The 115,343-nt window shown below is 72.0% G+C and carries 102 protein-coding genes and 2 tRNA genes (2 of these 104 cut by a window edge); 65 read left to right on the top strand and 39 right to left on the bottom strand.

All coding sequences use genetic code 11. The annotated features are described in order from the left end of the window. The 4 genes from DEI91_RS06260 to DEI91_RS06245 form a co-directional block, all read left to right on the top strand. Positions 1–63, top strand: partial view of a hypothetical protein gene (locus DEI91_RS06260; protein ID WP_111051466.1) — the end only. It extends 1,110 nt beyond the left edge of the window; the window shows 63 of its 1,173 coding nt (coding positions 1,111–1,173); its start codon lies beyond the left edge, outside the window; the stop codon is at positions 61–63. Further along, positions 50–751 (top strand): response regulator, encoded by a 702-nt coding sequence (locus DEI91_RS06255; RefSeq protein WP_258365935.1) that lies wholly within the window; start codon positions 50–52, stop codon positions 749–751. The genes DEI91_RS06260 and DEI91_RS06255 overlap by 14 nt, the downstream gene beginning before the upstream one ends. Next, a complete protein-coding gene (locus DEI91_RS06250) occupies positions 751–1,386 on the top strand; it encodes a thymidine kinase (protein ID WP_111051465.1) in 636 nt (211 codons plus the stop codon). The genes DEI91_RS06255 and DEI91_RS06250 overlap by 1 nt, the downstream gene beginning before the upstream one ends. Positions 1,387–1,484: 98 nt before the next feature. Next, a complete protein-coding gene (locus DEI91_RS06245) occupies positions 1,485–2,525 on the top strand; it encodes an LLM class flavin-dependent oxidoreductase (RefSeq protein ID WP_111051464.1) in 1,041 nt (346 codons plus the stop codon). 180 nt (positions 2,526–2,705) lie between these two features. Here DEI91_RS06245 and DEI91_RS06240 read toward each other — a convergent pair. The 3 genes from DEI91_RS06240 to DEI91_RS06230 form a co-directional block, all read right to left on the bottom strand. Further along, a tRNA-Pro gene (locus DEI91_RS06240) sits at positions 2,706–2,779 on the bottom strand. 109 nt (positions 2,780–2,888) lie between these two features. Beyond that, a complete protein-coding gene (locus DEI91_RS06235) occupies positions 2,889–3,842 on the bottom strand; it encodes a metallophosphoesterase (RefSeq protein ID WP_111051463.1) in 954 nt (317 codons plus the stop codon). Further along, positions 3,839–6,481, bottom strand: coding sequence for a transglycosylase domain-containing protein (locus DEI91_RS06230; RefSeq protein WP_111051462.1), 2,643 nt, complete (start codon positions 6,479–6,481; stop codon positions 3,839–3,841). The genes DEI91_RS06235 and DEI91_RS06230 overlap by 4 nt, the downstream gene beginning before the upstream one ends. A gap of 50 nt (positions 6,482–6,531) precedes the next feature. Here DEI91_RS06230 and DEI91_RS16220 point away from each other — a divergent pair, with 50 nt between their 5' ends. Together DEI91_RS16220 and DEI91_RS06225 are read left to right on the top strand one after the other, a co-directional pair. Beyond that, positions 6,532–6,690, top strand: coding sequence for a hypothetical protein (locus DEI91_RS16220; protein ID WP_181439508.1), 159 nt, complete (start codon positions 6,532–6,534; stop codon positions 6,688–6,690). Beyond that, a complete protein-coding gene (locus tag DEI91_RS06225) occupies positions 6,687–7,148 on the top strand; it encodes a RidA family protein (protein WP_111051461.1) in 462 nt (153 codons plus the stop codon). The genes DEI91_RS16220 and DEI91_RS06225 overlap by 4 nt, the downstream gene beginning before the upstream one ends. Before the next feature lie 84 nt (positions 7,149–7,232). Here the strand turns inward: DEI91_RS06225 and acs are convergent, their stop codons facing one another. Beyond that, a complete protein-coding gene (gene acs / locus DEI91_RS06220) occupies positions 7,233–9,197 on the bottom strand; it encodes an acetate--CoA ligase (RefSeq protein WP_111051460.1) in 1,965 nt (654 codons plus the stop codon). Positions 9,198–9,901: 704 nt separating this feature from the next. Between acs and DEI91_RS06215 the strand changes: the two genes are divergently transcribed. The 10 genes from DEI91_RS06215 to DEI91_RS06170 all read left to right on the top strand — a co-directional run bounded on the left by DEI91_RS06215 (position 9,902) and on the right by DEI91_RS06170 (position 19,068). Next, positions 9,902–11,152 (top strand): CpaF family protein, encoded by a 1,251-nt coding sequence (locus DEI91_RS06215; RefSeq protein ID WP_111051459.1) that lies wholly within the window; start codon positions 9,902–9,904, stop codon positions 11,150–11,152. Between the two features lie 62 nt (positions 11,153–11,214). Beyond that, positions 11,215–12,207 carry a type II secretion system F family protein gene (locus DEI91_RS06210; protein ID WP_111051458.1) on the top strand — a complete coding sequence of 331 codons (993 nt, stop codon included), beginning with the start codon at positions 11,215–11,217 and terminating at the stop codon, positions 12,205–12,207. 128 nt (positions 12,208–12,335) lie between these two features. After that, a complete protein-coding gene (locus tag DEI91_RS06205; protein WP_111051457.1) occupies positions 12,336–12,554 on the top strand; it encodes a DUF4244 domain-containing protein in 219 nt (72 codons plus the stop codon). Next, entirely contained in the window at positions 12,551–12,961 is a 411-nt protein-coding gene (locus DEI91_RS06200; RefSeq protein ID WP_111051456.1) for a pilus assembly protein, read from the top strand. Before DEI91_RS06205 ends, DEI91_RS06200 begins: the two co-directional genes overlap by 4 nt. Continuing rightward, positions 12,880–13,677, top strand: coding sequence for an Rv3654c family TadE-like protein (locus DEI91_RS16630; protein ID WP_309148046.1), 798 nt, complete (start codon positions 12,880–12,882; stop codon positions 13,675–13,677). The genes DEI91_RS06200 and DEI91_RS16630 overlap by 82 nt, the downstream gene beginning before the upstream one ends. Next, positions 13,565–16,381, top strand: coding sequence for a type I DNA topoisomerase (gene topA / locus DEI91_RS06190; protein ID WP_111051455.1), 2,817 nt, complete (start codon positions 13,565–13,567; stop codon positions 16,379–16,381). Before DEI91_RS16630 ends, topA begins: the two co-directional genes overlap by 113 nt. After that, the gene (gene tmk, locus DEI91_RS06185; RefSeq protein ID WP_258374310.1) at positions 16,378–17,049 is read left to right on the top strand and encodes a dTMP kinase; all 672 of its coding nucleotides are present in this window, start codon (positions 16,378–16,380) and stop codon (positions 17,047–17,049) included. Before topA ends, tmk begins: the two co-directional genes overlap by 4 nt. 49 nt (positions 17,050–17,098) lie before the next feature. Next, positions 17,099–18,241: a DNA polymerase III subunit delta' gene (locus tag DEI91_RS06180; protein ID WP_111051453.1), complete on the top strand. Its 1,143-nt coding sequence runs from the start codon at positions 17,099–17,101 to the stop codon at positions 18,239–18,241. Between the two features lie 68 nt (positions 18,242–18,309). Beyond that, positions 18,310–18,948 (top strand): TetR/AcrR family transcriptional regulator, encoded by a 639-nt coding sequence (locus DEI91_RS06175; RefSeq protein ID WP_258374309.1) that lies wholly within the window; start codon positions 18,310–18,312, stop codon positions 18,946–18,948. A 47-nt stretch (positions 18,949–18,995) separates the two neighbouring features. Beyond that, positions 18,996–19,068: transfer RNA gene (locus DEI91_RS06170), tRNA-Thr, on the top strand. Between the two features lie 65 nt (positions 19,069–19,133). Here DEI91_RS06170 and DEI91_RS06165 read toward each other — a convergent pair. Next, entirely contained in the window at positions 19,134–20,831 is a 1,698-nt protein-coding gene (locus tag DEI91_RS06165) for an alpha-glucosidase (RefSeq protein WP_258374308.1), read from the bottom strand. A gap of 208 nt (positions 20,832–21,039) precedes the next feature. On the opposite strand from DEI91_RS06165, the gene DEI91_RS06160 reads away from it, so the two are divergent. From DEI91_RS06160 to DEI91_RS06145, 4 genes are all read left to right on the top strand, one after another. After that, positions 21,040–22,077 (top strand): Gfo/Idh/MocA family protein, encoded by a 1,038-nt coding sequence (locus tag DEI91_RS06160; RefSeq protein WP_111051450.1) that lies wholly within the window; start codon positions 21,040–21,042, stop codon positions 22,075–22,077. A 135-nt stretch (positions 22,078–22,212) separates the two neighbouring features. Beyond that, complete coding sequence (dacB, locus tag DEI91_RS06155; protein WP_309148045.1) at positions 22,213–23,721, top strand: D-alanyl-D-alanine carboxypeptidase/D-alanyl-D-alanine-endopeptidase; 1,509 nt, start codon at positions 22,213–22,215, stop codon at positions 23,719–23,721. A gap of 53 nt (positions 23,722–23,774) precedes the next feature. After that, positions 23,775–24,395 carry an isochorismatase family protein gene (locus tag DEI91_RS06150; protein WP_111051449.1) on the top strand — a complete coding sequence of 207 codons (621 nt, stop codon included), beginning with the start codon at positions 23,775–23,777 and terminating at the stop codon, positions 24,393–24,395. Positions 24,396–24,454: 59 nt separating this feature from the next. After that, positions 24,455–25,924, top strand: a complete 1,470-nt coding sequence (locus DEI91_RS06145; RefSeq protein ID WP_111051698.1) for an NAD-dependent succinate-semialdehyde dehydrogenase — start codon at positions 24,455–24,457, stop codon at positions 25,922–25,924. A 13-nt stretch (positions 25,925–25,937) separates the two neighbouring features. On the opposite strand, the gene DEI91_RS06140 is transcribed toward DEI91_RS06145, so the two are convergent. The 9 genes from DEI91_RS06140 to DEI91_RS06100 all read right to left on the bottom strand — a co-directional run bounded on the left by DEI91_RS06140 (position 25,938) and on the right by DEI91_RS06100 (position 35,053). Then, on the bottom strand, positions 25,938–27,770 hold the full coding sequence (locus DEI91_RS06140; protein WP_111051448.1) for an ABC transporter ATP-binding protein: 1,833 nt from the start codon (positions 27,768–27,770) through the stop codon (positions 25,938–25,940). 139 nt (positions 27,771–27,909) lie between these two features. Next, positions 27,910–29,307 (bottom strand): MFS transporter, encoded by a 1,398-nt coding sequence (locus DEI91_RS06135; RefSeq protein WP_111051447.1) that lies wholly within the window; start codon positions 29,305–29,307, stop codon positions 27,910–27,912. Positions 29,308–29,502: 195 nt separating this feature from the next. Next, entirely contained in the window at positions 29,503–30,159 is a 657-nt protein-coding gene (gene ribA / locus DEI91_RS06130; protein ID WP_111051446.1) for a GTP cyclohydrolase II, read from the bottom strand. Continuing rightward, the gene (gene ribD, locus DEI91_RS06125) at positions 30,156–31,196 is read right to left on the bottom strand and encodes a bifunctional diaminohydroxyphosphoribosylaminopyrimidine deaminase/5-amino-6-(5-phosphoribosylamino)uracil reductase RibD (RefSeq protein ID WP_111051697.1); all 1,041 of its coding nucleotides are present in this window, start codon (positions 31,194–31,196) and stop codon (positions 30,156–30,158) included. Before ribD ends, ribA begins: the two co-directional genes overlap by 4 nt. 95 nt (positions 31,197–31,291) lie before the next feature. Beyond that, positions 31,292–31,879, bottom strand: coding sequence for a GNAT family N-acetyltransferase (locus tag DEI91_RS06120; protein WP_111051445.1), 588 nt, complete (start codon positions 31,877–31,879; stop codon positions 31,292–31,294). A 6-nt stretch (positions 31,880–31,885) separates the two neighbouring features. Beyond that, complete coding sequence (gene trpS / locus DEI91_RS06115) at positions 31,886–32,893, bottom strand: tryptophan--tRNA ligase (protein ID WP_111051444.1); 1,008 nt, start codon at positions 32,891–32,893, stop codon at positions 31,886–31,888. 34 nt (positions 32,894–32,927) lie between these two features. Further along, positions 32,928–33,770, bottom strand: a complete 843-nt coding sequence (locus tag DEI91_RS06110) for an exodeoxyribonuclease III (RefSeq protein WP_111051443.1) — start codon at positions 33,768–33,770, stop codon at positions 32,928–32,930. Positions 33,771–33,912: 142 nt separating this feature from the next. Continuing rightward, positions 33,913–34,185 (bottom strand): HPr family phosphocarrier protein, encoded by a 273-nt coding sequence (locus DEI91_RS06105; protein ID WP_111051442.1) that lies wholly within the window; start codon positions 34,183–34,185, stop codon positions 33,913–33,915. A 97-nt stretch (positions 34,186–34,282) separates the two neighbouring features. Then, a complete protein-coding gene (locus DEI91_RS06100; protein WP_110824569.1) occupies positions 34,283–35,053 on the bottom strand; it encodes a DeoR/GlpR family DNA-binding transcription regulator in 771 nt (256 codons plus the stop codon). 242 nt (positions 35,054–35,295) lie between these two features. Here DEI91_RS06100 and ptsP point away from each other — a divergent pair, with 242 nt between their 5' ends. The 8 genes from ptsP (at position 35,296) to DEI91_RS06060 (ending at position 43,640) form a co-directional block, all read left to right on the top strand. Beyond that, positions 35,296–36,954: a phosphoenolpyruvate--protein phosphotransferase gene (gene ptsP / locus DEI91_RS06095; protein ID WP_111051441.1), complete on the top strand. Its 1,659-nt coding sequence runs from the start codon at positions 35,296–35,298 to the stop codon at positions 36,952–36,954. A gap of 66 nt (positions 36,955–37,020) precedes the next feature. Then, the gene (locus tag DEI91_RS06090) at positions 37,021–38,580 is read left to right on the top strand and encodes a PTS mannitol transporter subunit IICB (RefSeq protein ID WP_181439507.1); all 1,560 of its coding nucleotides are present in this window, start codon (positions 37,021–37,023) and stop codon (positions 38,578–38,580) included. Between the two features lie 75 nt (positions 38,581–38,655). Further along, positions 38,656–39,093 carry a PTS sugar transporter subunit IIA gene (locus DEI91_RS06085; RefSeq protein WP_111051439.1) on the top strand — a complete coding sequence of 146 codons (438 nt, stop codon included), beginning with the start codon at positions 38,656–38,658 and terminating at the stop codon, positions 39,091–39,093. After that, on the top strand, positions 39,090–40,241 hold the full coding sequence (locus tag DEI91_RS06080; protein ID WP_111051438.1) for a mannitol-1-phosphate 5-dehydrogenase: 1,152 nt from the start codon (positions 39,090–39,092) through the stop codon (positions 40,239–40,241). Before DEI91_RS06085 ends, DEI91_RS06080 begins: the two co-directional genes overlap by 4 nt. Positions 40,242–40,332: 91 nt before the next feature. Next, positions 40,333–41,265, top strand: a complete 933-nt coding sequence (locus DEI91_RS06075; protein ID WP_111051437.1) for an NADP-dependent oxidoreductase — start codon at positions 40,333–40,335, stop codon at positions 41,263–41,265. Between the two features lie 202 nt (positions 41,266–41,467). Continuing rightward, on the top strand, positions 41,468–42,196 hold the full coding sequence (locus tag DEI91_RS16455) for a DUF805 domain-containing protein (protein ID WP_258374307.1): 729 nt from the start codon (positions 41,468–41,470) through the stop codon (positions 42,194–42,196). A gap of 33 nt (positions 42,197–42,229) precedes the next feature. Then, on the top strand, positions 42,230–42,820 hold the full coding sequence (locus DEI91_RS06065; RefSeq protein WP_111051436.1) for a DUF805 domain-containing protein: 591 nt from the start codon (positions 42,230–42,232) through the stop codon (positions 42,818–42,820). Between the two features lie 136 nt (positions 42,821–42,956). Then, positions 42,957–43,640: a DUF805 domain-containing protein gene (locus DEI91_RS06060; protein ID WP_309148044.1), complete on the top strand. Its 684-nt coding sequence runs from the start codon at positions 42,957–42,959 to the stop codon at positions 43,638–43,640. A gap of 79 nt (positions 43,641–43,719) precedes the next feature. Here DEI91_RS06060 and DEI91_RS06055 read toward each other — a convergent pair whose 3' ends face one another. From DEI91_RS06055 to DEI91_RS06030, 6 genes are all read right to left on the bottom strand, one after another. Beyond that, a complete protein-coding gene (locus DEI91_RS06055) occupies positions 43,720–44,361 on the bottom strand; it encodes a TNT domain-containing protein (protein WP_181439506.1) in 642 nt (213 codons plus the stop codon). Positions 44,362–44,412: 51 nt separating this feature from the next. Then, a complete protein-coding gene (locus tag DEI91_RS06050) occupies positions 44,413–45,186 on the bottom strand; it encodes a succinate dehydrogenase iron-sulfur subunit (RefSeq protein WP_110824560.1) in 774 nt (257 codons plus the stop codon). 1 nt (position 45,187) lies between these two features. Beyond that, complete coding sequence (sdhA, locus tag DEI91_RS06045; RefSeq protein ID WP_110824559.1) at positions 45,188–46,981, bottom strand: succinate dehydrogenase flavoprotein subunit; 1,794 nt, start codon at positions 46,979–46,981, stop codon at positions 45,188–45,190. A 55-nt stretch (positions 46,982–47,036) separates the two neighbouring features. Further along, on the bottom strand, positions 47,037–47,483 hold the full coding sequence (sdhD, locus tag DEI91_RS06040; protein ID WP_110889974.1) for a succinate dehydrogenase, hydrophobic membrane anchor protein: 447 nt from the start codon (positions 47,481–47,483) through the stop codon (positions 47,037–47,039). A 10-nt stretch (positions 47,484–47,493) separates the two neighbouring features. Beyond that, on the bottom strand, positions 47,494–47,955 hold the full coding sequence (gene sdhC / locus DEI91_RS06035; protein WP_111051434.1) for a succinate dehydrogenase, cytochrome b556 subunit: 462 nt from the start codon (positions 47,953–47,955) through the stop codon (positions 47,494–47,496). 75 nt (positions 47,956–48,030) lie between these two features. Continuing rightward, positions 48,031–49,218: a glycosyltransferase family 1 protein gene (locus DEI91_RS06030; RefSeq protein WP_309148043.1), complete on the bottom strand. Its 1,188-nt coding sequence runs from the start codon at positions 49,216–49,218 to the stop codon at positions 48,031–48,033. Between the two features lie 215 nt (positions 49,219–49,433). Here DEI91_RS06030 and DEI91_RS06025 point away from each other — a divergent pair, with 215 nt between their 5' ends. The 16 genes from DEI91_RS06025 (at position 49,434) to DEI91_RS05955 (ending at position 65,524) form a co-directional block, all read left to right on the top strand. Beyond that, positions 49,434–50,549 carry a mannose-1-phosphate guanylyltransferase gene (locus DEI91_RS06025; protein ID WP_111051432.1) on the top strand — a complete coding sequence of 372 codons (1,116 nt, stop codon included), beginning with the start codon at positions 49,434–49,436 and terminating at the stop codon, positions 50,547–50,549. Between the two features lie 441 nt (positions 50,550–50,990). Further along, positions 50,991–51,203: a hypothetical protein gene (locus DEI91_RS06020; protein WP_111051431.1), complete on the top strand. Its 213-nt coding sequence runs from the start codon at positions 50,991–50,993 to the stop codon at positions 51,201–51,203. Positions 51,204–51,328: 125 nt separating this feature from the next. Next, positions 51,329–51,742, top strand: a complete 414-nt coding sequence (locus tag DEI91_RS15920; RefSeq protein WP_146244223.1) for a hypothetical protein — start codon at positions 51,329–51,331, stop codon at positions 51,740–51,742. A gap of 207 nt (positions 51,743–51,949) precedes the next feature. After that, positions 51,950–52,330 (top strand): hypothetical protein, encoded by a 381-nt coding sequence (locus DEI91_RS06015; RefSeq protein WP_111051430.1) that lies wholly within the window; start codon positions 51,950–51,952, stop codon positions 52,328–52,330. A gap of 272 nt (positions 52,331–52,602) precedes the next feature. Next, the gene (locus DEI91_RS06010; RefSeq protein WP_111051429.1) at positions 52,603–53,676 is read left to right on the top strand and encodes a BMP family protein; all 1,074 of its coding nucleotides are present in this window, start codon (positions 52,603–52,605) and stop codon (positions 53,674–53,676) included. Between the two features lie 92 nt (positions 53,677–53,768). Further along, a complete protein-coding gene (locus tag DEI91_RS06005) occupies positions 53,769–55,289 on the top strand; it encodes an ABC transporter ATP-binding protein (RefSeq protein WP_111051428.1) in 1,521 nt (506 codons plus the stop codon). Continuing rightward, positions 55,286–56,686 (top strand): ABC transporter permease, encoded by a 1,401-nt coding sequence (locus DEI91_RS06000; RefSeq protein ID WP_375537669.1) that lies wholly within the window; start codon positions 55,286–55,288, stop codon positions 56,684–56,686. The genes DEI91_RS06005 and DEI91_RS06000 overlap by 4 nt, the downstream gene beginning before the upstream one ends. Then, positions 56,683–57,972, top strand: a complete 1,290-nt coding sequence (locus DEI91_RS05995) for an ABC transporter permease (RefSeq protein ID WP_111051427.1) — start codon at positions 56,683–56,685, stop codon at positions 57,970–57,972. Before DEI91_RS06000 ends, DEI91_RS05995 begins: the two co-directional genes overlap by 4 nt. 127 nt (positions 57,973–58,099) lie before the next feature. Beyond that, positions 58,100–58,528, top strand: coding sequence for a cytidine deaminase (locus DEI91_RS05990; RefSeq protein ID WP_258374339.1), 429 nt, complete (start codon positions 58,100–58,102; stop codon positions 58,526–58,528). Positions 58,529–58,530: 2 nt separating this feature from the next. Continuing rightward, on the top strand, positions 58,531–59,817 hold the full coding sequence (locus DEI91_RS05985; protein WP_111051425.1) for a thymidine phosphorylase: 1,287 nt from the start codon (positions 58,531–58,533) through the stop codon (positions 59,815–59,817). A gap of 154 nt (positions 59,818–59,971) precedes the next feature. Then, entirely contained in the window at positions 59,972–61,084 is a 1,113-nt protein-coding gene (locus tag DEI91_RS05980; protein ID WP_111051424.1) for an adenosine deaminase, read from the top strand. A gap of 4 nt (positions 61,085–61,088) precedes the next feature. Further along, positions 61,089–61,538 carry a PTS sugar transporter subunit IIA gene (locus DEI91_RS05975; RefSeq protein WP_111051423.1) on the top strand — a complete coding sequence of 150 codons (450 nt, stop codon included), beginning with the start codon at positions 61,089–61,091 and terminating at the stop codon, positions 61,536–61,538. Then, the gene (locus tag DEI91_RS05970) at positions 61,535–61,807 is read left to right on the top strand and encodes a PTS sugar transporter subunit IIB (protein WP_111051422.1); all 273 of its coding nucleotides are present in this window, start codon (positions 61,535–61,537) and stop codon (positions 61,805–61,807) included. Before DEI91_RS05975 ends, DEI91_RS05970 begins: the two co-directional genes overlap by 4 nt. Before the next feature lie 24 nt (positions 61,808–61,831). Continuing rightward, the gene (locus DEI91_RS05965) at positions 61,832–62,662 is read left to right on the top strand and encodes a purine-nucleoside phosphorylase (protein WP_111051421.1); all 831 of its coding nucleotides are present in this window, start codon (positions 61,832–61,834) and stop codon (positions 62,660–62,662) included. A gap of 68 nt (positions 62,663–62,730) precedes the next feature. Beyond that, the gene (locus DEI91_RS05960; protein WP_258374338.1) at positions 62,731–64,356 is read left to right on the top strand and encodes a phospho-sugar mutase; all 1,626 of its coding nucleotides are present in this window, start codon (positions 62,731–62,733) and stop codon (positions 64,354–64,356) included. Between the two features lie 610 nt (positions 64,357–64,966). Then, positions 64,967–65,524 (top strand): hypothetical protein, encoded by a 558-nt coding sequence (locus DEI91_RS05955; RefSeq protein WP_111051420.1) that lies wholly within the window; start codon positions 64,967–64,969, stop codon positions 65,522–65,524. Between the two features lie 184 nt (positions 65,525–65,708). Here DEI91_RS05955 and DEI91_RS05950 read toward each other — a convergent pair whose 3' ends face one another. Next, positions 65,709–67,484 (bottom strand): biotin carboxylase N-terminal domain-containing protein, encoded by a 1,776-nt coding sequence (locus DEI91_RS05950; protein WP_111051419.1) that lies wholly within the window; start codon positions 67,482–67,484, stop codon positions 65,709–65,711. A 79-nt stretch (positions 67,485–67,563) separates the two neighbouring features. Next, positions 67,564–68,379, bottom strand: coding sequence for a nucleoside triphosphate pyrophosphatase (locus DEI91_RS05945; RefSeq protein ID WP_111051418.1), 816 nt, complete (start codon positions 68,377–68,379; stop codon positions 67,564–67,566). A 14-nt stretch (positions 68,380–68,393) separates the two neighbouring features. On the opposite strand from DEI91_RS05945, the gene DEI91_RS05940 reads away from it, so the two are divergent. From DEI91_RS05940 to DEI91_RS05925, 4 genes are all read left to right on the top strand, one after another. Beyond that, entirely contained in the window at positions 68,394–69,653 is a 1,260-nt protein-coding gene (locus DEI91_RS05940) for a class I SAM-dependent RNA methyltransferase (protein WP_111051417.1), read from the top strand. 127 nt (positions 69,654–69,780) lie between these two features. After that, positions 69,781–70,506 carry a response regulator transcription factor gene (locus DEI91_RS05935; RefSeq protein ID WP_181439505.1) on the top strand — a complete coding sequence of 242 codons (726 nt, stop codon included), beginning with the start codon at positions 69,781–69,783 and terminating at the stop codon, positions 70,504–70,506. Positions 70,507–70,530: 24 nt separating this feature from the next. Continuing rightward, positions 70,531–71,781, top strand: a complete 1,251-nt coding sequence (locus DEI91_RS05930; protein WP_111051416.1) for a sensor histidine kinase — start codon at positions 70,531–70,533, stop codon at positions 71,779–71,781. Continuing rightward, the gene (locus DEI91_RS05925) at positions 71,778–72,851 is read left to right on the top strand and encodes a hypothetical protein (protein WP_111051415.1); all 1,074 of its coding nucleotides are present in this window, start codon (positions 71,778–71,780) and stop codon (positions 72,849–72,851) included. The genes DEI91_RS05930 and DEI91_RS05925 overlap by 4 nt, the downstream gene beginning before the upstream one ends. Positions 72,852–73,235: 384 nt before the next feature. On the opposite strand, the gene DEI91_RS05920 is transcribed toward DEI91_RS05925, so the two are convergent. Both DEI91_RS05920 and DEI91_RS05915 read right to left on the bottom strand, forming a co-directional pair. Next, positions 73,236–73,487, bottom strand: a complete 252-nt coding sequence (locus DEI91_RS05920) for an acyl-CoA carboxylase subunit epsilon (protein WP_181439504.1) — start codon at positions 73,485–73,487, stop codon at positions 73,236–73,238. After that, positions 73,484–75,079, bottom strand: a complete 1,596-nt coding sequence (locus tag DEI91_RS05915; protein WP_111051414.1) for an acyl-CoA carboxylase subunit beta — start codon at positions 75,077–75,079, stop codon at positions 73,484–73,486. Before DEI91_RS05915 ends, DEI91_RS05920 begins: the two co-directional genes overlap by 4 nt. A gap of 74 nt (positions 75,080–75,153) precedes the next feature. Here DEI91_RS05915 and DEI91_RS05910 point away from each other — a divergent pair, with 74 nt between their 5' ends. The 3 genes from DEI91_RS05910 (at position 75,154) to DEI91_RS05900 (ending at position 77,982) form a co-directional block, all read left to right on the top strand. Further along, positions 75,154–76,062: a biotin--[acetyl-CoA-carboxylase] ligase gene (locus DEI91_RS05910; protein ID WP_111051413.1), complete on the top strand. Its 909-nt coding sequence runs from the start codon at positions 75,154–75,156 to the stop codon at positions 76,060–76,062. A gap of 4 nt (positions 76,063–76,066) precedes the next feature. After that, the gene (locus tag DEI91_RS05905; protein WP_181439503.1) at positions 76,067–76,600 is read left to right on the top strand and encodes a PH domain-containing protein; all 534 of its coding nucleotides are present in this window, start codon (positions 76,067–76,069) and stop codon (positions 76,598–76,600) included. A gap of 74 nt (positions 76,601–76,674) precedes the next feature. Then, on the top strand, positions 76,675–77,982 hold the full coding sequence (locus DEI91_RS05900; RefSeq protein ID WP_111051411.1) for a UDP-glucose/GDP-mannose dehydrogenase family protein: 1,308 nt from the start codon (positions 76,675–76,677) through the stop codon (positions 77,980–77,982). On the opposite strand, the gene DEI91_RS05895 is transcribed toward DEI91_RS05900, so the two are convergent. Then, on the bottom strand, positions 77,979–79,604 hold the full coding sequence (locus DEI91_RS05895) for a DUF2142 domain-containing protein (protein WP_111051410.1): 1,626 nt from the start codon (positions 79,602–79,604) through the stop codon (positions 77,979–77,981). The two genes, DEI91_RS05900 and DEI91_RS05895, sit on opposite strands and share 4 nt — an antisense overlap. A 252-nt stretch (positions 79,605–79,856) precedes the next feature. Between DEI91_RS05895 and DEI91_RS05890 the strand changes: the two genes are divergently transcribed. The 4 genes from DEI91_RS05890 to purE all read left to right on the top strand — a co-directional run bounded on the left by DEI91_RS05890 (position 79,857) and on the right by purE (position 84,978). After that, complete coding sequence (locus tag DEI91_RS05890; RefSeq protein WP_111051409.1) at positions 79,857–80,993, top strand: 5-(carboxyamino)imidazole ribonucleotide synthase; 1,137 nt, start codon at positions 79,857–79,859, stop codon at positions 80,991–80,993. Positions 80,994–81,201: 208 nt separating this feature from the next. Then, a complete protein-coding gene (locus DEI91_RS05885; protein WP_111051408.1) occupies positions 81,202–83,199 on the top strand; it encodes a glycoside hydrolase family 6 protein in 1,998 nt (665 codons plus the stop codon). 132 nt (positions 83,200–83,331) lie between these two features. Continuing rightward, entirely contained in the window at positions 83,332–84,456 is a 1,125-nt protein-coding gene (locus DEI91_RS05880) for a glycosyltransferase (RefSeq protein ID WP_111051407.1), read from the top strand. Positions 84,457–84,465: 9 nt separating this feature from the next. Beyond that, positions 84,466–84,978, top strand: a complete 513-nt coding sequence (purE, locus tag DEI91_RS05875; protein ID WP_220038054.1) for a 5-(carboxyamino)imidazole ribonucleotide mutase — start codon at positions 84,466–84,468, stop codon at positions 84,976–84,978. 157 nt (positions 84,979–85,135) lie between these two features. Here purE and DEI91_RS05870 read toward each other — a convergent pair whose 3' ends face one another. Beyond that, positions 85,136–86,278, bottom strand: a complete 1,143-nt coding sequence (locus DEI91_RS05870; protein WP_111051406.1) for a glycosyltransferase family 1 protein — start codon at positions 86,276–86,278, stop codon at positions 85,136–85,138. A 126-nt stretch (positions 86,279–86,404) separates the two neighbouring features. On the opposite strand from DEI91_RS05870, the gene DEI91_RS05865 reads away from it, so the two are divergent. Continuing rightward, positions 86,405–87,556 carry a glycosyltransferase family 4 protein gene (locus DEI91_RS05865; protein WP_111051405.1) on the top strand — a complete coding sequence of 384 codons (1,152 nt, stop codon included), beginning with the start codon at positions 86,405–86,407 and terminating at the stop codon, positions 87,554–87,556. Between the two features lie 19 nt (positions 87,557–87,575). On the opposite strand, the gene DEI91_RS05860 is transcribed toward DEI91_RS05865, so the two are convergent. The 5 genes from DEI91_RS05860 to DEI91_RS05840 all read right to left on the bottom strand — a co-directional run bounded on the left by DEI91_RS05860 (position 87,576) and on the right by DEI91_RS05840 (position 93,042). Further along, positions 87,576–88,583: a YbhN family protein gene (locus DEI91_RS05860; protein ID WP_181439502.1), complete on the bottom strand. Its 1,008-nt coding sequence runs from the start codon at positions 88,581–88,583 to the stop codon at positions 87,576–87,578. Further along, the gene (gene rfbD / locus DEI91_RS05855) at positions 88,580–89,431 is read right to left on the bottom strand and encodes a dTDP-4-dehydrorhamnose reductase (RefSeq protein WP_111051403.1); all 852 of its coding nucleotides are present in this window, start codon (positions 89,429–89,431) and stop codon (positions 88,580–88,582) included. Before rfbD ends, DEI91_RS05860 begins: the two co-directional genes overlap by 4 nt. Positions 89,432–89,445: 14 nt before the next feature. Beyond that, on the bottom strand, positions 89,446–90,432 hold the full coding sequence (gene rfbB / locus DEI91_RS05850) for a dTDP-glucose 4,6-dehydratase (protein ID WP_111051402.1): 987 nt from the start codon (positions 90,430–90,432) through the stop codon (positions 89,446–89,448). A 103-nt stretch (positions 90,433–90,535) separates the two neighbouring features. Next, positions 90,536–92,074, bottom strand: coding sequence for a DUF2142 domain-containing protein (locus DEI91_RS05845; RefSeq protein ID WP_181439501.1), 1,539 nt, complete (start codon positions 92,072–92,074; stop codon positions 90,536–90,538). Positions 92,075–92,100: 26 nt separating this feature from the next. After that, on the bottom strand, positions 92,101–93,042 hold the full coding sequence (locus DEI91_RS05840) for a glycosyltransferase family 2 protein (RefSeq protein ID WP_111051690.1): 942 nt from the start codon (positions 93,040–93,042) through the stop codon (positions 92,101–92,103). Positions 93,043–93,201: 159 nt separating this feature from the next. Between DEI91_RS05840 and DEI91_RS05835 the strand changes: the two genes are divergently transcribed. Genes DEI91_RS05835 through DEI91_RS05820 form a run of 4 tightly spaced genes read left to right on the top strand, consistent with a single transcriptional unit; the run spans position 93,202 to position 98,303 of the window. After that, positions 93,202–94,980, top strand: a complete 1,779-nt coding sequence (locus DEI91_RS05835) for a hypothetical protein (RefSeq protein WP_146244222.1) — start codon at positions 93,202–93,204, stop codon at positions 94,978–94,980. 12 nt (positions 94,981–94,992) lie between these two features. Then, positions 94,993–95,601: a dTDP-4-dehydrorhamnose 3,5-epimerase family protein gene (locus DEI91_RS05830; RefSeq protein WP_111051399.1), complete on the top strand. Its 609-nt coding sequence runs from the start codon at positions 94,993–94,995 to the stop codon at positions 95,599–95,601. A gap of 13 nt (positions 95,602–95,614) precedes the next feature. Next, on the top strand, positions 95,615–96,478 hold the full coding sequence (gene rfbA, locus DEI91_RS05825; RefSeq protein ID WP_111051398.1) for a glucose-1-phosphate thymidylyltransferase RfbA: 864 nt from the start codon (positions 95,615–95,617) through the stop codon (positions 96,476–96,478). A 7-nt stretch (positions 96,479–96,485) separates the two neighbouring features. Next, the gene (locus DEI91_RS05820) at positions 96,486–98,303 is read left to right on the top strand and encodes a glycosyltransferase (RefSeq protein ID WP_111051397.1); all 1,818 of its coding nucleotides are present in this window, start codon (positions 96,486–96,488) and stop codon (positions 98,301–98,303) included. Between the two features lie 19 nt (positions 98,304–98,322). On the opposite strand, the gene DEI91_RS05815 is transcribed toward DEI91_RS05820, so the two are convergent. The 5 genes from DEI91_RS05815 to DEI91_RS05795 are packed head-to-tail and all read right to left on the bottom strand — an operon-like array spanning position 98,323 to position 103,548. Then, complete coding sequence (locus DEI91_RS05815) at positions 98,323–99,177, bottom strand: glycosyltransferase family 2 protein (RefSeq protein WP_111051396.1); 855 nt, start codon at positions 99,175–99,177, stop codon at positions 98,323–98,325. Next, positions 99,174–100,325, bottom strand: coding sequence for a glycosyltransferase family 1 protein (locus tag DEI91_RS05810; RefSeq protein ID WP_111051395.1), 1,152 nt, complete (start codon positions 100,323–100,325; stop codon positions 99,174–99,176). Before DEI91_RS05810 ends, DEI91_RS05815 begins: the two co-directional genes overlap by 4 nt. Positions 100,326–100,384: 59 nt before the next feature. Next, positions 100,385–101,497, bottom strand: a complete 1,113-nt coding sequence (locus tag DEI91_RS05805; protein ID WP_111051394.1) for a glycosyltransferase family 2 protein — start codon at positions 101,495–101,497, stop codon at positions 100,385–100,387. After that, positions 101,416–102,645: an ABC transporter ATP-binding protein gene (locus DEI91_RS05800; protein WP_111051393.1), complete on the bottom strand. Its 1,230-nt coding sequence runs from the start codon at positions 102,643–102,645 to the stop codon at positions 101,416–101,418. The genes DEI91_RS05805 and DEI91_RS05800 overlap by 82 nt, the downstream gene beginning before the upstream one ends. A 3-nt stretch (positions 102,646–102,648) precedes the next feature. Next, entirely contained in the window at positions 102,649–103,548 is a 900-nt protein-coding gene (locus DEI91_RS05795) for an ABC transporter permease (protein ID WP_111051392.1), read from the bottom strand. A 460-nt stretch (positions 103,549–104,008) separates the two neighbouring features. On the opposite strand from DEI91_RS05795, the gene DEI91_RS05790 reads away from it, so the two are divergent. Continuing rightward, positions 104,009–104,368: a hypothetical protein gene (locus tag DEI91_RS05790; RefSeq protein WP_111051391.1), complete on the top strand. Its 360-nt coding sequence runs from the start codon at positions 104,009–104,011 to the stop codon at positions 104,366–104,368. Next, complete coding sequence (locus tag DEI91_RS05785; protein ID WP_111051390.1) at positions 104,368–106,587, top strand: hypothetical protein; 2,220 nt, start codon at positions 104,368–104,370, stop codon at positions 106,585–106,587. Before DEI91_RS05790 ends, DEI91_RS05785 begins: the two co-directional genes overlap by 1 nt. Before the next feature lie 127 nt (positions 106,588–106,714). Here DEI91_RS05785 and DEI91_RS05780 read toward each other — a convergent pair whose 3' ends face one another. Next, positions 106,715–108,028, bottom strand: a complete 1,314-nt coding sequence (locus DEI91_RS05780; protein ID WP_111051389.1) for a glycosyltransferase — start codon at positions 108,026–108,028, stop codon at positions 106,715–106,717. Positions 108,029–108,242: 214 nt separating this feature from the next. Between DEI91_RS05780 and DEI91_RS05775 the strand changes: the two genes are divergently transcribed. Both DEI91_RS05775 and DEI91_RS05770 read left to right on the top strand, forming a co-directional pair. Continuing rightward, the gene (locus DEI91_RS05775; protein ID WP_111051388.1) at positions 108,243–110,732 is read left to right on the top strand and encodes a glycosyltransferase; all 2,490 of its coding nucleotides are present in this window, start codon (positions 108,243–108,245) and stop codon (positions 110,730–110,732) included. After that, positions 110,729–111,478, top strand: coding sequence for a polyprenol monophosphomannose synthase (locus tag DEI91_RS05770; RefSeq protein WP_111051387.1), 750 nt, complete (start codon positions 110,729–110,731; stop codon positions 111,476–111,478). The genes DEI91_RS05775 and DEI91_RS05770 overlap by 4 nt, the downstream gene beginning before the upstream one ends. 90 nt (positions 111,479–111,568) lie before the next feature. Here the strand turns inward: DEI91_RS05770 and DEI91_RS05765 are convergent, their stop codons facing one another. Further along, entirely contained in the window at positions 111,569–112,870 is a 1,302-nt protein-coding gene (locus DEI91_RS05765; RefSeq protein WP_111051386.1) for an O-antigen ligase family protein, read from the bottom strand. Positions 112,871–112,958: 88 nt separating this feature from the next. Here DEI91_RS05765 and DEI91_RS05760 point away from each other — a divergent pair, with 88 nt between their 5' ends. Then, a complete protein-coding gene (locus tag DEI91_RS05760; RefSeq protein WP_111051385.1) occupies positions 112,959–114,380 on the top strand; it encodes a hypothetical protein in 1,422 nt (473 codons plus the stop codon). 18 nt (positions 114,381–114,398) lie between these two features. On the opposite strand, the gene DEI91_RS05755 is transcribed toward DEI91_RS05760, so the two are convergent. Next, a protein-coding gene (locus DEI91_RS05755) for an O-antigen ligase (RefSeq protein WP_111051384.1) crosses the window boundary here: on the bottom strand, positions 114,399–115,343 show its 3' portion. 435 nt of this gene lie beyond the right edge of the window; the window shows 945 of its 1,380 coding nt (coding positions 436–1,380); the start codon falls outside the window, past its right edge; the stop codon is at positions 114,399–114,401.

Below are 115,343 nucleotides of genomic sequence, written 5' to 3'. Positions count from 1 at the left end.
GACCTCGACGTCGCCGTCCGACCATCGTCCCTGACATTAAGGTTCTCGTATGACCAGCACTGACCCGACCCGGTTCCCGGAGGGCGGTCCCGCCATGCCGGCCCCGGGTTCCCGCCGGGTGCGCTTGGCCATCCTCGACGACCACGAGGTCCTGCTCGACAGCCTGTCGAGCTGGATCGCGGTGAACGCCTTCGACTTCGACCTGGCCCTCACCGCGCACACCTGGCTCGAGATGGTGCACAGCGACAGCTTCCCGACCGACCTGGTGTTCCTCGATTTCCAGCTCAAGGAGCCGGTGTCGATCGAGGCGCGCGTCCGCACGTGCCGCGCTGCCGGGGCGAAGGTGATCGTCCTGTCGAGCGTCGACGCCCGGGAGTCCCGCGACCGGTCCCTCGCTGCCGGCGCAGCGGCCTTCCTCTCGAAGTCCCTGCCGATGCGCGAAGTGATGGACATCGCCCGCGAGGTCATGGGCGTGGCACGTGAGACCCCGGCGCAGCGGGAATGGCGTCCGTTGCCGACCGGGGCGAGCGCCCACCAGCGTCCGAAGCTCAGCCACGGCGAGGAGGAGGCGCTCCGGTTGTACGTGTCGGGGTACTCCACGAACGAGGTCGCGGCACAGATGAACGTGCAGTACGAGACCGCGAAGACGTACCTCCGGCGCGTCCGCGAGAAGTACGCGAAGGTCGGCCGTCCCGCGTCGAAGAAGTCCGACCTCATCCGTCGTGCGGCGGAGGACGGGTTCCTCGCCTAGTGGCCAAGCTCTACTTCCGCTTCGGCGCGATGAACAGCGGCAAGAGCACCGGGCTCCTGCAGGCCGCCTACAACTACGAGGAGCGGGGCCAGCGGGTCCTGCTCGCCAAGCCCAGCATCGACACGAAGGGCGACCGCGAGATCGTCTCCCGACTCGGCGTCACCCGGACCGTCGACGTCGTGCTGCCCGCCGACGCCGACGTCCGGGCCGCGGTCGCCGCGGCCGGGGCGACCGATCCGGGGTCCGCAGTACTCGACGGCATGGTCCGCCCGGTGAGTTGCGTCCTGGTGGACGAGGCACAGTTCCTCACACCCAGGCAGGTCGACGACCTGCTCCGGATCGCCGTCCTCGACCAGATCCCCGTGCTCGCCTACGGCATCCGCACCGACTTCCGTACCGAGGCGTTCCCCGGCAGCCGTCGCCTCCTCGAGGTCGCGCACTCCCTCGAGGAGCTCAAGACGATCTGCCGCTGCGGCCGCAAGGCCGTGTTCAACGCCCGGAAGGTCGACGGTCGGTTCGTGTTCGACGGCTCGCAGGTCGCGATCGACGGCGTCGACGTCGAGTACGAGTCCCTCTGCGCCAACTGCTACCTCACCGAGTCGGGCGGCCGTCTGGACGGCGAGACCGGGCACTGAGCCCGGTCCGGACGGGAGGCACGGGGCGAGCCGTCCCCGGGCCTCCCGTCCGACGCGTGGGCAGGAATGGGCGCGCACCGCAGGGCGTTGCCGTCGTCATGAGCGACGCACCTCTGCACCTTTCCGTCCTCGACCTCGCCACGCGCGAGTACGGACAGTCGAACACCGAAGCCCTGCAGGGTTCGATCGACATGGCCGTCCGAGCCGAAGAGCTCGGGTACGAGCGCTTCTGGGTGGCTGAGCACCACGGCATGCCGGGCATCACCTCGTCCGCGCCGGCGGTCCTGCTGAGCGCCGTCGGTGCTGCGACGTCGACGATCCGCATCGGTTCCGGCGGTGTCATGCTGCCCAACCACGCCCCGCTCGTCATCGCGGAGCAGTTCGGGACCCTCCGCGCCCTGTACGGTGACCGGGTCGACCTCGGCATCGGTCGGGCGCCCGGCACCGACGGGGCGACCGCGATGGCCCTCCGCCGGACGGACCGGCTCGACGTCGACGACTTCCCGCAGCAGTTGGCCGACCTGGTCGGGTTCTTCACCGGCATGGAGGAGTCGAACCCGCTCGCTCGGATCCGTGCCGTCCCCGGGTACGGCGACGTGCCGGAGTTCTGGCTGCTCGGCTCGTCGGGCTACAGTGCGCAGGTCGCGGGCGCGCTGGGGATCCCGTTCGCCTTCGCCCACCACTTCGCGTCGGACAACACCGAGGCGGCGCTCGCGCTCTACCACCAGGCGTTCCGGCCCTCACGCTTCCGCTCCGAGCCGCTCGCGCTGATCGGCGTGCAGGTCGTCACGGACGAGGACCCGGCCGTCGTCGAGGAGCAGAGCGCACCCGGGATGATCTCGTTCATCCGGATGCGCCAGGGGGCGAAGCCCGAGCCGGTGTCGATGGAGGAGGCCCGGGCGTACGAGTTCTCCGACCTCGAGCGTCGGTTCATCGCCGCCCGGACGGAACGTCAGGCTTACGGGTCTCGGGACCAGGTCGCCACGAAGATCAACGAGCTGGTCGAGTCGACCGGTGCCGACGGCGTGATCGTCGCTCCTGGGGCCGCTCAGGCGCGCTACCGGCACCAGGCGCTCGAGGTCGTCTCGGGGCTGCAGGCCGACGGGCGGCTCGTCCGTCCGGGCGTCGCCGTCGCCTGACACCGTCGGAGCCGCACGGCGGCGGCTGGACCCGCACAACACGAACCGGCTCGAACCACGGAATCCCGTGGTTCGAGCCGGTTCCTGTTGGGCCGAGGGGGGCCGTGACCGTGGGCGACAACGAGACTGCCGCGGGAACGGCGAAGGCCCCGGCTTCATGAGAAGCCGGGGCCTTGTGTGTCGGGGTGACAGGATTTGAACCTGCGACCTCGTCGTCCCGAACGACGCGCGCTACCAAGCTGCGCCACACCCCGCGGTGTGGTCACTCCGTTCCCGGAGCAACCCCAGAAGTCTATCCGATGTTCGGGGGTGCTCACGACCACACGGTGTCGGCCGGGCGCGTCGCGGTCGACGGACCGCCGGTCACGCCCGGGCCGTGAGCGTGACGACGACCGCCTCGGGCCGGACGGCGAACCGCACGGGGGCGTAGATCGACGTCCCGAGACCTGCCGAGACGTTCAGCCACGACCAGTGCGTGCGGTTCTGCCACTGGTGCAGGCCGCTCGCGTACTGCCGCGGGAGGTCGGAGTTGGTCACGAGTGCGCCGACCCCGGGCACGGCGACCTGACCGCCGTGCGTGTGCCCGGCGAAGACGATGTCCGCGCCTTGGGTCACGAAGGCGTCGAGCACCCGTCGGTAGGGCGCGTGTGTGACACCGATGGACACGGGGGAGGGGCCGGTCTCGTCGTCCGACCACGGCACCTCCGACCGCATCTCGTCGACGTTCGCCGGCAGGAGGTCGAGCCGGTCCCAGTTCCGGTGGGCGTCGGAGGTGCCGAACAACTCGAAGCGTGACCCACGGACCTCGATCGCCCGTGCATGGTCGTTGAGGTCGAGCCAGCCCAGCGACTCGAAGAACGCCGTCTGCCGGTCCACGTCGAGCTCGACGGGCTCGGCTCCCGCGCGCATGCTGCTCGGCCCGGTGAGGTACTGGGCCGGGTTGCGCGGCGACGGGGCGAAGAGGTCGTTCGACCCGTTGACGAAGGCCCCCGGGATGCCGCGGAACGGCTCGAGGGCGTACTCGACGGCCGCGTTGGCGGTGGCGTGTCCGAGGTTGTCCCCGGTGTTCACGATGAAGTCGGGCTCGACCAGGCTGAGGTCGCGGATCCACTGTTGCTTGTCCGCCTGCCACGGTGCCATGTGGATGTCGGACAGGTGCAGGACGGTGACGTCCCGGGAGCCGACCGGCAGCACCGGGACGGTCTCCCACCGGATGCCGAACCGGCGTCGCTCGACGAGCGCTCCCCACGCGGCAGACGCGACACCGACCGCGGCGCCGGCGGCGAGGACACCGAGGGCGCCGCGGCCACGCGTCATCGGCAGTCCTTCGGCGCCTTGCCGTTCTTGTTGCCGAACAGTTGGAGCGTCACGCCGGTGTCCTTGCCGACCGCCGTGCCCGCTCCGGGCTGCACCGCGGCGACCGTGCACTCGTTCTCGCCGTCGCCCTTCTGGAACTCCTCGGAGACCGCGACGTTGCCGAAGCCCGCCTGGTTGAGCGTCGATCGCGCGTCGTCGAGCTCCTTGCCGCCGACCTCGGGGACCGCCGCCTGCGAGCCGTCGGTGGTGTACACGGTCACGCTCGAGCCCTTGGAGAGCTGGAGGCCCGCTGCGGGGTTGGTCGAGAGGACGGTCCCGGGCGTCCCGCCGCCGGCCTGGGCGCCGCCGTCGACGTACGTCAGGCCGGCAGCGGCGATCGCCGCGCGAGCTGCGTCCGGCGTCTGTCCCTGCACGTTCGGCACCGTGACGCTGTTGCCCCGGATCGCGGCCGGCGACGGGTCAGCGAACTGTCCGCCGGGGTACTGCGTGTTCACGATCGACTGTGCCTGCCGCCACAGCGCGGTCCGGGAACCGGCGTACTGTCCGTTCGGCCCGTAGACGTACCGGAGGCTCTGCTTGCCGACGGTGTTGCCCATCCAGGCGACGGTCGCGACCTTGGTCGATGCCCCGACGAGCCAGATCTGGTCCGCAGCGTCCGTCGTCCCGGTCTTGCCGAACTCGTCGAAACCGTCCGGGGTGCGGCCGCCGACGGCGGTACCGACGGTGAAGACCTTCTTCAGCGCGTAGATCGCCGTCGCCGCGACCTGCGGGTCGATGGCCTGCGTGCAGTCCTTCGGCTGACCACCGAGGGACTTGCCGTCGGCGTCCGTGACGTTGTCGATGGCGATCGGGCGGCAGAAGGTGCCGTTGTTCGCGATGCCGGCGTACGCGGCGGCCATCGTCAGGGGAGCGATGTAGTTCGTGCCGAGCACCGCCGACGGGTTGAGCTCGATGCTCGTCGTCGTCTTCTTCGAGGTGTCGTCCCCGTAGCCCGCGATCGGCTTCCGGGGCTGGCCGAGATGCACGCCGAGCGACTCGGCGGTCTTCCGGATGTCGCAGTAGTCGAGCTTCTGCGCCATGTTGACGTACGAGACGTTGACGGACCGGTAGGTCGCGTTCTCGACGGTCATGTTCCCGCCCTCGCCGGGTGCGTCGTTCTTGGGCACGTACACCGGCGAGATACCGGAGGGGCTGCCGCAGACGTTGTAGGACGTGAAGCCGCGCTGGGTCCCGTTCACGATCTCGCCCAGACCGTGCCCGTTCTGCAGCCAGTTCAGCAACGTGAACGGCTTGAAGGTCGATCCGGTCTGGAACCCGATGCCGCCGCCGTACTGGCGGTCCACGCTGTAGTTGATACCGGTGTCGGTCGCGGGCGCGCAGGCGTTCGGGTCGGCACCTTCGGTCCCGCAGCCGGCGAGCTGGTTGTAGTTCTTGTTCTGCGCCATCGTGAGGATGCGCCCGGTGTCGGCCTCGACCGAGTTCAGGACACCGCCGAGGGCGAGCCGTGACTCGGTGTTCGGCGCGTAGGTATCGATCAAGACCTTCTGTGCGCCGCTCAGGTCGAGGTTCAGCGTGGTCTGGATCGTGTAACCGCCGTTGCGCCAGGCGGCGTCACGCTGCTTCTGCGTCGACCCGAGCTGCGACATCTCCTTGACGACCTGCACCGCGTAGTCGCAGAAGAACTGCGTGCCGTTCCCCGCGGCGGCCTTGCAGCCCTGCGTCGGATCGGTGAGCTTCACGTAGTCGGCAGGCTTCGACGCGATGGCCTCGTCGAACTGCTTCTTGTCGATGTGCTCCTGCGCGTACATCGACTTGAGGATGACGTCACGACGGGCGACGTTCGCCTCGTAGTACTTCGGGTCCGACAGGTTCCGGGTGTTCGGCGACTGCACGATCGCGAGGATGGATGCAGCCTCGGCCGGGCTCAGGTCGGTCGCGTTCTTGCCGAAGTAGTGCTGCGCGGCGGCCTGCACGCCGTAGGTCTGGTCGCCGAAGTAGGCGATGTTGAGGTACCCGGTGAGGATGTCCTTCTTCGGGTACTTCTTCGCGAGCCCGATCGCGAGCTTCATCTCCTCGAGCTTGCGGGACACGGAGACCTTCGTGGCCTCGTTGTACGCCTTGACACGCTCTTCCTGCGTCGGCAGTTCGAGGGCCTGCTGCATCTTGATGTTGCGGACCAGCTGCATGGTGAGCGTCGAGCCACCGCCGGAGTCGCCGAGCCCGCCGCCCGCGACCGTCCCGACACCGGCACGGACGAGTGAGGTCATGTCGACGCCACCGTGGTCCCAGAACCGCTTGTCCTCGCCGTCGATCGCGGCGTTCTTCAGGTTGTCGCTGATCTGGTCGTACTTGAGTTCCTGCCGGTTCTGGTCGTAGACCGTGGCCAGGTGCACCGGCTTGCCGCCCTGGTACGCGAGGACCTCGTTGCGCTGGGGCAGGTCGCCGAGTTCGATGTACTCGGGCAGCGACTCGAACACGCCGATCGTCGACGTCGTCGTGACACCGGCGACCGCGATGGCCGGCGTCACACCGATGGTGACGAGCAGGCCGGCGAGGGCGCTGAAACCGACGAAACCGACGAAGGCGCCGACTGCGGAGACGGGCTTGGTCCGACGGGCAGACGTCTTCTGGGCAGACATAGGATGCAGCCTAAACGACACCTCGGACTGGAAGGCTGGCAAGGAACCGCATGAGCCGCTGGGAATACCTCACGACGCCGTTGATCATCCACAACACCACCGCCATCCTCAACAACTTCGGTGACCAGGGCTGGGAGCTGGTCCAGGTCGTCACCGGCCCGGAGGGCGGCCTCGTCGCCTACCTGAAGCGACCGAAGGCCGACGCATGAGCATCGCCGACCGGCTGACCGAACTCGGGATCACGGTGCCGGCGGTCGCGGCCCCCGTCGCGGCGTACGTGCCCGCGGTGGTGTCCGGAGCACACGTCTTCACCGCGGGGCAGCTGCCCTTCGTGGACGGTGCGCTGCCGGTGACCGGCAAGGTCGGTGCGGAGGTCGACGCCGCGACCGCGACCGCGCAGGCACGGCAGGCGGCGCTCAACGCCCTCGCGGCGGTCGAGAGCGTCGCCGGCTCGCTCGACCGCGTCGCCCGGGTGGTGAAGGTGACGGTGTTCGTCGCCTCCGACCCGTTGTTCACCGGGCAGCCCGGGGTCGCCAACGGTGCGTCCGAGCTCGTCGGCGACGTGTTCGGCGAGGCGGGCGTGCACGCCCGCAGTGCCGTCGGGGTCGCGGTGCTCCCGCTCGACGCCCCCGTCGAGGTCGAGCTGGTCGTCGAGCTGACGGACTGAGCCACCTGCGGACGCGAGGCGTCCGGAGACGCAGGAAGGGCCTCCCGGCCGGTGTGACGGGAGGCCCTTCCTGCGTCCGCCTCGCTACATCAGCTCCGCGATGGTCGCCATGATCGTCGGGTCGGCCAGCGTCGTCGTGTCGCCGATCCGGCGCCCCTCGGCCGCATCGCGGAGGAGCCGGCGCATGATCTTGCCGGACCGCGTCTTCGGCAGTTCCGGGACGATGACGACCTGCCGGGGCTTCGCGATCGGCCCGATCCGCTTGCCGACCCAGTTGCGCAGTTCCGCGGCGGACGCCTCGCGGTCGACGCCCTCCGCCGCTTCGGCGGTGAGGATGACGAACGCGACCACGGCCTGACCGGTCGTCTCGTCGGCGGCACCGACGACGGCGGCTTCCGCGACCCCCTCGTGCCCGACGAGCGCCGACTCGATCTCGGCGGTGGAGAGGCGGTGCCCCGAGACGTTCATGACGTCGTCGACGCGGCCCTGCACCCAGATGTCGCCCTGGCCGTCGAGCCGAGCGCCGTCGCCGGCGAAGTACCGACCCGGGAACCGCGACCAGTAGGTCTCGACGAAGCGGTCGTCGTCGCCCCAGATGCCGCGCGCCATCGACGGCCACGGCTCGGTGATGGTGAGGTAGCCGCTGCCGCCGGGGTCGACCCGGGCGCCGTCGTCGTCGACGATCTCGGCGACGATGCCCGGCAGCGGGGTCTGTGCGGCGCCCGGTTTGAGCTTCGTGACGCCGGGCAGCGCCGAGATCATGATCGCGCCGGTCTCGGTCTGCCACCACGTGTCGACGATCGGGGTCCGGTCGTGGCCGATGACCTGCCGGTACCACTGCCACGCCTCGGGGTTGATCGGTTCGCCGACGCTGCCGAGCAGTCGGAGCGTCTCGAGACTGCGCGCCTCGGGGATCTGCCGGCCGGCCTTCATCGCGGCACGGACCGCCGTCGGCGCGGTGTAGAGGACGGTGACCCCGTAGGCGTCGACGATGTCCCACCACCGTCCGGGCTGCGGCTCGTCCGGCGTGCCCTCGTACAGGACCTGCGTCACGCCGTTCGCGAGGGGGCCGTAGACGACGTAGGTGTGACCGGTGATCCAGCCGATGTCGGCGGTGCACCAGTAGACGTCCTTGTCCGGGTGCATGTCGAAGACGTTCCGGTGCGTGTAGGCAGCCTGCGTGAGGTACCCGCCGGAGGTGTGCACGATGCCCTTCGGCTTCCCGGTCGTGCCCGAGGTGTAGAGGATGAAGAGGGGCGTCTCGGCGGGGAAGGCCTGCGCCTCGTGCTCGGGCGCAGCGGCGGCGAACTCGTCGTGCCACCACCGGTCCCGCTCGGTCCACGCGATCTCGTTGCCGCCGCGCTGCACGACGAGCACGTGCTCGACGCTGTCCGTGCCGGCGCCCTCGAGCGCCTCGTCCACGGCCGGCTTGAGCGGGGACACGGCGCCGCGACGCCACCCGCCGTCGGCGGTGACGACGACCTTCGCGCCGGCGTCCTCGATCCGGGCGCGGAGGCTCTCGGCGCTGAAGCCGCCGAAGACGACCGAGTGGATCGCGCCGAGCCGGGCGATCGCGAGCATCGTGACCACGGCCTCCGGGATGAGGGGGAGGTACACGACGACGCGGTCGCCCCGGCCGACGCCGAGGCCCTGCAACATGTTCGCCGCGCGCTGCACGTCCGCCGTCAGCTCGGCGTAGGTGACGGTGCGGGTGTCGCCGTTCGCGCCCTCGAAGTGGATCGCGACGCGGTCGCCGTCGCCAGCTCGGACGTGCCGGTCGAGGCAGTTCTCGGCGACGTTCAGCTCCCCGTCCGCGAACCACCGTGCGAAGGGGGCTCCCGACCAGTCGAGCGTCGTCGTGAAGGGCGTCCGCCAGTCGAGCAGGGCACGGGACTGTTCGGCCCAGAACGCCACGCGGTCGGCACGCGCGGCGTCGTGGAGCCCCTGGTCGGCGACGGCGTCCGCGACGAACTCGGGCGACGGCGGGAAGGTCGTCCCGTCGTCGGGGGTGTCGGCCTGCTGCGGAGCGGCCTGCTGCGGAATCGTCATCGATGTCCTTTCGTCTCGTCCGCCCGGGACGCGGTCGGACCACCGAGGCGGACGACGACCGGGCGCAGTCGGAGACTACTCCGGACAGCGTGCCCACCGGAGGCCGGGCGGTGTCCGCGTCCCGACCGTCGCCGCGGGTGGCCGCGCGGTCGCGGTCGGTGCGCCGTGCGGCACTGGTGCGCAGCGGGGCAGTCGATCCGCGCAGGTCGTCGCGTTCCGCGTCCAGGAGTGTCGGCGCATCCCGTTCGTGGGGTACAGTTGTCTCCGCCGGGTTCGTCCCGGTGGCACCGGTCACGATTCCCCCCAATCACGCCGGTGTCCAGGCGGCACCCGTTCCCCCCAACAGGTGCCGCCTCTTCTTCTTCCCCGGCGCGTCCCCTCGGGACGGTCGGACGGGGCGGGTGCACCGCCGTCGATCGGCGGTAGGACGCGGCCGACGTGGACAGAACGGTCGGCTCAGTCGCTCTGAGACCTGCAGCCGACCTGGTGCCGTCCCGTGCGATGCGACGGCCGTGGTGCTGTCCGCCCTTCGGCGGACCCAGCGCGTCGAGCCCCGTTCGACGCAGCACCCCGACGGGCAGCAACGGGGTACGACCGTGGCCATCGGGGTACAAACCGTCATCAGTCGTGAAGGTCAGCACCGTTCTCCACGGTGCCGGACGGGAGGCGCGGATCGCCCGACGCACGTCCGTACCGTCGCCGCCATGCACCGTCATCGCGCTCCGTTCCTGCCCGGGTCGCCGCCTCCGCACCACCGGCGGCGCGCCACGTCCCTGGTCGACTTCGAGGAGTTGGCACCCCTGGTCGCGGACGACCGCGTGACCGACGTGCTGGTCCTGGGTGGGCGGGGCGTCTGGACCGACCGGGGTGCCGGGCTCGTCGTCGTGCCGGGGCTGGTCCTGACCGAGGACCGCACGCGCGACCTCGCGCACGCGTTGGTCGCGCGCGGTGGTCGGCACGTCGACGAGACCACGCCCTGCGCCGACGTCCGGCACGGCGACGGCATCCGCGTGCACGCCGTGCTCGCCCCGGTGTCCGTGCACGGCACGGCGATCTCCGTCCGGCTTCCGCGACAGGAGCGACCCACCATCGACCGCCTGGCCGACGGCGGGTTCTTCGAGCGGGTACCGCGCGGGGTCGTCGAGGGAGCGGTGCGCGAGCGGCAGAACGTGCTCGTCACGGGTGCCACCGGGAGCGGCAAGACCACGCTCCTCGCGGCGATGCTCGCGCAGGTGCCGTCCGACGAGCGCATCGTCACCGTCGAGGACGTCGCCGAACTCCGGATCGACCACCCGCACGTCGTCGCGCTCGAGGCGCGCCAGGCGAACGCGGAAGGAGCCGGCGCCCTCGGCCTCGGACGGCTGCTCCGCGAAGCGCTCCGGATGCGACCCGACCGCATCGTCGTGGGGGAGTGTCGGGGCGCGGAGATCCGGGAGCTCACCGCCGCCCTCAACACCGGGCACGACGGGGGCGCCGGGACCGTGCACGCGAACGGCGTCGACGACGTCGCCGCACGGCTCGAGGCGCTCGGGGCGCTTGCCGGGCTCGGACCCGAGTCGCTCGCCCGGCAGGCAGCGAGCGCGTTCGACCTCGTACTGCACGTGGAGCGCCGGCACGGGCGCCGACGACTGGCCGCTGTCGGTCGGATGCACGTCGACCGGGCCGGGCGGCTGGCGGTGCGGGAGGTCGATGCCGTCCCGAGCAGCGGCCTGGGCCCGGACCTCAGGGGCGGACGGATCCACACGGCGGCGGCCGACGGCTCGGGGGCAGGCGGCGAGGTGCTGCACCGGCGCGGTCCGGTGGCGCCCCGGGGTCGCCCGGTGGCGAGCGGCGCGGCGGCACCGGCCGGCCACGCAGGAGTCGGCGGCGAGGCCGCGCACACCGGGCGGCTGGCCGACGGGACACCCCGTCGGAGGAGCGGCGGCGCCCACCGACGTCACCGCGACGCCCCGTGAGGGCACCGGCGGGACGGGCCGAGGGCCGCTCCCGGTGTCGGGACCTCCCTGTGGGTGGACCGTTGGCGATCGCACGGGTGCTCGACCGCGTCGCCGTCCTGGTCGCTGCGGGGGTGCCGCCGCCGCGTGCCTGGGAACTCGTGACGGACGCGACGGACCCGGCGGCCGAGAGACCCGAGGGACAGTCGGGCCGGTCCCACCACCGGACGGACCCGCGCCATGCCGACGCGGACCGGCGCCGCGCCGGGGCGGAACCGCGCCGCGGCGGGGTGGACCTGTGCGGTGGCGGCGCCGGTCGCCCCCGTCCGATGGGCCGCGGCCGGGCGGACGACCGTCGTCGGTCGTGGGATGCCTCGACCGCTCGTGACGTCGAGGGCGTGCTCGCCGTGGCCGGTCGGACCGGAGCGCCGGTGGCACCGACGCTCCGGGCGCTCGCCGCGTCCCTGCGCGACACGGAGCAGACGGCACGGTCGGTCCGCGTCGCGGTGGCCGGTCCACGGGCGAGCACACGGGTGGTGCTGGCACTCCCCGCGTTCGGGGTGCTGCTCGGACGGGCGTGGGGTGTCGACTCGGTGGGGGTCCTCCTCGGCGGTCCCGTCGGCTGGGCCTGTCTGGTGACGGCAGTGGTGCTCGTCGCGGTCGCGCACCGGTGGACGCGGCAGCTGGTGGCGGCCGCCGCCGCGACCGAGCCGGTGCCGGGCCTGTTGCTCGACGTCTGGGCGGTGGCGCTGTCCGGCGGCGGCGCCTGGAGCGGAGCCGGAGGCTCGGTCGATGCGGTGTTCCCCGGTCGGACCTGGCCGACGGCGGACCGCGCCCGGCTCGCGGAGACCCTGGCACTCGCGGAACGCGCCGGGGTCCCGGCCGCCGGGTTGCTCCGGACGAGCGCCCTGGACCGACGAGCGGACGCCGCCGCCGAGGGCCTCGCCCGCACCGAGCGTCTGGGCGTCCGGCTCGTGCTGCCGCTCGGGGTCTGCGTCCTGCCGGCGTTCGTGCTGGTGGGTGTCGTGCCCGTCGTCCTCGGGATCCTCTCCTCCACATCAGCGGCGTTCGGCTGACCCCTCCACCGGCACGCCCGGGAGCCGCTCGGACGACGGGCTGCTCGTCGAGACTCGGACCACGGCAGCCGGGAGCGGACCGAGCGACCCGGAGCGGACAGCACACAAGAGAGAAGGAAGGACACCACATGGAAGAGGACACCGAGCGCGCCGGCCGGGCGCTGCCGACACAGCGACCGGGGCACGGCACGACGCGTCTGCGGGACGAGGACGGATCCGCCACGGCGGAGTACGCGGTGGTCATCCTGGCTGCCGTGGCCTTCGCCGGGGTCCTGGTCGCGGTGATGCGCTCCGGCGAGGTGCAGGCCCTCCTCACCGACCTCGTCCGGACCGCACTCACACCGTGAACGGAGGGTGGAACGGTCCGGCCGTCGGCGAACGGGGAGCGGTCACCGCCGAGTTCGCCGTCGCGCTGCCCGTGGTCGCCGTGGTCCTGGCCGTGGGCGTCGGTGGTGTGGCGGTCGTCGATGCGCAGGGCCGACTGCAGGCGGCAGCGGTCACGGCCGCCCGTGCCATCGGGCGCGGGGACGACGCAGCCGGGCGCCGGGCGCTCCGGACGGCCGGAGCCGCATCGGTCCGCGTCGTCCGGCCGTCCGGCCTCGTCTGCGTCCACGCGGCGCGTGCTGCTGCACAGGACGGTCCCTTCGCAGCGCTCGAGCTGCGGGGCAGCGCGTGCTCCGTCGACGAGTACGTCGTGCGCGACGGGCACGACGAGCACGACCAGGTCGACGGTGGTCCGGCGTGGTCCGGGTGATCCGGATCGCGACCGGCCGCCCGGCGACCGGGCCGGAGCGCCCGGCCACCCGGGGCCGGCCAGTGCGCTCCGGCCCGGTCACCGAGTGCGGCTCGGCGGCGGTCCTCCTCGTCGCGGTGCTCGCTGCCGTGTCGCTCGTGGTCATGTCGGCGCTCACCGCCGCCGGCCTCCGCGTCACGGCCTCCCGAGCCCAGGGAGCGGCGGACGCTGCAGCGCTCGCCGCCGCTGCCGCATCGGTCGACCTCGTGCCGGGTCCGCCCTGCGCCGCGGCTCGTCGGTCTGCCCGGGCAGTCGGAGCGGAGCTCCGCACCTGCTCGGTCACCGGGGCCCGCGCGCGCGTCGTCGTCGTGGTCGGGTCCGGACCGCTGTCGGTCGGGGCCGTGTCGGTCGCCGGGCCGCAGGCCCGCGCTGTGGCCCGGCCCGGGCCGGAGCCGCCGACCGCGTTGTCCGGCCGGAGGTCGCACACCGGCTCCGGCTCCGCCGGGCATCCCCACCGGAGTGTGTATGGTGTGCCTGTCGGCCCGCCGGTCACCGAGTTCCCGGTCGACCCGGACGCATCCACGACGTCCGTCGGCCGACCAGCACCATCGATCAAGGAGACACGTGCCAGGCACGAAGAAGCTCGTGATCGTCGAGAGCCCCGCGAAGGCGAAGACGATCGCGCAATACCTCGGCGACGGATACGAAGTCCAGGCGTCCGTCGGACACATCCGTGACCTCGTCGAGCCGAAGAACCTGCCCACCGAGCTCAAGAAGGGCTCGCTCGGCAAGTTCTCGGTCGACGTCGACAACGGGTTCGAGCCGTACTACGTCGTCTCCGATGCCAAGAAGAAGACCGTGGCCGACCTCAAGCGCGCCCTCAAGGACGCCGACGAGCTCTACCTCGCAACAGATGAAGACCGCGAGGGCGAGGCCATCGCGTGGCACCTGCTGCAGGTCCTGAAGCCCAAGGTGCCCGTCAAGCGCATGGTCTTCCACGAGATCACCAAGGAAGCGATCCAGCGGGCCCAGGAAGCCACGCGTGAGCTCGACACCGCGCTCGTCGACGCGCAGGAGACCCGCCGCATCCTCGACCGTCTCTACGGGTACGAGGTCTCACCGGTCCTCTGGCGCAAGGTCGGGCCTGGCCTGTCGGCGGGCCGCGTGCAGTCCGCCGCGACGCGACTCGTGGTCGACCGGGAGCGCGAGCGCCTCGCCTTCGTCTCGGCCAACTACTGGGACCTGACCGCCCGGTTCGAGAAGACCGACGAGGGCTCGTTCACCGCCCGCCTGGCCCGGATCCACGGCAAGCGCGTCGCGTCCGGTCGCGACTTCGACGACCGTGGCGCCACGACGTCGGACGTCGTCCGGCTCGACGAGACCTCGGCCAGCGCGCTCTCCGCGGTCCTCGAGCGCGCCGGCGACGCGGTCGTCCGCAGCGTCGAGTCGAAGCCGTACACGCGTCGCCCGGCCGCGCCGTTCACGACGTCGACCCTGCAGCAGGAGGCGGCACGCAAGCTCCGCTTCTCCGCACGGCAGACGATGAGCGTCGCGCAGGGGCTGTACGAGAACGGCCACATCACCTACATGCGCACCGACTCCGCCTCGCTCTCGCAGCAGGCGGTCGCGGCGGCGCGCAAGCAGGCGACCGCGCTCTACGGTGCGGACTCCGTGCCGGCGAAGCCGCGCTCGTACGCCGGCAAGAGCAAGAACGCGCAGGAGGCGCACGAGGCCATCCGTCCCGCGGGTGACACGTTCAAGACGCCGTCCCAGATGGAGGGCGTCCTGCGCGGCAACGACCTGCGGCTCTACGACCTCATCTGGAAGCGCACGGTCGCGTCGCAGATGGCGGACGCCAAGGGTTCGACGGCGTCCGTCGTGCTCGGGATCGCCTCGACCGAACCGGTCGAGGGGCTCGCGTCCACGGCTTCGGGCACCGACGTGGAGTTCACCGCGTCCGGCACGGTGATCACCTTCCGCGGGTTCCTCAACGCGTACGAGGAAGGTCGTGACGAGGAGCGCGCCGCGGGCGACGCAGACGACGCGAAGCTGCCGCAGATGGCCGCGGGCGACCACCTCGGCGTGCACGACGTCGCCGCCAAGGGGCACGACACCTCGGCACCGCCCCGCTACACCGAGGCGAGCCTGGTGAAGACGCTCGAGGAGCTCGGCATCGGCCGTCCCTCGACGTACGCCGCGATCATCTCCACGATCATGGACCGTGGGTACGTGACGCAGCGCGGTACCGCCCTCGTGCCGAACTGGATCGCGTTCAGCGTCGTCCGGCTCCTCGAGGAGTACTTCGGCGACCTGGTGCAGTACGACTTCACCGCCGAGATGGAGAGCGACCTCGACCGCATCGCGAGCGGTGACGAGGACCGTGTCGACTGGCTCAAGGGCTTCTACTTCGGCGGTGACGACCAGCGCGGCCTCCGGACGGTCATCGACAACCTCGGGGAGATCGACGCCCGCGAGATCAACTCCGTCGAGCTCGCGCCGGGCCTGACCCTCCGCATCGGGCGGTACGGCCCGTACATCGAGACCCCGAGCGACGACCCCGAGAAGCCGCGACGGGTGAACGTGCCCGAGGACATCGCCCCCGACGAGCTCACGCTCGAGAAGGCCCGCGAACTCGTCGAGGCCCCCGTCATCGGTGACCGTGTCGTCGGGATCAACCCGGAGACCGGCAAGGAGGTCCTCGCGAAGGACGGGCGCTTCGGCCCGTACGTGACCGAGCGCACCCCGGAGCCCGAGCCCGCGGTCGACCCGGCGACGGGCGAGGTCCTGCCGGCCACGGCCGAGTCGGACGCGTCGGCGGCAGCGGAAGCCACCACGACGACGACCACCACCACGAAGACCACCACGACGGGGACGGCCACCAAGGCGAAGACCACCGCGGCGAAGAAGACGACGAAGAAGGCGGCCGCGGCCCCGAAGGAGCGCACGGCGTCCCTCTTCAAGTCGATGGACCCGCAGACGGTCGACCTCGAGACCGCGCTCAAGCTCCTCGACCTGCCCCGCACGGTCGGCACCGACCCGGAGTCCGGAGACGAGATCACCGCGCAGAACGGTCGCTACGGCCCGTACCTGAAGAAGGGCACGGACACGCGGACGCTCCCGAGCGAGGACGCGATCTTCGACGTCGACCTGCCCGGCGCACTCGAGCTGTTCGCGCAGCCGAAGTACGGAGCGAAGCGGGCCGCCAGCGCCGCGCTCAAGGAGTTCGACGCGGACCCGGTGTCCGGCAAGCCGATCAAGGTGAAGGACGGCCGGTTCGGTCCGTACGTCACCGACGGTGAGACGAACGCGACCATCCCACGTGGGGAGGACGTCGAGGCGGTCGACTTCGAGCGCGCGGTCCAGCTCCTCGCCGACAAGCGTGCGAAGGGCCCGGTCAAGAAGAAGGCCCCCGCCCGCCGCGCCCCCGCCAAGAAGAAGTGACGCCGGACGCAGCCGTGACCGCGTCGACGCCCGTCGCCGCCCGTGGGTGGTTCATCACCCTCGAGGGCGGCGACGGTGCCGGCAAGACGACCCAGGCCGAGCGTCTCGAGCGGTGGCTCGGGGACCACGGGCGGGAGGTCGTCCGGACCCGGGAGCCCGGCGGGACGCCCCTCGGGCAGCGCATCCGCGAGATCGTCCTGCACGAACACGGCCACGTCGCCCCGCGAGCTGAAGCCCTGCTCTACGCCGCCGACCGGGCGCACCACGTCGAGACGGTCGTCCGTCCGGCACTCGCCCGCGGTGCGGTCGTGCTCCAGGACCGGTACATCGACTCCTCGGTCGCCTACCAGGGTGTCGCGCGCGGTCTCGGCGCCGAGCAGATCCGGTCCGTCTCGGCATGGGCCGCCGACGGCCTGACGCCGGACCTCACCGTCTTGCTCGACCTCGACGTGACCGTCGGACGTGCTCGGGTCGCCGCGGCCCGTGGGGACGTCTTCGACCGCCTCGAGTCCGAGGCGGAGACGTTCCACGAGTCGGTCCGCGCGGCCTTCCTCGCGATGGCCGGTGCAGAGCCCGAGCGGTTCCTCGTCGTCGACGCTGGCGAAGCCGCCGACACGGTGCAGGGACACATCCGCGCCGCGGTCTCCGGCCTCGTCGGGGTCTCCTGATGCCCGCGCGCGACTCCGCGGCGTCGGTGGCGGCTGGCAGGATCGTCCCGTGAGCGTGTGGGAGGGCCTGACCGGGCAGGAGGAGTCCGTGGCGGCGCTGCGCAGTGCCGCGGAGTCGGTCGACGGCACCGGTGGCATGACGCACTCGTGGCTCATCACCGGGCCGCCCGGGTCGGGACGATCGAACGTCGCCGCCGCCTTCGCCGCAGCGCTCGTGGGCGACGGTCCGGACGACGACCACACGCTGCGGCTCATCTCCGCGGGCACGCACCCGGACGTCGCACGGCTCACCACGCAGCGGGTCATCATCACGATCGACGAGATCCGGGCGCTCGTCACGTCGTCGCACTTCTCGCCGTCGGTGGGGCGGTACCGCGTGATGATCGTCGAGGACGCCGACCGGATGACGGAGCGCACCTCGAACCTGCTGCTCAAGGCGCTCGAGGAACCGCCCGAGCGGACGGTCTGGATCCTGTGCGCGCCGAGCGAGGCGGACCTGCTCCCGACCATCCGCTCCCGCGTCCGTTCGGTCCGCCTGCGCGTGCCCGGCATCGAGTCGGTGGCCGACCTCATCGTCGCCCGCACCGGTGTGGACCGGGTCCTCGCGACCGACGCCGCCCGACAGGCGCAGAGCCACATCGGGATGGCGCAACGCCTCGCAACGAGCGAGGACGCGCGCGACCGCCGTCGTCGCACCCTGACGACCGTGCTCGGGATCCGGACCGTCGGCGACGCCGTGAACGCAGCGGCCGCACTGCTGGCCGTCGCCGACGAGGACGCGAAGGCGATCACCCTCGAACGTGACGCAGAGGAACGCGACGCCGCGCTCCGGTCGCTCGGCGTGCAGCCGGGTGGGACCGTGCCGCCGGCACTCCGGTCGCAGCTGCGCGCGCTGGAGGAGGACCAGAAGCGGCGCGCGACCCGGAGCCTCCGGGACGGGTTGGACCGCATCCTCGTCGACGTCTCGTCGCTCTACCGGGACCTGCTGCTCCTCGGTCTCGGCGCACCGGCGGAACCGGTCAACCTCACGATCCGGCATGAGCTCGAGCGGGCGCTGCCGTCCGTGCCACCGGCCGCCGCGCTCGAGGTCCTCGACGCGATCGCCACCGCCCGGCAGCGGATCGGCGCGAACGTCGCGGCTCTGCTGGCGCTCGAGGCCCTGCTCGTCACGGTCGCCCGCGCCGTCCGCTGACCGACGGCACCCGTACCCACACGAGCTCTCATGCCGCTCTCGGTGCCGCGCGTGCGAGGATCATGCCCATGACCGTTGCCGAACCGGGCCTCCGCGAGCGGAAGCGCCGCGCCACCCGACTCGCGATCCAGCGGGCCGCCCTGCGCATCGCGATCGAGCACGGTCTCGCTGCGGTCACTGTCGATGAGGTGTCCCGCCGTGCCGACGTCTCGCCGCGCACGTTCTTCAACTACTTCCCGAGCAAGGAACAGGCGATCCTCGGCGACGACCCGACGCTGCCGCAGGGGGAGGCGGTCGAGGTCTTCGTCGCCGGCGGCCCGTCAGGTGACCTGCTGTCCGACCTCGGTGCCCTGCTCGTGCACGCGGCCCGTGAGCTCGTCGAGGAGCGCGGCCTGATCGACGAGCGGCAGCAGGTCCTCCGCGCGAACCCGGAGCTCTTCAGTCGACGCATGGCCTCGATGCAGGAGTTCCAGGGCGAACTGCAGACGGTGGTCGAACGGCGGCTGCAGCGCGAGACCGCCGTCACGGACGGCGACGATGCCTCAGACTTCCGCCGTCCCGCCCGGCTCGCGACGCTCGTCGGGTTGGCAGCGCTCCGCCATGCCTGGTGGGAGTGGTCGCAACCCGGTTCGGTGCTGGACCTGGGCGACGAACTCGAGCGGTCGTTCGACGACCTCGGCGCGCTGATTTCGCGCTCGCTGGTCTGATCCTGTACAGTTGCTTCTCGTGCCGCTCCGGGTGATCCGGAGCGTCCGCCGCCTTAGCTCAGTCGGTAGAGCGATTCACTCGTAATGAATAGGTCGTCGGTTCGATTCCGACAGGCGGCTCCGATCCCCCCTCGTCCTCCGGGAACGAGGGGGTTCGTCCTTTCCGGGCGTCCCGACTGGCTCCGTCACCGGCACACGTGCACCCGCGCCTCCCACGGACGCAACACTCCGGCCACGCTCGGCTCCCCGAGGTTCCCGAGCACGAGTTCGCCCGTCCGCCCCGCGACACCGGCGGGCAGCACGAGGTCCGACGTCGACAGGTTCGCGACGACCAACAGCGGCGGGTCGTCCTGGTCGCGTCCGGATCCGTCCGGGAGCGCACGCGTGAACGCCCACAGCGCCGGGTGCTCCGGCTCGAGGAGCGCGAACGCCCCGAGCTGCACGGTCCGCGAGCGGTGCCGCAGGGCGATGAGCCGCCGGTGGTGCTCGTACACGGCGCGGTCCCCGGCGGAGCGGTCCGCGGCGACGGTGACCCGCGGCCACCCCTGTCCCATCCCGATCCACGGCGGCACGGGGGAGAACCCGCCGGTGGGCTCGCTGTCGTCCCAGGGCATCGGCGTCCGGGCGTTGTCGCGGCTCCGGAACGCCAGGGCCTCGAGCGCCTCTGCCGGGGGCATGCCTCGACCGACCGCCCCGCGGAACCAGTTCAGCGACTCGACGTCCCGGTACTCCTCGATCGTGGTGAACCCGGCGTTCACCATGCCGATCTCGTCGCCCTGGTACACGTAGGGCGTCCCGCGGTGCAGATGCAGCACGGTGGCGAGCAGTGTCGCCGACTCGTACCGCAGGGCGAACGGGTCGGACCCGACCGGAGCGCCGGCTGCAGCGCCGAAGCGTGACACCGGCCGCGGCTGGTCGTGGTTCGACAGGTACAGCGAGTTCCACCCGCGCTGTTCCAGCCCCGTCTGCCACCGGGCGAGCGACGCCTTGAGCGCCGGCAGGTCGGTCTCCCGCCGGGTGAACTTGGCCGCCGGTGCGTGGTCGAGACCGACGTGCTCGAACTGGAACACCATGTCGAGTTCGTGCCGCTCCGGGTCGGTGAACAGCGCGGCGTCCGCCACACTCACGCCGGGCATCTCCCCGACGGTGAGCAGCGCGTCCCGACCGGCGAACACCCGGTCGTGCATCTCCTGCAGGTGCTCGTGGATCCGCGGCTGCATGACGTAGGCGTCGCTGTCGCCGGACAGGGCGTCGCCGTCCTTCGCGATGTGGTTGATGACGTCCATCCGGAAGCCGTCGACGCCGCGGTCGAGCCAGCGGTTCATCATGTCGTACACGGCGGCCCGCATGTCCGGGTTCTCCCAGTTCAGGTCCGGTTGCTGCGGCGTGAACATGTGCAGGTAGTACTGGCCGGTGCCCGGGTCCCACGACCAGGCGGGGCCGCCGAACGCGGCACGCCACCCGTTCGGCTCGTGCCCGTCGACGGGCTCGCGCCAGATGTACCAGTCGTGCTTCGGGCACGTCCGGGAGCGGAGTGCCGCGCGGAACCAGGGGTGCTGGTCGCTGGTGTGGTTGACGACGAGGTCCATGACGAGCCGCATGCCCCGGCGGTGCACCTCGACGAGCAGGGCGTCGAACTCGTCGATCGTGCCGAACAGTGGGTCGATGTCCTCGTGGTCGGAGATGTCGTAGCCGTTGTCGGCCTGCGGCGAGCGGTACACGGGGGAGAGCCAGACGACGTCGACACCGAGGTCGGCGATGTGGTCGAGGTGCTTCCGCAGCCCGGCGAGGTCTCCGACGCCGTCGCCGTTCCCGTCGGCGAAACTGCGTGGGTACACCTGGTAGACGACGGCTCTCGTCCACCACGGTTCCGGTTCGGTCACGGCGCCTCCTCGCGTCCGGTCCGCGCGCTCGGCGCGCCGACCCGCCACCCGTCGGACGGGAGGCCCGTGACCCGCGCGGTGCGGGCCTCCCGTCCGTCTCCTGGTGGACAGCACGGTACGCCGCCCGCCCTGACCGGGCGCGGACCGACGCCGGGCGCCGGGCGCCACGGCACCGGCCGCTCCGCGGGAGGCCTGGTAGACAGGCCGCATGACCGTTCGATGGGGAGTGCTCGGGACCGGTGGCATCGCCCGGTCGTTCGTCGCGGACTGCACCGCCGCGGGGGTGGAGTTCGTCGCGGTCGGGTCCCGCACCGAGGAGGGCGCCCGCGCCTTCGCGGACGAGCACGGCATCCCGCGTGCACACGGCGACTACGCGTCCCTCGTCGCCGACGACCAGGTGGACGTCGTGTACGTGGCGACGCCGCACTCCCGGCACGCCGAGGACGCCCTCCTCGCGATCGAGGCCGGCAAGCACGTGCTCGTCGAGAAGGCCTTCACGATCACCGCCGCGGAGGCGCGCAGGGTCCGGGACGCGGCCCGCGCGCGCGGGGTGCGCGTGGTCGAGGCGATGTGGACCCGCTTCCTCCCGCAGACCGCGATGATCCGGCGGGTCCTCGCCGAGGGCCGGATCGGGACACCGCGGCTCGTCGAGGCGACGCACCACCAGGCCCTGCCGACCGACCCGCGGCACCGGTTGAACGACCCGGCGCTCGGCGGCGGCGCGCTCCTCGACCTCGGGGTCTACCCGGTCTCGTTCGCGGTGGACGTCCTCGGCGTCCCGACCGGCCTCGTCGCGGCCGGGACGCTCAGCGACCAGGGCGTCGACACCCAGATGGGGATCGTGATGACCCACCACGGCGGCGCGCAGTCGACCGTGCACTTCGCGCTCGACGTGCGCACCCCGAACAGTGCGTCGATCATCGGCACCGAGGGGCGGATCGACCTCGACCCGACCTGGTACACGCCGACGACCTGGCGCATCCGGGACGCGGACGGCGCCGTCGTCGAGGAGTTCGACGGACGCGAGGAACTCGCCGGCTACGCGCACGAGGCACGCGCGGTCGAGGCCGCTCTCACGGCGGACGCGGCCCAGGGCGGACCCGTCGAGATCGCGGAGGACGGTCCGGCCGGCATCGACCACACCGTCGCGGTGATGGCGGTCATGGACGAGGCCCGCCGCCAGGTGGGCGTCCGCTACGCGGCCGACGACGCGGTTCGGCCCCTGTGGACCGAGCGCCCGTCCTGACGACCGGTCCCGGCCTCCTGGTGACCGGTCCCGGCCTCCGGGTGATCGGTCCCGGCCTCCGGGTGACCAGTCCTGGCCTCCTGGCGACCGGTCCCGGCCTGGAGGCCCGGACGTGCGTCTCGTAGGATCGTCGCGATGTCCGAGCAGTCACCCGAGCCGTCCCGCGGCGGTCCCGTCTCCCGTTCCGTCGCTGCGCTCCGCGCCTCCGCGAACCGCCGTCCGGTGCCGTGGGCGATCGGCGGGCTGGTCGCGGTCCTCGTCGTCGGGTCCGGCGGTGCGGTCGCCGTGGGTGCCGCGGCCGGGGAGCAGCCGCGCGCGGCGGTGTCGGCCACGGCCTCCCGGACGCCGACGGCCAGCGCGACGCCGACCGTGACGCCGTCGGCGACTCCGACCGCGACCGGGACAGCGGAGCCGACCGCCACGCCGACACCGACGCCGTCGGCGACCGCCCGTGCTGCTGCGCGGACGTGCTCGATCGCGGGTGCCGCCGCGGCGAGCGGCCTCGGCCGCTTCGAGGGGTACGTCATGGACGCGACCACGGGTGAGGAGCTGTTCTCCCGGGACGGAGGCACCCCGGCGCAGACCGGCAGCGTCATGAAGACGCTCACGAGTGCGACGGCGCTCGCCGTGCTCGGAGGCGGGCACACGATCCCGACGACCGTCACCGACGAGGGCGGCGGCACGATCGCCCTCGTCGGGCACGGGGACCCGACCCTCTCGGCGGGCAACGGCACGGTCTACCCCGGCGCACCGACCCTGCCGCAGCTCGCCCAGCAGGTGAAGGCCCGGCTCGGGAACACGCCCGTCCGGTCGATCGTCGCGGACGGCACGTGGTGGAGCGAGGCCGACGCCTGGCACCCGACCTGGCCGGTCAGCGAACGGACGATCGGGTACCAGCCCGAGGTGACCGCGCTCATGGTCGACGGGGACCGCGCGGACCCCGCCGCCGCCACGTCGCCCCGGTCGGAGGACCCGATCGGTCGCGCAGGAGCGGCCTTCCGGACGGCGCTGGCGAACGCCGGGGTCGTCGGAGCAGCGACAGCGCCGATCACGAAGCGGGCGACGACCTCGCAGACCACGATCGCCGCGGTGCAGTCACAGCCTGTCTCGACCCTCATCGGGCAGATGATCCCGAACTCGGACAACACGCTGGCCGAGATGCTCGCGCGGGTGTCCTCGAAGGAGGCCGGTGCGGGCGGGACCGCGGCGTCGCTCACCGGGGTGTACGCGTCGGCCCTGCGCGGCTACGGGGTCGACCCGGCGGGCATCACGGTCATCGACGGGTCCGGGGAGAGCGCCGCGAACGCCGTGTCGCCGTCCTTCGTGGCGCACCTCATGGTCCCGGTGACCCGCGGCGACCGGGGACTCGGGACGCTCGCGTCCGTGTTGCCGGTGTCCGGCGTCTCGGGCACGCTGTCGAGCCGCTTCACGGGGGCGAACGCCGACGCCCGGGGCAAGGTGCACGCGAAGACCGGGTGGATCGACAGCGCGAACACCCTTGGCGGCTACATCGACGCTGCGGACGGCACGAAGCTGACGTTCGCGTTCTACGCCATCGGGTCGTCGCGGGCGGCCGCGCTGCCGGCGCTCGACGCGGTGACCGCCGCCGCCTACCGCTGCGGCGGGTCGCTCGCCGCCTCCTGACCGGCTGACGACCGGCCGGACGGGCGTTCCGCCGACGGGTGTTGGATGGGCGCATGGCTCGGGCACTGCTCATCATCGACGTCCAGAACGACTTCACCGAGGGCGGCGCGCTCGCGGTCGACGGGGGAGCGGCGGTGGCCGAACGGATCACCGCCTTCCTGCGCCGACACGCCGACGAGTACGACCTCGTCGTCGCCTCCCGCGACTGGCACGACGCCACCGGGGACAACGGCGGGCACTTCGCCGGCCCGGACGGCCCCGACTTCCGGACGACCTGGCCGGTGCACTGCGTGGCCGACACCCCGGGTGCGGAGTACCACCCGGCGCTCGACCTGTCTGCCGTGGACGTGCACGTGCGGAAGGGGCAGGGCGAGCCGGCCTACTCGGCGTTCGAGGGGACGACCGACACGGGCGCGGACCTGGTGGACGTCTTCTTCGACCGCGAGGTCCACGCCGTCGACGTCGTCGGCATCGCGACCGACCACTGCGTCCGGGCATCGGCGCTCGACGGTGTGCACGCGGGTCTCGACGTGTTCGTGTACGAGGACCTCGTCGTCGGCGTCGACCGGGCGGCCAGCGAGGCGGCGCTCGAGGAGGTCCGGGACGAGGGCGGCCACACCGGACGCAGCGACATGGACGAAGGGCGGCAGCGCCCGGGGGGAGCGGTCCTGTGACCGACGCGACCAGCACGAGCGAGACGGCCGGCGACACGACGGGGTCCCTGACGACGACCGTGGGGGACGAGCACGTGAGCGTGCCCGACGTCCCCACCGGGCTCTTCATCGGCGGCTCCTGGCGCCCGGCCTCGAGCGGCGCGACGTTCGACGTCCGTGACCCCTCGACCGGTGCCGTCCTCGCGAGCGTCGCCGATGCCACCCCGGAGGACGGCGTCGCCGCGCTCGACGCCGCAGTCGCCGCGCAGGACGGCTGGGCCGCCACGGCCCCCCGCCGCCGCTCGGACCTGCTGCGCCGCGCCTTCGACCTCGTGCACGAGCACGCCGACGACATCGCCGCGGTGATGACGCTCGAGATGGGCAAACCGCTCGCCGAGTCGCACGGCGAGGTCGTCTACGGCGCCGAGTTCCTCCGCTGGTTCTCCGAGGAGGCCGTCCGGATCGGCGGCGACTACCGGACGAACCCGGAGGGCACCGGCCGCGGCATCGTCCTGAAGCGCCCGGTCGGTCCGGTCTACGCGATCACCCCGTGGAACTTCCCCCTCGCGATGGCGACCCGGAAGATCGCACCGGCACTCGCCGCCGGCTGCACGGTCGTGCTGAAGCCGGCGGACCTCACCCCGCTGACGACGCTGTACCTCGTCGAGCTGTTCCGCCGTGCCGGCCTGCCGGACGGTGTGCTCAACGTCGTGCCGTCCTCGGACGCGAAGGCGCTGTCCGCGCCGGTCATCGCGGACCGCCGACTCCGGAAGCTCACGTTCACCGGCTCGACACCGGTCGGGTCCGCGCTCCTCAAGCAGGCGGCCGACACCGTCCTGAAGACGAGCATGGAGCTCGGCGGCAACGCCCCGCTGCTCGTGTTCGACGATGCCGACCTCGACCGCGCGGTGGACGCCGCCATGCAGGCGAAGTTCCGGAACGTCGGCGAGGCCTGCACCGCCGCCAACCGGTTCTTCGTGCAGGAGGGCATCGCGGACGCCTTCACCGCCGCCCTGACCGCACGGATCGAGGCACTCCGCGTCGGCCGCGGCACCGAGGACGGCACCGACATCGGACCGCTCATCGACGGCCGGGCCGTGGACAAGGCCGCCGGGCTCGTCGACGACGCCGTCGCGCGCGGAGCCACGCTGGTCACGGGCGGACAGCGGGTCGACCGTGCGGGGACGTACTACGCGCCGACGCTCGTCGACGACGTCCAGCCGGGGTCGGACATCCTGACGACCGAGATCTTCGGCCCCGTCGTGTCGATCACGCGGTTCGCCACCGAGGAGGAGGGCATCCGGCTCGCGAACGACACCGAGTACGGGCTCGTCGCCTACGCCTTCACCGAGGACATGCGGCGTGGGCAGCGCCTGGCCGAGCGGTTGGAGACGGGCATGCTCGGCTGGAACACCGGAGTGGTGTCGAACGCCGCGTTCCCGTTCGGTGGGGTGAAGGCATCCGGCCTCGGCCGGGAGGGCTCCCACGAAGGTCTGGAGGAGTACCTGGAGACCGTCTACGTGCTCACCCCGGACCCGTTCGCCGCCTGACCGCGTCCGGCGCTCAGACCAGGAGCTGGTGCTTCGCCAGGTCGCGGTAGAGCGGGGTGCTCTGCACGAGCTCCGAGTGCGTGCCGATGCCGACGACGCGGCCGTGCTCGAGCACGACGATGACGTCGGAGTCCACGACGGTCGACAGCCGGTGCGCGATGACGAGCAGCGTCCGGTCCTCGGCCACCGCGTCGATCGCCAGCCGCATCTTCTGCTCGTTCACCCCGTCGAGCGAGGACGTCGACTCGTCGAGCAGCAGGATCGGGGGAGCGGCGAGGAGCGCCCGGGCGATCGCGAGCCGCTGGCGTTCCCCACCGGAGAGCATCACGCCGTCCTCCCCGACCTGCGCGTCGAGTCCTCGCGGGTCGCGGTGCAGCACGTCGCCGAGGTTGACCGCCTCGAGCACCCGGACGCACTCGGACTCCGGGGCGTCGGGCGAGCCGAGCAGCAGGTTCGCGCGGATCGTGCCGGCCAGCACCGGCGCGTCCTGCTCGACGTACCCGATCTGGGCGCGGAGCTCGGTCCGGTCGAGGCCGCGGACGTCGACTCCGCCGAGGCGGATGACGCCCTCGGTGGGGTCGTAGAAGCGCTCGATGAGGGCCAGGGTCGTGGACTTCCCGGCGCCCGACGGTCCGACGAGGGCGACCCGGGTGCCACGGGGCACGCTGAAGGACACGTCGTGCAGGACGACCTGGTCCTCCCCGGCGGGAGCGGGAGCGCTGATGTCCCCGGCGCCGGCGGAACCGTCCGTCCCGACGGCGTCCGGGGTCGCCGCGTAGCGGAACGTGACGTGCTCGAAGGTGATGGCGTCGTCGGTCGCGACCGCGGCGGCCGGGCGCACGGCGGCGTCGTCCTGGTCCTCGCTCGGCAGGTGGAGGATCTCCTCGATGCGTCCGAGCGCGCCGAGGGCCTGTGCCACGGCGACGACCGCGCCGAGCGCCTGCCCGAGGGGCATGATCATCATGAAGAGCAGCAGGATGAACGTGATGAGGGTGGCGATCGTGATCGTGCCCGCCGCCACCTGCGCGCCGCCGATGCCGAGCACCGCGATGAACGCGACCTGCATGACGATGCTCGCGACCGGGACGACGAACGCGGACATGCGTGCGATGACGAGCCCGCGGCGGTAGGCCTCGGTCGCGTGCGCGTCGACCTCGCTGACCTCGCGGGTGGTGGCGCCGGCGGCGCGGATGGTCCGCACGGCACCGATGCCGCGCTCGACCGCGGCCGTGAGGTCGCCGACCTTCTCCTGCGCGGCCTTCGAGGCGACGCGGATGCGTCGACTGAGCCCGCCGACGACGACGACCGCGACGATGACGATCACGACGACCACGACGAGCAGCAGCGGGTCGATGACGGCCATCGCGACGACCGCGCCGATGAAGGTGAGGGCGCCGCCGATCGACTCGATGAGTCCCTGGGTCAGGACGGCGCGGAGGAGCGTGGTGTCGCTGCCGACACGGGACACGAGGTCACCCGTGCGCCGGACGTCGAACTCCGAGATCGGCAGGTTGAGGATGCGGGCGATGAGCTTCCGCCGCGTCGACAGCACGACACCCTCACCGGCGCGCTGGAGCAGGAAGTGCTGCACACCGTTCAGGACCCCGGCGACGAGCACGAGGACGACGAGCGCCCAGACGAGTGTCGACATGCCGGTGCCCTGCTGCACCGCGGTGACGACCTGGTTGACGAGCAGCGGCTGGGCGAGGGACGCCGCGGCACCGAGGATGCTCAGCACGATGATGACGACCATCGCCGGCTTGTTCTCGAACAGGTAGGACAGCAGGCGGCCGAAGGTGGCACGGGGCCCGTCGGTCGGCTTCGGGCGTGCGAACGGGGTGCTCATCGTGCGTCGATTCTCTCACCGCTGCACCGACAGACGGACGGGAGGCTGTCCACCGGTCCGGTGGGCAGCCTCCCGTCCGATCAGGCCGCGGCTAGCGCGCGTCGCGGCTAGCGCGCGTCGCGGCTAGCGCGCGTCGCGGCTAGCGCGCGTCGCGTTCGGCGGCGACGGCCTGCCGCGCCTCGGCCTCGTCGAGGTCGGTACCGCGCGTCTCGCGGACGAGCAGGAGCGCGACCAGGGTGACGACCGCCGCGATCGTCAGGTACAGGCCGACCAGGAAGATGTCCCCGTCCGGCTTCCACAGCGCGACCGCGATCGTCGGAGCGAGGGACGCCCCGAGGATCGACGCGAGGTTGTAGGCGAGCGCGGAGCCGGTGTAGCGGACGTTCGTCGGGAACAGCTCCGGCAGCAGGGCGCCCATCGGCCCGAAGGTCAGTCCCATGAGCGACAGCCCGACGATGAGGAACGTGACGACCGTGATCGGGCCCTGCGACGCGGCGAACCACAGCTGGAAGGTCAGCCCGAAGAGCGCGATGCCGATCGTGGTCGGGATGAGCGTGCGACGACGGCCGAACTTGTCCGCGAGGATCCCGGCGACCGGCGTGAAGATCCCGAAGAACACGACGCCGATCATGAGGAGGGTGAGGAACTCACCGCGCGTGTACCCGAGGCCGACCTTCGGGACCATCGAGGTCGCGGTGGTGCCGTATGCCAGCGTGAAGGTCGTCATGAAGTAGAAGAGCACGTACGTGGCGACCATGCCGAAGGTGCCGACGACGACGGCCTTCCACGAGGTGCGGAACACCCGGGCGAGCGGGACCTTCGCGACCGTGCCGGTCTCCTGGACGCCGCGGAAGGCGGGCGACTCGACGAGCCGGAACCGCACGTAGAGGCCGATGAGCACGAGCACGGCGGACAGCAGGAACGGGATACGCCATCCCCAGGCCTGGAAGTCGGCGTTCGGGGTGCCGTCCGCACCGGCCGGCATGGCGGCGTTGATCGCGATGAACAGACCGTTCGCCAGGAGGAACCCGATCGGAGCGCCGAGCTGCGGCATCGAGCCGAACACCCCGCGCTTGCCCTGCGGCGCGTTCTCGGTCGCGAGCAGCGCTGCGCCGGACCACTCGCCGCCGAGGCCGACGCCCTGGGCGAAGCGCATCACGGCGAGGAGCGCGGGCGCCCAGATGCCGATCGTGTCGAAGGTCGGCAGGCAGCCGATGAGGAACGTCGCCGTGCCCATCACGAGCAGCGAGGCGACGAGGGTCGTCTTGCGGCCGATGCGGTCCCCGAAGTGGCCGAAGAGGACGGAGCCGACCGGACGGGCGAAGAACGCCAGCGCGAAGGTGACGAACGAGGACAGCTGCGACGCGGTCGGGTCCTCGTTCGGGAAGAAGAGCGTCGGGAACACGAGGACCGCTGCCGTCGCGTAGACGTAGAAGTCGTAGAACTCGATGGAGGTGCCGACGAGGCTCGCGATGACGACGCGCGAGCGCGGGTTCGTCTTCGGGGCGGACGTCGGGGTGGCCGGTGCGGCGGTCATGGGCGTGAGAGCACTTTCGCGGTGCGCGCGCTCGCGGGGGAGCGCAGCGTGGGGCCGGACTGCGGACGCCGACCGGTTCGCGCGGGGTGGCGCGGACACCGGGCCGGGTGCGTTCGGGGTGGTGGTCCCGCTCGTGACGGGGTCCTCAGTGTACGACGGATGTCGCCCACCTGCGAATCCGCCCGGAAGGAGCCGTCAGTTGGCCGCGCCGGTCGCGAGGTGGTCGGGGAGCGTGTGGCCCATCCGGTCGCGCTTCGTGTCGAGGTACCCGGCGTTCTGTGCGGAGACACCGACCACCAGGGGGACCAGGGCGTCCACCGCGATGCCGTGCTCGACGAGCTGCCGACGCTTCTCGGGGTTGTTCGTCAGCAGCCGCACGCGCGTGATGCCGAGGTCGGCGAGGATGCCGGCCGCGCCGCCGTACTCCCGGGAGTCGGCGGGGAGCCCGAGCGCGAGGTTGGCGTCGAGGGTGTCGAGCCCGTCCTCCTGCAGGCGGTACGCCTTGAGCTTGTTGATGAGCCCGATGCCGCGCCCCTCGTGCCCGCGCAGGTACACGACGACCCCGCCCTCGGCCGCGATGGTGTCGAGGGCCGCGTCGAGCTGCGGACCGCACTCGCACTTGAGCGACCCGAACGCCTCGCCGGTCAGGCACTCGGAGTGGACCCGGACGAGGGCCCCGTCCCGCGGAGCCGACCCGTCCGGAGCGGTGGCGATCACGGCGACGTGCTCCGCGCTCGTGACCAGGTCACGGTAGGCACGCATCTCGAACGTGCCGTGCGTGGTCGGCACCTTCGTGGCGACCTCGAACTGCACCGGGCTCCCGGGGGTGGCGGAGGTCAGTGCGTCGGTCATGTGGTGCTCCGGTCGGTGGGGGCCCCGTCGACCGCGTGCCCGGACCGCTGCGGGACCGGACGGGCGCGGACCAGCAGATCGGGGCCGAGGCTGGACGTCGACAGTACACGCAACATCCGCGCTCCCTGGATGCTTCCCACCCCGATGTCGTCGAGCGCCACCCGCGGGCCGCCGAGGAGCACCGGTGCCAGGTAGACGAGCAGTTCGTCGGCGAGCCCGGCCGCGATGAAGGCCGACGCGACGGTCGGCCCGCCCTCGACGAGCACACTGTGCACCCCCTGCTCGCGGAGCGACCGCAGGGCGGCGTCGAGGTCGTGACCGGGGATCGTGACGACGCCGCGGGGGTGCCGGTGCAGGGCTGCGTCGGCGGGGAGCTGCCGGTCACCCAGGACGACCGGCAGCGGTTGGTCGGCGAGGAACTCCCCGGCGTCGCCGCGGGCGGTCAGGCTCGGGTCGTCCGCGAGTGCGGTGCCGGTGCCGACCAGGACGGCGTCGTGCGCGGCACGCTGCTCGTGGACGTGCTGTCGGGCTGCGGCTCCGGTGATCCACCGGCTCGTCCCGTCCGCCGCCGCGGCGCGTCCGTCGAGACTCGAGGCCCACTTCACCGTCACCCAGGGACGACCGAGCCGGACGGAGAGGAGCCAGCGCTCGAGGAACGCCTCGGCGTCGTCGGCGAGGACCCCGGACACGACGTCGACGCCGGCAGCCCGGAGGCGGTCGGCCCCACCGTGCGCCGCGGCACCGGGGTCGTCCACGGCGTAGACGACCCGGGCGACCCCGGCGTCGATGAGGGCCACCGAGCAGGGCCCGGTCCGACCGGTGTGGTCGCACGGCTCCATGGTCACGACGGCGGTCGCGCCGCGGAGGAGCGCCGGGTCGACCTTGCGCATCGCGTCGACCTCGGCGTGCGCGGTGCCGGCACCCTTGTGCCAGCCCTCGGCCAACACCTCGCCCGCGGGGGAGAGGACGACGGCGCCGACCCGGGCGTGGTCGCCGACGACGGGGCCACGGGCCGCGAGTTCGAGCGCCCGGCGCATGGCCCGGACCTCGACGTCGCGGACCTCGACGTCGCCGACCTCGGCGTCACCGGCTCCGGTGTGGTCGGCCGGGGTCGTGTCGGGTGCCGTGTCGCTCACGGAGCGAGACTACCGGCGACGTCCGTCTCGGAGCCGGTCGGCCAGGGCAGGTCCGACGCGGGGGTGCCGTCCGCCCGCCGGAGTCCCTTCCACGCGGCGGCGGGGGAGCCGTCCCGGTTCGGGACGAGCGCGTCGCCGCTCCCGGTGTAGGAGAAGCCGGCGCGCCGGGCGACCGCTGCCGAGGCGGTGTTGCCGACGTAGCACTCCCAGTAGACGTCGGGCGCTCCCCGGTCGAACGCGAACCCGACGACGAGCTCGACCGCGTCGTGCACGAGCCCGAGTCCCCGCGCGGCGGGCGCGAGCCAGAACCCGAGGTCACGACGCGCCGTGCGGTAGCTGATCACCCCGTCGAGCCAGGTCGATCCCGGCCGGCGGATCGCCCAGGTGTACTCGCGGTCGGACGCCCACCCCGGGCCGACGAGCGCGTCGACGAACATCTTCGCGTCCTCCGGTCGGTAGGGCTGCGGGATCGTCGTCCACCGCGCGATCTCCGGGTCCTGGCAGGCCTCGGTGATCGCGGCCGCATCGGTGCGGGTGGGGAGGTCGAGCCGGACCCGCGCCGACTCGAGCGTGACGGGGAGCACGGGCGGTCAGCGGGCGCGCGGGACGAAGCCGACGGCGTCGTACACGCGGGCGAGCGTGGCGGCGGCGATCGTCTCGGCACGTTCGGCACCGACCGCGAGCAGGCGGTCGAGCTCGGCCGGGTCGTCGAGGAGCTCGAGGGTGCGGGCGCGCACGGGTTCGAGTTCGGCGACGACGGCGTCCGCCACCGCTCCCTTGAGGTCCCCGTAGCCCTTGCCCACGAAGGACTCCTCGAGCGACGCGACCGGTGTCCGCGTGAACGCGGACAGGATCGCGAGCAGGTTCGTCACGCCCGGCTTCGCCTGGCGGTCCGACCGGATCTCGCGCTCGGTGTCGGTGACGGCGGAACGGATCTTCTTCGCCGTGCGCTTCGGGTCGTCGAGGAGGCGGATGAGACCGTTGTCGGAGGCCGCCGACTTGCTCATCTTGCTCGTCGGGTCCTGCAGGTCGTAGATCCGCGCGGTCTCGGTGCCGATCTGCGCCGTCGGCACGACGAAGGTGTCGCCGAACCGGGAGTTGAACCGGGTGGCGAGGTCGCGCGTCAGCTCGACGTGCTGCCGCTGGTCGTCACCGACCGGCACGACGGCGGTGTCGTAGAGCAGGATGTCCGCCGCCATCAGGATCGGGTAGGTGAACAGCCCGACCGAGGCGGCCTCGGCGCCCTGACGGGCGGACTTGTCCTTGAACTGGGTCATCCGGCTGGCCTCGCCGAAGCCGGTCAGCGTGTTCAGCACCCACGCGAGCTCGGCGTGCGCAGGGACGTGCGACTGCACGAACAGCGTCGACTTCGACGGGTCGATGCCCGAGGCGATGTACTGCGCCGCGGTCGCCCGGGTGCTCGCGCGGAGCTCGGCGGGGTCCTGCGGGGAGGTGATGGCGTGCATGTCGACGACGCAGTAGATGGCGTCGTGGTCGTCCTGCAGGTCACGCCACTGCATGAGCGCCCCGATGTAGTTGCCGAGGTGGAGTGACCCGGCCGAGGGCTGGATGCCGGAGAAGATGCGCGTGCTGGTCATGCGGAGCGTCCTGGTGCTGGTGAGCGAGCGGGGATCAGAGGTCGTAGTCGACGACGACGGGGGCGTGGTCGGACCATCGCTGGTCGTAGGCGTCGGCGCGGTCGACGGTGTACGAGGTCACCGTCGCGGCGAGCTCGGGCGTCGCGACCTGGTAGTCGATGCGCCATCCGGAGTCGTTGTCGAACGCCTGGCCGCGCCACGACCACCACGTGTACGGGCCGGGGACGTCGCCGGCCTGCGCACGACCGACGTCCACCCAGCCGAGGCCCGGACCGGTCGAGCCGTCCGCGCCCTCGATCTGCTCGCCCTCCGCGCCGAAGAACCGGCTGAAGTAGGCGCGCTCGCGCGGCAGGAAGCCGGCACGCTTGACGTTGCCCTTCCAGTTCTTGATGTCGCGTTCGTCGTGCCCGACGTTCAGGTCGCCGACGACGACCGCGAGCGGGTTGTGCGCGCGGAGGGCTGGCAGACGCTCGGTCATCGCGTCGAGGAACTTCCACTTCTCGTCCTGCTTCGGGGTGTCGACCTCGCCCGAGTGCACGTACGTCGACACCACCGTGACGGTCCGGCCACCGATCTCGTAGTCGGCCTCGAGCCAGCGGCCCGCGGAGTCGAAGTCCTCGGCCCCGAGCTCGACGCGGTGCAGGTGGGCCCGGTGCCGCGACGCGATGGCGACGCCCGCGCGGCCCTTCGCGGTGGCCGGGTCGTGCACGACGTCCCACTCGTCGCCGAGCAGACCGGTCAGGTCCTCGGTCGAGGCGCGCACCTCCTGCAGGGCGAGCACGTCGACGTCGCGCTCGACGAGCCAGTCGCCCATGCCCTTCCGGAACGCGGCACGGATGCCGTTGACGTTGACGGTCGCGAGGCGCAGGCGTGTCATGCAGCCACCCTACCGGCGTGCTCCGACGCCCCGGTCGTGCCGGTGACCGGTGACCGGACGACGGACGGGAGGCCCGTCACCAGCTGGTGACTGGCCTCCCGTCCGTGATGGCGACCGCATGGCCGCGCGGAACCGGCGCTGGTCAGGCCGCGTCGTGGTCGGTCTGCAGGAAGTCGACGAGGCTGTCGGCCGTGGTCTCGGCGTCGTCGCCGGTCACGGTCAGGACGACCTCGTCGCCGTTCTCCACGCCGAGGCCGAGCAGGCCGAGGATGCTGCCGGCGTTCGCCGACTTCTCGCCCTTGGCGATGGTGACCTGGTGGCCGGACGCGGTGACGTTCTGGACGAACAGCGACGCGGGGCGGGCGTGCAGGCCGGACGCGCTCGCGACGGTGACGGTGCGGGTGGCTTCGGACATCGATGGACTCCTGTCGATGGGTGGTGCGCTCATGCTAGCGAGCGCCTGGCGGGTGGTTCCCGGGGTGGGGTGGGGCGGGCGGACGACGCGCGGCGGGTCAGTCGCGCCCGGGCCAGAACACCTCGGTGCCGGCGGCTTCGACCTCGCGGACGAGGTCCAGGTTGACGCCGGGGTCGGTGATGATCGTGTCGATCGCGGCGAGCGGGGCGACGCGGCCGAACTCCTCGCGGCCGAACTTCGTGTGGTCGGCGAGCAGGATGCTCCGGCGGGCGGACTTGATCATCGCGCTCTTCACGGCGGCCTCGGCCATGTTGTGCGTCGTCAGTCCGCGCTCGGGGGTGATCCCGTTGATGCTGACGAACGCCACGTCGACGCTCACCATGCCGATGAGCTGGTGCGTCCACGTGCCGACGCCGGCGAGCGAGTCGCTGCGGATGTTGCCGCCGAGCAGGTGCAGGTCGATGCCGGGCCGGTTCGCGACGGCCATGGCGACGGGGAGCGAGTGTGTGACGACGGTGAGGCCGCGGTCGGTCGGCAGGAGCTCCGCGAGGCAGATGGTGGACGTGCCGGCGTCGATCATCACCGAGCCGTTCTCCGGCAGCTCCTCGAGCGCGGCCTCGGCGATCACCATCTTCTCGGTCTGGTTGATGCCGCCGCGGTCCCCGACGCCCGGGTGCAGGGTGACCCGTTCGACGGGGATCGCGCCGCCGTGCGCACGACGGACGAGCCCGCGGCGCTCGAGGCTGGTCAGGTCGCGCCGGATGGTCTCGGGCGTGACGGCGAGCAGTTCGGCGAGGTCCTTCACGTCGACGCGGCCGTGCGCCCGTGCCTGCTCGACGATGCGCTGGTGGCGTTCTGGTGCGTACATCGGTGCCTCGTCGGATCGGAACGGACAAGCTCGGGCAGGATCACCGCGAGTGACCCGCGGCCGGTCGTCCCGGCAGACGCAAACGGGCATCTGTTTCTGCATTTTTATCCCCGGATGTGTTTGTTTGTCAACGCGGGGCGATGTAGGGTGCTGCAGAACCGTCCGGATGCAGCACGCCCCGGACCCAGCACCGCCCCCCGAACCGCCCACCGCTGCTGCGCGTGAGATGAAGGAGTCTCCCCATGTCCGATCTGCTCGGAACCGGCGTCGGTCGCGGCGTTGCCCACGGTCCGGTGCTCCGGATGGCGGACCCGCTGGGAGAGCCGTCGACCGCCGGGCTCGAGGGCTCGGCCGACGACGCGAAGCAGGCCGTGCACGCTGCGCTCGCCGCCGTCGCCGAGGACCTGACGAAGCGCGGGCAGCTCGCTGGCGGTGACGCCCAGGCCGTGCTCGAGGCGCAGGCGCTCATGGCTCAGGACCCGACGCTCCTCGACGACGTGCACGCGCGCATCGACGGCGGCACGAACCCCGAGCGCGCCGTGTTCGAGGCGTTCGCGCAGTTCCGCGACCTGCTCGTCGGCATGGGCGGCTACATGGGGGAGCGCGCGGCCGACCTCGACGACGTCGCGCAGCGCATCGTCGCGAAGCTCCGCGGCGTCCCGGCCCCCGGCGTCCCCGAGTCGGACACCCCGTTCGTGCTCGTCGCCCGCGACCTCGCACCGGCCGACACCGCGCTCCTCGACCTCGACAAGGTGCTCGCCCTCGTCACCCGCGACGGCGGCCCGACCTCCCACACTGCGATCCTCGCCCGCGCCAAGGGCATCACGGCCGTCGTCGGCGTCAGCGGTGCCGACGACCTCGCCGAGGGACAGCAGGTCGTCGTCGACGCCGTCGCCGGCACCGTGGTGACCGACCCGTCCGCCGAACTCGTCGCCGACGTCGAGCAGCGGATCGCCGAGCGCCGTGCCGCCGCCGCCGCACCGCTCACGGCGGGTGCGCTCGCCGACGGCCACGTCGTCCCGCTGCTGGCGAACCTCGGCAGCCCCGCGGACGCGCAGGCGGCGGTGGACCTCGGCGCCGAGGGCGTCGGACTCTTCCGCACCGAGTTCCTGTTCCTCGACGCCCCGACCGCGCCGACGGTGGAGGCGCAGCAGCGGTCCTACGAGCAGCTGCTCGCCGCGTTCCCCGGCAAGAAGGTCGTGGTCCGCGCGCTCGACGCCGGCGCCGACAAGCCGCTGCCGTTCCTGACCGACAAGGACGAGGAGAACCCGGCACTCGGTCGTCGTGGGCTCCGCGCCCTGCGGAACAAGGAGCAGGTCCTCCGCGACCAGCTCACCGCGCTCGCCCGGGCGGACGCGGCCACGGAGGCCGACCTCTGGGTGATGGCTCCGATGGTCGCCGATGCCGAGGAGACCGAGTACTTCGTCGGCCTCGCCCGCGAGCTCGGCATCCGCACCGCCGGCGTGATGGCCGAGGTCCCCTCGCTCGCGCTGATGGCCGAGCAGGTGTTCCGCTCCGCCGACTTCGTGTCGATCGGCACGAACGACCTGACGCAGTACACGATGGCCGCCGACCGCATGCTCGGCACCGTCGCGAGCTACCAGGACCCGTGGCACCCCGCCGTCCTGCGCCTCGTCGCGCAGCTCGGCGCGGCCGGTGCCGACGCCGGCAAGGCGGTCGGCATCTGCGGTGAGGCGGCAGCCGACCCGCTGCTCGCCGTCGTCCTCGTCGGACTCGGCGCCACCACCCTCTCCATGACCCCCGCGGCCCTCGCCGACGTGCGTGCCGAGCTCGGCCAGCACACCCTCGACGAAGCCCGCGAGATGGCGACGGCAGCACTCGCCGCCAGCACGGCAGCGGCCGCCAGGTCCGCCGCCGCGGCTGCGGTCCACGCCGCCTGAGCCGCCCCTCCCACACAGCACCACACCCGATCCCTGCAGCAGCACACACACAGAGAGTCAACGCACATGACAACGTCGTCCGTTGCAGCGCCAGACACCCGCGACAAGTCGCGGGGTGGCGCTCGCGTCGCCGTCCAGAAGTTCGGCACGTTCCTGTCCGGCATGGTGATGCCCAACATCGCGATCTTCATCGCGTGGGGCCTCATCACCGCGTTCTTCATCGAGACCGGCTGGACGCCCGTCGGCGTCCTCGGCGGCTTCGGTGAGACGGACGGCGTGGCCAACATCGGCCTCGTCGGGCCGATCCTGACCTACCTCATCCCGCTCGCGATCGCCTTCCAGGGCGGCCGGATGGTCTACGACACCCGCGGCGCGGTCGTCGGCTCGATCATGGCCATGGGCGTCATCATCGGCGCCAACGGCACGATCATGATCCTCGGCGCGATGATCTGCGGCCCGCTCGGTGCCTGGCTCATCAAGCAGATCGACAAGATCTGGGACGGCAAGATCAAGCCCGGCTTCGAGATGCTCGTGAACAACTACGCGGCCGGCATCCTCGGCTTCGTGCTCGCGCTCATCGGCTTCTTCTGGCTCGCCCCGCTGTTCAAGCTCATCGCCGAGGGCCTCGGTGCCGCGGTGAAGGCGCTCATCGACAGCTCGCTCCTCCCGCTGGCCAGCATCATCATCGAGCCGGCGAAGGTCTTCTTCCTCAACAACGCCATCAACCACGGCGTGCTCGACCAGCTCGGTGCCCAGCAGGTCCAGGAGTCCGGCAAGTCGATCCTGTTCCTCCTCGAGGCGAACCCCGGACCCGGTCTCGGTATCCTCCTCGCCTTCACCTTCTTCGGTGTCGGCATCGCCCGCTCGACCGCTCCCGGCGCGATCCTCATCCAGTTCTTCGGTGGCATCCACGAGATCTACTTCCCGTACGTGCTGCAGAAGCCGATCCTGTTCGTCGCCGTCATCCTCGGCGGTGCGACCGGTGTCGCCACGAACGTCGCGTTCCAGTCCGGCCTCGTCGCCCCGGCGTCGCCCGGTTCGATCATCGCGGTCCTCACCGCGACGGCGAAGGACAGCTACGTCGGCGTCATCCTCTCGGTGGTCCTGTCGGCGGCCGTGTCCTTCGCGGTGGCGTCGTTCTTCCTCCTCGCCAGCCGCAAGCGTGACCTCGCCGCCGGCAACGGCGGCGACATGAGCGCCGCGATGGCGAAGCTCCAGGCCAACAAGGGCCGGGACGTCAACGCCGCGACCTCGGGCCTGCTCGGGAACAACTCCCCGGCCAACGAGGAAGAGGCCGAGGCCTCGCTCGGTGGCGTCGGTTCGGCCAGCACCGCCACGGCGACGCGGATCGAGAACGTCGTCTTCGCCTGCGACGCCGGCATGGGCTCGAGCGCCATGGGTGCGAGTGTCCTGCGCAACAAGATCAAGAAGGCTGGTATCGAGGGTGTGACGGTCGTCAACAAGGCGATCGCGAACCTCTCGGGTGACGAGGACCTCATCATCACCCAGGAGGAGCTCACGGACCGTGCGAAGCAGAAGAACCCGAACGCCCAGCACGTCTCGGTCGGCAACTTCATGAACGCTCCGCAGTACGACCAGGTCGTCGACCAGCTCAAGAACCAGTAAGACAAGAGCACGATGGAGGAGGGGACGGGCGACCGTCCCCTCTTCCGCCGTCATCCACGAACAAGGAGACCCCGAATGCCCGTCCTGCAGGAGAGCCAGATCCGCATCCACACCGAGGACGCCGCGCCGACCAAGTCGGAGGCGATGAAGGAGGCGGCTGCGATCCTCCAGGACGCCGGTGCGGTCACCGCGGACTACTACCCGGCCATGCTCGAGCGCGAGAAGAGCGTCTCGACCTACATGGGCAACTTCCTGGCGATCCCGCACGGGACGAACGACGCCAAGGACGCGATCAAGGCGTCGGCGCTCTCGTTCGTCCGGTACGCAACCCCGATCGACTGGGACGGCAACGACGTCCGCTTCGTCGTCGGCATCGCCGGCGTCAACAACGAGCACCTCGACATCCTCAGCAAGATCGCGATCGTGTTCTCCGACGAGGACCAGGTCCTGGCACTGACCGAGGCGCCCGACGCCGCCGCCGTGCTCGCGATCCTCGGTGAGGTCAACGAGTGAGCACCGCCGTCCACTTCGGCGCGGGCAACATCGGCCGCGGCTTCGTCGGGCTCCTCCTGCACCAGGCGGGCTACGAGGTCGTGTTCGCCGACGTCGCCGCACCGCTCATCGACGCCCTGGCGGCCGCCGACTCGTACACCGTGCACGAGGTCGGTGCCGGCGCGCAGGACCACGAGGTCACCGGCTTCCGGGCCGTGAACAGCGCGCAGGACGAGGCCGGTGTCGTCACCGAGGTCGCGACCGCCGACATCGTCACCTGCGCGGTCGGTCCGACCGTGCTCAAGTTCATCGCCCCCGTCATCGCGAAGGGCCTGCTGGCGCGTTCCGTCGACGCCGCCCCGCTCGTCGTGATGGCGTGCGAGAACGCGATCAACGCCACGGACCGTCTCCGTGAGTTCATCGTCGACGCCCTCCCCGAGGAGGACCGAGCGGCCGTGCTGGCCAAGGCCGTGTTCGCCAACACCGCCGTGGACCGCATCGTCCCCGCGCAGCCCGCCGACGGCGGCCTCGACGTCACGGTCGAGACGTACTTCGAGTGGGCCATCGACCGGACGCCCTTCGCCGGTGCCGAGCCGACGATCCCGGGTGCGCACTACGTCGACGGTCTCGCGGCCTCGATCGAGCGGAAGCTCTTCACGGTGAACACCGGGCACGCCACCGTCGCGTACCACGGTTTCCTCGCCGGTGCGGACAAGATCTCCGACGCGGTCGCGTTGCCGGCCGTGCGCTCGGCCCTCGAGGCCGTGCTCGCCGAGACGAGCGACCTGCTCGTCCGCCGGCACGAACTCGACCCCGAGGTGCACCGCGCGTACGTCGCGGCGATCATCGCCCGCTTCGAGAACCCGCACCTGCCCGACACGGTCACCCGCGTCGGTCGGCAGCCGCTCCGGAAGCTCTCGCGTGACGAGCGCTTCGTGTCCCCGGCGGCAGCACTGGCGGAGAACGGCACCGAGCCGACCGCACTGCTCGACGCGATGGCCGCCGCGCTCCGCTTCGACGTCGCGGACGACGAGCAGAGCGTCGAGCTCCAGGCGTTGCTGCGCTCCGACCGGTCGGACGCCGACATCGCGTCCGAGATCATCGGTCTCGGCGGCGAGCACCCGCTGCACGCGTCCTTCACGGGACGGGTCGGAGCGGCGCGGGCCTGAGCGTTCGCGACTCCGAGACGGACGGGAGGCCCGGGACCAGCTGGTACCGGGCCTCCCGTCCGTCCGGGGGCCGGGGCGTACCGTCGTCGCCATGACGAAGCACTGGGTCGCCCCGCGGTTCGGCGGCAGCGAGGTCCTCGAGTACGTCGACACCGAGGTCGCGCCGCCCGGGCCCGGCGAGGTCACCATCGACGTCCGCGCGGCCGGCATGAACCCCGCCGACACGAAGCACACCCGGCAGGGAGACCCGTCGGACCTGCCGATCCCGGTCGGGTACGAGGTCGCCGGCGTCCTCAGCGCCCTGGGGCCGGGGACGGAGATCGCGTCGGGCGGCGGCGCGGTCGGCGACGAGGTCCTCGCCTTCCGCATCGCCGGTGGGTGGGCGGAGCGCGTCACCGTCCCCGCCGCCGACGTGTTCGCGAAACCGGCACGGTTGGGCTTCGCCGAGGCGGCCAACCTGCTGCTCGCCGGAGCGACGGCCGCCGACATGATGCGCGTCACCCGGACCGAGGGGCGGGACACGATCGTGGTGCACGGCGCCTCCGGCGCGGTCGGCGTCGCCCTCCTGCAGCTGCTGCGCCCCCTCGGCGCGCGGGTGATCGGCACCGCCTCCGAGCGCACCGCCGACACGGTCCGACGACACGGCGGCGAGTGGGTCGCGTACGGCGACGGCCTGGAGGCACGGATCCGGTCGCTCGCACCGGCCGGCGTCGACGTGGCCCTCGACTGCGTCGGGAGCGACGAGGCGGTCGACGTCTCGCTCGCGCTGGTCGCGGACCGCAGCCGCATCGTCACCATCGCCGCCCCCGGGCGTGCGGAGCAGGACGGCTTCACGGCGATCGGGGGCGCGCAGCCCGAGAGCAAGGCCTTCCGTGACGCGGTGCGGCAGCGGCTCGTGGACCTCGCGGCCGCAGGGCAGTTGACGGTGCCGGTCGCGCGCACGTTCCCGCTGGCCGATGCCCGGGCCGCGGCGGAGCTGCTGGAGTCCGGCCACCCGGGCGGGAAGCTCGCCCTCGTGCCCTGAGCGGGCGAACGGCGGTCGTCGTGGAACGACACCGTGTCCGATGTGTCGGTCGTCGGAGTGGGCGGCCTCCTGCCAGACTGGGCGCAGCGCGTGGGGACAGCATGCGGGGGAGTGGCGTTTCCGCGACCTGGTCGTGGACGGTGCTGGTGCTCCGTCGCGGTCGACTCCGGGCGCCTCGTGCCCGTTCGGAGGAAGGAACCCCGTGAGCGACCAGTACCCCCCGCAGGACCCGTACGGGCAGCAGTCCCCGTACGGCCAGCAGCCGTCCTCCGGTCCGTCCGGAGCGAGCCCGTCGGGTGCCGGGCAGACGGCGCCGGGCGAGCAGTCGCCGTACGGCCAGCAGCAGGCACCCTACGGGCAGCGGCCGTACGGCCAGCAGCAGCCGTACGGGCAGCAGCCGTACGGGCAGCAGCAGCCCTACGGCCAGCAGCAGCCCTACGGCCAGCAGCAGACACCGTACGGGCAGCAGGCGCCGTACGGGCAGCAGCCGGGGCAGTCGGCGCAGCAGCAGTCGTTCGGCCGCTCGCCGGCGACGCAGGGGGAGCCGCCGCTCTGGGCGCCCTGGTACGGCATCCCCTTCCCGCAGGCCTTCACGCGGTTCTGGAAGAAGTACGTCCGGTTCGACGGCCGTGCCAGCCGGAGCGAGTTCTGGTTCTGGGCGCTGTGGTGGTTCATCGGCAGCGCCGCCGCGAGCATCGTGGAGAGCGTCATCGGTGCCGGCGACTCCGAGTGGGTCAGCGGCCTGTGGGGACTCGCCACGCTCCTCGGGTTCATCGCGCTGACGGTGCGACGCCTGCACGACGTCGACATGTCGGGCCTCCTCGCCCTGCTCTTCATCATCCCGCCGGTGGGCGCCGTCTTCGCGCTCGTCATCGGGCTCCTGCCGTCCGTGCCCGCAGGTGCACGGTTCGACGAGCCGCACCGCGGCTGACCACATCCGACCACCGACCTCCTGGGGGACCCCATGACCGATCACCATCCCGCGCCGAACGCCGGCGGACAGCCCGGCGGACAGCAGCAGTACGGGCAGCAGCAGTACGGCCAGCAGCAGTACGGCCAGCAGGCGCCCGGCGCCGCGGCCCCGGTCGGACCGGACGGGCAGCCACCGCTCTGGGCGCCCTGGTACGGGATCTCGCTGCCGAAGGCCGTCGGACGCTTCTTCCGGAAGTACGCGACCTTCAGCGGCCGTGCCAGCCGCAGCGAGTTCTGGTGGTGGATGCTCGTCAACGTCGTGGTGTCCACCGTGCTCACCGGCGGCGGCGTCCTGCTCGCCGCCGCGCTCGCGTCCACGCGGACGGTCCGGACCGACTACGGCGTCTACGAGGTGTCGAACCCGGCACCGCCGATCGCCTTCGTGTTCCTCATCGCCGGCCTGCTGTGGGCGCTCGCGACGCTCGTGCCGTCCCTCGCGCTCGGCTGGCGACGGCTCCACGACGCGAACCTGTCGGGGGCGCTCTGGATCATCGCGCTGTTCGTCGGCGTCGTCGGGATCGTCTTCGGTGTCCTGCCGTCCAACCCCGAGGGTGCTCGGTTCGACCGACCCACGGACCGCTAGAGGACCGTCCGGCTCGGCACGACGGCGCGCTCCTCGGCGGAGGGCGCCGTCGTCGTCCCCGGCAGGTCGGCCACGCGGCCGGGTGCAACCCTGGTTGACTCACAGTCGAGCGCACCTCGACACCAGGGAGACCACCGTGAGCGACAACCCGCAGCAGCCGTACGGCAAGCGCGACGACGACCAGCCGTACGGGCAGCAGCCGTACGGGCAGCAGGAGCAGTACGGCCAGCCGTCGTGGGGGCAGCAGCAGGGCCAGTACGGCCAGCAGCAGTACGGCCAGCAGCCGTACGGCCAGCAGCAGTACGGCCAGCAGCCGTACGGCCAGGCGCAGCAGTACGGCCAGCAGGTGCAGACCGGCCCGAACGGTGAACCGCCGCTGTGGGCACCGTGGTACGGCATCTCGTTCCCGAACGCCGTCAAGCGCGTCTTCACGAAGTACGTCCGCTTCGACGGGCGCGCGAGCCGCAGCGAGTTCTGGTGGTGGTACCTCGCCCAGGTCATCGTCGTCGGCGTGCTCTACGTCCTCATGGGCGTCGGAGGGGCCACCTCCGGCATCCAGTCCGACCCGGTCACGGGCACGACCTCCGGATCGCCGAACGCGCTCTACTGGATCGCCGCCGTCCTCCTCACCCTCTACTCGCTCGCCACGATCATCCCGAACCTGGCGATCACCTGGCGCCGCCTGCACGACGCCAACCTGGCGGGGCCGTTCTTCTTCCTGTCGGTCATCCCGTTCGTCGGCGGCATCATCCTGCTCGTGCTGACGATCCTCCCGTCGAAGCCGGAGGGGCAGCGCTTCGACCGCCCCGAGCGCGGCTGAGACACCCGGAACGCGACGGAGCCCTCCTTCCCCGACCGGGGGAGGAGGGCTCCGTCGCGCTGGCGGCTCGGGCGCCGGGTCAGACCACGCGGACCCGCGCGAGCGACCCGTCGACGACCAGGTCGCGGATCGTCGTCGTCGGGTCGGCGATCTCGAACCGGAGGGCACCGCCCGGCTGGTCGAACCACGGGTGCACGAACCGCACGGTGACGAGGAACGGCCGTTCGACGACGTACCGGTGCACCTCGGGGGAGGCCGTGGCGTGCGGCGGCAGGGACCGCGCGTGCAACGGGGTCTCGATGGGGTGCAGGAGGTAGCCGTCCGGGCCGCCGATGCGGTCCACCGGGACGCCGGCCGGGATCTGGATCGTCAGTCCGGCGTCGCCCGTCGTCGCCACCTGCTGGGCGAGCTGCGGGTAGGTCGACGCCGACCGGTCACGCATCTGGTCGAGGTCGGACCGGCGGACGTCCCGCGCGTCCGGGAACGGGCGGTTGAGGAACCGCCGGAGCATCTCGACCGCGTCGTCCTCACCGCGTGCGGTGGCGAGCCGCCGAGCGGTGCCGTAGTCGACGACCTCGAGGGCGAACGCCTCGGCGTCGACGGGCACGATCCGCAGTGCACCCTCCACCGGCGGCTCGTGCAGCGTCTCCCCGGGGAGCTGCACGTACCGGACCGTGTAGCCGAGCTGATCGAGGATGGGCCGAGTGTCCGCGAACGTCATGAGCGGGAGCCTAGCGCGCCCGCCCATGACGATGCTGGCGGCGTCGCGCTGCTAGCCACGGCCGCGCATGACGGCCTGCTTGACCTCGGAGATCGCCTTCGTCACCTGGATCCCGCGCGGGCAGGCGTCGGTGCAGTTGAAGGTGGTCCGGCAGCGCCAGACACCCTCCTTGTCGTTGAGGATGTCGAGGCGCACGTCGGCCGCGTCGTCACGCGAGTCGAAGATGAAGCGGTGCGCGTTCACGATCGCAGCCGGGCCGAAGTACTGCCCGTCGGTCCAGAACACCGGGCACGACGACGTGCAGGCGGCGCAGAGGATGCACTTGGTCGTGTCGTCGAACCGGGCACGGTCGGCGACCGACTGGATGCGCTCCTTGCCCTTCTCCGGCGCCGACTTCGGCTGCAGGAACGGTTGGACCTCGCGGAAGGACGTGAAGAAGGGCTCCATGTCCACGATGAGGTCCTTCTCGAGCGGCAGGCCCTTGATCGCCTCGACGTAGATCGGCTTCGAGATGTCGAGGTCCTTGATCAGCGTCTTGCAGGCCAGCCGGTTGCGCCCGTTGATGCGCATCGCGTCCGATCCGCACACGCCGTGCGCGCAGGATCGTCGGAACGTCAGGGACCCGTCCTGCTCCCACTTGATCTTGTGCAGCGCGTCGAGGATGCGGTCGGTCGGCAGCATCATGACGTCGAAGTCCTGCCAGCGCGGCTCGTCGTCCACGTCCGGGTCGAACCGCCGGACGATGACCGTCACGGAGAAGGACCCGGGAGGGGCGTCCTGCACGGTGTCGGTGCGGGGTGCGTCGGAGACCAGGGTGTCGGTCATCTCAGTACTTCCTCTCCATCGGCTCGTAGCGCGTCATGACGACGGGCTTCCAGTCGAGCGTGATGTGGTCGTCGGCGAGTGACGAGTGCGGATCGCCCGTCAGGTACGCCATGGTGTGCTGCATGTAGTTCTCGTCGTCGCGCTTCGGGTAGTCGTCGCGCATGTGCCCGCCGCGGGACTCCTTGCGGTTCCGTGCCGAGTACACGACGACCTCGGCCAGGTCGAGCAGGAACCCGAGCTCGACCGCTTCGAGCAGGTCGGTGTTGAACCGCTTGCCCTTGTCCTGCACCGAGACCTGCATGAAGCGGTTCCGGAGCGTGTGGATGGTCTCCGTCACGCGGGCGAGGGACTCGTCGGTGCGGAACACCTGCGCGTTCTTGTCCATCTCCTCCTGCAGCTCCTTGCGGAGCACGGAGACCCGTTCGGTCCCGGTGGAGGCCCGGAGCTGCTCGAGCATGCCGCGCACGTTCGCCGCGGGGTCCTCGGGCAGCGGCAGGAACTCGGCCGTCTGCACGTACTCGGCGGCGTTGTTGCCCGAGCGCTTGCCGAACACGTTGATGTCGAGGAGCGAGTTCGTGCCGAGGCGGTTCGATCCGTGCACCGAGACGCACGCGCACTCGCCCGCGGCGTACAGCCCGGGGACGACCGTCGTGTTGTCGGCGAGGACCTCGGCCTTGACGTTCGTCGGGATGCCGCCCATCGCGTAGTGCGCGGTCGGCATCACCGGCACCGGCTCGACGACCGGGTCGACGCCGAGGTAGGTGCGGGCGAACTCGGTGATGTCCGGCAGCTTCGTCTCGAGCACCTCGGCGCCGAGGTGTGTGCAGTCGAGCAGCACGTAGTCCTTGTTCGGGCCGGCGCCGCGGCCCTCGGCGACCTCCTGCACCATGCACCGCGCGACGATGTCACGCGGTGCCAGGTCCTTGATGGTCGGGGCGTACCGCTCCATGAACCGCTCCCCGGAGGCGTTGCGGAGGATCGCGCCCTCGCCGCGGGCGCCCTCGGTGAGGAGGATGCCGAGTCCGGCCAGACCGGTCGGGTGGAACTGGAAGAACTCCATGTCCTCGAGCGGGAGGCCGGTGCGCCACACGATGCCGACGCCGTCACCGGTCAGGGTGTGCGCGTTCGACGTGGTCTTGAACATCTTGCCGAAGCCGCCGGTCGCGAAGATCATCGCCTTCGCGTGGAACACGTGCAGCTCGCCCGTCGACAGTTCGAACGCGACGACGCCGGCCGGCTGCTTCCGGGTCACCCCGTCGTCCCCGACGACGTCGACCATGATGAGGTCGAGCGCGTAGAACTCGTTGTGGAACTCGACGCCGAGCTTCACGCAGTTCTGGAAGAGGGTCTGCAGGATCATGTGGCCGGTGCGGTCGGCGGCGTAGCAGGCACGACGGACCGGGGCTTTGCCGTGGTCACGCGTGTGCCCGCCGAAGCGGCGCTGGTCGATCTTGCCCTCGGGCGTCCGGTTGAACGGCAGCCCCATGTTCTCGAGGTCGATGACGGCGTCGATCGCCTCCTTCGCCAGGATCTCGGCCGCGTCCTGGTCCACCAGGTAGTCACCGCCCTTGATCGTGTCGAAGGTGTGCCACTCCCACGAGTCCTCTTCGACGTTCGCGAGCGCTGCCGCCATGCCGCCCTGCGCCGCGCCCGTGTGTGAGCGCGTCGGGTAGAGCTTCGAGATGACCGCGGTCTTCGCCTTCGGCCCGGCCTCGATGGCGGCTCGCATGCCGGCGCCTCCTGCGCCGATGATGACGATGTCGTACTGGTGGTGGTGGACGGTGATGTCGGTCACAGGGGTCTTTCGATCAGGAGGTGGAGCGTGCGGGGACGTCGTGCGCGAAACGTCGCTACTGCGCGGGGCAGAACGACGGCAGGTCCGCGGCGGCGGCGCCGGCGGGGCACGGGTCGAAGGTCCAGCACACGAGCGTGCCGAGGACGATCAGGAGCACGCAGGCGAGGAGCACCGCGCCGAGCAGGGTCTTGCGGACGCCGGGCTTGGCCACGTAGTCGTTGATGATCGTCCGCATGCCGTTCGACCCGTGGACGAGCGCGAGCCAGAGCATCGCGGTGTCCCAGATCCGCCAGAACGGGCTCGCCCACTTGCCGGCGACGAAGGCGAAGTCGATCTGCTTGACGCCCTCGCCGGCGACCATGTTGACGAAGAGGTGGCCGAAGATGAGCACGACGAGCAGGACGCCCGACGCGCGCATGTAGATCCAGCCCCACTTCTCCCAGTTGGTGGTGCGGCGGGCAGCGTCGGCGCTGCGGGGCGGAGCGATGGTCTCGGTGGTCATGACGGAGCCCTCAGTTGAAGTCGGCGACGAGGTTCATGAGCTGGCGTGGCAGGAAGCCCGCGATCGCCACTGCCCAGAGCACGAGGACGACCCAGAACATGGCCCGCTGGTACTTCGGACCCTTCGACCAGAAGTCGATGAGGATGATCCGCAGCCCGTTGAACGCGTGGAACACGATGGCGCCGACGAGGGCGATCTCGCCGAGGTTCATCAGCGGCGTCTTGTACGTGCCGATCACGGCGTTGTACGCCTCGGGGGAGAGCCGGACCAGCGCCGTGTCGAGGATGTGCACGAGCAGGAAGAAGTAGATCGCGACGCCGGTGATCCGGTGCAGGACCCAGGACCACATCCCGATGCTCCCGCGGTACAGCGTTCCCTGCGGGACACGCGTCCGAGGTGAGTCGATCGACGTACCGTCGATGGTCACCTGCGGTGCGGCTGTCGCCGTCCCGCCTGCGGTCTGCTCGGCCATGAGCTCGCCTTCCCGTAGGGCCGGCGCACCGATCGGCGCGCCGTTGCCGTCGTGTTCGTGTGGAACACCTCCATCCTACGTCCGAGCACCGACCTTCTCGTCCCACCCCGTCCGGGCGGTGCGTGTGGGGGCCGGGGGAGCGCCGATCGTGCGGGCCGTCTCGTGGTGCGCGAGCAGTTCGTCGCCGACCGCCTCCCACGTGGTGCCCTCGACGCGGAGGCGACCGGCGGACCCCATCCGCTCGGCGAGCGCGCGGTCCGTGTGCAGCCGGGTGACCGCGCGGCGCAGGGCGAGCGGTGCGTCGGGGTCGTAGAGCTCGCCGTCGAGGCCCGGGGCGACGAGGTCGAGCGGTCCGCCGGAGGCCGGGGCGACGACCGGCAGGCCGGCCGCGTGGGCCTCCTGCAGTGTCTGCCCGAACGTCTCCGCCGCACCCGTGTGCACGAAGACGTCGAGCATCGCGTAGGCGTCGGCCAGGTCGGCACCGCGCAGCGGTCCGGTGAACGTCACGTCCAGGTGACGGAGTCGACGCTCGAGGAACGGGCGGGAGGGTCCCCCTCCTGCGACCACGACCCGGATGCCCGGCATGCCGCCGAGTTCGGCGAGCCGCTCGACCTCCTTCTCCGGTGCCAGCCGTCCCACGTAACCGACGATGGTCTCGCCGCGCGGCGCGATGCGGCGGCGCACGGCGCGGACGGAGGCGGACGTCCGGCGGGCCGGGTGGAACAGCGCGGTGTCGACGCCTCGTCCCCACCGGGCGACGCGCGGCACGCCCTCCTCGGCGAGCATCGCCGCGGTCGCGGAGGACGGCGCGAGCGTCAGCGAGGCGCCGGCGTGGATCCGCCCGAGGACCCGGCGGACCAGCGGGGCGGCCGCGGAGAGGCCGTTGCGGCGGGCGAACCCGGCAACGTCGGTCTGGAAGACGGCGACGGAGGGGATGCCGAGCCTCCCGGCCGCCGTGATCGCGCGGCCCCCCAGCAGGAAGGGGCTGGCTGCGTGGAGCACGTCGGCGCCGGAGGCGGCGAGGATCGTGTCGAGGACCGGGTGCGGGAGTGCGACGGGGAACTGCCGGTACGCGACCGCGGGGATGCGGTGGACGTCGAACCCGAGGTGCCGCTCCTGTTCCGACCGCGACCGCCAGGCGGCGAGACCCGGGGTGTCCGGGGCGATGACCACCGCCCGGTGACCGCGTCGGCGGAGGTGCTCGAGCACCGCGAGGACGCTCGTGGTGACGCCGTTGAGGGTGGGCAGGAAGCTCTCGGTCACGACGGCCACGGTCCGGGGGGACTCGGTGCCTCGCTCCACGCTGCGTGCGTTCATGGCACGGCCCATGTTCCGGGCGGCGCGTGGACGAGCGGGGGGTGCGACGTGAACGCGGCGCACGCGAGGGGTGAACAGACCGTGCGTCGCCCCGGGCAGCCGTCCACGACACGTCCAGGTCGCACGCAGCTGCTTCCCCGGGCCGCCGGTACGGTGGGCGCGTGACGGACGCACTCGACGACTTCTACGCGATCATCCCGGCCGGCGGCATCGGCTCCCGCCTGTGGCCGCTCTCGCGCGCCGACGCCCCCAAGTTCCTGCACGACCTGACCGGTTCCGGTTCCTCGCTGCTGCGACAGACCTGGGACCGCCTGGCGCCGCTCGCGGGACCGGACCGGATCATGGTCGTCACCGGACGCGCACACCGCGCCGCCGTCGAGTCGCAACTCCCCGGCGTCCCGGACCACAACGTCGTGCTGGAGAGCGAACCGAAGGACTCCACCGCGGCGATCGGCCTCGCCGCGGCGATCCTGCACCGTCGGGAGCCGGACGTCGTGATCGGCTCCTTCGCCGCCGACCACGTCATCGGTGACGCCCGCGGGTTCCGCCGGTCCGTGCGCGAGGCCGTCGCAGCCGCCCGGGCCGGGTACATCACCACGATCGGCATCACGCCCTCCGAGCCCGCGATCGGCTTCGGGTACATCCACGCCGCCGACGACGCCCTCGGCGCCGACGGTGCACCGACCGCGCACGCCGTCCGGTCCTTCGTCGAGAAGCCGGACCTGCAGACCGCCGAGGAGTACCTGGCGAACGGGTCGTACCTGTGGAACGCCGGCATGTTCATCGCCCGTGCCGACGTGCTGCTCGCCGAGATCGGACGCACCGAGCCGGAGCTGCTGGCGGGCATCGAGGAACTCGCGGCCGCCTGGGACACCCCGGCCCGCGGTGTCGTCGTCGACCGGATCTGGCCAGGGCTGAAGAAGATCGCGATCGACTACACCGTCGCGGAGCCCGCAGCCGCGGCAGGGCGTATGGCGGTCGTGCCGGGGGACTTCGACTGGGACGACGTCGGCGACTTCGCCTCGCTCGCCAAGCTCCAGTCGGGCGGGCGGAAGAACAACCTCGCGGTGCTCGGCGACAACGCCCGTATCCTGGCCGACTCCGCGAGCGGCATCGTCGTGTCGCAGAGCAACCGGCTCATCTCGCTGATCGGCGTCGAGGACATCGTCGTCGTCGACACCCCGGACGCGTTGCTCGTGACCACGAGTGCGAACGCGCAGCGGGTCAAGGGCGTGGTGGACGCGCTGAAGATCAGCGGGCGGGACGACGTGCTCTGACGAGCGGGGTGCGATGGCCCGGGTCGGGGCGACCGGACGCGGGTCGGGGCGACCGGACGCGGGTCGGGGCGACCGGACGGGGGAGCGGCGGTGTCGTCGTCTCGGGGGAACTGCGAGCGGGGGAGCGAGCATGGCGGACATCGAGTACGACCCGGGGGATTCCTACGGAACCACGACCGCGGGGGATGCACTCTCCCGGTACGACATCCACGTCGGCCGCTTCATCGCCCTGGCATCTGCCGGGCTGCCCGACTCGGTCACCTCGGCCGACGACCTGCACGCCGGCGAGGTCTACGGCGGACAAGCACGGAACGTGCTCCCTGCCGAGGTCGGGAACGGTGACCAGCTGGCCACCGGTGGGCGCAACGCAGGCTCGGGCATCGTGTCGATCCGTCGAAGCCAGCATTCGGTGCGACGACCTTCGGAGCGAACGGTGGTCAGGTGCCCGACGGGACCGAACCGCGACCGGTCCTGCATCACGACCCGCTGGATGCCGACGGTTCGGGGTACCTCGACCGGAACACGGAGACCCTCCGCAACGTCGGCGCCGCAACCACGGGTCATGACGAAGACCTCACCGCATCCGACCCGATCCCGATGACCGAGCGCGACGAAGCCCTGTGCGGGTTTGCGGATCAGGGAGGCCGGAGCTGACGTGCCTGAACTCGCACATCCGCCGCGGGGCTGCCGGGACCGCGACGCTTCTGGCGCTCAGCTTGCTGTTCGCGGGCTGCGCGCAACAGCCTGCACCACCCAACCCCTCAGAGAGGACTCCTCGCGTGGCCCCGGAAACCGCGAAGCAGCAGATGACCGATGCTGTGGACGACATCACAGGGCAGTTGGGTGGCGCCTGGGAGCAAGGAACAGGTCCGGACTCCGCCGACGCCTGCGTGCTCCCGGATGGTCGACCAGGAGCGCAGTGGGTGGATCTGAGGACCCGGCCGTCGGTGGGTGATGTCCCTGCTGACCTGGCCGAGGTCGAGTCGCGATGGCGGAAGCAAGGGATGACGATCGAACGCCAGGGATCTGCGGCACATCCGACTGTCGTCGGTCGGGGAAGCGCCGTGACGGATTCGATCAGTTCGACCGTGACGGACGACCAGTACGGCGTCCAGGCGCTGTCACGTTGTTCCCCCGGTGATCCTGACGCGCTCCAGTCACCACGAGAGCACGCTGGTGGAACCTTCGCCTGAGGAGCGCACGCCGATCGGCCCCGTACCGATGACGGAACGCGACCAGCGACGGCCGGGAACCGAGGACCACGGGAGTGGAGACCGATGACGACAGACTCGCCACTGCGACGTCGCGCCGCGGTCGGGCTGGTGATCTTGGTGCTCGGTGTGACCACAGCGTGCGCTCAACAGCGAGCGGAGTCCGCTGGACCAGGAAGGACGCCTGCGGTGGATCCCGAGAGCGCGCAGCAACTGATGGTCGACGTCGTGGAGGACGCGACGGAGAGCCTCGGTGGGAATTGGCGAGTCCGGTCCGGGCCGGACTACGCCGAAGCCTGCGAACTGCCCGACGGGGACATCGGAGCGAAGTGGACGTACTTCCTCACGCGCGCGCAAACCGGTGACGTCTCGGCGGACGTGGCCGAGCTCGAGGCGCGTTGGAGGGCCAGGGGGATGGCCCTCGAACGCTTGGGAACGAAGACGGAGCCGACGGTCATCGGCCGGGGTGGCGATCGCACGGGGGCCATCAGCTTCTCCGTCGCACCGGGTCTCTATGTCATCCAGAGCGCGTCGCTCTGCTTCCCCGGCAACGCGGACGACAGCTCCTGAACCATCTCGCGGACCGGCGGGTGTGTGGCATGCGTGCGCGATCCTCCAGGCCGCAGCCCGTCTGTAGCGCTCCATCACGAAACCCCTCGAACTGGGGCCACGCCCTACGCGCAGCGTTTCCGGCGCGTTACAGCGCGGTCGCGATCACGTAACCGATGCGGGAGGGCGTCCAGAGGGGTCCTGCACCGCCCGGCCGGTCGTGTACTGTCCTCACGATCGCCCGGTGCGCAGTGACTCCGGGCCGACTCCCGATCTCCCCGGAGGAACCCCCCGTGTCATCTCGTTCCCGTCGCATCGCCATGAGCGGCCTCGCGCTCGTCGGCACCGTCGCCGTGCTCGCCGGCTGTGCGTCCGCCCCGTCCGAGTCCACCTCGTCCAAGAAGTCCGACTTCCTGCCCTGCATGGTGTCCGACGCCGGTGGGTTCGACGACAAGTCGTTCAACCAGCTCGGCTACGAGGGCATGGTGTCGGCTGCCGACGACCTCGGCGCCCAGTACAAGAAGGCCGAGTCCAAGGACGCCACCGTCTACGACTCGAACATCCAGCAGCTCGTCAGCCAGAACTGCAACCTCGTCGTCACGGTCGGGTTCAACCTCGCCGCCTCGACGAAGAAGCAGGCCGCGGCGAACCCGGACACCGACTTCGCGATCATCGACGACAACTCGATCGACGCGGAGAACGTCAAGCCGATCACCTTCGACACCTCGCAGGCCGCCTTCCTGGCCGGCTACGCGGCCGCGTCCTACTCGAAGTCCGGCGTCGTCGGCACCTTCGGCGGCATGCAGATCCCGACCGTCACCATCTTCATGGACGGCTTCGCGGACGGCGTCGAGTACTACAACGAGCAGAAGAAGAAGGACGTCAAGGTCGTCGGCTGGGACGTCGCGAGCCAGAAGGGCTCCTTCACCGGTGGCTTCGAGGCCGGCACGCAGGCGAAGTCGGTCGCGCAGTCGCTGCTCGACCAGGACGCCGACGTGATCCTGCCCGTCGGTGGCCCGATCTACCAGAGCGCCGCCGAGGCCATCAAGGACGCCGACAACGGCTCCGTCCTGATCGGCGCGGACAGCGACCTGTACGAGGCCGACCCCCGCTACAAGGACATCGCCTTCACCTCGATCGAGAAGGGCATGAAGCCCGCCGTCAAGGACGTCGTCGAGCAGGCCGCCAAGGGCGACTTCGCGAAGACCCCGTACGTCGGCACGCTCGAGAACGACGGCGTCGGCATCGCGCCGTTCCACGACTACGAGTCCAAGGTCGACTCGGGTCTGCAGGGTGAGCTCGACGAGATCACGGCCGGCATCATCGACGGCTCGATCGAGGTCGAGACCGAGGCCACCGTCAAGTAGTCCGTCGAACGCGGGCGGGGGATCACTCCTCCGCCCGCGTTCTCGCGCGCACGGAACCGTCGCGCACCCGAGACAGAAATAGACTCACCGACATGAAGCTCGAACTCCGCGGCATCACGAAGCGGTTCGGCACCCTGGTCGCCAACGACCACATCTCGATCACCGTCGAACCGGGCGAGGTGCACTGTCTCCTCGGCGAGAACGGTGCGGGCAAGTCGACCCTCATGAACGTCCTCTACGGCATGTACCAGGCCGACGAGGGCGAGATCCTGCTCGACGACGTCGTCCAGCACTTCGACGGGCCCGGCGACGCCATGCGCTCCGGCATCGGCATGGTGCACCAGCACTTCATGCTCGTGCCGGTCTTCACCGTGGCCGAGAACGTCATGCTCGGGCAGGAGGAGACGTCGTTCGGCGGGCGACTCGACCTCGCCGGCGCCCGGAAGCGCGTGCGGGAGATCTCCGCCCGGTTCGGGTTCGACGTCGACCCCGACGCACGGGTCGGCGACCTGCCGGTCGGTGTGCAGCAGCGCGTCGAGATCATCAAGGCGCTGTCCCGTGACGCCTCGGTCCTGGTGTTCGACGAGCCGACGGCCGTCCTCACCCCGCAGGAGACCGACGAGCTGATGGGCATCATGCGCCAGCTCCGCGAAGCCGGCACCGCCATCGTCTTCATCACGCACAAGCTCCGTGAGGTCCGCGAGGTCGCCGACCGCATCACCGTCATCCGCCTCGGCAAGGTCGTCGGCGAGGCGTCCCCGACGGCGTCGAACAGCGAGCTCGCGGCGCTCATGGTCGGCCGCAGCGTCGAACTCGTCGTGGACAAGGCCCCGGCCGCCCCGGGGGAGGCCGCGCTCGTCGTCGAGGACCTGACGGTCACCGACGCGGACGGCATCGTGCTCGTCGATGACGTTTCCTTCACGGTCCGGCGCGGTGAGGTGCTCGCCATCGCCGGCGTGCAGGGCAACGGGCAGACCGAGCTCACCGAGGCGATCATGGGCCTCGAGCCCGTCCGCTCCGGCCGCATCACGCTCGACGGGCGCGAGGTCACCGGCCGCAGCGTCAAGCAGATCCTCGACGCGGGCGTCGGGTTCGTGCCCGAGGACCGCAAGGAGGACGGGCTGGTCGGCGAGTTCACCATCGCCGAGAACCTCATGCTCGACCGTGCCGACGCCGCCGAGTTCGTCCGCGCCGGCACCATCCGCGCCGCCGAGCGGGACACGTTCGCCGACGAGAAGATCGCCGAGTTCGACATCCGCACGCCCGGACGCACCACGGCGGCCGGGCGGCTCTCGGGCGGCAACCAGCAGAAGATCGTCCTCGCCCGCGAACTGAGCCGGCCCCTGCGGCTCTTCGTCGCCGCACAGCCCACGCGCGGCATCGACGTCGGGTCGATCGAGTTCGTGCACAAGCGCATCGTCGAGACCCGCGACAGCGGCGTCCCGGTGATCGTCGTCTCCACCGAGCTCGACGAGGTCGTCGCGCTCGCCGACCGGATCGCCGTGATGTACCGCGGCACGATCGTCGGCATCGTCCCGGCGTCCACACCCCGCGACGTCCTCGGACTCATGATGGCGGGCGAACTGCCCGCAGGAACGGAGCTCGCCGCGTGAGCGACACCACGCCGGAGCACGGCGGCGTCACCCCGCCGTCGGACCGCAGCACGCCCCCCGTCGACGCGACCACGGGCCTCCCGGCCGGGTCCGCCGCCGCACCCGCGGTGGACGACCGCCTGCAGGAGGTGGCCGGCCCGCCGCACCTGATGACCGACTCCGCTGCGGACAGCGAGCGCCGCGATGGCGGCGACGGCCGATGGAGCGACGCGATGCGCAGCATCGTGAACGGCTCCGTCCTCACCACGGTGCTCGCGGTGGTCCTCGCCCTCGTGGCGAGCGGTGTCCTCATCGCCCTCACCGACAAGGACGTCCAGGCCGCGGCCGGGTACTTCTTCGCCCGACCGACCGACATGCTCCGCGCCATCGGCACCGCGGTCGGTGGCTCGTACTCGTCGCTGTTCCAGGGGTCCGTCGTCAACTTCGGCGCGCCGTCGTTCGCGAGTGCGATCACGCCGATCACCCGGTCCGTCGACTACGCGGTGCCGCTCGTCGTCGCCGGACTCGGCGTCGCCGTGGCGTTCCGCGCGGGGCTGTTCAACATCGGCGGCCAGGGGCAGGTGCTCATCGCCGCCGCGGCAGCGGGCTGGGTCGGCTTCTCGTTCGATCTGCCGGCAGCGGTGCACATCCCGCTGACGATCCTCGCCGGCATCGTCGGCGGTGCGGTCTGGGCGGGTCTCGTCGGCGTCCTCAAGGCCCGGACCGGGGCCAACGAGGTCGTCCTGACGATCATGCTCAACTACGTCGCCCTCTACCTGCTCTCCTTCATGCTCCGGACGCCCGGGCTGCTGCAGGCCGGCGGGAGCCCGAACCCGATCTCCCCGGCGACGAAGGACAGCGCGCTGCTCCCGGCGCTGTTCGGGCCGCGCTTCGGCATCAACGTCGGCTTCATCGTCGCGGTCCTCGCGGTGATCGCCGTCTGGTGGCTGCTGAACAAGTCCTCGCTCGGCTTCCGCTTCCGGACCATCGGCGAGAACCCGCGAGCCGCCCGCGTGGCCGGCATGAGCGTGCCGAGCCTGACGGTCTGGGTGCTCGTGATCTCGGGTGGGCTCATCGGCATCGCCGGTGCCTACCAGGTCGAGGGAGCGGTGACCACCGGGTTCACCTCGGGCATCGACGCCGGCATCGGCTTCGACGCCATCACGGTCGCGCTCCTCGGGCGCTCGAAGCCCTGGGGCACCTTTTGGGCGGCGATCCTGTTCGGCGTGCTGAAGAACGGCGGCTACGCGATGCAGGCCGCTGGCGGCATCCCGATCGACATCGTCGACGTCATCCAGGCCCTCATCGTCCTGTTCATCGCGGCCCCGCCGCTCGTCCGCGCGATCTTCCGCATCCCGCAGCCGGGCGCGCGTCGTCGCACCACGCAGAACACCAAGCGGAAGGCGGTCGCCGCGTGAGCACCCTCAGCCCCACCGCCGTCCCGGCGACGCCCGTCCCGGACCGCGCCGTCGAGACCACGAGGAGCTGGAAGGCACCGATCGCCTTCGTCGTCTTCTCGGTGCTCGCCGCCGTGCTGTTCCTCGGCGTCGGCCGAGGTGGCACCACCACGTTCCGGCTCGCGAACGCCGGCGACTTCGTGCAGCTGCCGGACGTCGGCCTGCCCGCGCTCGGGACCGGCGTCGTCGTCGTCCTGGTCCTGTCGCTCCTCACCGCGGTCTCGTTCGTCTTGGTGGGCCGCTACCGGCCCGTCCCGCTGTGGCTGACGAGCGTCTTCGCCGTCGTCTTCGTCATCGGGTTCCTGACCTGGGCGGCCGCGGACAAGACGATCCCGCTGCCCGGCCTGCTCGTCGGCGCGATCGGCCTGAGCGTCCCGCTCGTGTTCGGTGCGCTCGGCGGCGTCATCTCGGAGCGTGTCGGTGTCGTGAACATCGCGATCGAGGGCCAGTTCCTCGCCGGCGCCTTCACCTCGGCGCTCATCGCGTCGCTGACGGGGTCGGCCTGGGTCGGTCTGGTCGGCGCCCTCGTCGCGGGTGTGCTCGTGTCGTTCGTCCTCGCGGCGTTCAGCATCAAGTACCTCGTCGACCAGGTCATCGTCGGGGTCGTCATCAACGCGTTCATCTCCGGGCTCACCGGCTTCCTGTACTCGCAGGTGCTGTCCCCGGACGAGGAGCGCCTGAACGTCGGCGTCACCTTCCCGCGCTTCGAGATCCCGGTCCTGCACCAGATCCCGGTCATCGGCCCGGTGCTGTTCGAGCAGACCGTCATCGTGTACCTGGCGTACATCGCGGTCGCCGTCGTGACCTTCGCACTCTTCAAGACCCGCTGGGGCCTGCGCCTCCGCGCGGTCGGCGAGCACCCGGAAGCGGCGGACACCGTCGGCATCAACGTCACCGGCACGCGGTTCTGGAACGTCTCGCTCGCCGGTGCGATCGCCGGTCTGGGTGGTGCGTACTTCACGCTCGACGCGGTCGGGCCGTTCACGAAGGACATGACGGACGGGGCGGGCTACATCGCCCTGGCCGCGGTCATCTTCGGGCGGTGGGACCCGATCAAGGCGACGCTCGCGGCGCTGCTGTTCGGCTTCGCGTCGAACCTGCAGAACACGCTCGGTGCGATCAACTCGCCGGTGCCGAGTGAGTTCCTGCTCATGCTGCCCTACGTCGTCACCATCTTCGCGGTCGCCGGCCTGGTCGGGCAGTCGCGGGGACCGGCGGCCGCCGGCAAGCCGTACATCAAGAACTAGCCGGGAGGCACGGCACATGACCGACACGAACGCTGCGGGACACGACGGCGGAGCGACCGACCCCGTGACCGGCGAGCCGGCCTGGACGGACCCGGCCACGACCCTCCCGGCCGACCCGGAGGCTCCGATCGACGGCCGCACCGCGTCGGACGCTGAGGTCGACTGGGACGCGCTCCGCGAGGCCGCCACGACCGCGATGGGCCGCGCCTACGTGCCGTACTCGTCGTTCCCGGTGGGCGCCGCGGCGCTCACCGACGACGGCCGGATCGTGTCCGGGTGCAACGTCGAGAACGCGTCGTACGGGGTCACCCTGTGCGCCGAGTGCTCGCTCGTGTCGCAGCTCTTCATGACCGGCGGCGGCAAGCTCGTCGCGTTCACCTGCGTGGACGGCGACGGGGCGACCCTCATGCCGTGCGGCCGCTGCCGCCAACTGCTGTTCGAACACTCGGCCGAGGGCATGCTCCTCGAGACCGTCTCGGGCATCCGCACCATCGACGAGGTCCTGCCGGACGCCTTCGGCCCCCGGACCCTCGTCACCTACCAGCAGGAGCACTGACCATGGCAGTCGAGCCCTTCGACACCGTCGACCTCATCCGCACGAAGCGCTCGCACGGCGCCCTCTCCACGCCGGAGATCGACTGGTTGGTGGACGCCTACACGCGCGGCTACGTCGGGGACGAGCAGATGGCCGCGTTCGCGATGGCGGTCTTCCTCAACGGCATGGAGCGTCGGGAGATCAAGGACCTCACCCTCGCGATGATCGCGTCGGGCGAGCGGATGTCGTTCGGCTCGCTCGGCAAGACCACGGTCGACAAGCACTCCACCGGGGGCGTCGGCGACAAGATCACGCTGCCGCTCGCGCCCCTCGTCGCGACGTTCGGCGTCGCGGTGCCGCAGCTGTCCGGGCGCGGCCTCGGGCACACGGGCGGCACCCTCGACAAGCTCGAGTCGATCCCGGGCTGGCAGGCCGCGATCTCGAACGAGCGGATGACGGAGATCCTCGACCAGGTCGGCGCGGTCATCTGCGCCGCCGGGTCGGGCCTGGCCCCGGCCGACAAGAAGCTCTACGCCCTGCGGGACATCACCGGCACGGTCGAGTGCATCCCGCTCATCGCGTCGAGCATCATGTCGAAGAAGATCGCCGAGGGCACCGCGGCGCTCGTCCTCGACGTGAAGTTCGGCTCCGGCGCCTTCATGGCCGACTTCGAGCAGTCGAAGCTCCTCGCACAGACGATGGTCGACCTCGGCACGGACGCCGGCGTCGCGACCTCGGCGCTCCTCACCGACATGGAGGTCCCGCTCGGGCTGACCATCGGCAACGCCCTCGAGGTGCGCGAGTCCGTCGAGGTCCTCGCCGGCGGCGGACCCGCCGACGTGGTCGAGCTCACGGTCGCGCTGGCGTCCGAGATGCTGCGTCTGGCCGGGCAGCCGGACGCCGACCCGGCGGCAGCGCTGGCGGACGGTCGAGCGATGGACACCTGGCGCCGGATGATCGAGGCCCAGGGCGGCGACGCATCGGCCTCGCTGCCCGTCGCAGCCGAGTCGCACGTGGTCACCGCGACCGAGTCCGGCGTCCTCACCACCCAGGAGGCCCTGCCCTTCGGCATCGCGGCCTGGCGCCTCGGCGCCGGTCGTGCCCGTGCCCAGGACCCGGTGCAGGCGGGCGCCGGCATCGAACTGCACGTCAAGCCGGGCGACACCGTCACGGCCGGGCAGCCGCTGTGGACGCTGCACACCGACGAGCCCGCCCGGTTCGAGCGTGCCCTCGAGTCGCTCGACGGTGCCTGGTCGATCGGGGACGCCGCGCCGCAGCGCGGACCGATCGTGCGCGAGCGCATCCAGTAGCGACGCGACCAGCAGACGGACGGGAGGCCCGCCACACGTGCCGTGGCGGGCCTCCCGTCCGTCTCGTCCACCGTGGGGACGCAGTGTCGCGTCGTCCACGGTCTGGTCCGTCCGACACTGCGGTGGCGCGGTCGCGACCGGTAGCCTGGGACGCATGAGCGACGCCGCCACGACCTACCGCCTGCCCGACGCCGGAGCGGTCATCAACGACCTGCCCAAGGTCTCGCTGCACGACCACCTGGACGGCGGACTCCGTCCCGCGACCATCATCGAGCTGGCGGCCGCCGACGGGGTCGACCTGCCGACCACCGACCCGACCGAGCTCGCCACCTGGTTCGCAGACCAGTCGAACTCCGGGTCGCTGGTCGAGTACCTGAAGACCTTCGACGTCACGACCGCCGTCATGCAGACGGCCGCCGGTCTCACCCGGGTCGCCCGCGAGTTCGTCGAGGACCTCGTCGCGGACGGCGTCGTCTACGGCGAGATCCGCTGGGCGCCGGAGCAGCACCTGCAGCGCGGGCTGACCCTGGACGAGACCGTGGAGGCCGTGCAGGCCGGCATCGAGGAAGCCGTCGACGCCGCCGGTGGGTCGATCCGCGTCGGCCAGCTCGTCACCGCGATGCGGCACGCCGACCGCGCGATGGAGATCGCCGAACTCGCCGTCCGCCACCGCGACCGTGGGGTCGTCGGCTTCGACATCGCCGGGGCCGAGGCCGGGTTCCCGGCGTCGAACCACCGCGCGGCGTTCGAGTACCTGGCCTCCGAGCTCTTCCCCGTCACGGTGCACGCGGGCGAGGCCGACGGACTCGCGTCGATCCGGTCCGCGCTCATCGACGGCCGAGCCCTCCGCCTCGGCCACGGTGTGCGGGTGTTCGAGGACGTCACCCTCACCGACGGCGGCGACGGGTCGATGCTCGCCACCCTCGGCGAGGTCGCGTCCTGGGTCCGCGACCGCGAGATCCCGCTCGAGGTGGCGCCGCAGTCGAACCTGCAGACCGGGGCGATCGCGGCCTGGGGCGACGACCTCGCCGACCACCCGTTCGACGTGCTGTACCAGCTCGGCTTCCGGGTCACGGTGAACACCGACAACCGGCTGATGAGCAACACCTCGCTGTCCAAGGAGCTCGCCCTGCTCGCCGCCACGTTCGGCTACGACCTCGACGACCTCGCCGCGTTCCAGATCAACGCTGCACTCGGGTCGTTCCTGTCGCTCGAGGACCGCGAGGAGATCATCGCCGCGATCACCGCCGGGTACGCGGAGGCCTGATCCGATGGGGCTGCCGCCGCTGCCGGACCCGGCCGTCGTGCTCGGGGCGTCCGCGTCCTCGTGGCGGGACGCCCTGGGCGCGGTCGGCGGTGCCCTCGTCGCCTCGGGCGCGACCACCCCGGCGTACACCGATGCCATGACCGCCATGGTCGAGGAGCACGGGCCGTACATCGTCATCTCGCCCGGGCTCGCGTTCGCGCACGCCCGGCCGGGTGCGAGCGTGCTGCGGGACGGCCTGGCGGTCGTCACCCTGGCGTCGCCCGTGACGTTCGGGCACCCGCACAACGACCCGGTGTCGGTCGTGCTCGGGCTCGCCGTCGCCGAGGTCGGCACGCACCTCGAGTCGATCGGCGCGATCGCCAACCTGTTCAACGACGCCTCGGTCACCGGGCGCCTCGCCGCCGCCACCACGGCCGACGAGGTCCGGGCCATCATGGGAGTGACGACGGCATGAAGATCGTGACCATCTGCGGAGCCGGCATCGGCGCGAGCGCCATCCTCAAGGTGAACGCCGAGAAGGCGCTCGACGCGCTCGGACTGGCGGCGGAGGTGGTGGCCGCGGACGTCGCCTCCGTGCGGCAGGTGGCGGACGACGCGAACGTCATCCTCACGAGCCAGGAGTTCGTCGAGACGATCGGGACGACCTACGCCGAGGTCATCGTGATCCGGAACCACTTCGACCAGAGCGAGATCACGGCGGCGGTCGAGAAGGCGCTGGGGTAGGGGCCGGGCCGGTACGATCGGCGCATGGTCAGCACCGACAACCCCCTGAACGACCCCGCCGTCGACCCCTTCGACGTGGCCCGCGACGCCGCAGCCGTCATCGCGTCGCGGTCCGGCATCGAGCGGCACGACGTTGCCCTGACGCTCGGCTCCGGCTGGGGGAAGGCCGCCGACCTCCTCGGCGAGACCGTGTCCGAGATCCCCGCGGCGGACGTGCCGGGCTTCAGCGCCTCGGCGGTGCCCGGACACTCCGGGACGGTCCGCTCGATCCGGCTCGCCGACGGCCGCCACGCGCTCGTCATCGGCGCCCGGACGCACTACTACGAGGGCCACGGCGTCCGTCGCGTCGTGCACAGCGTCCGCACCGCTGCGGCCACGGGCGCGTCGATCATGGTGCTGACGAACGGCGCCGGTGGCATCAAGGAGACCTGGACGCCCGGGACGCCGGTGCTCATCAGCGACCACATCAACCTCACCGCGGACAGCCCGCTCGAGGGCGCCACGTTCATCGACCTGACCGACCTCTACTCGGCGCGCCTGCGCGAGGTGGCGAAGTCGATCGACCCGACCCTCGACGAAGGCGTCTACACCCAGTTCCGCGGCCCGCACTACGAGACGCCGGCCGAGGTGCAGATGGCCAAGGCGATCGGCGGGCACATCGTCGGCATGTCCACCGCGCTCGAGGCCATCGCCGCTCGACAGGCGGGCATGGAGGTCCTCGGGTTCTCGCTCATCACGAACCTCGCCGCGGGCATCCAGACCACCCCGCTGTCGCACACCGAGGTGCTCGAGGCGGGCAAGCAGGCCGAGCCCGTCATCGCGGACCTGCTCGCCCGCGTGGTGGCCGCGCTGTGAGCCGGCACGACGGTCCGAGCGACGGCGCGATCGCGGACGGTGACCTCGTCGTCGGCGGTGGGCGGGACGTGCTCTCCGCCGCCCGGGTGTGGATCGAGCAGGACCCCGACGAGCAGACCCGCGCCGAGCTCCAGCAGCTCGTCGACGCGGAGGACACGGACGAACTGGCGGCCCGGTTCGCCGGACGGCTGCAGTTCGGGACCGCGGGCCTGCGAGCCGAACTCGGAGCCGGACCCCTGCGGATGAACCGTGTGGTCGTCACACAGGCTGCCGCCGGCCTGGCACGGTTCCTCATCGACTCCGGTCGTGCCCGCAGCGTCGTGATCGGGTACGACGGTCGCGTCAACTCGGACGTCTTCGCGCGCGACTCCGCCGAGGTCATGCGCGGCCTCGGGCTCGACGTCACGTTGCTCCCGAGCGCACTGCCGACCCCGCTCGTGGCGTTCGCGGTCCGGCACCTCGACGTCGGCGCCGGTGTCATGGTCACGGCGAGCCACAACCCGCCGCGGGACAACGGCTACAAGGTGTACCTCGGCGGTGCCGACGCTGGCTCGCAGATCGTGCCGCCGGTCGACGCCGAGATCGCCGCCGCGATCGACGTCATCGCCGCAGGGGACATCCGGACGCTCGACCGGGCGACGGACTACACCGTCGCGGACCAGTCACTCGTGCAGGCGTACGTGGACGCCACGGCCGCGACCGTGCCGGCTCCGGCCCTCGCGGTCGAGGCGCAGCCCTCCGTCGTCTACACGGCCATGCACGGCGTCGGGTGGGAGACGGCGCGGGCCGTGTTCACGCGTGCCGGATTCCGCGAGCCGGCCGTGGTGCCGGAGCAGATCGAGCCGGACGGTGCGTTCCCGACGGTGTCGTTCCCGAACCCGGAGGAGCCGGGCGCGATGGACCTGTCGATCGCGCGCGGTGTCGAACTCGGAGCGGACCTCGTCATAGCCAACGACCCGGACGCCGACCGCCTGGCGCTCGCGATCCCCGACGGCGCCGGCTCCTACCGCCGGCTCTCCGGCAACGAGGTCGGCTGGCTCCTCGGTTGGCGTGCCGCGGCCCGTGCTGCCGCCGCCGGTTCGACCGGGGTCCTCGCGGCGTCGATCGTCAGCTCGCCGGCACTGTCCCGCGTGGCCGAGCAGCACGGCCTCGGGTACCGCGACACCCTCACCGGGTTCAAGTGGGTCTCCCGCGTGCCCGACCTGCTGTTCGGCTACGAGGAGGCACTGGGCTACCTCGTCGATCCGCAGGTCGTGCGCGACAAGGACGGCATCTCCGCCGCGCTCGAGCTCCTGTCGCTCGCGACCGAACTCGCGGCGGACGGGAAGACCGTCGCCGACCAGCTCGACGCGTTCGCGGAGCGGTTCGGGGCGTTCTCGTCCGGGCAGGTGTCGACCCGCGTCGACGACCTGTCGCGCATCGGGCAGATCATGGCGTCGCTGCGGTCGACGACGCCGGCGGACCTCGGCGGGATCAGCATCGCGTCCGTGACCGACTTCCTGGACGGTGCCGAGGGCTTCCCGCCGTCGGACATCCTGCGCTTCGACCTCGAGGGCGGCGCACGGGTGATCGTCCGCCCGAGCGGCACGGAGCCGAAGGTGAAGGTCTACATCGACACCGTCGCGGCCACGCCCGCAGAGGCCGACGCGCTCACCGACCGCCTGGCGGCAGCGGTGCGCCCCCTCGTGTCCTAGCGCGCGAGGTGCGACGCGCGACGCCTGGTGCGGCGCCGCGGCGCCTGGGCACAACGAGAACCCGCTCGAACCACTGCATCCGGTGGCACGAGCGGGTTCTCGTTGTGCGGGTGCGAACGGCACCAGGGCTGTCGTCCACCGGTGCCCGGTTCGGGAGCGCTGTCCACGAGCTGGCGGGACCGGCCCGCTGCGGGATGTGGCCGGACCAGGCTGCGGGCATGCAACGACTCCACATCATCAGGGGCGGAACTGCCGACCCTACCGGGCGACGCGGCGCAGACCTCGTCGCAGCTGCCGACCGAGGCGTCCTCGTCCGGCTCGCACCGGGCAGGTACGTCGAGGCCGAGCGGTGGCGAGCGGTCGACGCCCGGACCCGTCACCTCGCTCGGATCGACGCCATCGACGACCGGATCGCGCAGCGGCTCGTCGTGTCGCACGTCTCGGCGGTCGCGCTGCACGGACTCCCCTGGAGTGGTGAACTGCCCGAGGTCGTCGACGTCATCGATCCGCACCGCACCACGGGTCAGTCGCTCCGACTCCTGCGGAAACACCGGGGAAGGGGCGGCCGACGCGCGTCGTCCGGGCACCGTCGGGTCGACCGGTCACGGACATGCTCAGCACCGTCGTCGACATCGCGCTCACCCAGGAGCTGCGGCGCTCGGTGCCCGTCCTGGACGTCGCGAGACAGCGCGGCGTCGAGCGAGCGGCGCTCCGGACGGAGCTGGACGCGCGGTCGTCGGTCCACGGCCGCGACCGGGCGCGCTTCGCGATCGAGTTCGCCGACCACCGGAGTGGTTCGGTGGGGGAGTCCGTCGCCCGGGTCGCGCTGGACGAGGTCGGGGCACCACAGCCCCACCTGCAGGTCGACTTCCGGGACAGCTCCGGCTTCGTCGCGCGGGTCGACTTCTGGTTCCCCGACCAGGGCGTCGTCCTCGAGTTCGACGGTGCAGCGAAGTACCGCGACCCCGCGTTCCGTGCCGCCGGCCTCACCGCCGAGGACGTCCTCGTACAGGAGAAGCGTCGTGAGGACCGGCTCCGACTCGTCCCGGAGGTCCGGCGAGTCGGGCGGTTCGGCTGGGCCGAGACGCAGGACACGGGCCTGTTGCGGGCGCTGCTGGTGGGGCTCGGGCTCCCGCTGCGGGAACGACGGTTCCGGACGATCCGTTGAGCGGCACCCCGATGCCGGTGACGTCCCGCCGTGCGGCCTGGTGCCAGCTGGCGATGCACAACAGGAACCGCCCCGAACCACGGACGACCGTGGTTCGGGGCGGTTCCTGTTGTGCGGGTCCGATCGGTGCCGCGGCGGAGGCGGCGGCGGCGCGGCGGAGGCGCCGCGGCCGCGCCGCGGCGCGCTACGCGAGCTCGAGCAGGACGTGGCCGGACGAGACCGTCTGGCCGACGGGGGCGTTCAGCCCGGTGACAACGCCGTCCTTGTGGGCCTGGACGGGCTGCTCCATCTTCATGGCCTCGAGGACGACGAGCAGGTCGCCCTTCACGACGGTGTCACCCTCGGCGACCGCGAGCTTCACGACGGTGGCCTGCATCGGCGACGTGACCGAGGAGCCCGACGCCGCGCGCCCACCCTTCACGGCGGACGACCGACGCTTCGGCGGCGCGGACGGGCCGGACGGCCGGCGGGCACCACCGGCGCCACCGCCCACGAGCGACGGCATGGTGACCTCGATGCGCTTGCCCTGCACCTCGACGACGACGCTGTCACGCTCGCCGGGCACCGGGACGTCCTCGGGCTCGCCGCTCCACGCGGGGATCTCGTTGACGAAGTCGGTCTCGATCCACTGCGTGTAGACGGAGAACGGCGTCGTGTCGTCGGTCGCGAACGCCGGGTCGGCGACGACCGCGCGGTGGAAGGGGATGACGGTCGGGAGCCCCGCGACCTCGAACTCGGCGAGGGCGCGGCGGGAGCGCTCGAGGGCCTCGGCGCGGGTGGAGCCGGTGACGATGAGCTTCGCGAGCATCGAGTCGAACGAGCCCGAGACGACGTCACCGGACACCACGCCGGAGTCGACGCGCACGCCGGGGCCCGACGGAGCGGCGAACACGTGCACCGGTCCCGGAGCGGGGAAGAAGTTGCGGCCCGCGTCCTCGCCGTTGATGCGGAACTCGAACGAGTGCCCGCGCGGCGCCGGGTCGTCGTAGTCGAGCGTCCCGCCCTCGGCGATGCGGAACTGCTCGCGGACGAGGTCGATGCCGGTGACCTCTTCCGACACGCAGTGCTCGACCTGCAGGCGGGTGTTCACCTCGAGGAAGGACACGGTGCCGTCGGCGCCGATGAGGAACTCGCACGTGCCGGCGCCGACGTAGCCGACCTCGCGCAGGATCGCCTTCGACGACTCGTACAGCCGCTCGGTCTGCGACTCGGTCAGGTAGGGCGCGGGCGCCTCCTCGACGAGCTTCTGGTGGCGACGCTGCAGCGAGCAGTCGCGGGTGGAGACGATGACGACGTTGCCGTGCTCGTCGGCGAGGCACTGGGTCTCGACGTGACGCGGCTTGTCGAGGTACTTCTCGACGAAGCACTCACCACGACCGAAGGCGGCGATCGCCTCGCGCGTCGCGGACTCGAACTGCGACTCGATCTCGTCGCGCGTGCGGGCGACCTTGAGCCCGCGCCCGCCACCGCCGAACGCCGCCTTGATCGCGACGGGCAACCCGACCTCGTCGGCGAACGCGACGACCTCGGACACGTCCTGCACGGGCTCGATGGTGCCGGGGGCGAGGGGCGCGCCCACCTTCTCGGCGACGTGCCGTGCGGAGACCTTGTCACCCAGGCGCTCGATCGACTCCGGCGACGGGCCGATCCAGGTCAGTCCGGCGTCGATGACGGCGCGGGCGAAGTCGGCGTTCTCGGCGAGGAAGCCGTAACCCGGGTGCACGGCGTCCGCACCGGAGCGGCGGGCGACCGAGATGATCTTCTCGATGACCAGGTAGGTGTCGGCACTCGTGGTGCCGTTCAGCGCGTAGGCCTCGTCGGCGAGGCGCGCGTGCAGGGCGTCACGGTCCTGGTCGGCGTAGACGGCGACCGAGGCCTTGCCCGCGTCGCGGGCCGCGCGGATGATGCGGACGGCGATCTCGCCGCGGTTCGCGATGAGGACCTTGCTGATGCGGGGCATGGAACATCAGCGTATTCGTGTGCCGAGGTCGTGTTTTGACCGGCATCCACAAGAAACCCCGCGGGAAGCAGGCGGATGTCTACAGTGTCCACAGGTCGTGCCAGGCGATGCCGAAGCCGCGCAGGAGCATCGACCGGAGCACCGGGAGCGACAGGCCGACGACGGCCGACGGCGTCCCGTCGATGCGGGTGATGTAGGCGGCGGCACGGCCGTCGATCGTGAACGCCCCGGCCACCTCGAGGGGCTCGCCGGTCGCGACGTACGCGTCGATCTCCGCCGTCGTCATGTCGTCGGCGAACGTGAGGACCGCGCTGTCGACCGCGACGACCCGGTCGCCGTCGACGACGAGCGCGGAGCCGCCGGGCGCGACCGCGCCCAGCGACGGCGCCGCGTCGGTCGTCGCGGAGGTGCCCGCCCCGGTCCGGTCCGGCGGGGTCTGCCGGACGGGAGGCTCCGCACCGGCCCGCCCCGGGCCTCCCGGCCCCGACGTGGCGGGCCCTGTCCCGACCCGACGGTCGATGACGCAGTGACCGCTCCAGAGGGTGCCGCCGCCGGCGGCGAGCATCTGCCGCCACCGCTCCCGGGCGACGTCCGGGTCGTGCGGCTTGCCGTAGAGCCGCCCGTCCACCTCGAACGCCGAGTCCCCGCCGAAGACGACGCCGTCGAGCGGCGCGCCGTCGTCGACCGCCACCGAGCCGTCCGCGACCGCGGTGGCCTTGGCGACCGCGAGCAGCGCGACGAGCTCCGGTCCGGTGAGGTCACGCCCGAGCCGCTCGCGCTCCGCGGCCCCCACGGCCTCTTCGTCGACACCGGGCGAGACGAGCACGGGTTCGATGCCGGACTGCGCCAGGAGCGCACGGCGTGCCGGGGAGGTGCTCGCGAGGTACAGACGCATGGGAACATCGAACCATGGGTGAATCCGTCGGCACACTGCTCGAACTCGACGTCACCGGGATCGCCCACGGCGGCATCTCGGTGGCACGGCACGAGGGACGCGTGGTGTTCGTCTCGGACGCGGTCCCCGGGGAGCGGGTCGTCGCCCGTGTGACCGAGGACCGGAAGAAGTCCTTCTGGCGCGCCGACACGGTCGAGGTCCTCCGGCCGAGCGAGCACCGCGTCGACCACGTCTGGGCCGAGGCCGCCCTGGACCGTGACCCCGCCGTCCGCCCGGGCGGCGCCGAGTTCGGGCACATCGCCCTGGCGCACCAGCGGACGCTGAAGCGGGACGTCCTGGTCGACTCGTTCGCGCGGTTCGGCCGCGTCGACCTCGACGAGATGCTCGGCGCCCCGGTCGTCGTGGAACCGGCGCCCGGCGACGTCGAGGCGGACGGCCTCGGGTGGCGCACCCGCATCCGCCTGCACGTCGACGGCGACGGCACGCCCGGCCCCTTCGCCGCCCGCTCCCACACCGTCGTCCCGGTCACCTCGTTGCCGCTGGCGACCGCGGTCGTGCAGGGGTCCGCCCCGATCGCCCGCGGCTCGATGCCGGGCGCCGAGGTCGTCGACGTCCTCAGCCCGAGCGCCGCCGAGGGCGCCCGACTCGTCATCGACGCCCAGCGTCCGACGGTCGTGCACGAGGTCGTCGGGGACCGGACCTTCGCGGTGGACGACACCGGCTTCTGGCAGGTGCACCGGGCGGCACCCGCTGTCCTCACCGCTGCCGTCCACGACCTGGTGGACCCCGCGCGCCTCGACCCGGAGGGCCAGCACCTCGACCTGTACGGCGGGGTCGGTCTCCTCGCCGCCGCGCTCGCCGACCTCGCCGGTCCGCGGGCCCGGGTCACCAGTGTCGAGAGCGCCACGCGGGCGACCGAGCACGCGCAGGAGAACCTCGCCGAGTGGATCGGCGCGCGTGCCGAGACCGGTCGGGTCGACCGCTGGCTGGCCCGCACGGTGGAGACCGCGTCGCGTCCGGAACGTGAGCGGTTCCGCGCCGGCACCGTGGTGCTCGACCCGCCCCGGGCCGGTGCCGGCCGCGACGTCGTGGTGTCCGTCGCGGCGCTGCAGCCGGCCCAGGTCGTCTACGTCGCCTGCGACCCGGTCGCGCTGGCGCGGGACGTCGCGACCTTCGCGGACCTCGGCTACCGACTGGAGGCCCTGCGCGCCTTCGACCTCTTCCCGCACACCCACCACCTGGAGGCCGTGGCGCGCCTGGTGCCGGTCGGCTGACCCGGTCCGCGGGCCGCGTCCGACACATCCGTCGCGGGGTACGAAGCTGATGCTGACCTGGGTATCCTTGGTGTCTGGACGGCCGTCGGGATCAGGGCCCGGTGCGTCGTCACAACGAGAGGCAACCGTGGGAGACACCACCAGCACATCGACCGGCACGACAGGGACTGCCGGTCCGGGGACACGACCGGTCCGGGTCGCCGTCGTGGACGACCACGAGTCGGTCCGACTGGGCATCCAGGCCGCGTGCCAGAACGAGGGGTTCGAGGTGGTCCTCACCGCCGCGAGCGTCCCGGAGTACATCGCGCAGCTCGGCGGGCGCGAGGTCGACGTCGTCGTCCTCGACCTGTCGCTCGGCGACGGATCGACGGTCACCGAGAACGTCAAGGGCGTGCAGGGCACCGGCTCGGCCGTCCTCGTGCACAGCATCGCCGACCGCGTGGCGAACGTCCGTGAGGCACTGGCGGCAGGGGCCGCCGGCGTCATCCCGAAGTCCTCCGCGACGAAGACCGTGATGGCCGCCGTGGCGACGGTCGCGCGTGGGGACGTCCTCAACAACCTCGAGTGGGCGAGCGCGATCGACGCCGACCGGGACTTCGCGAAGGCGCAGCTCGGCCGGCGGGAGCGCGAGATCCTGCACCTGTACGCATCGGGGCTGCCGCTCAAGCTCGCGGCCCAGCAGCTCGGCATCGGGTACTCGACGGCGCGGGAGTACCTCGACCGCATCCGCGTGAAGTACGTCGAGGTCGGGCGTCCGGCTCCGACCAAGGTCGACCTGCTCCGTCGTGCGGTGGAGGACGGGATCCTGCCGGGGCTCGACTCCGGCATCGACCCCGACGGCGATGGTCGCTGACGACGTCTGCGCCCGGCGGTCCTCGTGACGGCCGAGGCGGTCGTCACGTCGAACGCCGCCATGGCGGACCCGTCCCGGTCCGTGCGTGCCACGATCACGCAGGCGTCCCTGGACCGCGCGTTCACGATCCTCATGGCGATCGCGGCGATCGGGTTCGGCGCGGTGAACACACCGTCGCTCTTCAAGCAGCTGCCGTCGCTCGACCCGTTCTGGGCACCGGCGACGACGATCGTGGTCGGGCTGTCGCTCCTGGCGGTCGGCGCGTCGGCGTTCGCGCAGCGGTGGGCGCAGCCGGCGCAGATCCTCTGCGCCCTGCTGTTCCTCGTCGCGCTGGTGACGTTCCCGCTCACCGTCCGTGAACCGCTCACCGCGGCGGAGATCCCGTGGCCGTGGTGGCTCTGCAACGTCGGCACGATCGCGGCGTCCCTCAGCTTCGCGACCTGGCGGGCGGCGGTCTACAACGCCCTCGTCCCGCTCGTGTACATCGTGCTGCGGTTGTCGCCGGCGGGTGGGGCGGTCGGCCTGCAGCGCGCGCTGCTCGACGGCGTGTACACCGGCGTCCTCGGCATCGCGGCCCTCGTGCTCATCGTGGTGCTGCGCCGGGCTGCCGCGGCCGTGGACGTCGCCCAGGCGACCGCGGTGCGCCGCTACTCGAGGGCGATCCGGGAGCACGCCACCGAGGTCGAGCGCGTCCAGGTCGACGCGATCGTGCACGACAGCGTGCTCACGACCCTGCTGTCCGCGGCCCGGGCGGACACGATCGAGGCGAAGACGCTCGCGGCCCGGATGGCACGCAACGCGATCGACCACCTCGCGGCCGCGGCGGCGGACGGCCCGGGGGAGGACCCGGTCGTGCCGTACGCCGTGCTCCGGGACCGCATCGTCACGTCGGTCACCACGCTCGCTGCCCCCGTCGAGGTCCGCAGTGTGTCGTCGGACGGGCCGGCCGTCCCCACCTCCGCCGCCGATGCCCTCGCGTCCGCCGCGCTGCAGGCGGCGGTGAACAGCGTCCAGCACGCCGGCGACGACGTCCGCAGGTGGGTGACGATCGACACCGCGGACGCGGGCATCCGGGTGGAGGTCGCCGACGACGGCGTCGGCTTCGACCGGAGCACCGTCCCCGCCGCGCGACTCGGTGTCCGGCGGTCGATCGTCGAGCGGATGGCGGCCGCGGACGGCCTCGCCGAGGTGCTGTCCGCGCCGGGCGCGGGGACGCGGATCCTGCTCCGCTGGCCGGCACCGCAGCCGGACGCGTCGACGGAGGGGCTCCGGTGAGGGCGACCGTCACGGCCGGGAGCGCCACCGGCCTCGCCGCGTTGTTCTCGCTCGTCCACCTGGTGCTCGCCGCGTCCACGCTGCCCACCGACGGGGCCGACGCCGCGCGTGTGGTGTCGTGCATGGTCCTCTACGCCGCGGCGACGGCACTCGCGCTGTTCGTCCGTGGCTCGGCGCTGCCGGTGTGGGTCGCGTGCTTCGCGCTCGCGACCGCGTTCGTCATGCCGGTGGTCTGCGCGCCGGTCGTCGACCTCAGCGTGGCACCCACCTACTCCACGTGGTGGATCGCAGCGGTCGGCACGCTCATGGTGGTGCTCGCCGTCCGCCAGCGGGGGCCGTTCGCCTGGGCCGGTGTGCTGTTCTGCACGGTGCACTCGGTGGCGTGGGCCGGACCCGGTGCCCTCGGGGAGCTCGGCGCGCTCGGCAGCGTCATCTGGTTGTCGGTCGCGACCGGGTTCTCGATCGCGATGAACCACGCCAACCGCATCACGCGGGACTTCGTCCGCGCCGAGCAGGAGACCGTGGACTGGCAGGCGGCGCAGGACGCCCACGTGTCGGAGCGCCAGGTGCGCCTCGGCCAGACCACCCGCATGGCGCTGCCGATGCTCCAGCGCATCATCGACACCTGCGGGGACCTGGACGCCGGCGAGCGTGCGGAGAGCCTGCACCTCGAGCAGGCGATCCGGGACGAGATCCGCGGTCGGTCCCTGCTGTCGGAGGACGTCCGCGGCGAGGTGATGCGCCTCCGTCGCCGCGGCGCCGTGGTGCAGCTGCACGACGACGGCGGGCTGGACGACCTCGGGGCGACCGAACTCGCGCGCGTGCACGCCGAGCTCGCGGATGCGCTGCGGCGGGCCTACGAGGAGCAGGCGGACAACGTGATCGTCCGGACCGTGCCGGACGGTGCCGACGAGGCCGTCACCGTGGTGGGGCTCCGTCTCGACGCCGCGGAGAGCGAGTCCGCGGCCCTGGGCGCGGCGGACGAGGACGACGACGAGGACGACGACTCGGTGGCGCTCTGGTTGGCGATCCCACGGTCGGCGGCACCGGCGGCCAGCTCGGCGGACTGAGGTCACCCGCGTCGCCACGCCGGGGCGTCCGGATGCGGAACGGGGAACGGGCCGGTCGGAGCTACCGACCGGCCCGTTCGCGACCCGAGGCAGAGCGACAACCCGAATATCGCCCTGACTCGCACGGCAGTGGCTTCGTACCCTAGTCGGCCACCGACCGTCGATGCACTTCATCGAAGAACACCGAACACAGACAATGATGCCCCGCCCCGCCGTGGGACGTCAGTCGTCATTTCGGGGGACAATCCAGCGCGATCCGGTCGTTCCGCCTCCTGGACGTCCCCCGAGCGAGGGGAGACGGAACGGTGGGTCGCCGCTGCGGCACGGTCAACACGGGCAAGCGGACGACAGCTGTCGCTCAGACGTCGCCGGGGTACAACCGGGTCAGCGAAGTGACCGACTCCACGTCCCACGGTGCAGCGGGACGCGCATCCCGCGGGCAGCAGCGTCCCACCCCGAGCGCGGCGAGTCCTCGGTACGCACACGACCCGCGGCCGCGGCCTCGTCGGCCTGGCGCTGCAGGACCGCGATGACGGCGGCGAGCTCCTCCGGCGCGGGGTCGCCGGCGACGACGCGCACGTCCGCGACCGACGCGGGTGCGTCGACCGGGACGGCGGCAGCGTGACGCGGGGTCACAGCGGGATGTTCCCGTGCTTCTTCGGCGGGAGGCTCGCCCGCTTGCCCCGCAGCGCACGGAGCGCCTTGATGACCGACACCCGGGTGGCGTGCGGTTGGATGATGCCGTCGAGCTCGCCGCGTTCCGCCGCCAGGTACGGGGAGGCGACGTTGTAGGTGTACTCGTTCGCGAGCTTCGTCCGGACGGCGGCGACGTCCTCGCCGGCCTCCTCGGCGCGCTTGATCTCGCTCCGGTAGAGGATGTTGACCGCGCCCTGACCGCCCATGACGGCGATCTCGGCGGTCGGCCACGCGAGGTTGATGTCGGCGCCGAGCTGCTTCGAGCCCATGACGATGTACGCGCCGCCGTACGCCTTGCGCGTGATGACGGTGACGAGCGGGACGGTGGCCTCGGCGTAGGCGTAGAGGAGCTTCGCGCCACGGCGGATGACACCCGTCCACTCCTGGTCGGTTCCGGGCAGGTACCCGGGCACGTCGACGAGGGTGAGGATCGGGATGCCGAACGCGTCGCAGAACCGGACGAAGCGCGCGGCCTTCTCGCCGGCGTCGATGTTCAGCGTGCCGGCCATCGCCTGGGGCTGGTTCGCGATGACGCCGACGGTGCGACCCTCGACACGGCCGAAGCCGATCATGATGTTCGGCGCGAAGAGCGGCTGCACCTCGAGGAACTCGCCGTCATCGACGACGTGCTCGATGATCGTCGAGACGTCGTACGGCTGGTTCGTCGAGTCCGGGATGACGACGTCGAGCTCGCGGTCGGCGTCCGTCGTCTCCAGCTCGGGCGCGACGTCGTACGACGGCGGGTCCGACAGGTTGTTGTCCGGCAGGAACCCGACGAGCGACCGCGCGTAGTCGAGCGCGTCGGTCTCGTCCTCGGCCAGGTAGTGGGCGACGCCCGAGACCGCGTTGTGCGTCTGCGCGCCGCCGAGCTCCTCGAAGCCGACGTCCTCCCCGGTGACGGTCTTGATGACGTCCGGGCCGGTGACGAACATGTGGCTCGTCTTGTCGACCATGATGACGAAGTCGGTGAGCGCGGGGGAGTACACCGCTCCGCCCGCGGCCGGGCCCATCACGATGGAGATCTGCGGGATGACCCCGGACGCCGCGGTGTTGAGCCGGAAGATCTCGCCGTACTTGCCGAGCGCGACCACGCCCTCCTGGATCCGGGCGCCGCCGGAGTCGAGGATGCCGATGATCGGCACGCCGGTCTTCAGCGCGTGCTCCATGACCTTGACGATCTTCTCGCCGGCGACCTCGCCGAGGGAGCCGCCGAAGACGGTGAAGTCCTGCGCGTAGACCGCGACCTGCCGGCCGTGGATCGTGCCGTGTCCGGTGACGACCGCGTCGCCGTACGGCCGCTTCGACTCCATCCCGAAGGCGACCGTGCGGTGGCGGACGAACTCGTCGAGCTCGACGAAGGAGTTCTCGTCGAGGAGCTGCGCGATGCGCTCCCTGGCGGTCATCTTGCCCTTGGCGTGCTGCTTCGCGATCGCGGCCTCGCCTGCGGCGGTCACGGCTTCGTGGTACCGGTCGCGGAGGTCGGCGAGACGGCCGGCGGTCGTCGAGAGATCGGGGGTGTCTCCTGTGGTCACCCGCTCACCCTACCGGCGGTCCCGACCGCACCCGTTGGAGGACCCCCACGGTTCCGCGCCGTAGGTTTGCGTGCATGTCCACACCGGTCGCCCCCTCGTTCGCCCGCGCCCGCGCCCTCGTCGAGGCCGCCGGAGGGACGTTCGTGGCGCACGGCACGACGGGGTCGACGAACGCCGACCTGCTCCGCGATGCACCGGGCCTGCCCGACGGCAGCGTCGTCGTCACGCTCGACCAGACCGCCGGACGGGGCCGTCTCGACCGCTCCTGGGTGGCGCCGGCGGGGGAGACCCTCGCGGCGAGCGTGCTCGTCCGGGCCGCGCTCGAGCCCCGTGACCGTGGGTGGTTGCCGCTGGTGGCCGGCGCCGCGGTCCGGGACGCCGTCGTCCGTGCGCTCGCCGGCCAGGACGGGGACCAGCACCAGGACGGGGCGCAGCTCCAGGACGGAGCGCAGCACGAGGACGGGGCGCAGCACCGGGCCGCGGAGCCGCAGGTCCGGGCGGACCCGGCCGAGCAGCGGGTCCTCGTCAAGTGGCCGAACGACGTCCTCGTCGACGGCCGCAAGGTGTCCGGCGTCCTCTGCCAGGTGGCGGAGGACGGCTCGGTCGTCGTCGGCGTCGGCGTGAACACCACGATCCCCGCGGAGGCCCTGCCCACCCCGACGGCGACCTCCCTGCTCGTCGCCGGTGTGACCGAGCCGGCCACGACGCTGGCCGATGCGGTCCTGGCGGACCTGTGGACGGGCCTCCAGGAAGCGGTCTCCGGGCTCGCCGCCGGCGGCGCGGCCGCGGACGCGGTCCGTGCGCACGTCCGCGCGGTGTGCGGCACCGTCGGACAGCGGGTGCGGCTCGAACTGCCCGACGGCTCGTCGGTCGAGGCCGACGCCACCGGCATCGACGACGACGGGCGCATCACGATCCGGGACCGGAGCGGCGTGCCCAGGGGCGTCGCGGTGGGGGACGTCACCCACCTGCGCTATGCATGACGACATGACCGACGGACCGCCACCCGAGCTCGTCGTGGCGCGGCTCCGGCCGCACGCCCGTCGGCTCGTCCGCCCGGCGGTGACCGTGGTGCTCGCCGCCGCCGCCGGCGGCTTCGGTTCCGGGGTCTTCCGGGCCGAGCTGGCGTGGGTGAACGCGGTCGTCGCGGTGGCGGCCGTCGCGCTCGTCGTCCTCGGCGGGGTCGTCCCGCTCCTGCGCTGGCTGTCGCAGCGGTACGTCGTCACGACCCGACGGCTCGTCGTCGTCCAGGGGCTCGGCACGCGCACACGGCGTGAGCTCCTGCACTCGCGCGGGTACGACGTGACGGTGCGGCGCCGCGGAGCGCAGGGCCTGTTCCGGTCCGGGGACGTCCTCGTCTTCCCCGGGGACGACCCCGCGCTCGTGCTCGCCGACGTCCCGCACGCCGACCTCGTCGTCGCGGTGCTGCACGACCTCGTCGAGGCGCACGAGGCACGTCGTCGGCACCGGGAACCGGACTGGGACGACATCGTCAGGGGCACCACACCGCGCGACGCGTGAGCATCGGCCGCCGGACGGCAGGCCGTGCGGACCGCCGTCACGTGGACCAGCCCGGGAACCGGTAGCGTCGTGGTGTGCGTATCTCTGTCATCGGCTGCGGTTACCTCGGTGCCGTGCATGCCGCCTCCATGGCCAAGCTCGGACACGACGTCGTCGCGGTCGACGTCGACCCGGAGAAGATCGAACGACTCGCCGCCGGCGAGGCCCCCTTCTTCGAGCCGGGGCTCCCCGAGATCCTCGGCGAGGCGATCGCGTCCGGCCGCATCCGGTTCACCACGGACATGTCCGAGGTCGCCGGCGCCCAGGTGCACTTCCTCGCCGTCGGCACCCCGCAGGGACCGACCGGCGCCGCCGACCTGCGCTACGTCGACGCGGCGATGGCCTCGCTCACGCCGTTCGTCTCCGCCGGGGAGTTCGTCGTCGGCAAGTCGACGGTCCCGGTCGGGACGGCCGCCCGACTCGGCGCGGACCTGACCGCCGCCGTCCCCGGCGCGACGCTCGTCTGGAACCCGGAGTTCCTCCGCGAGGGCTTCGCCGTGCAGGACACCATCACGCCCGACCGCTTCGTGTACGGCGTCCCGGAGGGCGAGGACGGCCAGCGCGCGGTCGCCGCGCTCGACGAGGTGTACGCCACTGCCCTCGCCGACGGTACCCCGCGCCTGGTCGTCGACCTGGCGACCGCGGAGCTCGTGAAGATCAGTGCGAACGCCTTCCTCGCGACGAAGATCTCGTTCATCAACGCGATGGCCGAGATCGCCGAGGTCGTCGGAGCGGACGTCACCGCGCTCGCCGACGCCATCGGACACGACGCCCGTATCGGCCGGAAGTTCCTCAACGCCGGCCTCGGCTTCGGCGGCGGCTGCCTCCCGAAGGACATCCGCGCGTTCCAGGCCCGGGCCGACGAGCTCGGTGTCGGCGAGTCGCTGGCGTTCCTGGCCGACGTCGACGCCACGAACCTCCGTCGTCGCGCGCACGTCGTCGAGCTCGCGCAGGAGCTGCTCGGCGGCGTCGTCACCGGCAAGCGCGTCGCGGTCCTCGGTCTGGCCTTCAAGCCGAACTCGGACGACGTCCGGGACTCGCCGGCGCTCGACATCGCCGCGCGCCTGCTCGGCCTCGGCGCGACGGTCGCCGCCTACGACCCGGAGGCCGTGGTCACCGCGCGGCGCGTGCACCCCGAGCTCGACTACGCCGAGACCGCCGAGGACGCCCTCACCGACGCCGACCTGGTGCTCGTGCTCACCGAGTGGAACGAGTTCCGCGAGCTCGACCCGACGGCGGTGGCCGCGCTCGTGTCCTCGCCGGTCGTCGTGGACGGCCGGAACTGCCTGGACCGCGACGCCTGGCGAGCTGCCGGGTTCTCCTACCGGGGGATGGGTCGCTAGCGAGCGGCCGCTCGACCCGCCCGGCGCACGGCGTCGGTGTCGTGCTCCGGCGCGGCACCGACGCCGTCGTCGTCCGTGGCACCGCGTTCGGCCGACGCGGCCCCGGCGGCGGCGCGCGGGACCCGCACGAGCGCGACCACCAGGCCCATCGCGACCCCGACGAGCAGCACCGCGACGATCCACACCGGAACCGGACCGTTCGCCGCGAACCGGTCGAGCCCCTCGGCGGTGAGGGGGCCACGCGCCGCGTTCCAGAACCACGCCGCGACGACGCCCAGGCCGTACCAGCCCAGGACGACCGACGCCACGGCGATCGTGGACGCCAGCACCCGACGACCGCGGGCCGTCCGGGGGATGCGTCGCCACGCCACCGCACTCAGGGCGATCAGGCAGACGATCGCGGGGAAGTAGTAGCGCCCCTGGGTCGCGGCGACGAACGTCGTCGACAGGTACGACGTCGCGCTGGTCCAGGTCTGGCCCACGATGAGCAGCGCGGGGAACACGGCCAGGCAGAGGACCGCTCGACGCTCGGGGCCGCGTCGGAACGCCCACACGAGCACCACCCCGAGGGCCACCACGGTGAGGACGGCGGTGAGCACCGCGCCGATCGTCACCTGCGCGCCACCACCCGGGCTCCCCCAGAACGTCCGGGTGATCGTGCCCCAGCTCACGTCCACGAAGTGCGGCAGGCTGGGTCCTTCACCGGGCGGGAACGGCATCGGCGGACGGTACTGTTCGTACCCGTTCGGCTGGAGGTGGCGGTAGGTCACCAGGTTGTGCAGCCACCACCAGGCACCGATGAGCGCTGCGACGGCGAGGGCGACGACCGTCCGGAGCGCCCGGCGCGCGAACGGCAGCGCCCCGGCACCGGCGACGAGCGCGACCACCGCGACGAACGGGATGGCCGGGAGCCCCGTGCCCTTGAACCAGATGAGCACGCCGAGCGCGACGCCGAGACCGACGAGCGTCCGCCGGCGGAGGTCGCCGGTGAGCATCCGGGTGGCCAGCCAGGCGACGACGGCACCGAACAGCATCGTCGGGGCGTCGTTCGACACCGACGACGCGATCGAAGCGAGCTGCGGGGTGGCGAAGAGCGCGACCGCCCCCACGAGGGCGGCCCGGGGGGACTGCGTGAGCCGGCGGACGGACGCCCAGACCAGCAGGGGCAGTGCGGCCACCCAGAGCACGTCGACGAGCCGGAGCACCTCGACCGCACGGTCCCACCGGAGGTCGCCGTAGTGCGCGACCCGGAGTGCGGCCGCGCCGACGAGGTACGCCGTCGGCGGGTGCTGTGTCATCTGGTCGACGGTGTCCGACGTGCCGGGTGCGGACTGCAGCAGTTCGGTCACCGTGCTCCACGTGGCCGCGGGCCCGGCCGCCTGCTCCTGCTGTGCCGCCATCACGGCGTCGAGGATCCGGAGGTCACCCGGCGGTGTCCACGGCGTACCGAGCGCGACCTGCACCGTGGCGTCGACGTGGGCACGTTCGTCCGGAGCCTGGAACACCGGCACGACGAGGGCCCATGCCGCGAGCCAGAGTGCGAACGCCGCGGTGACCACCGCGATCGTGACCCGCTCCCACGTGGCGACGTGTGGATGGCCGTCGACGGGGTCGATCTGCATGCGGTGCGCTCCTCGTGCGGTCGGTCTCGACCACACCACCCTAGGGGTCGCGGAGCCGACGCCCGACGCGCGGCGCCCGAGGCCCGACCTGACGCCGGCCCACCGGTCGCCGCACCGGAGCGCCGTGGTCCGTAGACTCGTCGCTGGTCAGGCGGTGCGCGGTCGGACCGTGGTCGCGGTCGGCGACCCGGCGGACGACGACCCGGGACAGGACGGCCCCGGACGGGGTCGACGACGGAAGAGGGACAGAGCATGGCGTTGCGGGTCGGGGTCATCGGTGGAGGACAACTGGCGCGGATGATGGTGCCCGCGGCCGTGGAGCTCGGCATCGACGTCCGGGTCCTCGCGGAGGGACCGGGCATGTCCGCCGCGATCGCGGCCACCGCCGAGGGCGACTACCACGACGTCGACACCGTGCTGGCCTTCGCCGCGGACGTCGACGTGGTGACGTTCGACCACGAGCACGTCCCGCAGGACGTCCTCCGCGCCCTCGTCGAGGCCGGGGTCGCCGTCCGGCCGGGTCCGACGGCGCTCGCCGTCGCACAGGACAAGACCACGATGCGCACGCGGCTCACCGAGCTCGGGCTGCCGGTGCCGGAGTGGGCCGCCGTCCGGGACGCGGACGCCCTGCGGTCGTTCATCGATGACCACGGCGGCCGAGCCGTCGTGAAGACCGCCCGCGGCGGGTACGACGGGAAGGGCGTCCGGGTCGTGTCCGACCCGGCGGACGTGGCCGACTGGTTCGCCGCGGTGGCCGACGCGGACGGCGCGCAGGCCCTCCTCGTGGAGGAACTCGTGCCGTTCACCCGCGAGCTCGCTCAGTCGGTGGCGCGGCGTCCGTCCGGCGAGGTGGTCGCGTGGCCGCTCGTGGAGACGGTGCAGCGTGACGGCGTCTGCGCGGAGGTGTTCGCGCCGGCGCCCGACAGCGTCGGACGGATCGCGGACCTGGCCGAGGAGATCGCCGTCCGGATCGCGACGGAACTCGAGGTCACGGGCGTGCTCGCGGTCGAGCTCTTCCAGACGGCCGACGAGCGCATCCTCGTCAACGAGCTCGCCATGCGCCCGCACAACACTGGTCACTGGACCATCGACGGCGCGACGACGAGCCAGTTCGAGCAGCACCTGCGGGCCGTGCTCGACCTGCCGCTCGGGTCCACCGGGATGCACGCATCGGCCGCGGTGATGATGAACGTCCTCGGCGGTCCAGCGGACGGCGACCTCGCCGGGCGCTACCCCGCGGCGCTCGGCGCCTTCCCCGAGGCGAAGTACCACTTCTACGGCAAGGCCCCACGTCCCGGTCGGAAGATCGGCCACGTCACGGTGGTCGGCGAGGACCTCGACGACGTCACCTTCCGGGCGCGCGCCGCGGCTGCGCACTTCGACGACTGACCCGGCGTGTCGGGTGGCGCTCGCGTCGCCCGACGTTGGACCTCGGACGGGAGGCGCGGGGCGGGGCCGTCCCGCGCCTCCCGTCCGCCACGGGGCCGGGTGGACGCCCCGACACCCGTCCGGGTGGCACCCGCTCTGGCGGCTGGTCCCGACTCCGGTCCCGTGTTGCCATGGAGGGGCAGGGGTCGATCGTCCAGGGAGCACCGTCATGCACCGCCGTCCGTTCCGTTCCGCGTCCGTCGCGGCCGCCGTCCTCGGCGTCTCCGTCGCCGTCCTCACGGGGATCGAGGCTCCGGCGTCGGCGTCGGCGTCCGCGCCCGCGCCCGCCCATCCGACGACGGCGGACGCCATGCGTGCCGCGTCGTCCTCGTCGCTCCTCGGGGCCGGACCGTACCGTTCACCGACGAGCGAGGCCGCGCGGAACGCCGCTCTGCTCGCCGCCACCGACCCGGCCGGGGCGGCGGCGGCCCGGACCATCGCGCAGTACCCGGTGGCGACCTGGCTCGGCGAGTGGACGCAGGGCACGGCGCTCGCGAAGACCATCGACAGTGCGGTGGCCGGAGCTGAACAGACCGGCACGACCGCTGTCTTCGTGACGTACGCGGTGCCCGACCGTGACTGCGGGGGCTACTCGGCCGGCGGCTTCGACGAGACGACGTACGACGCCTGGGTGGACCAGATCGTCGCTCGGCTGGACGGACACCGCGCAGCTGTCGTGGTCGAACCCGACTCGCTCGCGATGCTCAGCAACGCGGCGTGCAGCACCGTCCTCGACGAGCAGCGGTACCGGATCCTCGCACGGGAGGTCGCCGCGTTCACCGCTGCCGGCATCCCGGCGTACCTCGATGCCGGCAACTCGAACTGGGTGCAGCCGGCGGTGATGGCGGCGCGTCTCGAGCGCGCCGGCGTCCGGAAGGCTCGCGGGTTCTTCACCAACGTCGCGAACTACTACCCGACCTCCCAAGAACGGGCCTACGCGCAGAAGGTCTCGGCGGCGACCGGTGGGTCGCACTACGTGATCGACACCTCGCGCAACGGGCAGGGGTGGCGGGGAACCTGGTGCAACGGCCCGGGTGCGGGGCTCGGGACCACGCCGCGGGTCGTCGCCGACGGGACCGCGCTCGACGCGTTGCTCTGGGTCAAGACGCCCGGAGCCAGCGACGGCACGTGCGGGGGTGGTCCGCGCGCCGGCACCTGGTGGTCCTCGTACGCCCAGGCCCTCGTCGCGAACGCTCGGCTCGGTGCGCCGGTGCCGGACACCGCGCCGCGTGGTGCGGTCGAGCTCGTCGCCGGGACCGGCGGCGGGATCCGCCTGCGGGGCTGGGCATTCGACGAGGACGACCCGACGCAGCCCCTCGCTGTCCGGGTGGTGCTCGACGGTGCACCCGCCGTGACCATCAGCGCCGGGGCTGCCCGACCTGACATCGACCGTGCCCACGGCGTCGGCAGCACGCACGGCTTCGAGGGGACCCTCCCCGCTGCCGAGGGCGCGCACACCGTCTGCGTCACCGCCGTCGGCGTCGGTGTCGGCGGGGACACCGACCTCGGCTGCCGTGCCGCTCACGCCTACCGACACGACCCGACCCTCGCACTCGAGGCCGCGACCGTGGCGACCGCCGGCATCGCCGTGCGCGGGTGGGCCTTCGACGGGGACACGACCGCCACGCCGACGACCGTCGTGGTCCGGGTCGACGGTCGGGACGTCGCGACCGCGACCGCCGACGCGCTGCGCGCCGACATCGGACGGATCTGGGGCGTCGGTGACCGACACGGGATCGCGCTCACCGTCCCCGGCGGTGCCGGGAAGCACACCGTCTGTGTCGTCGCACGGAACACCGGTCCGGGACGCGACCGCGCCGCGCCGTGTCGGACCGTGACCGTGCCTGCTTCGGCCCCCGTCGGGCATCGGGATGCCGTGACGTCCAGCGCTGCGCGGCGGGTGTCGGTCGCGGGATGGGCGTTCGACCGCGACGACGTGTCCGCTGCGCTCCGCGTTCGTGTCAGCGTCGGCGGCCGCGTGGTCGGGACCGTCACGGCGAACGGCCGTCGCGCGGACGTCGACCGGGTGCACGGTGGTGGCAGGTCGCACGGGTTCTCCGGGACGGTCGCGGTGGCGAGCGGCAAGCGGTCGGTGTGCCTCACGGCGGTCGGCGTGGGTGCGGGCGGCGACCGGTCGCTCGGGTGCACGACGGTGACGGTGCGCTGAGGGTCGTCGCCGGGCTGACCGGAGTCGCCCGGCTGGCCGGAGTCGCCCGGCTGACCGGAGTCGCCCGGGCGGGGCCGGTGCGGGGACGGGCCGACCGGCGCCCGCGCGCATCCCGTGCGGGAGAATGGCCGCATGTCGCGTGATCTCGTCCGCCGGGCCGTCGGACGGCTGCGCCGTACCGTCGTCGGCGCGCCCGCCGCTCCGTCGACCCCGGAGGAGCCGGTGCCCCCTGTCGCGCCCCTCCCGGTGCTCGGGTACATCGTCGCCGGTGGTGGCGGTGCCCACCCGGCGTCCGCCCACGTCCGGGTCGTCCGCCGCGCCGAGCACCTCGCCGCCACCGGACGGGCCGAGGTCCGCCAGGTCGACCCGGAGGCCTTCGTCGCCGGTGCGGACGGTACCCCCTACCGGGCGGTCCTCGTCCAGCGCGACGCCCTCCCGTCGTCCCTTGTCCAGCCCCTGCTCGACGCCGCGGCCGCGCGCGGCATCCGGGTCGCGGCGGAGGTGGACGACGACTTCTTCACCGACTCCGGTCGTGCCCGGCTGGCGCGTGCCGAGTACGACCCCGACCGCCTCGCCTCGATCGAGACGCTCGTGCGCGGGGCGGACCTCGTGGTCGTGAGCACGGAGGAGCTCGCCACGGTGGTGCGCCCGCGGGCACGCGAGGTCGTGGTGGTCCGCAACGCACTCGACCCCGCGATCTGGACGACGTCCGTGCCGTCGTCACCCGGGCCCACGGACCACGAACACCGCGTGCTCTACATGGGGACGCTCACGCACGGCGCCGACCTCGAGCTCCTCCGCGACGTGTTCACCGACCTGCGGGCCACCGACGGCGTACCCATCCGACTCGAGGTCATCGGTGTGACCGAGGAGGCCGACACGGGGTGGTACCGGCGCCTCGAGGTGCCGGACGGGCACTACCCGGCGTTCGCCCGGTGGCTCGTCGACCACCGGGACCGCTGGCGCGCCGGCGTGGCACCGCTCCGCGACGAGGAGTTCAACCGGGCGAAGAGCGACCTCAAGGCGATCGAGTACACCGCGCTGGGACTGCCGGCCGTCGTCTCAGACCGTCCGTCCTACCGCGCTGCCGCTGCCCACGGCGTGGTCACCGTTCCGGACGACCCCGCTGCCTGGCGCGACGCAGTCCGCGTCGCCGTCGACCGGGGGACAGCCGATCGGGACGCGGCCGCCTGGGTACGGTCCGAGCGCATGATCGGCGTCACCGCGGACGACTGGGCCGACGTGCTGCTCGGTTAGGCTCGGTCCGTGACCGACACCGCCGCCCCCGTCCAGCCGCTCGTCTCGATCATCATGGGGTCGGACTCCGACTGGCCGACGATGCGTGCCGCCGCGGACCTGCTCGGAGAGCTCGGCGTCCCGTTCGAGGTGGACGTCGTCTCGGCACACCGGACGCCCGAGAAGATGACCCGGTTCGCCCGAGCCGCCGCCGGCCGCGGCATCCGCGTCGTGATCGCCGGTGCCGGGGGAGCGGCACACCTGCCCGGCATGGTCGCGTCGATGACCACGCTCCCGGTGATCGGTGTACCGGTGCAGCTCGCACGCCTGGACGGGCTCGACTCCCTGCTGTCGATCGTGCAGATGCCTGCGGGCATCCCTGTGGCGACCATGGCGATCAACGGTGCGGCGAACGCCGGTCTGCTCGCGGCACGCATCATCGGGTCCGCGGACACCGCGGTGGCCGCGCGGCTGCAGGAGTACGCCGAGGGACTCGAGCAGCTCGTCGAGGAGAAGGCGGCGCGTCTGCGCGGATCGCTCTGAGGGGGCGACGGGCCGGACGCGCTCCGGCGACCGAGCCGGTCCGACCGGAGCCGGCGCCGACGCGGGCCCGACGGCCTCCGAGAGCCGTGCCTCCGGCCTGGTGGTGCGCGGAACCGGCCGCCGGCGCCGGTGCGAGCGGAGCGGAGCACCGATGCGCTCAGAGGTCGGCGTGCAGCTGCCAGGTCTCGACGGCGGAGTCGTTCCAGTCGTACATCCGCGCCCGGTCCGGCCCGGCGATCGCGAGTTGCGCGGCGAGCAACGGGTCGTTGACCACCTGGTAGACAGCCTGGGCGAGCCGCTCGGCGTACGAGCCGCGCGGATCCCGGGCGACCGTCACGCCGGCGTCCGACGCGACCTCGCGGACGGCGGAGTCGTCGGAGTGGATGACCGGCGTGCCGAAGCTCATCGCCTCGATCAACGGTAGGCCGAAGCCCTCGGCGAGGCTCGGGAAGACGAAGACGGTCGCGCGGTCGTACGCCACCGCGAGGTCCGCGTCGTCGATCCGCCCCAGCACCCTCAACCGGTTCCGGTCGAGTCCGGCGCGCTCGGCGGTGTCGTACACGTTGACGTCGCCCCACCCGTCCGGTCCGGCGATCACGAGCGGGATCCCCGACGGAGCGTCCGGGTGCGCCATCGCCTCGATGAGGTGTGCGAGGCCCTTCCGCGGTTCGAGCGTCCCGACCGCGAGCACGTACCGCTCCGGCAGACCGAGGCGCTCTGCACGGACGTCGGCGTCGACGGGGGTACGGAGTCGGCCACTGGGCGCCCCGCCGATCACCCGGATCCGTTCGTCGAACCGGTGGATCTCGCTGAGGGCGTCCGCGACCGCGTGGGTGGGGACGACCACGGCATCCGCGTACTTCCAGGCACGCTTGACCATGGCACGGTGGAAGTGCACGCCACGGGGGGTGAGGGTCTCGGGGTTGGTCCACGGCACGACGTCGTGCACGGTGACGACCGTCTGTCGACCGGGGTCGGTGGATCGGTCGTGCTTGACGAGCGGCGCGAGGACGCTCGGCGCGTGCACCATGCCGTGCCCCGCGCCTCCGACGAAGCCGCCCTGCCACGCGAGCGAGAGCTCACGACGGGGCAGCACCAGCTTCTCGAGGTCGGCGAGGCCCGGCAGCAGGGTCCGGACGCGCTCGAGCTCGTCCCGGTCCACGGCGGACACCACGCCGACGACGTCGCAGCCGGCGGGTGCGGTCGCGACCAGGTGCCGGGTCAGTTCTTCCGCGTACCGACCGATGCCGCCCGGGACGGGAGCGACCATCTGGTCCACGATCACGCGGAGCGTCGTCATTGCGAGGCCGTCCTTCCTTCGGGCACGGACGGTGGAGCGGTCCGCAGGCGTCCCGACTGTACCAGGGGGCTGCCGGGAGCTCATGGCGCTCGGCCGGGGCGTCGAGGGCACCAGTATGCTCGACTGATGCCTCGTCACCTGCGCATCGCGATCGTCGGCCCGACGCACCCGTACTCCGGCGGCATCGCCACCCACACGACCTCGCTCGCACACCGACTGCAGGACGCCGGGCACCGCGTGCACCTGCTGTCCTGGAAGGCGCAGTACCCCGCGTTCCTCCGCAGCGGGACCACCCGTGTGCCGGAGTCCGAGCCCGAGGTGGCGCCGTTCCCGTCGTCGACGGAACGGCTGGCTTGGTACAACCCGCTCACCTGGATCCGCGCCGGCCTCACGATGCGCGGCGCGGACGTCGTCGTCGTGACCGGTGTCACGCCGTACCACGCGGTGCCCTACGCGGTGATGCACGTCGCAGCCGGGCGCCGACCGCGGGGCGTGGTGCTCGCGCACAACGTCCTGCCGCACGAACACGGCCGGTTCGACGAGCGACTCGTGCGGATGATGTACCGGCAGTACGGTGCCGTCCTCGTGCACAGTGACGAGCAGGCGGCGCTGGCGCGCGGCATCGTCGGTGACGACCCGGACGTCGACGTCCGGGTGGCTCGCCTGCCACTGGCCGACCTGCTGCTCGGCGACGGACCGGACTCCTCCGAGACCACGACCGACCCGGAGGTGTCGGCCGCGACGTCGGTCGACGGTACGGTGACGGTCGGCTTCTTCGGCATGGTGCGGCACTACAAGGGGGTCGACCAACTCCTCGAGGCTGCCGCGCGGGTCCCCGGCGTCCGGGTCGTCGTCCGCGGTGAGTTCTGGCAGCCCGTCGACGAGTACCGCGAGCAGGCCCGGTCGCTCGGCATCGAGGACCGCGTCGAGGTCGTCGACGGCTACGTCGCCATGTCGGACATGGCCGCGATGATCCGGGGCTTCGACGTCGTCGCGCTCCCGTACCGCTCGGGCTCGTCGTCCATCAACGTGGCGCTCGCGCACCGGTTCGGCACGCCGGTGCTCGCCACCGACGCGGGCACCCTCGCGCTCGACGTGCGCGACGGGGTCGATGGGCTCGTGGTCCCCGCGGACGACGTCGACGCGCTCACCGAGGCCCTCCGACGCCTGGTCCGTCCCGGCGAACTCGCGCGGCTGCGGTCCGGTGTCGACCAGCACGCATCCGACCGGATGTGGACCGCTTACACCGACACCGTAGCGGGCTTCGTCGGCGCCTGAACGACGGCTCCGAGCGACATCAGGGACGCGAGCGGTCCCGCCGTCCGACGGAGACCGCGACCCCCGCCATGGCGAAGTCCGCGATCGCGTAGAGCAGCCGTGACAGCACCGCGGCCGTGACCGCGACTGCGGGTCCGGTGACCGAGGCGAGGACCGCGGTCAGCACGAACTCACGGACGCCGAGTCCCGCGGGGAAGGGGATGAGCAGCACGCCGAGGGCGAAGGCGAGCGACATCGCGGCGATCGACGGGATGAAGCTGCGCGCCGGGTCGACTCCGAGCCCGATGAGGACCAGCCAGAGCTGCACACCGGCGAACAGCCAGTTGCCGGCCTGGAGTACCGCGCTGGACCCGCCGACCCTCCACCCGTAGGAGAACGGGGCGTCCGGGCGACGCAGGACGCGGAGGGCGAGCCGGACACCGAAACCCATCACCGGTGGGGTGAGGCACACCAGGAACGCAACGCCGACCACGGGCAGCCACCAGTAGTCCTGGAGCAGGCGCGGGTCGATGAACGGGACGAGGACCGCCCCCACGCCGAGGCCGGTCGCGATCGACACGAGCATCGAGATGAGCGAGAGGACGATCGACGACGACTTGGCGAGGCCGACCTCACCCGCCATCTGCGCCTGTGCAGCGATGGGCCAGACGGACCCCGGGAGGTACTTGCCGAGTTGACTGACGAAGAACACCCGCCCGCCGCGGAGCACCGGGAGTCGGACGTCGAACGCCGGCCAGACCACGATCCACGAGAGCATCGACAGCACGAGCGCCACGACGACCGACAGGAACGCCAGCACGAGCCACAGCGGGTCCATCGACCGGACGGCATCGGAGACCTCGTCCCACTTCCCGGCGATGTACAGCGCACCGGCGACGACGACGGCGACCATGAAGGCGATCTTCACGCCGTTGACCAGCCAGCGGCGCCGGCGACCGGAGGCGTTCGTCGGAGCATCCCCGGTGCTCGCCGTCGCCGGCTCCGGGGTGCGCGCCGCAGCCTCGTGTGGGTCCGGTGTGCCCGTCACGCGGTGAGTGCCCCCGCCTGCACGGCGGCGGACAACGCCTCGCGCCAGTCGCGCATCGGGGCGAGCCCGGCGCGGGCCCATCCGTCGTGCCCGAGGACGCTGTAGGCCGGTCGGGGAGCGGGACGGACGAAGGCAGCGCTGTCCGTGGGCAGCACACGCTCCGGATCGAGTCCGAGCTCGCTGTAGATGGCACGCGTGAAGTCGAACCAGGACGCCTGTCCGGCGTTCGTCCCGTGGTAGGTGCCGGCTGGTGCACCGGACTCGACGAGCTCGACGATCCGTGCAGCCAGGTCACCGGTCCACGTGGGCTGCCCGACCTGGTCGGTGACCACGCTCACGGTGTCGTGGGAACCGGCCAGTCGGAGCATCGTCGCGGCGAAGTTCGGGCCGTGCGCGCCGTAGATCCACGCGGTCCGCACGACGTACGAGGAGTCGGGCGCGATCTCGCGGACGAAGGACTCACCCGCGGCCTTCGTCCGGCCGTAGGCGTTGATCGGGTCGGTCGGCGCGTCCTCGGCGTACGGCGCGGTGCCGTGGCCGTCGAAGACGTAGTCGGTCGATATCGTCACCAGCTTGGCGCCGTGGCGGACCGCGGCGCGCGCCAGCAGCTCCGGCCCGGTCGCGTTGACGGCGTACGCCTCGTCCTCGTGGGTTTCGGCGTCGTCGACCTTCGTGTAGGCCGCCGAGTTGACCACGACGTCCTGGCCGGCGACCGCGGCGTCCACGGCGTCGGGGTCGGTGATGTCGAGGTCGGCGCGACCGAGCGCGGTCACGTCCGCGTTCCGGAGGGCGTACTGGAGGTCCTGGCCGAGCATGCCGCTCGCGCCGGTGATGAGGTACCGGGTCATGGTCTCGTCGCCCCTCAGGAGAGAGCCGCGCGCTCCTTCAACGGCTCCCACCAGGCGCGGTTGTCGCGGTACCACTGCACCACGTCGGCGAGCCCCTGCTCGAACGGCACCTGCGGCTCGTACCCGAGCTCGGACCGGATCTTCGAGATGTCGACCGAGTAGCGGAGGTCGTGGCCGAGCCGGTCTGCCACGCGGTCGACGAAGGACCAGTCCTTGCCGGTCGCCTCGAGGAGCATCCCGGTGAGCTCCTTGTTGGTGAGCTCGGTGCCGCCGCCGATGTTGTAGACCTCGCCGGCACGGCCCTTGACGAGCACCATCGCGATGCCGCGCGTGTGGTCGTCGACGTGCAGCCAGTCGCGGATGTTGTCGCCCTCGCCGTACAGCGGCACGTGGCGGTCGTCGATGAGGTTCGTGACGAACAGCGGGATGACCTTCTCGGGGAAGTGGTACGGGCCGTAGTTGTTCGAGCAGCGCGTGATCGAGACGTCCATACCGTGCGTGCGGTGGTAGCTCCGAGCGAGCAGGTCGCTGCCCGCCTTCGACGCCGAGTAGGGCGAGTTCGGCTCGAGCGGGCGGTCCTCGGACCAGGAGCCCTCGGCGATCGAGCCGTAGACCTCGTCGGTCGAGACGTGCACGAAGCGCCCGGTGCCGTGGCGGAGCGCAGCGTCGAGGAGGCGCTGCGTGCCCACGACGTTCGTCTCGACGAAGACGCCGGAGTCACGGACCGACCGGTCGACGTGGGACTCAGCGGCGAAGTGCACGATCGCGTCGACGCCCGGGACGACCTCGTCGAGCTTCGCGGCGTCGGTGATGTCCCCGTGGACGAAGGTGTAGCGGGGGGAGTCCGCCACCGGAGCGAGGTTCTCGAGGTTGCCGGAGTACGTCAGCGCGTCGTACACGACGACGTCCGCACCCTCGAGGCCCGGGTAGGCGTCCTCGAGGGTCCGGCGGACGAAGTTCGAGCCGATGAAGCCGGCTCCTCCGGTGACGAGGATCTTCACGTGTGGGTTCCTTCCCGTAGCGCCGCACGGCGGTCGGTCGTGGCGGCTGCGGACGGCCACCATTGTAGGGGCAGCCGTTCCGCGGGTCGCCCTCGGTCGGACGTCAGGCGTCCGGAACCGCGCCCACCGGGTCCACGCGGGCCCGACCGGCGAGCACGAAGCGGCGCACCGCGAGGAACGCCCAGACCATCCCCGCCGCTGCCAGCACGATCAGGACCACGATCCCGGGCTGTCGTGCGGTGGTGAGGTTGGCCATCAGGGCCAGGCCGTGCGTGGTCGCCTGCAGATGGAAGTTCTCGTAGAAGCCGCGGTAGGCGACGGTCAGGCCGTACAGTGCGATCAGCGGGAACGCCCAGCGTACGACCGTCGCGAAGCGCTCCCGGTCCGTCCACGCCGACAGCAGGCGGTGCCACGCGATGGCGGACACCGTGATGAGGGCGGTGAGGGAGGCGAACAAGTAGCGGCCCTGCACCCCGGCGATCACCTGGGTGTCGTCGTAGGACTGGAAGTTGTCCTGCACTTGGACCACGAGCGTGATCGCCGGCAGGAGCGCCATGACGACCACCACGTCACGGGAGGGGCTCCGGCGGAACGCCCACCCGATGACGGCAGCGAGCGCGATGACCGTGAGCGTGTCGGTCAGGATCGGGGTCATCGGGAACTGCAGCGCCCCGAACTGTCCCCAGAAGGACGTGCTCAACCGGTCCCAGACGACGTTGAGGAAGCCGCCGAAGTCCGCGCTGGTCTGGTCGCCCCACGGCTTGAGGACACGCAGCTCGTCGGCGCCCTTCGGCTGCAGGGTCCGGAACAGCACGAGGTTCCGGATCCACCACCAACTGCCGAGCACCGCGACCACGGTGCCGGTGACGGCGGTGCGTGCGATCCGGGTCCGGAGCGGGAGGACGCCGCGGCCGGCCACGAGCAGGGCGACCGCCACGAACGGCACGGTCGGCAGTCCGGTGCCCTTGACGGAGCACACGGCCGCGACGGCGACGCCGAGCCAGACGAGCGTGCTCCAGCGGTGGTCGCCGGTCATCGTGCGCGCCACCAGCCAGGTGATGACCGCGCCGAGCAGGAAGACCGGCACGTCGTTCGACACGGCGGACCCGATCTGGGCGAGCTGCGGCACCGCGAACAGTGCGAGCGCGCCGACGACGGCGGTGCGCGGCGACCGGGTGACCCGGCGCACCGTGCTCCACACGAGGAACGGGAGCGGGATCATCATCAGCACGTTGAACAGTCGGAGGGCCATCACGCCGACGTCCCACGGGTGGTGGAAGAACCCGACGGCCTTCAGGACGAGCGCCGCGACCGCGTAGTAGGTCGGCGGGTGCTGACTCATCTGGTTCGGGTAGTCGTGGAAGCCCGGGTTCGTCGCGATGAGGTCGGCCACGGTCGCGCGGTCGGCGGATGCGACCGTGCTGCGCTGCCCCTGCTCGGCGTACGTGACCGCGAGCAGGTCCATCGTCCCCGGGTCGGGCCAGCCGTTGCCGATCGCGATCTGCTCGGCGGCGTCGTAGTGCGCGGCCTCGTCGGGTGCCGCGAACATCGGGGTGACGAAGGCCCAGAGGGTGAGGAGGAGTGCGAACGCCGCGGTCACGGCGATCACGGAGATGCGCTCTGCGCGGGAGAGGGGCGGCACGCCCCCCTGCGTGTCGTCGTGCCGCATCAGTCGCCGTACCGCTGCAGTTTCTGCAGGTCGAGCTGCTCCTCGGCGAGGGTCCGGTTCAGGCGGGTCAGGTCGGCGACGACGCCGATGACGATCGAGAGCACCGCTGTGATGAGCAACACGACGCCGAGGATGATCGACTGCAGGTGGTCACCTCCGCTGTCCACCGCGAGGAGGACCAGGTACCGCACGAGGGGCCACAGCCCGAGCGCGCCGAGGATCGCGGCGACCCAGAGGAACAGGGCCATGGGCCGGTACATCAGGTACACCCGGGCGATCGCGGAGCCCGACTGGAACATGTGCTGCCAGATGTTGCTGAAGAGCCGGGACTCGCGCGTCTTCGGGTTCGTCGTGATCGGGATGCTCGCGATCGCCAGGCGCTTGTACCCGGCCTGCACGATCGTCTCCATGCAGTAGCTGAAGCGCGTCACGATGTTGAGGCGGATGAGAGAGTACTTCGAGTACGCGCGGAACCCGCTGGCGGCGTCGGGCAGGTCGAGTCCGGCGGCGCGGGACGCGACCCACGACCCGAAGCGCTGCATGAGCTTCTTGAAGCCCGAGAAGTGCTCGATGGTCCGCGTCTGCCGGTCACCGATGACGATCTCGGCTTCCCCGCGCAGGATCGGCTGGACGAGCTCGGCGATCTGCGCCTGCGGGTACTGGTTGTCGCCGTCGGTGTTGACGACGATGTCCGCGCCGTGGAGCAGCGCGTAGTCGACGCCGTCCCGGAAGGAGCGGGCGAGCCCCATGTTCGTGGTGTGGTGCACGAAGTGCGTGACGCCGTGCTCCCGGGCGACCTCGACTGTGCGGTCGGTGCTGCCGTCGTTGACGACGAGGATCTCGATCTCGTCGATACCGTCGATCTCGGTCGGGATGGAGTCGATCACGCTGGCGAGCGTGTTCTCCTCGTTGAGGCAGGGGATCTGGATGAACAGTTTCACGGGTTCAGCTGCGTCTCGTCTCTTGGCGGATGCGGTCTGCTCCGTGTCCTCGGAGCGCATGTCAACTGACACAGCCTATGTGCTCCGCACGGGTCTCCGTGGTCCCGACGGCGTGCGGCGAGTCAGGAGGCGCGGAAGCGGTATGGGAGACTCGCCCCCGTGCGACGTTCTCGACCCTCCCTTTCCACATGGGTGATCCTGGCGGCCGCGCTGTTCGCCGCCTTCGCCTCGCTCGTCTGCGCGTGGAGCCAGGCTCCGCTCAACTCCGGCGACGAGGCAGCCCACCTCGACTACGCGATCGACGTGTGGCACGGGCACCTTCCGTACTTCTACGACGGCGTGACGAACCGTCCGCCCTTCGGCATCATCCCGCCCGTGCAGTGGGTCTCGCAGCACCCGCCGTTCTTCTACCTGGTGCTCGCGCCGTTCGTGGGACCGCTCTGGGACGCCGGCCACCCCTACATGTCCGTGCTGGCCGGACGGTCTGCCAACGCCGGGTTCGCCGCGGCGACGGTGCTCTCGGTCGGGTGGGCGGCTCGTCGGGTCGTCCCCCGTCGTCCCGACGTCGCGGCGGTCGCGGCGGTGATCGTCTCGCTGACCGGCATGTTCCTGTTGGTCGGGGGAGCGATCTACAACGACCTGCCGAACATGACCTTCGGGGCGCTCGCGATCGGCGTCGCTGCCTCCGCGCTGCGCTCGGGGCTCTCGGCTCGGCTCGTCGTGGGTGCGGCGGTCGTCACGACGCTCGGCATGCTCACCCGGTTGACGTTCGTCGTGTTCGTGCTCGCCGTCGTGGTCGCGTTCCTGCTGGCGCGCTGGCGCCGCTCCGGCTTCTGGTCGGACTGGCGCGGGCACGTCGTCGCCGCGGTCACCGTCGTCGCCGCGCCGGTGCTCGCGTCCACCTGGTTCTGGCTGCGCAACATCCGGCTCATGGGCACCATCGTGGGCAACGACGTGGCCTACGGCGAGCAGCACCTCGGACGCAAGCAGCAGACGTTCGGCGAGGTCATCGGCAGTTCGTCCTGGTGGAAGAGCCTGTTCGCGCTCTACAAGGGCCACCTGCCGGGCAACGCCGACTGGACGTACTCGCTGCTCCTCGTCCCGCTCGTGCTCGCCCTGCTGGTCGGCGTGGTGACGGCAGCGGTGGTCGTCGCTCGCCGCCTCCGCCGTGCCCGTCGGACGGTCGGTGCTCGTTCCACCGGACGCCGAGGAGCGCTCACCGCCGGCCGGACGCGTGAGGAACTCCTCGCCGACCTGCTCGTCGTCGCGATGCTCGTCGCGCTGACAGCTGCTGTGCTCGTCGGCCAGGTCCGGTTCTCGACCACGGGCGGCGCGCCGAACGTGCGGTACTCGCTCGCGGTCATGCCCGTCCTGGCCATCCCGATGGCGATCGGTCTCACCGGCCTGGGGCGGGTGCTCTCGGCGGTGGTGACGGTGCTCTGGATGGAGACCGCTGGCTACATCTGGTTCCAGATCCAGGACTTGCAGAAGGCCGCCTTCGGGGTGGAGCGCACCCTCGTGGTGTCGCGCTGGACGTTCGTCATCGCGCTGGTGTTCTTCTCGGCGATGCTCGTCGGCGTGTGCGCGATGGCGCTCCGCCGTCGGCGCGAGGTCGCCACGGTGGTGACCGGCGACGTCAGCACGGAGCACGGAGCGGGTGACGGACCGGAGCCGGGGTCCTCGACGGCGTCCGTCGCCGCGTCGCAGCACGCACCCCAGCACGCGCCGCGAGCGGTCGGGACACCCCCGGCCGGGGACACGTCCCGGCACGACGGCGAGACGCCGGGCCCGCGGGCCGCCCCGCTGCCCGACGTCCCGACAGGCGCGCACGCGACGCCCGCCCCCGATCACCGAGCGGAACCGGGCGCGGTCGACGCCTCGTCCGACGCAGCGCCGCACCCGGCGTCGCGCGCCCGCGGGTCCCGTTGGGCTGATTGATAGGCTCTCCTGGTGCAGATCCGCGAACTGAAGATCCAAGGCGCGTGGGAGTTCACGCCCGTCCAGCACGGCGACGCACGAGGAGCGTTCCTCGAGGCCTACCGTGCCGACGTCCTCGAGGAGACGGTCGGACACCCGCTCGATCTCCGGCAGGTGAACATGTCCATCTCCTCCGCCGGTGTCGCCCGGGGCATCCACTACGCCCTCGTCGCGCCGAGCCAGGCGAAGTACGTGACCGCCGTGCGCGGTGCGTTCATCGACTACATCGTCGACATCCGCGTCGGCTCCCCGACCTTCGGCCAGTGGGACTCCGTCCGCATCGACGACGTCGACCGCAAGGCCGTCTACCTGTCCGAGGGCCTCGGCCACGCGATCGTCGCACTGGAGGACCGGTCGACGGTGAACTACCTCGTCAGCGCGCACTACGACCCGCAGCGCGAGAAGGGGATCACCATCCTCGACCCGACGGTGGGCCTCGAGTTGCCCGAGGGCCTCGGCGAGCCGGTGCTGTCCGAGAAGGACACCGCGGCGCCGACGCTCGAGCAGGCCGCGGAGCAGGGTCTCCTGCCCACCTACGAGGAAGCGCTCGCGTACACCGAGTCGCTCCGCACGAAGAAGTAAGGGAGACGACCCGATGAAGGGCATCATCCTCGCCGGCGGTTCCGGCACGCGCCTCTGGCCGATCACCAAGGGCATCAGCAAGCAGCTCATGCCGATCTACGACAAGCCGATGGTGTACTACCCGCTGTCGACGCTCATGATGGCGGGCATCCGCGATGTCCTCGTCATCACGACGCCGGAGTACAACGAGCAGTTCAAGGCGCTCCTCGGCGACGGCTCGAGCCTCGGCATGGACATCCAGTACGCCGTGCAACCGAGCCCGGACGGCCTGGCACAGGCCTTCGTCATCGGTGAGGACTTCATCGGGGACGACAGCGTCGCCCTCGTCCTCGGGGACAACATCTTCCACGGTACGGGCCTGGGCACGAACCTCCGGAAGAACACCGAGGTCGACGGGGCCACGATCTTCGCCTACCACGTCGCCGACCCGACGGCGTACGGCGTCGTGGAGTTCGACGACGACTTCACGGCCGTGTCGATCGAGGAGAAGCCGGCGGACCCGAAGTCGAACTACGCGGTCCCCGGGCTGTACTTCTACGACAACAAGGTCATCGAGATCGCGAAGACGATCGAGCCGAGCGCCCGCGGGGAACTCGAGATCTCGACGGTCAACGAGCGCTACCTCGAGGCGGGGGAGCTCGGCGTGCAGGTCCTCGACCGCGGCACCGCCTGGCTCGACACCGGCACGTTCGAGTCCATGATGCAGGCATCGGAGTACGTGAAGGTCATCGAGGACCGTCAGGGCTTCAAGATCGGCTGCATCGAGGAGATCGCCTGGCGCAACGGCTGGATCGACGACGCCCAGCTCGCCGAGCTCGCCGCGCCGCTGGTCAAGGGCGGCTACGGCGTCTACCTGCAGCGCCTGCTCGCCAGCTGACCCTCCGGTGGCGATCTTCGGACGCCGCGGTCGCCGCGCGACGCCCTCCGGGACCGACGACGGCCGGGAGGCGCGCCCCGCGCCCGTGCCGGCGGGGTCCGTCCTCCCCGTGGTCGGGTGGGACGGCGCGCTGCCGCTGCTCGACCGCCCGGTGACGGTCGTCGTGACGACACGCTCGGACCGGCACGCCGAGGTGCGGCGCCTCGTCGCGACGGCGCGGGCCGCGTTCGGGTCCGGTGTCGACGTCCGCGCGGTGAGCTACGTCGCTGACGCGTCACCCGTGGACGGCTTCGACCCGGCGCTCCCGTGGGTGCGCCGGGAGCCCGTCGCGGGCCTGGGGTCGGCGGTGAACGCCGGTGCCGCCGACGGGGTGGGGCACACGCTCGTCGTCGTCGACACCTCGGTCCTGCTCGACGCCGACGCGTTCGTGGCGCTCGCACACGACGTCCGGGGTCCGGTCCAGGCCCGCGTCCGGACCGCCGACGGTGGCTGGCGCAACGGTGCACGGCTGCTCCGGCCGGGTGCCCTGCCGTGGTCCGACGACCGGCCGACACCGACCGGCGACCCCGTGTTCGGAGCGGACCAGCCGGTGGTCTCGATGCCGTGGGCGGCGGTCGTGCCGGCCCCGTGCCTCCCGGACGAACGCACGACCCTCACCGCCTGGACCCGGACCGCGGCGGACGCGGTGCAGGTGCCGGTCCGGGTCCGCGACGTCGGTACCGTGGTGCGCACCGTCGAACCCGGCCGCACCGTCGACGCCGCGGTCGTCGACGTCGTCGCCGGCTGGCGTGACGGATCGTGGGACACCGCTGTGCCCGGCGCCGCAGTCGTGGCCGGTCCGCCGCTGCCGCCCTGGGGTGCGCGGCCGGTGGCTCCCGCGACCCGGGCCGCGGAGACCGCCGAGCGGATGACCTGGGCGGTCAAGATCGCCGCGCCTGCCGGACCCGCTGGGGACGGGTGGGGTGACGTGCACTTCGCCGCCGAACTCGCCGAGGCGCTCCGGCGCCTCGGCCAGACCGTCCGCATCGACCGGCGGGACGCACACGTCCGGGACGACGACGGTGCCGACGACGTCACGCTCGTGGTCCGCGGGCTCGACCGGGTGCCGCCGAACCCCGCGTCGGTGAACCTGCTCTGGGTGATCAGCCACCCGGACGACGTCGCCGACACCGAACTGCGGTCGTTCGACCGGTCGTTCGCCGCCGGGCCCGCGTGGGCCGCCGCCGCCTCCGCACGGTCGGGCGTGGCGGTGGCGACGCTCCTGCAGGCGACCGACCCCGCGGTCTTCCACCCGGGCGCCCGGTCGGACACGAGCGAGGACACCGGACGGGTGGTGTTCGTCGGGTCGACGCGGGGGACGGCGCGACCGGTCGTCGCCGACGCCGTCGCACTCGGGGCCGACCTCCGCGTGCACGGCCCGGGGTGGGGAGGGGTGGTGCCGGACCCGGCGCTCGGAACGCCGTCCCTCGCACGGGACGAGGTCGCCCGCGCCTACGCGTCCGCCCGCGTCGTGCTCAACGACCACTGGCCGGACATGGCGGCTGGTGGGTTCCTGTCGAACCGGGTCTTCGACGTGCTGGCGTCCGGCGGTGTGGTCGTGACCGACGAGGTGGCCGACCTCGCCGACCTGCTCGACGTCCCGACGTTGGCGGTCGCACGGTCGCGCGACGACCTGGCCGCCCTGCTCGACCCTGCGCACACGTGGCCGTCGGCCGCCGAGCGGTCCGAGGTCGCGGCGCGGATCGCTGCCGAGCACTCGTTCGACGCCCGTGCCCGCGTCCTGCTCGACGCCGCACGGCGGGGACGCGCTCGGTCGTCCGCCTGACGCGGCAGCGTGTGGCTCGTCAGCGCCGGGTGACCCACCGGGCGCGGACGGCGAGCCCGACGCGCAGGACGAGTCGGAGCGGCCAGAGCCACCAGGCCCGGTACTTCCGCGAGAGGAACCGGTAGGCGCTCCGGTGGTGCTCGATCTCCATGCGCCGACGGTTCGACGACGTCGAGTGCGCCCCGGTGTGCGTGACGACGGCGGTCGGCACGTAGACGTTGGCCCGTCCGGCCAGCCCGACGCGCTGCCCGAGGTCGACGTCCTCGAAGTACATGAAGTACGACTCGTCGAACCCGCCGAGCTGCCGGAACAGGTCGGTGCGGACGAGGAAGCACGCACCGGACAGCCACCCGGCCTCGCGCTCCACCACCTGGGTCGTGGACCAGTACCGCTGGCTCCAGGGGTTCGCCGGCCAGAAGCGGGAGAACGCCGCGTGCCCGAGGCCGGTCCGGAGGGAGGGCAGCTGGCGCGCGGACGGGTAGGTCTCGCCCTGCTCGTCGAGGATCCGCGGACCGAAGGACCCGCCGTCGGGCAGCCGGTCGGCGGCGGCGACGAGCTCGTCGATGGACCCCGGGCCGAGGACGACGTCCGGGTTCGTCACGAGCAGGAACTCCGGTCGCACCCCGGGCAGCTCGTCGTCGAGCGCGGCGAGGGCTGCGTCGATCCCGCCGCCGTACCCACGGTTCCCGCCCGAGGACACCACGACGGCCCCGTGCGCGGCACCGATCGCCCGGAGCGTGTCGACGTCGGCGGAGCCGTTGTCGGCGATCACCACGGACACGGGCGACGAGGACGCCCCCTCGATGCTCGCGAGGAACGGCCGGATGGTGTCGCCCGTGTTGTAGGTGACCGTCAGCACGGCGACGCGGGTCATCGGCGACCCCCGGCGACCGTCTCGTACGCGGACACGTGGACCGCGGCGGTGGCGTCCCACGTGAAGTCCTCGGCGCGGCGGAGCGCGGCGGCACGGTGCGACGCGACCCGGGCGGGGTCGTCGAGCAGGTCCGTGATGGCCGTGGTCAGCGCCGCCGCGTCGGGTTCGCTGTACACGGCCGCGTCGCCGCCGACCTCGGGGAGCGACAGGCGACGGGTCGTGAGCACGCACGCCCCGGTGGCCATCGCCTCGACCACCGGGAGCCCGAAACCCTCGCCGAGCGACGGGTAGACGACGAACGCAGCGCCACCGAGGAACCCGGCGAGGTCCTCGAGCGGAAGGTAGCCGGCCTCGACGACGTGGTCGGCGTCCTGCAGGGCGTCGAGCCGGGCGATCGCGGCGTCGTCCCAGCCACGGGCGCCGGAGAGCACGAGCCACGGCGTCGGGGTGCCGGTCGCCGCACGGGCCGCGCGGACGGCGGCGTACGCGTCGAGCAGTGCCGGGACGTTCTTGCGCGGCTCGATCGTGCCGAGGAAGGCGATCCACGCGGCGTCGTCGGGCAGGCCCGCGGCGACGCGGGCGTCCTCGACCTCGGCGGTGGTCGGCTCGTGGAACCGGGTGCGGTCCACGCCGAGGGGTGCCACGCGGACGTCGGCGCTGATGCCGCGGACGACCCGGGCTGCCTCGGTCGCGGTCGCCGCGCTCGGGACGATGACGACGGGGCGGGTGCGGAGCGACCGGCGGCTCCACCAGGTGAAGAACGTGCGCTTCAGGCGGGAGTGCCACTGCGGGTCGGAGAAGAACGTGGCGTCGTGGAGCGTGACGACGGAGCCGCGGCGCCAGGCGAACGGGAACGTGTAGTGCGGCGAGTGCAGCACGGTCGCCCCGATCCGACGGCCGAGCAGCGGCAACCCGGTCTGCTCCCACAGCAGCCGCAACGGAACCGAGTCGGTCCACGCCGGGGCGGTGTGCACCGTGACGCCGGTCGCCAGGGCGCGGAAGTGGGCGGCGTGCACGGGCCGGACGACGAGGTGCACGTCGAGGCCGGACGCCCCGAGGTGTCCCGCGATCCCCTCGACGTAGCGGCCCACGCCACCGAGCGCCTGCGGTACCGCGGTCCCGTCGATGAGGACGGTGAGCTGCGGCACGCGTGGTTCCTTTCGGCCGGGACCGTCGACGGGGGAGCGTCCAGGATAGCCCGACCCGGTCATGCGCTCGGGTCCACGCCACTCCGCGGGACGGACGCGAGCCGGGACTCGCGTCCGCGACGGGCGAGGTGCGCGGGGAGGTGCACGACCACGTCGGCCAGCGCTGCCAGGACGAGCCGGGCCTCCCGACGGTCGCCCCGCCCGGCGAGTCCGGCGACACCGCGCAGCAGCGTGCGGACGCCCGCTCGTCCCACGGTCCGCCAGGGAGCGTGCCAGAGCGCGACGACCAGGCGGTTGCGCGCGTTGCGGAACACGAAGAGGTCGCTCTGCACGCCGGACGAAGCCGAGTGGTCGTGCACCACGACGGCGTCCGCCGCGTGCTCGACGCGCCAGCCGCGGCGGCGGAACCGCCAGGCCAGCTCGGTGTCCTCGTAGTACATGAACAGCGACTCGTCGAGCAGGCCGACGTCGTCGAGGGCGGTCCGGCGGACGGCCGCGGCACCCCCGGAGAACCCGAAGACGCGCCGGTCCGCCACGCGGTCGGCCGGCGCGAACCAGTCCCGGTCCATCCCGTTGCCGTCGCGGTCGACGCGGACGCCGGTGGAGTTCAGCCGGACCTCACCGTCCGGCGACGGCGTCCACAGGGAGCCGTCGTGGTCGCGGAGCGTCCGCGTGCCCGGTGCGGTGCCGCCCGCCGGGAGGCGCGCCCACCGTCCGGCGAGCACGATCCGGCCCGTCACCGCGGCCACGTCCGCGTCCGCTCTGTCGAGGTGGTCCCGCAGCGCGGTGACGAACCCGGGGGCGGGCTCGGCGTCGTTGTTGAGGAGCACCACCAGGTCGGCGTCGGTGCGTCGGATGCCCGTGTTCGCCCCGGCGGCGAAGCCACCGTTGCTCGGCCGGGCCACCACCGTCACGCCCGGCAGCTCCCGGCGGAGGACCGCGACGGAGTCGTCGGAGGAGCCGTTGTCGACGACGACCACCTCGTCGGCGCCGCCGTCGCGGAGGACCGCACGCACCGCCCGCGTGGTGAGGTCGGCACGGTTCCAGTTGACGACGACGACCGCGGTCCGGGAGGCGCCGTCGGTGGGCGTCAGTCGAGCTCCTCGATCGACGGCTTCGCGTAGACGGTGCCGACGGCGTCCCCGAACGACGGGACCTCGAAGGAGTCGCACTCGGGCAGGTCGTGCAGGTGTCGACCCGCGGAGTCCATCATCGAGACGTTGATGAAGTACTTGCCCGTGCCGAAGTTCGTGTCGGCGATGCGGATGCGGAGCTTCCGGCGGCCGTGGAGCGGTTCGAGGTGGATGCCCATGATGCCGGTCGTGGTGCCGTAGACGACCTGACCGGCGGTGTTGTTGATCTGGACCGCGGCCTCCCAGTCGGAGACGCCGTCCAGGTGCTCGAACTCCATGTCGACCAGCAGGTCGTCACCCGGGGTGACCCCGTCGCGCTGGCCCTTGCCGTCCGCGTGCACGCTCGCTCCGAGGACGGTGCCCCGGCCGACGGCCACGTCCGCGCTGAGTTCGCCGGCCCGGCGTTCCTCGAGCACGTCGCGGAACAGGCTCACGGCGCCGATCGGGTCACCGTCGTGCAGGACCTTGCCCTTGTTCAGGAGGACGACCCGGTCGCACATCTCCTGCACCTGGCTGAGGGAGTGCGTGACGATGATGATCGTCTTGCCTTGTTCCTGGAACGAGCGGATGCGGTCGAGGCACTTGCGCTGGAACGCCTCGTCACCGACCGCCAGGACCTCGTCGACCAGGAGCACGTCGGGGTCGGTGTGGACGGCGACCGCGAAGGCGAGCCGCACGTACATGCCGGATGAGTAGAACTTCACCTGGGTGTCGATGAAGTCACCGATCCCCGAGAAGGCGAGGATGTCGTCGAAGCGCTCCTCGGTCTCCTTCCGCGTGAGCCCGAGCAGGCTCGCGTTGAGGAAGACGTTCTCGCGGCCGGACAGGTCCGGGTGGAACCCCGCACCCAACTCGAGCAGTGCCGCCAGGCGACCACGGCGCGCGACCGTGCCGGACGTGGGCTGGATGATCCCGCCGATGGCCTTGAGCAGGGTCGACTTGCCGGAGCCGTTCTGCCCGATGAGCCCGACGGTGGTGCCGGCCTGGATCGAGACGGTGACGTCGTCGAGCGCCCAGAAGTCCTGCCGGTGCTTCCGGCCGGCGCGGCCCAGGGTGACGATCCGCTCGCGGATGGTGTTGTCCTTGCGGACGACGAACCGCTTGCGGACGTGGTCGATGACGATGACGTCCGGGCGGTCGGTGTCGGCGCCAGCGGTCGCCGGGGCGACGGGGGTGCTGATGGCCATGGTCTAGAGCTCCTGCGCGAAGTTGCCCTGCAGCCGGGAGAACACCCGCTGCGCCCCGAGCAGGCAGAGGAGCCCGATCACGAGGGCGATGCCGAGGCGCATCATGAGGTGCGGGGGGTAGTCGACCGGCGTCGGGTGCAGCCAGATCGCGTTCTGCAGCCCGAGCACCGAGAGCGTCAGCGGGTTGTTCGTGTAGATCGCCAGCAGCCATTGCACCTTCAGCTCGGCGACGACCATCGAGTACGAGTAGACGATCGGCGAGGCCCAGAGCAGCACCATGAGGCCGACGTCGATGACGAACTGCACGTCGCGCAGGTACACGTTCAGTGCCGACAGGACGAGTCCGATCGCGGCGCCGTACACCAGGATCACCAGCAGCGACGGGATGAGGTAGACGAGTCCCTCGTGCCACGGGAACACCCCGAGCGCGATGGTCGCGGCGATGAGGATGGCGAACTGGATGAGGAAGTTCACCAGCGCCGCGCCGACACTGGCGAGCGGGAAGACCTCGCGGGGGACGTAGACCTTCTTGATGAGGCCGCTGTTGCCGACGATCGAGCCCGTCGAGCCGGCGACGATCTCGCTGAACAGCGTGTACGCCGTCAGGCCGGTGAAGACGTAGATCGCGAAGTTGTCGATCGCCCGCGACGAGCCGAGGATCTTCCCCATCACGAAGTAGTAGATCATCAGCTGCGTCAGCGGACGCACGAGCGTCCACACGAACCCGAGCGCCGAGTCCTTGTACCGCGCCTTGAGGTCGCGGCGGATGAGCATCCCGAGCATCTCGCGCTGACGGAAGACGTCGCGCAGTTCTCTCCAGGTGCCTTTGAAGGCGCTCGTCGGAGCGCCGATCACGACGAGGGGCTCCTTCGCGAGCGCCGTCATGCGGGCTTGGTCGACCATACGTCTCTTCGTTCGTGGGGGCAGGACCGGAACAGCATACTCACCGGGCCGCCGCGGACGCCCCGGGAGCGGCCGAGCGGCGGTCGTTGCCCGACACCCGTCGTGCACCCCGAGTGGGGGCCATTCCCGTCGGTCCCTGTCGCGGGCCGCCGTTTCCGGGTTACCGTTGTCGCAACCCGGACCCTTGTCAACATCCACAGGACGGCCCGTCAGCATGCAGCTTGCTCCACGGCCGATCGCTGCGTTCGCGGTGGTCGGTGTTCTGTCTCTCCTGGCGGCGGGTTGTTCCGCCGGGGGAGACGCTCCAACCCCTTCTCGGTCTGCGTCGTCGACGCGGACCCCCACTCCGACCACGTCCGCGTCCGCGACCGGCACGGCTTCGGCGAGCCCCACCCAGGCACCCGCCGGACCGACGAGCGTCCCGGGTGACGGCGGCGCCACCGACGGCGACGCGGACGACGTGCCGTCCGCGTTCCCGGGCAGCGGCGTGACGACCGAGCCCGACGCCGACCCCGGCGACTTCGCGGCGACGGCGCTCGTGACCTTCGCCGGTTGGGACGCCGGCACGCGGCAGCTCCAGGCGGGCGGCCTCGTCTCCGGCACGACGGACACGTCCGGCACCTGCCGGTTCACCGCGACCAAGGGGGCCACCACCCGGACCCTGACCAGCTCGGCGCAGGCGAGTGCCTCGTCGGTGAACTGCTCCCAGGTCTCCTTCCCCGCGAGCCAGGTGTCCCGCGGCACCTGGTCGATCACCCTGCAGTACTCGGTCGGGTCGGCGTCGACCACGTCCGAGCCGATGACGGCGGAGGTTCCGTGATGCGTTCCATCGAAACGACCGACAGCGACCCCCGGACCCGGCAGGGCCGTCGCCGGCCCGTGCGCCCGCTGCGCTCCGTGCTCGGCATGGTCGCCGCGCTGGCGATCGCGGTGAGCGGCCTGACGGTCGGCACCGTCGTCGCCGAGACGACCACGACCGAGTCCGCCTCGGCTGCGGTCGCGGCGAACTTCGACCCGGGCAACCTCATCAGCGACCGGAACTTCTTCGACGGTTCGGCCATGAACGCCTCGGGCGTGCAGTCCTTCCTGAACAGCGTGGCGCCGAACTGCAAGCAGCAGAGCGGTGGGCCGGTCTGCCTGCAGGACTTCACGCAGAACGTCACGGCGATCAAGGCCGTCAGCGGGCGGTGCAACGCGATCGCCGGCGGCAACAAGTCGGCTGCCACGATCATCGCCCAGGTGGGCGCGGCGTGCGGCATCAGCCAGAAGGCGCTCATCGTCCTGCTCGAGAAGGAGCAGGGCATCATCGCCACGTCGCGGCCGACCAACTGGATGTACCAGCACGCCACCGGCTTCGCGTGCCCGGACACCGCCCCGTGTGACCCCGCCTTCCGCGGGTTCGCGCAGCAGGTCTACGCCGCGGCGCTGCAGTTCAAGCGCTACCAGGCCACGCCGTCGTCCTGGGCGTACCAGGCCGGGCGGAACAACGCCGTCCTGTACAACCCGAACGCCGCGTGTGGCCGGAAGACGGTCTACATCCAGAACCAGGCCACGGCGGGGCTCTACATCTACACGCCGTACACGCCCAACACGGCCGCGATGGCGAACCTGTACGGCAGCGGCGACAGCTGCTCGGCCTACGGCAACCGCAACTTCTGGCGTATGTACACCGACTGGTTCGGCTCGCCCACCGGTGGCTCCTCGCCCGTCGGTTCGCTCGACGCGGTCACCGGCGGCGCCGGGACGGTCACGGTGCGCGGCTGGACGGCGGACCCCGACACGACCGACCCGATCCGGGCGCACGTCTACCTGGACGGCAAGGGCAAGGCCTCGATCCCGGCGGACCGTGTCCGTGCCGACCTCGCTCCCTCGCTCGGAGCGGACAACACGGCGCACGCCTTCCAGACCACGTTGACGGGGATCGCCGCAGGGAAGCACACCGTGTGCGTGTACGGGATCAACGTCGGAGCGGGTTCGAACACCATGCTCGAGTGCCGCGACGTGACGGTGGCGGCCGCCACGACCGCGAACACGATGCCGGCCGGGAACCTCGAGACGGTCACGGGCGGCGCGGCGTCCATCGCCGTCGGCGGGTGGGTGCTCGACCGCGACTCGTCCACAGCGACCGCCTACAAGGTGCAGGTGGACGGAGTCGGGGCGATCTCGGCCACCACCGACAAGGTCCGCACGGACGTCGCGGCGGCCCACCCGGGTGCGAGCGCGACGGTCGGCTTCTCGAGGACCATCACGAACGTCACCGCCGGCACCCGGACGGTGTCGCTCTGGACCCAGGACAAGCCCGGGACGCGGTGGGTCGAGGTCGCCGAGAAGTCGGTGTCCGTCACCGCCGCAGCGACCGCGAACAAGCCGCTCCGCGGGTCGTTCGACTCTGCGACCGGTGGTGTGGGCACGGTCGCCGTCCGTGGGTGGGCGATCGACCCGGACACGACGGCGCCCGTGAAGTACAAGGTCCACCTCGACGGTGTCGGGGCGGCGGCCAGGAGCGCGGACGCGGTCCGTGCCGACGTCGAGAAGGCGCACCCGGGCTGGGGGTCGGACGTCGGCCTGGCGGTGACGCTGACCGGCGTGAAGCCGGGCAGGCACAGCGTGCGGGTCTGGTACCAGGACCTGCCGAGCGGCAAGTACGTGGACTTCGGCACGAAGACCGTCACGGTGACGAGCCCGGCGCCGGCACCGGTTCCCGCGCCCACCGCCTCGACCGGGCCGGTGCGTGGCGCGTTCGACTCTGCGACCGGTGGTGTGGGCACGGTCGCCGTCCGTGGGTGGGCGATCGACCCGGACACGACGGCGCCCGTGAAGTACAAGGTCCACCTCGACGGTGTCGGGGCGGCGGCCAGGAGCGCGGACGCGGTCCGTGCCGACGTCGAGAAGGCGCACCCGGGCTGGGGGTCGGACGTCGGCCTGGCGGTGACGCTGACCGGCGTGAAGCCGGGCAGGCACAGCGTGCGGGTCTGGTACCAGGACCTGCCGAGCGGCAAGTACGTGGACTTCGGCACGAAGACCGTCACGGTGTCCTGACGACGGTCACGATGTGACGAACGGGAGGCGCGGTGCCAGCTGGCACCGCGCCTCCCGTTCGTCACCGGCGGGACCGACAGGGCTGCCGGACGCGGCCGCCGAGCCGGGCCACGACGCGCGGCCGCGCTCAGCGGAAGCGCAGCGACCGGGCGACGCCGCCCAGACGGCGGAGCACCCGGTACTCCGCCGACCGGGTCAGGGCGTCGTACCGCTGCGCGATCGCGTCCCGCTCGGTCTCGGCCCGCAGTCGGGCCTCCTCTGCGGCGCGGCGCGCCTGGTCGAGCACGGCCACGGCCTCCTCGGACACGATGAGCCGCCGGTTGATGTCCTCGACGCCGGACCGGTGCACGTCGCGCTCCCGGACGGCCTCGCGGAGTTCCTCGCGCTGCAGCGCCGTCCACCGGAGGAGCGGGTCACGCACGCCGGAGCGCTCGGCCGCGCGCGCGACGGCGACCGCGAGGGACGGCGCGACCTCGGTGGCGCGGGTCGCGTAGGAGTGTCGTTCCAGGACGACGCGGCGGAGCCGCTCGACCACGGCGTCGCGTTCGACGGCGGGCATGCCGATGGCCCGCTCGAGCGACGGGGCGTCGTGGAAGACGGGGACCTCGCCGAGGCCCAACTCGTCCAGGCCGAGTGCGCACGTGGTGACCGGCAAGGCGCCGCAGGCGAGTGACTCGTACAGGCGCGAGTTCAGCGTGCCGAACGCGGCGGCCGGGGCGATGACGTCGTCGACCACGAAGGCCGCCGAGCGGTACACCTCGGGCAGGGCGAAGTACGACACCGCGGGGTGGAGCTCCACACCGGGCGCCGGTTCGACGTGCTCGACGTTCGCCGCGAACCAGACGATCGGCTCGGCCGGCCGGACCTGCTCCAGGACGTCCTGCACGCCGCGGCGGACACCCCAGAAGTTCACGGTGGTCACGGTCCGGTCGCTGCGGACCGTGGGCTCGCCCGGGGCCTCCGCGCTGAAGAGGTCGAGGTCGACACCGATCGGCACGACCTGGACGTCGTCGACGACGCGCAGGAGCTCGTCCCGCGCGGGCGAGGAGGACGCCCAGACGGCGTCGTACTCACCGAGCCACGGCAGCGACGCCCACTGGGCGGTCCAGTTCCGCACCCAGGCGATCGTCGCCGTGCCGGCCGGGACCAGGCCGGGGACGAAGGACTCGATCATGCTCACCAGCACCGTGGTGTCGGCCGGGACGTCCTCCGCCCACCGGTGGACAGGCCACACATCGACTCCCCAGCCCTCCGCGCGGAGCGCGCGCGCGAGACCGAGCGCGACGAAGAGGTCGCCCTTCCCCTCGGTGGGGTCGTCGGTCGAGACGGCGAAGCGGATCGTCCCTCGCGGACCGACGCGGTGGTCGCCACGCGCGATGGCGGCGTACTCCTCGGCGAGCGGCGAGGAGGACGGGGTGGTCGGGATGGAGGACTGGGTCACGAGGGGCTCCGGGTGTGGGGGAGGACGCCGGGACCTGGGGCGGTCGCGGCGGACGGGCTGCCGGGGGGATGCCGTGTGCCATTGTGCCCGAACCGGTGCTGATCGCCCGGGAGCGCCGTGCTCGACCTTGTAGGGTGAATCCGGCCGACGGGCACCCCGGCGGCCGCATCGCTGATCGCTGCCGCGCACGCGGCAGCCGCTGGAGGAACCCGCCGTGACAGAGCGCAAGCCGGGAGTCGTGTCCGTCGTCCTCGTGAACTACAAGGGCACGGACGACACCCTGACGAGCATCGCCGAGCTCCGGAAGCAGGACTGGCCGCAGGACCGGCTCGAGGTGATCGTCGTCGACAACGGCTCCGGTCCGGAGCACGTCGGCCGGCTCAAGGCCTCGGACCTCGACTTCACCTTCATCGACTCCGGCGCGAACCTCGGGTTCACCGGCGGGTGCAACCTCGGTGTCGAGCGCTCCTCCGGTGAGATCGTGGCGTTCCTCAACAACGACGCCCGCCCCGACGTCGGCTGGGTGCGCGAGGCGATGGCGACGTTCGCGGCCGGTGCCGACATCGGCGCCGTCGCGTCGAAGGTGCTCGACTGGGAGGGGGTCAACGTCGACTTCACCGAGGCGGCGATGACCTGGTACGGCATGGGCTACAAGCCCTTCGCCGGGTCGCCGGACACCGGGCGCTGGGAGTCCGAGACGGACGTGCTGTTCGGGACCGGCGCGGCGATGTTCATCCGCGCGGAGCTGTTCGAGCAGCTCGGCGGCTTCGACGACCGCTACTTCATGTTCTACGAGGACGTCGACCTCGGCTGGCGGCTCAACCTGCTCGGCTGGCGCTTCCGGTACCAGCCGAAGTCGGTCGCGTTCCACAAGCACCACGCCTCGATGAACAAGTTCGGCGACTTCCGCGAGACGTACCTGCTCGAGCGCAACGCCCTGTTCACGCTCTACAAGAACCTCGGCGAGGAGCAGCTCGCCGTGGCGCTGCCCGGGTCGCTCGCGCTGGCCGTCCGCCGCGCGGTCGGTCGTGGCGAGCTCGACTCGACGGAGCTCGACCTCCGCAACCCGGGTGACGACAGCGTGCCGACCATCCCGGTGCCGAAGACGTCGATGGCCGGCATCTACGGGGTCGACCAGTTCGTCGAACAGCTGCCGTCGATGACGGAGTCCCGCCGCGAGATCCAGGCGACGCGCGTCCGGACCGACCGGGAGCTCCTGGGGCTCTTCGGCAACCGGGACGAGCCGGCCTACCCGATCGAGGACTACCTGGCCGGGTACGACAAGATCGTGCACTCCCTCGGGGTCCTCGACGTCGTCTCGCGCCGGCGCATCCTCATCATCACCGGTGACTCCATCGGCGAGAAGATGGCGGGCCCGGCGATCCGTGCGACCCGCATGGCGAAGCAGCTCGCCGCCGAGCACGACGTCCGCGTGGTCAGCATGACGCGGTCGTCGTCGATCGACCCGTCCTACGACGTCGTCACCGTCCCGCACCGTCACCCGCGCCAGATGGTCGAGCACGAGGCATGGGCCGACGTCATCATCGTGCAGGGACACGCGCTCCGCCTGTTCCCGGTGCTCGAGTCGACGAGCAAGATCCTGGTCGTCGACGTCTACGACCCGCTGCACCTCGAGCAGCTCGAGCAGGGGCGCAGCGACGACGTCGACAAGTGGAACCGCCAGATCCTCGACGCCTCGGACACGCTGAACCACCAGCTCGAGCTCGGCGACTACTTCCTGTGCGCCTCCGAACGGCAGCGGCTGTTCTGGCTCGGTCAGCTGGCCGGCTCCGGACGGGTGAACGCACGGACGTACTCGCGGGACCCCGACCTGCGCTCGCTCCTCGGTGTCGTGCCGTTCGGGCTGTCGTCGACGCCGCCGGTGCACGACCAGCAGCGCGTCAAGGGCGTCGTGCCCGGCATCGGTGCGGACGACAAGCTCGTCGTCTGGGGTGGCGGGATCTACGACTGGTTCGACCCGATCACGCTCGTCCGTTCGGTCGGTCGCCTCGCCGAGCGCCGCCCCGAGGTCAAGCTCTTCTTCATGGGCGTCCAGCACCCGAACCCCGACGTGCCGGAGATGGACATCGTTGCGAAGGTCCGGGCGGAGGCGGACGCGCTCGGGCTGACCGGCCGGAACGTCTTCTTCAACGACGCGTGGATCCCGTACGAGGAACGCGGCGCCTACCTGCTCGAGGCCGACGCCGGTGTCTCGACGCACTACGAGCACCTCGAGACCACCTTCTCGTTCCGGACCCGCATCCTGGACTACCTGTGGGCACGCCTGCCCATCGTGACGACGGCGGGCGACTCCTTCGGCGACCTGGTCGCGGAGGAGCGGCTCGGTGTCGCCGTGCACGAGCAGGACGTCGAGGGGCTGGCTGACGCGCTCGAGACGGCGCTCTTCGACGAGGCCGCGCGTGCCGAGTTCATCGGCAACGTCGACCGGGTACGCGAACGCTTCACGTGGGAGAACGTCCTCGAGCCGCTCGTCGAGTTCTGCCGCAACCCCGTGCGCGCCGCGGACAAGACCGTCCGCGAGCCCGCCGGGGCCGTCGAACCGCACCAGATGCGCGTCCGGGTGCCGGAGCGGAAGAAGTCGTACGGCCTCCGGCACGACCTCGGTCGGGCGGTCCACTACTTCCGTGCGGAGGGACCGCGGAGCGTGGCGAGCAAGCTCAAGCACCGTCTGCAGAACCGGTGAGCCCTGCGGAGACGACCGCCCTCGTCATCGTGCCGACGTACGACGAGGCCGAGAACATCCGGATCATCACGGCCGCCGTGCTCGACGCCGCGCCGTCGGTGCACCTGCTGGTGGTGGACGACGGGAGCCCGGACGGCACCGCCGACGTCGTGCGCGAGATCGCCGCGGCGGACCCGCGGGTCCACCTGCTCGAGCGGAGCGGCAAGCTCGGCCTGGGCACGGCGTACGTCGCCGGCTTCCGCTGGGGACTCGACCGCGGCTACCCGCTCCTGGTCGAGATGGACGCCGACGGTTCGCACCCGGCGGACCGTCTGCCCGCGCTGATCGAGGCGGTCCGCTCCGACGAGCAGGTCGCGCTGGCGATCGGTTCGCGTTGGGTGGCCGGCGGGTCGGTCGTCGACTGGCCCCTCCGGCGCGAGGTCCTGAGCCGCGGGGCGAACACGTACGCGCGGATCCTGCTCGGGCTCGGCGTCCGCGACGTCACGGCCGGCTACCGCGTCTACCGAGCCGACACCATCGCGTCGATGGACCTGTCGTCGGTCGACTCGAAGGGGTACTGCTTCCAGGTCGACATGACCCTCCGCGTCGACGACCTCGGCGGTCGGATCGTCGAGGTACCGATCCGGTTCCGCGACCGCGTGCACGGCGTCTCCAAGATGAGCCAGTCCATCGTGGTCGAGGCGATGCTGCGCGTCACGCAGTGGGGCATCCAGCGACGGCTCGGCCGGCGACGCGACCGGCGCTGAGCGGTCCCGGACGGCGATCCACCGCCTGCGGCCCCGTCCGCCGACGGACGGGCGGCGGTCGCGGTCGCGCAGCTGGCCTCGAGGCGCGCGTCAGCGGTGCGGCAGGTGCCGCCGCCAGGATCGTCGTCGGGCGGCCACCACCAGGACCGTGACGAAGACCATCAGTCCGGCCCCGTGCAGCAGGTAGCTCTCGGCCGTGCTGGTGACGCCGAGGAGCACGAGCACGGCGGCCGGCCAGACGTACGCGACACCCGGGAACGTCGTCGCGGTGACCCATGCCCGCGCGAACGCGAGCAGGGCGGTGAGGCCGAGGATGATCGTCCCACCGAGGCCGATCTGCAGCCACGCGTCGACGAACGCGTTGAGTCCGGACGTGAAGCGGTTGTCGTCGGGATCGAGGAACGTGACGTACGGCACGACGGCCTCGTGAGGCCACGAGCCGACCCAGCCCCAGCCCTGGATCGGGTGGACGGCGGCGAAGGTGCGGATCTGCGCCCACAGGTCGAACCTGGTCGCGGTCCCACCGGCCGCGCCGATCTCGGCGAGCACGCGGTGCCGGAAGAGCACGCCGATCGCGACGAGCAGCAGCACGGCCGCCCCGAGGACGCCGTTCACCACCGGCCGTGTCGCTGGCTTCGCGTGCCGGAGTGACCAGAGCGCCAACGCCGTCGCGGCGAGCGCGACCATCGCCAGGCCGGTGATCGGCGACTGCACGAGCATGAGCGCGAGGACGGCGAGGGCGGTCGACGCGACCGCCCGCCACGTGGTGACGGACCGGGTGAGGAACTCGACCACGAACGTCACGAGCGCCATCGCCGCGATGAGTCCCATGAAGTTGCGGGTGCCACCGATGCCCTGGATCGGTCCGCCGTACGCGATGTCGCCCCGGATGCCGAGCGCGGGGAACGGCACGTCGAGCACCAGCCCGGAGAGGACCTCCAGGCCGAGCGCGGTGACGAGCATGATGCGGAACGCGTCCCCGGAGGCCCGGATCACCTGCACCAGGTCACGTCCGAGCGCCAGGTAGAGGCCGAGCCCGACGAAGCCGACGGTGCTGACGGTGCCGCGGAGCGCCACCCACGAGTACTCGCTCCAGAGCACGCTCAGGGCGCAGTACCCGACGAAGGCGAGGAGGGACAGGGGGAGGACGCCGTGCCACTCGATGCGGTAGCGCTGGCCGAGCAGGCTGAGGCCGGCGAGGAGGAACAGGACGGCGAGGGCCGCGTCGACCCCGGCGGTGCCGAGGAGCGCTTCGGCCGTCGGCTGCCCGAAGGCGAACAGGACGATGACGGTGGCGAGCGCCTGGCTGAAGTGCCCGCCCGCCGAGAACCCGATCCAGGCGGAGAGGTAGCGCCGGGCGCGCACGCGTCTCGTCAGCCGTCCGTCCGTCACGTGTCCATCTTGGCGCACGCGCATCCGAGCAGCGGCATCACGGCTCGTCGATATTGCGGATCGACGATGTCGCCGCTACCGTCCACCCGTGGACCGCGCGACGACGAGGACGACCCCGCCATGGCTCAGCACCGCAGTCGCAGCGGTCCTCGTCGGGCTCGCGACGACGGCGATCGCCTGGTGGCGGCTCGGCCCCGTCACGCGCGGGACGGTCTGGGCGGAGGACGGCGGGCTGTTCCTCCGGGAGCGCATCGCCCTCGGCGCCGTCGACTCGCTGCTGCACCCGTACGCCGGGTACCTGCACCTGGTGCCGCGACTGCTCGTCGACCTCGGCCGGGCACTGCCGGTGGAGGACTACGGACGGGTGCTCTCGGGCGGCTCGTGCGCCGTCGTCGGTGGGCTCGCAGCCGTCGTGTACGTGCTCGCACGCGACGCCGTGCCGTCCGGGCCGGTCCGGGCGGTGCTCGCGGCGGCACCGGCGCTGCTCCCGCTCGCACCGGTCGAGATCAGCGGCAACGCCGCCAACCTGCACTGGTTCATGCTCGCCGCTGCGCCCTGGCTGTTCGCGTACCGTGCGCGGACCTGGGCGGGGGCCGCGGCAGTCGCCGCCGTGACGGTGTTCGTCGTGCTCACCGAACTGCAGACCGTCCTGTTCCTGCCGCTGCTCGCCCTGGCCTGGTTCCCGGTCCGCGACGCGTCCGGTGCGCGGAGCTGGCCGCGTGCGCTCCCCGTGACCGTCGTGGCCCTGGCCGGGTGCACCGCACAGGTGGTCGCGGCGGTCACCGACGAGCGCGCGGCCGATCCCGGACCCGTGGCGTTCGCCGACGTGCTCGCGGGCTGGGTCCTGCAACCGGTGGTCGGTCTCTGGACGCCGGACGTCGGTGCCGTCGCGGGGACGGTCGTGGCGTCCGGTTGGGCCCCGGTCCTGCTGCCGGTCGTGGCCCTCGCGCTCGTCGTCATCGCGTCGCTGTGGACCGGGAACGCCCGCAGCCGGTGGGTGACCATCGCGCTCGCGGTCGCCTCGGGCGGGGTGTGGTGGGCGGCACTGATCGCGAACGGAGGATCGGCCCGAGCGTGGTCGGACCCGCAACCGGACCTCGTGGGTGCCGGGCCGCTGCGGTACACGGCCGCGTCCGGACTCCTGCTGCTGACCGCCGTCCTGGTCGCGGCCGGCGCGCTCGTCGGGACCGGGCGTCGGGACCGACGCGGGCCCTCCCCGCAGACCGACGAGCGGACGGGGCGGCGGCGCGCCCGACGTCGAGCGGCGACGACGGGAGGCGCTGTGCGGCGTGCCGCCCAGGTCACCGGTTGGGCGCTGGTCGCCGCGGTGCTGACGACGTCGGTGCTGCACGCGGCTCCGGGACCGACCCGCAGGAGCGACGGCCCGGTCTGGGGCGAACAGGTGCCGGCCGCCGTGGCCGCTTGTGCCGGCGACCCCACGCGGGTCGTCGATGTCAAGACGGCCCCGTGGGGCGCGCAGGTGCCGTGCTCCTGGCTCCTCCGACCGTGACCGCGGTGCCGGGCGCGGTCAGTCCGTCGCCGGCTGCCGGAACTCGCGACGAGCGGAGGGGACGCGCATGCCGTCGCCCGTCGACGCCGGCTCCTCGCCGACCAGGACCACCCGGGCCTTGATCGCCAGCAGGGCGAAGAGGACCCAGTACCCCTGGTAGAGCAGACGGGACTCGGCCACGGACTGCACGAGCAGGGCGACCACCACCAGCAGCGGCAGGAGCGAGACCGGTTCGAACGGACGCGGGGACAGGGCGCTGTCGTACCCGACGCGGGTGGCGGAGGCCCAGGCCCGACCGGCGGTCGTCGTGACGTAGACCGCGAACAGGAGCAGGCCGATGATGCCGGTCTGCATCCAGACGTCGAGGTAGGCATCGTGGGCCTGCAGGTAGGTGACACCCTTGCGGTGCGCGAGGTCGGCGAGCGTCGGGATGGACGGCCACCAGTACCCGATCCACCCCCAGCCGAGGACCGGGTGCTGGTCGACCAGACCGAGCACCTGCTCCCAGATCCGGCCACGCCCGGTCGCATCGGCACCCTTGCCGAGCAGCTCGGACACCGCGCCGCGGGTGAGCACCGCCGCGGTGGTGACGATCCCCGCGCCGACGAGGACGGCCAGGTACCGCGGAGTGCGTCGTTCCGTCGGGACGCCCCGGATCCAGAGCGCGACGGCGGCGACCACGGCGACGACGACGGCAGCTGCCAGGACGGTCGACGACCGGGTGAGGAGCAGGACCGCGACCGCCAGGACCGCCCAACCGACCGCCCGCGTGCGGCGGATCCGGCCCTCGGCGAACTGGACGGCCACGGCGATGAGGGCGAGCAGGGCGACCATGGCGAGCAGGTTCGCGTTGCCCGGGAGGCCCTGGATGCGTCCGCCGGTGAGGAGTTCGGCCCGCGACGAGTAGAACGCGTCCGGGACGTCGCGGTCGCCGTAGTCCGTCCAGATCGGTGCGATCGGGTG

The organism is Curtobacterium sp. MCBD17_032 (genome assembly GCF_003234855.1).
Classification (GTDB): domain Bacteria; phylum Actinomycetota; class Actinomycetes; order Actinomycetales; family Microbacteriaceae; genus Curtobacterium.
Note: the sequence above shows the minus strand (reverse complement) of the source record. Positions and strands in the feature narration are given on the sequence as shown.

Excerpts from the sequence above, each read along its gene's own strand:
- DEI91_RS06255 (WP_258365935.1), top strand. The coding sequence starts at position 50 with ATGACCAGCACTGACCCGACCCGGTTCCCGGAGGGCGGTCCCGCCATG.
- DEI91_RS06245 (WP_111051464.1), top strand. The coding sequence starts at position 1,485 with ATGAGCGACGCACCTCTGCACCTTTCCGTCCTCGACCTCGCCACGCGC.
- DEI91_RS06235 (WP_111051463.1), bottom strand. The coding sequence starts at position 3,842 with ATGACGCGTGGCCGCGGCGCCCTCGGTGTCCTCGCCGCCGGCGCCGCG.
- DEI91_RS06230 (WP_111051462.1), bottom strand. The coding sequence starts at position 6,481 with ATGTCTGCCCAGAAGACGTCTGCCCGTCGGACCAAGCCCGTCTCCGCA.
- DEI91_RS16220 (WP_181439508.1), top strand. The coding sequence starts at position 6,532 with ATGAGCCGCTGGGAATACCTCACGACGCCGTTGATCATCCACAACACC.
- DEI91_RS06225 (WP_111051461.1), top strand. The coding sequence starts at position 6,687 with ATGAGCATCGCCGACCGGCTGACCGAACTCGGGATCACGGTGCCGGCG.
- acs (WP_111051460.1), bottom strand. The coding sequence starts at position 9,197 with ATGACGATTCCGCAGCAGGCCGCTCCGCAGCAGGCCGACACCCCCGAC.
- DEI91_RS06215 (WP_111051459.1), top strand. The coding sequence starts at position 9,902 with ATGCACCGTCATCGCGCTCCGTTCCTGCCCGGGTCGCCGCCTCCGCAC.
- DEI91_RS06205 (WP_111051457.1), top strand. The coding sequence starts at position 12,336 with ATGGAAGAGGACACCGAGCGCGCCGGCCGGGCGCTGCCGACACAGCGA.
- DEI91_RS06175 (WP_258374309.1), top strand. The coding sequence starts at position 18,310 with ATGACCGTTGCCGAACCGGGCCTCCGCGAGCGGAAGCGCCGCGCCACC.
- DEI91_RS06160 (WP_111051450.1), top strand. The coding sequence starts at position 21,040 with ATGACCGTTCGATGGGGAGTGCTCGGGACCGGTGGCATCGCCCGGTCG.
- dacB (WP_309148045.1), top strand. The coding sequence starts at position 22,213 with ATGTCCGAGCAGTCACCCGAGCCGTCCCGCGGCGGTCCCGTCTCCCGT.
- DEI91_RS06150 (WP_111051449.1), top strand. The coding sequence starts at position 23,775 with ATGGCTCGGGCACTGCTCATCATCGACGTCCAGAACGACTTCACCGAG.
- DEI91_RS06140 (WP_111051448.1), bottom strand. The coding sequence starts at position 27,770 with ATGAGCACCCCGTTCGCACGCCCGAAGCCGACCGACGGGCCCCGTGCC.
- DEI91_RS06135 (WP_111051447.1), bottom strand. The coding sequence starts at position 29,307 with ATGACCGCCGCACCGGCCACCCCGACGTCCGCCCCGAAGACGAACCCG.
- ribA (WP_111051446.1), bottom strand. The coding sequence starts at position 30,159 with ATGACCGACGCACTGACCTCCGCCACCCCCGGGAGCCCGGTGCAGTTC.
- ribD (WP_111051697.1), bottom strand. The coding sequence starts at position 31,196 with ATGCGCCGGGCGCTCGAACTCGCGGCCCGTGGCCCCGTCGTCGGCGAC.
- trpS (WP_111051444.1), bottom strand. The coding sequence starts at position 32,893 with ATGACCAGCACGCGCATCTTCTCCGGCATCCAGCCCTCGGCCGGGTCA.
- DEI91_RS06110 (WP_111051443.1), bottom strand. The coding sequence starts at position 33,770 with ATGACACGCCTGCGCCTCGCGACCGTCAACGTCAACGGCATCCGTGCC.
- DEI91_RS06105 (WP_111051442.1), bottom strand. The coding sequence starts at position 34,185 with ATGTCCGAAGCCACCCGCACCGTCACCGTCGCGAGCGCGTCCGGCCTG.
- DEI91_RS06100 (WP_110824569.1), bottom strand. The coding sequence starts at position 35,053 with ATGTACGCACCAGAACGCCACCAGCGCATCGTCGAGCAGGCACGGGCG.
- ptsP (WP_111051441.1), top strand. The coding sequence starts at position 35,296 with ATGTCCGATCTGCTCGGAACCGGCGTCGGTCGCGGCGTTGCCCACGGT.
- DEI91_RS06090 (WP_181439507.1), top strand. The coding sequence starts at position 37,021 with ATGACAACGTCGTCCGTTGCAGCGCCAGACACCCGCGACAAGTCGCGG.
- DEI91_RS06085 (WP_111051439.1), top strand. The coding sequence starts at position 38,656 with ATGCCCGTCCTGCAGGAGAGCCAGATCCGCATCCACACCGAGGACGCC.
- DEI91_RS06075 (WP_111051437.1), top strand. The coding sequence starts at position 40,333 with ATGACGAAGCACTGGGTCGCCCCGCGGTTCGGCGGCAGCGAGGTCCTC.
- DEI91_RS06065 (WP_111051436.1), top strand. The coding sequence starts at position 42,230 with ATGACCGATCACCATCCCGCGCCGAACGCCGGCGGACAGCCCGGCGGA.
- DEI91_RS06055 (WP_181439506.1), bottom strand. The coding sequence starts at position 44,361 with ATGACGTTCGCGGACACTCGGCCCATCCTCGATCAGCTCGGCTACACG.
- DEI91_RS06050 (WP_110824560.1), bottom strand. The coding sequence starts at position 45,186 with ATGACCGACACCCTGGTCTCCGACGCACCCCGCACCGACACCGTGCAG.
- sdhD (WP_110889974.1), bottom strand. The coding sequence starts at position 47,483 with ATGACCACCGAGACCATCGCTCCGCCCCGCAGCGCCGACGCTGCCCGC.
- sdhC (WP_111051434.1), bottom strand. The coding sequence starts at position 47,955 with ATGGCCGAGCAGACCGCAGGCGGGACGGCGACAGCCGCACCGCAGGTG.
- DEI91_RS06005 (WP_111051428.1), top strand. The coding sequence starts at position 53,769 with ATGAAGCTCGAACTCCGCGGCATCACGAAGCGGTTCGGCACCCTGGTC.
- DEI91_RS05985 (WP_111051425.1), top strand. The coding sequence starts at position 58,531 with ATGGCAGTCGAGCCCTTCGACACCGTCGACCTCATCCGCACGAAGCGC.
- DEI91_RS05980 (WP_111051424.1), top strand. The coding sequence starts at position 59,972 with ATGAGCGACGCCGCCACGACCTACCGCCTGCCCGACGCCGGAGCGGTC.
- DEI91_RS05975 (WP_111051423.1), top strand. The coding sequence starts at position 61,089 with ATGGGGCTGCCGCCGCTGCCGGACCCGGCCGTCGTGCTCGGGGCGTCC.
- DEI91_RS05970 (WP_111051422.1), top strand. The coding sequence starts at position 61,535 with ATGAAGATCGTGACCATCTGCGGAGCCGGCATCGGCGCGAGCGCCATC.
- DEI91_RS05965 (WP_111051421.1), top strand. The coding sequence starts at position 61,832 with ATGGTCAGCACCGACAACCCCCTGAACGACCCCGCCGTCGACCCCTTC.
- DEI91_RS05955 (WP_111051420.1), top strand. The coding sequence starts at position 64,967 with ATGCTCAGCACCGTCGTCGACATCGCGCTCACCCAGGAGCTGCGGCGC.
- DEI91_RS05950 (WP_111051419.1), bottom strand. The coding sequence starts at position 67,484 with ATGCCCCGCATCAGCAAGGTCCTCATCGCGAACCGCGGCGAGATCGCC.
- DEI91_RS05945 (WP_111051418.1), bottom strand. The coding sequence starts at position 68,379 with ATGCGTCTGTACCTCGCGAGCACCTCCCCGGCACGCCGTGCGCTCCTG.
- DEI91_RS05940 (WP_111051417.1), top strand. The coding sequence starts at position 68,394 with ATGGGTGAATCCGTCGGCACACTGCTCGAACTCGACGTCACCGGGATC.
- DEI91_RS05910 (WP_111051413.1), top strand. The coding sequence starts at position 75,154 with ATGTCCACACCGGTCGCCCCCTCGTTCGCCCGCGCCCGCGCCCTCGTC.
- DEI91_RS05905 (WP_181439503.1), top strand. The coding sequence starts at position 76,067 with ATGACCGACGGACCGCCACCCGAGCTCGTCGTGGCGCGGCTCCGGCCG.
- DEI91_RS05895 (WP_111051410.1), bottom strand. The coding sequence starts at position 79,604 with ATGCAGATCGACCCCGTCGACGGCCATCCACACGTCGCCACGTGGGAG.
- DEI91_RS05890 (WP_111051409.1), top strand. The coding sequence starts at position 79,857 with ATGGCGTTGCGGGTCGGGGTCATCGGTGGAGGACAACTGGCGCGGATG.
- DEI91_RS05885 (WP_111051408.1), top strand. The coding sequence starts at position 81,202 with ATGCACCGCCGTCCGTTCCGTTCCGCGTCCGTCGCGGCCGCCGTCCTC.
- DEI91_RS05880 (WP_111051407.1), top strand. The coding sequence starts at position 83,332 with ATGTCGCGTGATCTCGTCCGCCGGGCCGTCGGACGGCTGCGCCGTACC.
- DEI91_RS05870 (WP_111051406.1), bottom strand. The coding sequence starts at position 86,278 with ATGACGACGCTCCGCGTGATCGTGGACCAGATGGTCGCTCCCGTCCCG.
- DEI91_RS05865 (WP_111051405.1), top strand. The coding sequence starts at position 86,405 with ATGCCTCGTCACCTGCGCATCGCGATCGTCGGCCCGACGCACCCGTAC.
- rfbD (WP_111051403.1), bottom strand. The coding sequence starts at position 89,431 with ATGACCCGGTACCTCATCACCGGCGCGAGCGGCATGCTCGGCCAGGAC.
- rfbA (WP_111051398.1), top strand. The coding sequence starts at position 95,615 with ATGAAGGGCATCATCCTCGCCGGCGGTTCCGGCACGCGCCTCTGGCCG.
- DEI91_RS05815 (WP_111051396.1), bottom strand. The coding sequence starts at position 99,177 with ATGACCCGCGTCGCCGTGCTGACGGTCACCTACAACACGGGCGACACC.
- DEI91_RS05800 (WP_111051393.1), bottom strand. The coding sequence starts at position 102,645 with ATGGCCATCAGCACCCCCGTCGCCCCGGCGACCGCTGGCGCCGACACC.
- DEI91_RS05795 (WP_111051392.1), bottom strand. The coding sequence starts at position 103,548 with ATGGTCGACCAAGCCCGCATGACGGCGCTCGCGAAGGAGCCCCTCGTC.
- DEI91_RS05785 (WP_111051390.1), top strand. The coding sequence starts at position 104,368 with ATGCGTTCCATCGAAACGACCGACAGCGACCCCCGGACCCGGCAGGGC.